The organism is Mesorhizobium sp. B2-4-17 (genome assembly GCF_006441275.1).
In the GTDB taxonomy this organism is placed as follows: Bacteria; Pseudomonadota; Alphaproteobacteria; order Rhizobiales; family Rhizobiaceae; genus Mesorhizobium.
The window spans coordinates 113,113-209,382 of the sequence record NZ_VFUX01000004.1 but is presented as its reverse complement, the minus strand read 5'-3'; the positions used below and the strand labels follow the sequence as shown (position 1 = coordinate 209,382).

Genomic DNA, 96,270 nt, shown 5'->3' with positions numbered 1-96,270 from the left:
TCTGCAAAATCTGGAAAAAAGAGCCCGAACGGTTCAGACTCGACCCGGTCCATCAAATGCCGGGACTAAACACCTAGGATCCATGCCGGGACATCAACTGGAGAATGTCACGGTCCAAGCTGCTGGCGCACGCTGACCGGCCATCCCAACCGACTCAGCCTATTTTCATCCATTTCGCCAGCCGGTGCGCCGCTTCCTCGACCTGGTCGAGGCGGCGGTGGAAGCATAGGCGCAGGAACGCTTCCCCGCCGGGACCGAAAGCCGTGCCAGGCGCCAGGCCGACATTGGCCTTGTCGACGATTTCGAAAGCCGCACTGCGCGAATCCGTGATGCCGTCGACCGTGAAGAACAGGTAGAAAGCGCCTTGCGGCACGGTAAACCGGGCTCGGCCGGTAACGCCGAGGATGCCGCAGACCAGATCGCGCGCCTTCCTCGCCCGCTCGACCTGTTCGGCAACGAAATCATCGCCCTCGTCGAGCGCGGCGATCGCGCCGCGCTGCATGAACTGGGCAACGCCCGAGTTCGAATACTGGATCAGGTTCTCGAACACTTGCTGCAGGCTCGGATGCGTCTTGATCCAGCCGACGCGCCAGCCGGTCATCGCCCAATTCTTGGAGAAGGAATTGACGAACAGGATGCGGTCCTCCGCCGTCGCGATGTCGAGGAAGGACGGCGCGCGGCCGCGGCCGTAGTGGAACAGTGAATAGATCTCGTCGGCGATGATCCACACGTTCTTCGCACGGGCAAGATCGAGGATCGCCCGCAAGGTCTCGCGATCGGCGGTCCAGCCGGTCGGGTTCGACGGCGTGTTGATGAAAAGCGCCTTGGTGCGCGGCGTGATCGCCGCCGCCACCTTCTCGACGTCGCAGGACCAGCCATTGCCGGAATGATCGAGTGTCACCGGCACCGGCACAGCGCCCGATATCGCCGCCGCGGCGTCGAAATTCGGCCAGGCCGGCGACAGATAGATCACCTCGTCGCCGGCGCCGGCGAGTGCCGCGAGCGCCAGCTGGATGGCATGCATGCCGGAGCCGGTGACGATGAATTGCTCCTCGGGGAACGTCTTGGCGAAATGCCTGGCGTAGTAGCGGGCAAGCGCTTGCCTGAGATCGGGAATGCCCCTTTGCCAGGTGTAGAATGTCTCGCCGCCGGCCAGTGCCTTCGACGCGGCATCGGTGATGAAGGCCGGCGTTGCCAGGTCGCCCTCACCGGCCCAAAGCGGAATCAGGCCGTCGCGCAGCCGGCCGTAGTTGACGACGGCGACAATGCCGCTTTCCGGCGCCGCACGGGCTTCGGCGCGCAAGGTCTCGACCAGGCTCATAACAGGTCCGCTCTCTCTCCGGGTTTGCCGCTCTTTACCAGATGCGAAAACAGAAAACCCCGGCCGCGAGCGACCGGGGTTTTGGTCCAGAACGAACTGACCCGTTTATCGCCTTGCGAGCAGGTCTCGGATTTCGATCAGAAGCTGCACATCGGCGGGTGGAGGCGCTGCCGCGGGCGCGGGCTTCTCGGCCTCAAGCCGCCTGCGCAGATTGTTCACCGCCTTGACCATCAGGAAGATGATGAAGGCGAGGATGATGAAGTTCAGCACCACCGTAATGAAGCTGCCATACGCAAAAACGGCGCCCTGCTTTTTGGCGTCCGCCAGTGAGGTGGCGTTGACGGCCGAGGAAAGCCCGATGAAATAGTTGTTGAAGTCCAGTCCGCCGAAAATCGCTCCGACGATCGGCATGATGATGTCGTTGACGAGAGAATCGACGATCTTGCCAAAGGCCGCGCCGATGATGACGCCGACGGCCAAGTCCATCACGTTACCCTTGGAGATGAATTCCTGGAATTCTTTCAGCATGCGACCCTCCTTGTCATGACCGGCCGCGCTGCCGCCTCACCAATGTCCTTCGGCCCCGGCCCGAGCTCACAATAACAAAAACCCCCGGTTGCAAAACCGGAAAAAGGGTGAAAGCACCGCTTTGTTTTTACCCAACGTCGTCAGACACCGATGCGCCGAAAGCCGCGATGGACTCGGCTTCCAAGCTGTGGTTGCGTGCAGGAGGGCCGGGCGTCAAACCGGCCAGGGAGGAATTGCGAGCCGTGCAGGGCTTGTTCATCGTCATCATCGCGATTGCCTATGTGACGCTGCTGTTTGCCATCGCCAGCCTGGGCGACCGACGCTCGGCCATCTCCGGGCCGGGGCGGGCGCGGCCTTTCATCTACGCGCTCAGCCTCGCCATCTACTGCACATCCTGGACCTTCTTCGGCTCGGTCGGCCTCTCCTCCGAGCGCGGCCTCGAATTCCTCGGCATCTATACGGGGCCGGTGCTGGTGTTCGTGTTCGGCTTCCCGTTGCTCAACCGCATCGTGCGCCTGGCCAAAACCGAGAAGATCACCTCGATCGCCGACTTCCTCGGCGCGCGCTACGGCAAGAGTTTTGCCGTTGCTGCGATCGCCACGCTGATCGCCACCATAGGCGCGGTGCCGTACATCGCCCTGCAGCTGAAGGCGATCTCCGGCACGGTCAGCCTGATGGTCGAGCACTATACGGGCTCGCCGCCCTCCTTCGATCCGTTCGTCAGCGACATCTCGCTGGTCGTCGCCATGCTCCTGGCGCTGTTTGCGGTGCTGTTCGGCACCCGCCATGCCGACGCCACGGAACACCAGGACGGGCTGGTGCTGGCGGTGGCGGTCGAAACCGTGGTCAAGCTCGCCGCCTTCCTGGCGATCGGCCTCATGGTCACCTTCCTGATCTTCGGCGGCCCGGGCGACATGTTCGCAAAGCTCGCTGAGAACGCACATGTCCGCCAGGCCATGGGCTACAACACCTCGCTCGCCACCTGGCTGGTGCTGACGGGGCTGAGCGGCTTCGCCATCATTCTCTTGCCACGGCAGTTCTACGTCACCATTGTCGAGAACCGCGGTGAGGCCGAATTGCGCACCGCGACCTGGGTGTTTCCGCTCTACCTCGTGGCGATCAACCTGTTCGTGCTGCCGATCGCCTTCGCCGGCCTGTCGCTGGTCGGCACCGGCACCAGCAGCGATCTCTACGTGCTGTCGCTGCCCCTGTTCATGGGCCATGACGTACTCGCCATGGCGGCCTTTATCGGCGGGCTGTCGGCGGCAACCGCCATGGTGATCGTCGAAAGCGTGGCGCTGTCGATCATGATCTCCAACGACCTCGTCATTCCCCTGTTCGTGCGCCGCCTGCTCAAGAGCTCGACCTCGGAGAACGAAGACTGGTCGACGCTGATCCTCAACGTGCGGCGCGGGGCGATCTTCATCCTCCTGTTCATCGCCTTCCTCTACTACCGCGAGAGCACCAACAGCGCGCGCCTGTCGTCGATCGGCCTGATGTCGTTCGCGGCCATCGCGCAATTCGCGCCGGCGTTGATCGGCGGTCTGATCTGGCGCGGCGCCAATGGCCGGGGCGCGGCGCTCGGCATGGTCGCCGGCATCCTCGTCTGGGGTTATACGCTGCTTTTGCCTTCGTTCGCCGCGCCCGATGCCGACATTATCATGCATGGGTTGTTCGGCTTCGATGCGCTGCGGCCACAGGCCCTGTTCGGCACCATCGCTGAGCCGCTGAACCATGGAGTCTTGTGGAGCCTGTCGATCAACGCGCTGTTCTTCGTGCTCGGCTCGCTGTCACGGGCGTCGGTGCCGCTGGAGCGCATCCAGGCCTCCATCTTCGTGCCGAGGGATGCCGGCCCGATGCCCAGCCTGCGCCGCTTCCGCACCGCCATAACCGTCAACGACCTCAAGGACACGATCGCGCGCTATCTCGGCGTCGAGCGCACCGAGCGCTCCTTCCAGTCGTTCGAGAAGAACACCGGCACCTCGCTGCACGGCAAGGAGCAAGCGAGCATGGACGTCATCCGCTTTTCGGAGCAGCTTTTGGCCAGTGCCGTCGGCTCCTCCTCGGCGCGGCTGATCCTGTCGCTGCTCTTCCGCCGCCACGATCGCGAATCCCGCGATGCCTTCCGCCTGCTCGACGACGCGACCGAAGCGCTGCAGCACAACCGCGACCTGTTGCAGATCGCGCTCGACCAGATGGAACAAGGCATCACCGTCTTCGACCGGGATTTCCGGCTCATCTGCTGGAATCGCCAGTACCGGGCGCTGTTCGACCTGCCCGACGAGATGGGGCAGGTCGGCGTCTCGCTCGACCAGATCCTGCGCCATTTGGCCGAGCGCGGCGATATTCCCGCCGACCAGCGTGTGACGATGCTCAACCGGCTGACCAGTTTCGTCAGCCCCTGGCAGATGGAGCTGAAGACCAGCGGCCGCATCTTGGAACTGCGGTCCAACCCGATGCCGGATGGCGGCATCGTCGCCACCTATGCCGACATTTCCGGACGCGTCGAGCAAGACCTGGCGCTGAAGCGCGCCAATGAATCGCTGGAACAGCGGGTGAAGACCCGCACCATCGAACTGACCCGCGTCAACGAGGAACTGGCGCAGGCGCAGATGCTGGCCGAGGAGGCCAATCTCGGCAAGACGCGCTTCCTCGCCGCCGCCGGTCACGACATTCTGCAGCCGCTGAACGCCGCCCGGCTCTATTGTTCATCGCTGATCGAGAAGGCCGGCAAGGGGCCGGCCGGCAAGGCTGCGGTCAACATCGAATCCTCGCTGGAATCGGTCGAGACCATCTTGGGCGCGGTGCTCGACATCTCGCGTCTCGATGCCGGCGCGATGAAGCCTGATGACACTGCCTTCAGCCTCGACGGATTGCTGCGCCAGATCGGCAATGATTTTCGGCCAATGGCGGCCGAGAAAAAGCTCGGGCTGACGATCATGCCGTCGTCTCTGACGGTGATGACCGATCGCAACCTGTTGCGCCGCCTGATCCAGAATCTCGTCTCCAATGCGATAAAGTACACGCGCCACGGCCGCATCCTGGTCGGCGTGCGGCGGCGCGGCGAACTGGCCGAGATCCAGGTGATCGACACCGGCATCGGCATCGCCGGCGACAAGCTGAACACTGTCTTCCATGAGTTCACGCGGTTGGACGAAGGGGCGCGCGAAGCCGAAGGCCTTGGCCTCGGCCTCTCCATTGTCGACCGCATCGCCCGGGTGCTCAGGCTCGAAATCCGCATTTTCTCCAACCCGGGCAAAGGCACGCGTTTTTCCGTCATCCTGCCGGTGGCGGCTTTGGCGGCGCCCAGGCGGGAGACCGAGAAAGTACCAGCGCGCACGGCGTCCTCGCTTGCCGGGCTCGCAGTGCTTTGCATCGACAACGACGCGCGTATCCTCGACGGCATGCGGTTGCTGCTCGAAGGCTGGGGGTGCAGCGTCGATACCGCCTCCGGGTCTGGGGATCTCCTGCGGCTTGGCGCGCGCAGGCCCGACATCGTGCTTGCCGACTATCATCTGGACGGTGCGACCGGGCTCGACGCGATCAGGACCCTGCGCGCGGCTTACGGCCAGGATCTGGCGTGCGTGCTGGTCACCGCCGACCGTTCCAACGAGGTGCGCGCCGCGGCAAGCGAGCTCGACGTGCCGGTGATCAACAAGCCGCTGAAGCCGGCGGTGCTGCGCTCGATGATGGCCAGGGTCAGGCCGCTGGCACCGGCTGCCGAATAAGGCATCATCGCGTCTCTTGATGCGACGACAAGAGCGGATCAGCCGCTCGTCTGCAGCGGGTCGCTGCCGATCTTGGACAGGAGGATCACCGCTTGGGTGCGGCTGTCGACACCGAGCTTCTGCAGGATGGCCGAGACATGCGCCTTGATGGTGGCCTCGGAGACGCCGAGTTCGTAGGCGATCTGCTTGTTGAGCAGGCCTTCCGCGAGCATCCCAAGCACGCGTGTCTGCTGCGGCGTCAGCGCCTGCAGCCGCTTGATCAGGTCCGATATTTCGGGATCGCGCTCGACGCCGAGATCGACGCCAACCGGCGCGGCGATGTCGCCGGCAAGCACCGTCTGCACAGCGCCGCGGATCTCCTCCATGCTGGCCGACTTCGAGATGAAACCGGACGCGCCAAGATCGAGCGCGCGCCTGATGGTCGCCGGATCGTCATGCGCCGACACCACCACCAACGGTACCCCTGGATGCACGCCGCGCAGCGAAATCAGGCCGGAGAGGCCGCTGGCGCCGGGCATCGAAAGGTCGAGCAGCACCAGATCGACATCTTCATTGGCCACGACCAGCGCCTTGGCGCTTTCGAAATCGCCAGCCTCGTGGATGGCGGCGACATTGCCGATGCCGGCAAGCGCCTCGCGCAGCGCACCGCGAAACAGCGGGTGATCGTCGGCGATGACGAACGTGTAGCCTGACGGCAAATATTCCTCCCCGAATCCCATTGATCATTTCAAGGCTTTTCGGGATCAGTCGGACGATTATGAGGGGCCGCGCGCCGTTTTCAAGCGGCAAAACCAGCGCGCCGCACTTTCTCTTGCCTTTGGCGCTCAGGTCTTCTGCGAGTTGGGCTGGACGCCGTCTCCGCTGTCCTTGTCCATATCCTTGACGATCCCCATGAAGCCCTTCAGGAAGCGCTCCATATAGCTCATCGTCTTGTTGAAATCTTCCTCGCTCGGCAATTTCGATTCGAGACGGGCGGAGAGCGAATTCTCCAGCTTGGTGACGCGCTCGTCCATTGCCTTCATCGATGTTTTCAGGCGGTCGACCTCGTCTTGGAAAGCGGCGCGTTCATCGGCCGCCATCTTGCAGACCAGCTGGTCGGAGCGCTCCTCGCAGAGCGACATCGCACCGGTCTGCGTATCCATGCGGACATAGCCGTTGTCAGACTTCTCCAGCCGGTAGCGGTCGGTTTCTTCCGAATAAGCTGAGGCCGCGACCAGTGAAGCGAGCGCGGCGGGGATCAAGATGTGCTGCAGACGCATGTTGTCCTCCATGGCCAAAGCCTGAAATATCGCATGTTTGCGCCGGAAATGGGGAAGACCCCTTGGCGTGGCCTTCCCCGCATGACTGGTTCGGACTATAGCGCAACCATGTCACAGATTATCTACAAGATAACTCCGGAAGCGCCCTGGCGCGAGGCCGAAGCCAATGGCCGCTTCACCGGAGCGCCGATCGACATCGCGGACGGCTTCATCCACTTTTCGACGGCAGCGCAAGCCAGGGAAACGGTGGCCAAGCATTTCTCGGGCCAGACCGACCTTCTGCTGGTCGCCATCGACGGCTCCAGCCTGGGCGACGCGCTGAAATACGAGGTGTCGCGCGGCGGCGCCCTGTTTCCGCATCTCTATGGCGTGCTGGAGCTGAGCGCCGTGCTTTGGGTCAAGCCGCTGCCGCTTGGTGCCGACGGCACCCACCAGTTCCCGGTGCTGGAGGGGCAATGAGCGTGCTCGACCGGCTTGGCCAGAAGCTGCTGTTCACATTCGATCCGGAAACCGCGCATGGCTTGTCGATCGCGGCGCTGCGCTGCGGCCTGCCGGTCGCCGGGCGGCCTGCGCGCGACGAGCGGCTGACGGTCAGGCTTTGCGGCCTCGATTTCCCGAACCCGCTCGGTATGGCCGCCGGCTACGACAAGAACGCCGAGGTGCCCGACGCGCTGCTTGGGCTCGGCTTCGGCTTCGCCGAGGTCGGCACGGTCACGCCTTTGCCGCAGGCCGGCAACCCGAAGCCGCGCATCTTCCGGCTGACGGCGGATGAAGCCGTGATCAATCGGCTGGGCTTCAACAATGAAGGCCATGCGGCGGCCGAGAAGCGCCTTGCCGCGCGCAAGGGGCGCCCTGGCATCGTCGGCGTCAACATCGGCGCCAACAAGGACAATAGCGACCGTATCGGCGACTATGAGCGCGGCGTTTCCCGCTTCGCTGCCTATGCCAGCTATCTCACGGTCAACATCTCGTCGCCGAACACGCCGGGCCTGCGCAACATGCAGGCGCGCGAGCAACTGGGCGAGTTGCTGTCCCGGGTCATGGCCGCGCGTGCCGCGGCATCCGCGCAGCCACCCGTTTTCCTGAAAATCGCGCCGGATCTGATCGAGGCCGAACTGGAGGATATCGCCGCCGAAGTCGCCGGGAATCGGGTCGACGGCGTCATCGTCTCCAACACCACCATTTCGCGGCCACCCCTGCGCAGCGGCGACACTGCACGCGAGACCGGTGGGCTTTCGGGCAGGCCATTGTTCGATCGATCGACCATCGCGCTGGCAAAAATGCGCAAATTGCTCGGGCCGGACATGGCCATTATCGGCGTTGGCGGCATCGATTCCGCCGATACGGCACTGGAAAAAATCCGCGCAGGGGCCGATCTCGTCCAGCTCTACACCGGCATGATCTATGCCGGACCGGCGCTGCCGGGCCGGATCGTCGCCGGGATGGCGCGATTTGCCGAGACCGAGCGGCTGAAGTCCATTCGCGACTTGCGCGACAGCCATCTCGATCAATGGGCATCGAAGCCGCTCAGCTGAAGGCCGTCCGCACCCGTAGCCGCAGAATTGTCAGCAGGCTGAAGCCGCGCGCCAGCAGAAACACGTGCAATGCCGCCCAAAGGCCGTGATTGCCGAAGGCAGGCCCCAGCGTGAGCAGCGCGACGGCAAAAACGAGGAACGACAGCAGCATCATATTGCGCATGTCGCGTGACCAGGTCGCGCCGATGAAAACGCCGTCCATCTGGAACGCCAGCACACCGCTCAGAGCGGTGAACGCCGCCCAAGGCAGATAGATGTCGGCCACGGCGCGGACCTCCTGCGACGTCGTGACGATGGCGACCAGCTTGGTGCCGGCCAGGAGCAGCACCAGCGTCGCGGCACCGGCCAACCCAAGGCCCCAGAGCAAGGTCAGCCGCACCGCCTGCCGGAAGGGCCGTTCGGCACGCGCGCCGACGGCTCGGCCGGCGAGCTGTTCGGCGGCGGTGGCGAAGCCGTCGAGGAAATAGCCGGCGACGAGGAAGAAATTCATCAGGACCGCATTGGCGGCGAGCGTCACCGTGCCGAACTGCGCGCCCTGGCGGGTGAACAGCGCAAAAGCCGCAAGCAGAGAGAAGGAGCGGATCATGATGTCGCGGTTGAGCGACAGCATGCGCAGGAAGGCGGCCATGTCGAGCAGCCGATGGCGTGGCAGGGGCGGCGTCGCGCGGAAGCGTCTGACAACGATGGCAAGACCCAGCAGCACGGCCAGGAATTCGCCGGTGACGGTCGCCCAGGCGACACCGGCGACGCCCCAGCCAAGCTCCAGGCCGAGCAGGAAGCAGAGTATGATGTTGATGCCGTTCAGCACCAGTTGCAGCACCAGCCCCAGCCCGCCCTCGCCGCGCCCCAGGACATAGCCGAGGATGGCGTAGTTGATCAGCGAGAAGGGAGCGGCGAGGAGCCTGATCCTGATGTAGATGCCCATCGCCTCGCTGACGCGCGGCCCGGCATCCATGAACCGCTGACCGCCGACGGCGAGCACTGGCGAAAGTGCCGCCAGCACGATACCGGCGACGACCGCGATGAGAACGGCGCGCCAGAACACCGCCTGCTCCTCGAGCGCATCGCCACGCCCGAATGCCTGGGCGACGAGGCCGGTGGTGCCCGAGCGCAGGAAGTTGAAGGAGGTGAAGACGACGTCGAAGACCAGCGCGCCCGCCGCAAGGCCGCCGAGCAAGGCGGCGTCGCCGAACTGGCCGACCACGGCCGTGTCGACCAGGCCGAGCATTGGCGTCGTCAGGTAGGCAAGCGTCATCGGCACCGCGATGGCGAGCACGGAACGGTTGGTGACGACAAAATATCTGGCGTCGGCCGAGGTTGCACCCTTGTCCAAGGGATCACTGCCTTGCTGATTGCTGCTTGATCGGAGAGCCGATGTGCCCCATTTTCCGGCCACCGCGCAATCATTCTTCACGCGACGGCCAACCGAAATCCCGCTCTGGCGCGAAGCCGCCGGTTCCCGTTCATGCCCCTGCAGATCGTCCACCACCCCGACTATGACGCCGGCTTTGCCGTCAATCATCGCTTTCCGATGAGCAAGTACCCCTTGCTGATGGAGGCCTTGCGGACCCGCGGCCTGGTCGGACCCAATGCGCTCAACACTGCGGAACCCGCGCCAGCGTCATGGCTGAAGCTTGCTCACGCGACGGATTATGTCGACCAGGTCATCACCTGCTCTGTCCCGGAGAAGATCGAGCGCGAGATCGGCTTTCCGGTCGGCCCGCGCGTTTCGCTGCGCGCACAGCTTGCCACGGGCGGCACAGCACTTGCGGCGCGGCTTGCCTTGCGCCACGGCATTGCCTGCAACACCGCCGGCGGCAGCCATCACGCACGGCGCGCGCAGGGCGCCGGCTTCTGCACCTTCAACGACGTCGCGGTCGCTTCGCTGATGCTGCTCGCAGAGGGTGCGGCACACAACATATTGGTCGTCGATCTCGACGTGCATCAAGGCGACGGCACGGCGGATATTCTGAGCGACGAGCCGCGCGTGTTCACCTTTTCCATGCATGGTGAGCGCAACTACCCCGCGCGCAAGATCGCTTCCGACCTCGACATCGCACTGCCCGACGGCACGGGCGATGCCGCCTATCTTGAAAGGCTGGCCACGATCCTGCCGGAGCTGTCGGCCAGAGCGCACTGGGACATCGTTTTCTACAACGCCGGCGTCGACGTCCATGCCGAGGACCGGCTTGGCCGGCTGGCACTTTCCAATGACGGACTTCGCGCCCGCGACGAGACCGTCATCAGTCATTTCCGCGCGCGCCGCATTCCGGTCTGCGGGGTGATCGGTGGCGGCTATTCCACGGATGTGCCGGCACTTGCCGCCCGCCACGCCCTCCTGTTCGAGGTCGCGTCGGGCTACGCCTGATCAGGAAAGCTATTTCCGGTAGTTGGCGATCCTGAGCAGGACGAAGGCCGGCACGACGATCGCGGCGCCGAGCATGATGTAGCCAAGGAAACGGTCCATGGCGTGGAAACCCAGATTCCACAGATCGATGAAGAACTTCTGGATGCCATAGAAGACATCCATCGGCGACCAGCCGAAGGCATTCATGACCAGTCCGACGAGAAACGACACCACCAGCAGCTTCAGGATCACCCTGAGCGGCGAGTCGCCGAGAATGCGTGTCAGTGCCGACAAGGCCGTCTCCCGATTGAGATGCCCGGACTCACGGGCACGGCCCAGAGATACGTGCTTGGCGGCCATCCATCAAGCTAGAGCGGTCCGTACGCGGGAAACGTGCCGCGGGAAGCCGTCACCGCTCGAGCATCCGAGCGGCGAACGAGCCGGAACGGTGCGGCCCTTCATCCGGATGATCGAGACTCAGGATTCAGAGGCTCCGCATTTCTTAAACATAGGTAAACAAGATTATTTTAATTTATTGAAAATAAAGCGCAAAATCATCATTTTCGAATGTCGCGCAATGTGCGTGCAATTTTCACCTGCGAGATATCAGGCGTCTTTCAGGTGATGGACCGCGCGGCGCCCTGCCCCCCTACAACAGCCGGCGAAAGCCGGTCCCCAGAACCGCACGACCATCCCTGAAAGACACCAATCGGAGCATGGCCGCCCAACGGGCAGGCTCCCGGGAATTAACCTGCGTATCGATTTGTCGGATGCGCGTCTGTGTTGGAGTAATGCAGTGTCCTCTCGATCAAAGATCGTCCTGACGGCGGGAACCCTCGCCTTGTGCCTTCTCGGACCGGCGATAGCCGCCGACCTCTCGCCTACCTACAACGATCCCCCCGCCTTCCAGTGGAGCGGCGCCTATGTCGGTGTCCATGGCGGTACGGCGTTCACCAAGATGCCCAATCCGTTCGCCGACCGAAACGGCTTCAGCGGCGGCGTTCAGGCCGGCTACAACCAGCAGATGGGCCCCGCCGTTCTCGGCGCCGAGATCGAAGGCTCTTATCTCGGCGGTGCCGAACACAACGTCCAGGGCGGCAAGATCAAGGAGAAATGGCGTGGTGCGGCCAAGGCCAAGGCCGGCCTGAGCTTCGACCAGACGCTGCTGTTCGGAACCGGAGGCGTTGCGCTGACCAAATTCGACAAGGCTGACAATCTGAGCAGCAGCGACGGATGGAAGGTCGGCTATCTCGTCGGCGCCGGTATCGAGCAGGGCTTCGCCGGCGGCCTGTCGGCCAAGGTCGAGTACGACTATGTCCGCACTCCCGGCGTCGAGACGACATCGGCCCTTGGTGCGGCCAAGACCACGATCGGCAGTCATGAGTTGAAGGCCGGCATCAATTATCGGTTCTAGGAGGGTGCACATCGGATCGCGCGAAGCCCGCCGGGCGTCGCGCGATCGCGTGTTTCGATATGCGCCCGAGCCTTTGGACGACGGCTTTTCCGCAATAGACCCCGATCCGGCACTTCGCTGCAATGTCGATGTAATCTTCGCGATCTAGGTCCCGCGCGTGAAATTCACGATGGGAATCTGTTATGTCCATGCATGGAGCCGGCTACTTCCTACGAGCCCTGAAGATAGTGTCCATCGCAATCGCGCTCGCGGGCTGCGCCTCCGACATCATGAAGAACTATGTCGGGCAACCGGTCGAATCGGTCATTCTGGACTATGGTCCGCCAATAGCGGTCGTCGACCTCGGCCAGGGCGAGCGCGCCTATCAATGGCGCAAGGTGTCGACGAACGCGGTTTCCGGGACATCGAGCGGCGAGGTTCGCCACACAAAACACGGAACCGTCTATGAAGAGACCGAAACGCCCGGCTATATCGAGCGCCAGGAATGCTTCTACACATTCTACGCACGCGCTTCGGGCGGCCGCTGGTTCGTCACCAATTTCCGCCAGCCAAAGCTGGAATGCGAATGAATTGCCGCGGCGGATCCCGACCGGCCGTGGGTGAAGGAGAATACGTATGCGCGTCCTGCTGATCGAGGACGAACCGGAAATGGCCTCCGTGCTGAAGACCGCTCTCGAGCGTCTGGATATCATCGTCGACCATGCCGCGACATTGGCCGACGGCGAGGCGGTGGCTCGTCTTGGCTATCACGATGCGGTGGTGCTGGACCGCCGGCTGCCGGATGGCGACGGTCTCGGCCTGATCCCGCGTCTGCGTGCCTTGCACCTGGACGTGCCGGTGATCGCGCTGACGGCGATGAGCGGGCTGGACGACCGCGTCGCCGGGCTCGATGCCGGTGCCGACGATTACATGGTCAAGCCCTTCGCCACGGTGGAACTCGTTGCGCGGCTCCATGCGCTGCACCGGCGCTCGTTCACTTCGCGCGCCAACCAGACGATGGTCGGCCGCCTCATCTATGATTTCCGCCATCGCGAGGCGCTGGTCGAGGATCAGGCCCTGGATCTGCCGCGGCGCGAAAGGCTGGTGCTTGAAACCCTCATTCGCCGGCCGGGCCGAACCATCATGCGCGGCGCGCTCGAAGAGGCCGTCTACGCCCTGGACGACGAGATCGGCTCCAATGCGCTGGACGCGCATATTTCCCAGCTGCGCCGCAAGCTCGACGATGTCGCCGCCGGCATCGAGATCCGGGCGATCCGCAATCTCGGCTATCTCTTGCGGGCGGCCTCGTGAAGAAGGCGCGCGCGCGTTCGCTGCAATGGATCCTGGTCCGCCGGCTGATCCTGCTGCAGGCAGCGACGCTGCTTATCTTCATCGTGCTTTGCGCGGCAGCACTGTGGATCGCCAATCCGCGCCTGCTGATCGACAACGAGGCTGCCGTCGCGGCCGTCAAGGATGCCGTCGACCGGGACAAGAACGGTAGGCTGATCGTGCGTGAAACGGAAGAACTCACAGCGTTTCGCGAGAGTTTTCCAAATGTCTGGTACATCGTTCGCGGCGGCAGCGGCGAAAGCGTCCGCTCCGGCACCATACCGGACGTCTACACCCAGAACTTGGGCGATCTGCTTGGCGAGGCCGACCACGCCACGATCGGATTCTCCGACAAGGACATGCAGCCGGAAGCCTATTTGGAGAACGCTTCGACCAAGGCCGGCACGGTGCAGATCGTCGCCGCGACGCAGTCGTCGCGCCAGCAGACAGACGGCCTCGAAATCAACATCTCGGCCACCGTCGAAGTCGCGCGCAATCCGGATGGCAGCAGGAATTGGGAGCGCGCCCTGCCGGCGCTCGCGGTCGTCATCGCAATCCTGCTGTTGCCCGTCATCCTCGTCATGGGCGCGACGACACTGGTGACGACGCCGACCGTCGTGCGCCGCTCCTTTGCCGGCCTTGTCGACACCGTGCGCCAGGCCGCGCGCATCGATATCGGCACCCGGGCCATGCAACTTCCGGTCAAGCAGGTGCCGCAGGAGATCGCGCCGCTGGTGAACGCCTTCAACGAGGCTTTGGCCCGGCTCGCGCAGGGCTATGACCGGCACAACCGTTTCCTGACCGACGCCGCGCACGAATTGCGCACGCCGATCGCCATCCTGCGCACACGCGCCGAATTGCTGAAGCAGGAACCACAAAGCGTGCGCCTGCTGCATGACATCGAGCGCTTGTCGCACCTTGCTCAGCAACTGCTCGATCATCAATCGCTGGACCGCCCGTCCGACCAGCGCCAGATCGTCGATCTCGACGATCTCGTCAGCCGGGTCGCCGCCGATTTCGCCCCGCTCGCCATCGAGGCCGGCTATGACCTCGCCTTCGAGCCGTCGCCGAACAAGGCGCACGTCGAGGTCAACGTGCTGCAGATCGAGCGGGCGCTCGCCAACCTGGTGCGCAACGCCATCGAGCATGGCGGCGGCCGAGGCACGATCACGATAGCCATCGACGGGACCGGAGGCATCGAAGTGCGCGACGAGGGCCCGGGCATTCCCGACGAAGAACGCGAGAATGTCTTCGAGCCTTTTTATCGCTTGCAGCCGCAGTCGCGTGGGGCGGGGCTGGGACTGAACCTCGCCCGGCAGATCGCGCTGCTGCATGATGGAACGATCCGGATCCTGACGGGCTCATGGCGCGGCGCCCGCATCCGCATGGAGTTACCCGTCCGTTCGTAATGGCAGCCACGGACGGCGCAAGACGCGCAGTGTCGGTGGCCCATGTCGGGCTTATCTGTTTTCTAACCAATTGCCGTTATTGCCATTGCCATAGCGGGAGCCAGGCTTTGGTGGGAACGGGAAAAATCGGCGCGCGCCGCCCAGTCATGCTGTCGGTCGTCGTGCCATGTTACAACGAGCGCGACGGCGTGGCCGAGCTTCACCGGCGCGTCAGCGCCGTGTGTCTTGAGCATAGCCCTTCCTACGAGATCGTCCTTGTCATCGACGGGGCGACCGACGGCACCCGCGAGGCCATTTTCGAACTGGCCGAAAAGGACGACCATGTGGTTGCCATCGACCTGGCCCGCAACTACGGCCACCAGATCGCGCTCAGCGCGGGGCTTGAGTTCTGCCGCGGCCAGCGCATCCTCATTCTCGACGCCGACCTCCAGGATCCGCCTGAACTGCTCGGCGCGATGATGGCGAAGATGGATGAAGGCTTCGACGTCGTCTACGGCCAAAGGGTGAAGCGCGACGGCGAAAGCTGGTTCAAACTGGCTTCCGCCTCCATGTTCTATCGCCTGCTTGGTCGGATGGTCGATGTCGACATCGCACCGGACTCCGGCGACTTCCGGCTGATGAGCCGGCGTGCGCTCGACCATCTGAACGCGATGCCCGAACGTTACAGGTTCATTCGCGGCATGGTGAGTTGGATCGGGCTGAGGCAGGTCGCCTTCCCCTACGAACGGCACCGGCGCTTTGCCGGCACCACCCACTATCCGCTCAAGAAGATGGTTCTTCTGGCGGTCGACGCGATGACCAGCTTTTCGATCCTGCCTTTGCGGTTTGCCTCGCTGCTGGGGATGATGTTCGGCCTGCTCGGCCTCGTCGTGCTTGGCTATACGCTGCTGGAATGGTCCGTCGGCAATGTGCTGCCCGGCTGGACGAGCCTTGCCGCGATCATGCTGATCCTGGGCAGCGTCCAGCTCCTGGTGCTCGGCATCTTCGGCGAGTATCTCGGCCGCATGTACATGGAGACGAAGCGGCGGCCGCTCTACTTCGTCAACGAAATCGTTTCGCGCGACCAGCCGGCCAAGAACAGCGAACTGCCCGTCCACCGCCTGCAGGAGATGGCGAAACGAGCCGCGCGTGGCTGAGGCGAAGGTTCACCGGATGCAACGGGAACGTCATGGGCAGGATGCGGTCGGCTCTTCCGTCTGATCTCTCGCGGATGCTGCGCTTCGGCGCCGTCGGGCTTCTCAACACCGCGCTTGGATATACGCTCATCCTGACCGCGTTGGCGCTGGGGCTCGGCGACATCGTCTCCAATGCCACAGGCTATGCCGCGGGCCTCACCCTTGGCTTCTTCCTCAACCGTCGATGGACGTTCGGACGTGCCGGCGGTTTTCGCTCCGGCGCGGTCGTTCGGTACGCGATCACCTTCATTGTCGCCTATGGCGCCAATCTGGGAATCGTGATCGCCGCCATGTCCGCCGGTTTCATCGAAAACCCGTTCGTCCATCTGGCTGGCAACTGCCTCTACTCGGTCATCTGCTATCTCGGCTCGGCCCGTTTCGTCTTCGTCGCCGATGACCGGGACGCCCTGGCCGGAACGAATGCGACATGGACCGGAACCGCGACATGAACCGGGCCGCCACAATCATCACGGCCACTCCGTCGCTCGGGGACGAGCAACGCATCAGGCTGGTATTCTGTCTTCTCTGCGCCTGTGTCGTGGCCTATGTGCTGGCGGACTTTGCCGGCGCGATCCTGCAGGATCCAGATAATTGGTGGCACGTGAAGGTCGGCCTGGACTTCCTGGCGAGCCTGACGTTTCCGGCCGTCGACCCCTATTCCTATACTTTTGCAGGCCAGCCCTGGATCGCCAAGGAATGGCTGGGGCAGGTTCTTCTGGCCCTTGCCTACAGCGCGGGCGGTTGGAACGGCGTCGTCGCACTGATCATCGCCACGGTCGGCCTGACTGTCTTCCTGATGGGATGGTTCCTCAGCGCATGGCTGAAGCCGATACTGGCGGTAGCGCTGGCCTTCGTCGCGGCCTTCCTGATCGCCCCGATCTACACGGCACGCCCACACGTCTTCACCTTGCCGATCATCGTCGTCTGGGCGGCAATGCTGTTTCGTGCCGCGCAGGAAGAGCGAGCCCCGCCCCTGTGGTTGCTCGTGCTTGTCGTGTTGTGGGCTAACCTGCATGCCACGTTCACCCTGAGCTTCGTCATCGCCGCCTTTGCCGGGCTCGATCTCCTGGCACGCTCGGGCCTGTCGAAACCCGCCCTGCTGGCGAAATGGGCGGCTTTCGGCCTGCTCTGCCCGTTGGTCAGCCTGATGCATCCCTATGGCGTGAAGGCCATCCTGGCCACACTCACCGTGGCCTATGGCAACGAGGCGGTACCACTCATCCTGGAATGGCGGCCGTTCAACGCCCAAGAACAGCTCTTCCAGGAAGCGGTAATGCTGTTGGCGTTTTTCGGACTTCTGGTATCGAGGTTCCGGATCGGCTGGGCCAGGGCGCTGTTCATTATCTTCACCCTGCACGTCTATCTCGCCCATCTGCGATTTGTATATTTGCCCTTCCTGTTAATTCCGTTGGTAATCTCGGCCGAGATCGCACGGCAATATCCTGCGCTCTCGGCCACCACATGGCTGACGGAAAAGCGTGATGGGCTGGAGAAGATCTTCGCCGGCCGGTTCTATGCAATCTGCGGCGCGATGGCTGTCCTGGCGGTCGGCATCGTCTCGGTTCTCGGCAGCACATACCAGGTCGCGCCAAGCCCGACGACAGCGGCGAACGGCGCCCTCGCATTCGCCAGGGATCACCGCCTGTCCGGCAATGTACTGAATTCCTACAATTTCGGCGGCACGCTGATCTTCCACGGCATCAAGACCTACATTGACGGCAGGACGGACCAGCTGTTCCTCAACGGGTTCACGAAAACCGACGAGGCGACGGGGCACAGCGACGGAAAACCCCTGCTCGAGACCCAGCTGAAGAAATACGCCATCGGCTGGGCGCTCCTCACAGCCGACGACACCCGCATCCCCTTCTTCGCGGAGTTGGGCTGGAAGCGCGCCTATGCGGACGACTATGCCGTGATCTACCTGCCTCCCGGCGCCTGATTTTACCGCGCCCGCGCGAACCTGTCGGGCGCGACGCTCGCCATTTCGAAATACCGGCCAAGCTTTGCCGCCAGCAACAAGGTCGCGAAGATAAAATAGGAATCGCAGGCCAGCGCCGACGAAACATGGGAGCATGCGTTTTGACGGCAGCTTTGCGATTGCCCGAAGGCCGAACCTCATGGTAACGAGGGCACGCGCGGGTATGATGTAATGGTAGCTTGTCAGCTTCCCAAGCTGAACGCGCGGGTTCGATTCCCGCTACCCGCTCCACCTTGCGCACAAAGATTTGAGCCTCTTGTCTGTCCGTGATCGAGGTGGCGGTTTTACAGGTAGTTTTACAGCCTATGTTCTCGATCTGGCCTCATTGAGCCTGCGGATCTTCTCCTTGAGCGCAGCGCCATGGCCAATGTAGCGACGAATGATCCGCTCAACGGTGTTCTCCTCCCATGCCATGATCTCGGCGATCTCGCGCGCGGTGAGACCGGCAAGGTAGAACTTTGTTGCGGCAGTGCCGCGCAAATCGTGGAAGTGCAGATTGCCGCCTTTCGGCCAAGCCTCCTCCTTGGCCCTGTCGAACGCGGTGGTGAGACTGCCCGGCGCCCAAGGCTCTTTCTTGCTGTGCGTCAGGATGACGGGAGTGCGCTTCGGTATGCGCGCGAGCACGTCACGGAATGCCTGGTAAAGCGGGATGATCGCCTCGCGGCGGCGGCCGCTCTTGCCGGCGGGGAATCACAATCGCATCCTCGCCGATGTGGGACCAGGACAGGCGCAGGAGATCCCCAGCGCGCAGGCCGGTATGGGCAGCCAGGTCGACGGCGTGCGCAATCTCGACCGAGCAGGTCTTCTTCAGATGCGCAATGTCGCCATCCGTCCAGATGATCTCGGAGCGATCATTGTCCGAATGGTTGTAAATCTGCTTGATCCCCTCGCATGGGTTGGAAGCGATCTTACCCAGCGGATCGACAGCGTAGGAGAGCAAGCGGGACAATACCTGCATGCCATAGTCCGCCGTCCGCGGCTTCTCGGCATATTTGGCTCGCCATTGCCGAATGATCGGCCTGATCCTCTCAGGCCGATCGAACTGCGCGATCCGCAACTCGCCGAAATGGTCGGCGATGCGGTCTAGCCAGGGTCCGTGATTTGTATGAGCATTTTGCGAGGATCCATGAGGACGACGATCCGCAGTTTGCGGGGCGCCTCCTCGAGTCCGCCTCCCACTGGCCTCATATCGATGATCGCCCTCATATGCCGTTCGAACGTGATGGGAGCGGCAATATCCTCCCTGAATTCGATGACTGGGACGAACTGACCGACGAGGAAAAGCTCGTTCGCGGCAATAGGCTTGCCGCCATTGCGATCCTGGATCGATTGAGGTTCGATCTTGAAACGATGGACGACAAGTCGGCCGATGCTGACCGCATCAGTCGATCCGTCGCCTGCTTGCAGACCTGGCATTGGGATAACGTGCTCCGGGAAGCCCGCCTCAAAGCGGCTTCCTGCTCAAGGCATCAGATCCTTCACGGCACCGTGAACCTGCTCACACGCTCGGCCAAACCGGCGCCGGCGGCCGGATCGTCGCGGAGCCCAACTAGGGTCGGCAGGCTTGCACTATCGCCAATGCCGTTGCGCGCGTTGAAGCTTCGACGCACTTTAGCCGTACTGTCGTCTTCTTCGGGCCGCAAGCGGAACGGCAGCTTCTAGTGTGCGAAGAGCGATAGTGGACCTCAGTCCTTGGGAGCGACCGTCATATCGCGAGCCGCAAGGACGTTTGGACCGAGTTAGTCCACGAAGCTAGCCTGGTTTGTAAATTCGCTCAGCTTCTGGATCATTCACGGAATAGCCTACCTCCCCCAGCTCAGCCCAAGCCTGGTCCGGCACCTTCGCGGTCGCCCAGTCGATGGTCTGAGCGACTCTTTCGGGCTTGGAAACACCTACAACGGTCGAGGTTATCCTCGGGTCATTCAGCGAGAACTGAATTGCCACCGCTCCGGGAGCCACGGCATGCTTTTTGCATACAGCCTCGACCTGACGCACAGGCGTCAGTCTAATTTCGTCAATCTCTTGATATGTAATCCGAGAAACAGCGGAACTTCCCTTTGCCAAAACGCCACCGGCATAAGGAGCCGCATTGAGCACAGCTACTCCTCTTTCGCTGGCAAGGTCAAAGAGGTCACTTGCCGACCTGTTCAAAAGCGTGAAGCGATTATGATTCAGCAGGACATCGAACGGCCAGTCTCTGACCATCGGCAGCATGATATCGAGACGGCCCATTGCCAGCCCGACGGCGGTCGCCAGACCTTCCTCCTTCATTCGAATCAATTCATCGAGCGCCCCGCCTGGCCTCGTGATCTCGTCGAGATCGGCGGAATGCTCAGGGTCGTGAAGGTGCAGTATGTGAACGCGATCGAGACCGAGCGCCAGAAGACTCTCCTCAAGCGACTGTCTGGCGCGACCGGCGTCGAAGCGGCCCGTACCCATGTCCCGGTCTAATTTCGTCGAAAGCACAAATCCCGGAGGTAGGCCTCCGCGCTCTCTGATGACCGATCCAATCCGTTCCTCGCTGCGGCCAAAACCGTAGTTGCGGGACGTGTCCATGAAGTTGACCGGGCCGTCGAAAATCGCTCGGATGGTCGCAAGTGCGGTGGCTTCGTCGACGTTGTAGCCATAAGTGTCCGGCATCCCGCCGAGGGGAGCTGTTCCGAAACAGATCTCCGTAACTTCCAATCCGGTCTGTCCGATTGGATGCCGTTTCATCGCCACCTCCACCCAGGGCTGGCAAAAAGAGCGAACTACGCGGCCCATCAGCGAGCCCGGAATTGACGCCGGCAGAGCCAAGTCAGCCGGAATACTACCTCAGGTTCGAGTCCGCACACCGCTTGAGCGTCGGCTGGCAATCGTCGTCAGCACCGCGGCCACTATGATGACGGCGCCGGTCGATGCTTGCACGTAAAAGGACGGAACCTGCGCCAACGTCAGCAAGTTGTTGATGACGCCGATCAACAGCACACCGCTAATAACTCCGACGATTGTCCCTCGACCGCCGCCAAGGCTTACGCCACCGATTACCGCAGCCGCGAAAGCGGAGAAAATTATCCCCTGCCCTTGGGTTGTCACCGCGGAATCGAGGCGCCCGGTCATCAGAACGCCGGCCAGGCCCGCCAAGAGAGCCGCAAAGACAAACGCCGACCAAATGACCCCGTCCACGTTGATGCCAGCTGCTCTCGCGGCGTCTTCATTGCCGCCGATCGCATATAAGGCACGGCCATAGCGGTGGTAGTGGAAGACAAGGCCGACCATAACCGCGACAACAATGAACATAACCACCGACACAGGAACACCGAACCAGCTCTCGGAACCGAGATAGGTCAGCGCCTTGCCGGGAGAGTAGATCGAACGCCCGTTGGAAACGATCAGCACTCCGCCCCGAAGCAGCACAAGCAGCCCGAGCGTCGAAATGAACGGGTTGAGACCGACCCTGACGACCATGAAACCGTTGAAAAAGCCAATTAGCCCCGCAGTGCCCAGCGCAATGAATAGGCCAGCCCAGCTCGGCAGCTCTAATCCAAGCCCGCCGGCCGCCACAGGCACCAAGGTGACGGCTGCCAACATCGGAGCGAAACCGACAATTCCCTCGAGCGAGAGATCCAGTCGCCCTATCAGAACGACGAAAGTCAGTCCGATCGTCGTCAAACCCAGAACGCTTACCTGGTCGAGGATATTTAGCAGATTGGCCGCCGTGGCGAACCGCGGAGCAATGATGGCGCCAACGATCACCAGTATGAGAAGGACCGGGTACATCGTAAATCCGCCGGCCACGAAAGCGCTTCCGAAAGAAGATAGTCGTGACGGCCCGGAATTTTCCTTCTGTGGCGATGATTTGCTCACGATATCGGTGCTCATACGACACCCTCCATCCGCAGGATTAGATCTTTGACTGTGTATCCACCCACCAGTTCATCGACGACGTGCCCCTCGAACACGATCACGACCCGGTTGGCCAGTTGATCAATTTCGTCTTCCTCGTCCGAGACAACCACCACCCCCAGCCCCTTGCCGGCAAGATCCCGCAACAGCGAGTAGAGCTGTTCCTTGGCGCCCACATCGACACCGCGGGTTGGGCTAAGGGCGACGATGACCTCGGGAGCTCGGCAAAGCGCGCGCGCGAAAACGACCTTCTGCTGATTGCCACCGCTGAGCTGGCTCACCGCTTGCTCCAGAGACGAAGCTATTACGTTCGTCTGTTGGGCAAGGTGCCCGACATGCCTGGCTTCCTTGCCTTTGTTGATAAAACCCAGTTTGCCGGACAGGACGTCAAGGCCGCCGATCGCTACATTCTCACGCACACCCAGGATGCCGACATAGCCGCTGGCATGCCTGTCGGTGGGAACCAGGCCGATGGTAGGCAGCTTTCCACGCGGGCTGATCACCTCACCTTTTTCAGGCCTTTGCTGGCCAGCAAGGACCATTGCGAGGGCTTCCTTCCCGCCACCCACCGGGCCTGCCAAGGCCACGATCTCGCCCGCCCTTATCTCAAAGTCGATATCCTTTTCCGAAAAGCTGTCGAGCCGAATTCCCTTGGCCTGAAGCAGAACAGGGGCTTCATCCGTCACGAAGTCCTGTCGCGTGCTTCGAACCGTCTTTTCGCCCATCATAAGGTCGGCGATGGTTTCCACGTCGAGACGCTCCACGGGCTCGCGTTCCTTTACGACCTTCCCGTCCCTCAAGATCGTCACTGTATCGGCAATCTCGAAAACCTCATCCAGGTGGTGCGAGATATAGACGAACGAGACCCCCTTGGCTTTGAGCGCCCTCACATGCTCGAACAGAATGCGTTTTTCCGCATTGCTCAGCGCCGCGGTTGGCTCGTCCAGGATCATGACGGGCACGCCCCGGCTAAGAGCCTTCATGATCTCGAGCAGCTGTCTCGTCCCGGCGCCCAGCTCCCCTGCAAGCGAGCGGGGTTGGATGTCCATATTCCATTCGCTCAGCAGGTCCGTCGCGCGCTCCAACATCAGCTTGTGGCTCACCACGCCGAAGCCTCTGCGCACGAGAGGATTCTCGACAAAAAGGTTCTCCGCCACAGTGAGCAGGTTGAACAGCTGAGGCGTTTGTTGAACGTGGGCGATCAACTTGCGAATGCTAGGCGCATAGTGTTGGCCGACCGCTTCTACCTCGACCCCTCCAATTCTGATCGATCCAGTATCGGCCGAAACGTATCCGCTCAAGGTGGAAACGAGCGTGCTCTTTCCCGCGCCATTGCGGCCCAACAGGGCGTGAACCTCACCGGGCATGACGGTGAAATTCACGCCGCGAAGAGCCCGGGTCGAGCCAAAGGTCTTGGCGATGTCACGCATCTCGACGATGGGTCGCGCCTTGTCCATGATCTTCGGCTCCACGGCTTGGTTCCTCCTGAACTTATTTGCCGACCTTGTTGGCCCACAGATCAGGGGAGTCCACATTGTCGGTTGTCACCAGCGTCGCTTTGAGCTGGTACTGCGGTCCGACGGGAGTATCGATAACCTGGCCGTCGTCACGCGGTCCGATCTCGATCTTGCCACCCTTGGAGACGAGTTCGATCAGGTCGGCCGTCTTGCTCGCATAGGCGCTCAGGGGCTGCGACACCGTCGCGTCGAGGGCCTTGCCGCGGATCAGCTGCAGTCCTTGAGGCGTTCCATCGATTGCGATGCGGATCACCGAGTTCGGGTCCCCCACCGGAGCGCCCTTGCCGGCGTTGGTGAGCTGGGCGTTCACGGCCGATGCCATGAGTTCGGATGCCATGAAGATACCGCTCAATGAAGGATTCTGGGTGAGGACGTTCTGCGCAGCGTCGGCCGCCATGTCGGCAGTCCATTCGGTCGGGCGCTGTATCAGATTCACCTTGGGCGCGAGCTCGTGCAACGTTTTGGAAAAACCGTCGGAGCGATCGCGGCCGTTGGGGGTGGTCAGGGCGCCCTGCAGCTCGAGCACGATGCAGCTGTTGTCGGTCCAGCACGGCTTTGCCTGCAGGCGCTTGACCATTTCCTTGGCGCCTTGAACACCTGCGTCGACATTGTCCGCGCGCACCGTCGCCGTCACTTTGCCGCCCGCGGGAGCATCATCGATCGAGAAGACGAGGACGTTGGCGTCGTTCGCCTTTTTGACCGCCGGAACGATTCCCGCGGCGTCAATGGGCGCGAAGACCAGGACATTTGCGCCGTTGGCAATCATGTTCTGGAGCGCATCGACTTCGGCGGCGATATCGCCATTCGGATCAGGAGCACCGACCAGGGTGAAACCCTTTGCATCGAAGGCCTTCTTTGAGAGATCCAGCATCAGGGTCTGGAAATCATCCTTGAGAAACTTCGGGGTGAAACCGATCCTCACGTCCGCGGCTTTGTATTCGGCAAGCGCGGTTCCGGCGGTTATTGCAAGGAACAGCGCGCCGAAAGCAACCGTGCTGGCGGCTCTGCGGCGAGAAATGGGGAGAGTTGGAAATTTCATTGAATCCTCCTTTTGTTGCGCGGTCCGACCGCCCGTTGAGCCGGGCTTGACGCCGCTTGGGCCTTCTGTGCTCACCACAGAAAGGTTCGACCTTGCGATGAGACATCGTTCGCGATGTCGTCACCCGCAAATGCAATTGCAGTGCTTGCCTGGCCGCATTAAAAGAGCCCTGCGGAGAAGTCGGCAGTGAGGGCACGCTTTCGCGGTTCTCCTTCGATCGTGATCGCAAGGAAGGCACAGCCAAGATGCCCGGCGCCATTGCGGGACCGGTCTCGGTCATGTCCCGACACAGCGATCCGTGCGAGCCCAGACTTCACCAAACGCCACTCCTCCCACTGCGCGGATCTTTCTTCCTCCTGCGGATCCGCCGCCGAATGCTTTATGCAGCCACCTCGGAGACACGCACCAAGCGTGCCTCTTTCATGGATTTGTAAGCCGCTTCCGCCAGGATGAGCGCACGGCGCCCATCTTCGAAACTCGCCAGCGGAACGGCGCCTTTCTCCACACAGTCCACGAACCCATCGATCTCCGCCATGAAGGCTTCCTGGTAGCGCTCGAGAAAGAAGAACTGATACGGCTGGCTCGCCTCGGCGGCCGTGCTTGTAAAGCGGCGCAATTCGTGAGGTTTGCGGTTGTCGGAAAGAAGCATGCCCGCGCTCCCGATGAGCTCAACGCGCTGATCGTAGCCGTAGACCGCCGTGCGCGAGTTGTTGATGTGGCATTGCTTGCCCGACGCGGTCCTCAGGATGAACATTGCACTGTCGACTTCATCGAGTTCCCTTCCAAGTGCCGGATCGATGAGTGCATTGGCTAGCGCGAAGACCTCGGTCGGCTCTTCGCCGAGCATGAAGCGAGCCAAATCGAAGTCGTGGATCGTCATGTCCCGGAACAGTCCGCCCGCCGCCTCCAGATAGGCTCGCGGCGGCAGCGCCGGATCGCGTGACGTGATAATGACCTGGTGCAATTCGCCTATATCGCCAGCCAGCATCGCCGTTCGCGCTGCGCTATGCCCGGGATCATAACGACGGTTGAAGCCGAGCTGGATCGGGATTTTGGTATCGCCGATGTTGGCGGCGCAAGCCTCGACGCGGGCCAGGCTAAGGTCGATCGGCTTCTCGCACAGAACCGCTTTACCCGCAGCGACGGCCATTTCTATGTAGTCGGCGTGGGTGGGAGTTGCCGTGGCGATCAGAACGGCGTCCACCGTGTCGGACGCGAAAATCTCCTCTGCGCTGGCCGCGGCCTTAACGCCCTGAGCCGCCGCGACCTTTTCGGCCGCCTCTGAATTGACATCAAATACCGCCGCCAACTTGGATCGCGGATGCCGCGCGACATTGGCAGCATGCATCTGACCAATCCGGCCACAGCCGAGCACGGCGATACGCAACATCAATTTCCTCCCCTGCGGCCTGTCATGCAAGCCGGGCACTATTCTTTGCGTGCATTGTGCAAAGCATCTTGCATTTTTGCATGCGTGTCAATACAAATTCCGCATTGATTTCTTCTGCAAATTTCATTGCAGACCTGAGGAGCATTGAAAAATGAACAGAGTCGATAGGAAATTCGCGGTGATCACCGGCGGGACACAGGGATTGGGTGCTGCGATCGCCATGCATTTCGCAGACGCGGGCGCCGCCGGAATTATCACCTGCGGGCGCAACGCCGACAAGGGCGGCGCCGTCGCCGAGGCGATTGAGGCTAAGACAGGCTGCGTCGTTCGCTTCGTCCAAGCCGATCTGGCGAGCGTAGCCGATTGTAGGACGGTGATTGAGGCCGCGGATACGGCCTTTGGGCGCGTCGATGTTCTAGTGAATGCCGCCGGTCTCACAGACCGAGGCGACATCCTCAATACGAGCGAAGAGCTGTTCGACCGGATGTTTGCGATCAATACGCGCGCTCCCTTCTTTTTGATGCAGGAAGCAATTCGCCGGATGGTTCGAGACAACGTCGAAGGGGCGATCGTGAACATTGGCTCGACCTCGGCGCTTGCCGGGCAACCGTTCATCGCGTCCTACTGCGCTTCCAAGGGGGCTCTTGCCACGCTTACCCGCAACACCGCGTTTGCAACGATGCGGAACAAGATCCGCGTCAATCAGCTGAACATCGGCTGGATGGCTTCCGACGGCGAGGACCGCATCCAGCGCGAGTATCACGGCGCGGACGCAAACTGGCTCGAAAAGGCTGCGGCCGAACAACCTTTCGAGCGCCTGCTGGCTCCCACGGAAGTGGCCAAGGCCGTCACATTTTTGGCTTCGGAGGATGCCGGGATGATGACGGGCTCTGTAATCAATTTCGACCAGTCAGTCTGGGGCGCCTACCCCTTCGCCCCTCCGACCCCGGTCTCGAAGCTGGCGATCTAGAGGGACTGACGGGCGACTGAAGCGCGGAACCATTTCAGTCGCCAATGATCCTGCCTCACCGCAGAATGCTTCAGGCAATCAGAAGATAGCGCAATTGAAGCGAGTGAATACCTGACTTTGTGTTATGCGATTGACGGGTTGAACCCCCTGCCGCGCCATCCTTATGCACTCTACCGACAGCGCTATTTCGCGATCGAAGTCATGACCGATCGTCACGTCCATGATGCCCCGCTCGAGCAAGGACCGCGAGTTCGCGTTCAACTCATGGCCGATAAACACGATCGAATGACTAAGACCTTCAGCTTCAAGCGCGCGCCCAACTCCCAGGTTGGCGCCCGAAACATTGTAGATAGCCGCCGGCGGGCCGTTCTTTGCTATGTATCGCCGGACAGCCTCATAGATGACCTCAATGCTCTCGTTGGAACTTACCCTTTCATCGATGGCCAAGGATGAGAATTCTGTTCGCAGGACGTGTCTGAACCCCTGCTCGCGGTCTTGCTGGCAGCGAAATGGCACGCTGCAAACAAATAGGACTTTGCCGGTTGTCCCGCGCGGAAGCATTCGCCCACAAAGCCAGGCTGCCGTAGCCCCCGAGACATATTGGTCCGAACCGACGTAAGCTGCCCTTCCCGACAAGGGAAGATCGGTGGTCAGGCAGATCACCGGGAGGCCCCGTCCCGTGGCTGCCCTCACTGCGTCGTTGACTGCCGGATGCTCTCTGGCGACCAGGATAATGCCATCGGACTTTTCGGCCGCGCTCCTAATCCGGCCCGCGAAGTCCTCAGGTTCGACAGCGTATGAGACATGGGACTCTGTTTCAATTTCGACCGACGGGTTTTGCGCGCTGAAGTTCTTCGCGGCGGCTTCCGCGGCCTCGTTGAACGATCGCCCGGAATCGGCGAGAAGATAAAGACGCAGCGGCTTCGAAATCTCGGGCAACGAAATCCCGCCAACGCCTGAGTGCCTGGCGTCGACCATCGACTTGGACAAATGTTGTTGTAGAATCGATTGGAATTCCCGGTAGCCGGAAAATCCCAAAGCCTGGACGAATCGCACAACACTGGATGCGTTCACGCCGCAGCGGGTCGCGACCTCGGAACTTGATAGAAGGGCAGTCTCTCCAAGGTTCGCGATGAAAAAATTTGCAACGCGCCGTCCGCCCTTGCCCATATTGTCCTGAGCCGAATTCAAAGTAGTCATCAGCTCGCTGGCAGAGTGAGGCTTTGATCGCGAAAACTGCATGGTCGATCCTTTTCGATGACGACCATACTGGAACTTTGCGATTACGCAATATTCCTTGCACAATCGCACGGACTCGTCGATTGTGACCTAGTGGCTATTGCTCGATGAGGTACTGGCAGGTCAAGCGGCCATCGCGCAGGCACTGCTCCGATGCCGCCCTGGTCGGTAGCCTCGGAAGGCAGCAAGCGCGCTGCCATTTAGCAACACGTTCGCTCCCCTTCTGGATATCGCGTTATTCCGACCTTGAACCACCGGCCTCCAAATTGAGGAAATCGAAGCTCTGCTTCAGGCGCCGAGCAATGGCGGGATCGTCGTGAACGCATGGGTCGAAGGGCTCCATCGATACCACGCCGTCATAGCCGTGATCTCGGAGGTCCCGGATCTGTGCGCGGTTGCGCGCCCTGTCGCCGGCAAACACGAAACCACGATCCGGCTCGCGCAGGTCGCAACGGTCCTTGGTCCCGGGCGCGATACCCGAAACATGAACCAAGCCAATGCGGTCATAGTGAATGACCGTGTCCGCCGCGCGCCAGAACTGGAATGTGTCGTGCAGGATGGCAAAGTTTTGCCAACCGTTCACGTCCTCGATTGCATCGACGGCCGCAGTTTGGCTATGAAGAGTGCTGGTCGGCATGCCGAGCGGCTCCACCAGCCCAACGACGTCATGGTCGGAAAGTATGGGGGCCAGGGATTTCAGGCCGCGCCTCAGATTGAGCGCCGCCTCCGCTTCGCTCCAGCCATGGCCTTCCAAAAAGAGTGGGCACAACACCAGGAACGGCGCGCCCAACTCAGCCGTGCTAGTGATCAACTTCTCGGCATGGCTCAAGTCAACAAGCGCATTGAAATCCTCTAGACAATTGACGGAGGCAATCGCCAAACCGCTCTGCTGCACCAAATCCCTGACCTCGCTAAGAGGGCGGTCATCGGCGATCTCGAGCCCTGGCAGATCGTTGCGAAGTTCAACGGCTTCCGCTCCGACCTCGACCGCCAGATCGAGGAACTCAGAGAGTGGTCTATGCGGCAGACACATCCGGTTGAGCCCAAAACGGATCGCGCTTTGCATGTCGATCACTCGTCGTGTTGAAGCTTGATCCATGCGCCGCCGGCCTCATAGCTGTCCGCGCAGCCGTCTATGAAGCGCATACCGGCCAATCCCTCTGCCGCTCCAGCAAGCCGCACGCCTGCAGGGGCCTGACGTCTTGCGCGACGCGCCGCGATCACGAGAGCCGCTTCAGCGTAGAGATTGGCCCAGGCGTCGGTCAGCGCCTCGCCATGGTCTCGGGGCAGATGAACAAGCCGCTCGGCTTCGCCAAGGACGCCATTGCCGACGCCGCGAACGAAGGTCTGCTCCTGCTGCTCCAAAGGCGTAAACTTCAGGTATTCGGGCCGCTCCTGATCCCATTCCACAGCTCCCCCGCTGCCCCAGACGCGAATGCGCAGGCCGCAATATTGCCCAGGCGTAGCGTTGGATAGGTGCATCAACCCCGGGGCGCTGTTGGACAGTCGCAGGTTGATGTGTGCCGTGTCGGGTTGTGGTTTCCTGCCACCACAAATGAACATGTCAGCCCTCACGTCGGAAACATCCAGGCCGGTCATCGTCTTGAGCAGGTGATAGGCATGCGTTCCGATATCGCCAACAATCGAGGACCGCCCGACCTTCGACGGATCCTGACGCCACACAGCCGTATCGACTGGCTGGGCCGCGCAATTCCATTCCTGCAGATATTCGAGGTGGACTTGATTGATGGTCCCCAGAAGACCACTGTCGACAATCGCGCGCGCCTGTCGAACCATGGCGTGGTGCGCGTAGGGATAGGTCATCGTGAGCGACACCCCTGTCTGGCGCTGAAGCGCAACAAGCATCTTGGCATCGGCCATCGTTGTCGTCATCGGCTTGTCGAGAATGACGTCGATTCCCGCCTTGAGGAAACACGCGGCGATCTCGGCGTGGTTCCAGTTTGGCGTGCAGATCGCAACCGCCTCGATGCCGTCGGCGCGCGCGGCTTCTACTTGCGCCATTTGGCGAAAGTCGGAATAGGAGCGTTGCGGTGGGATCATCCAGTCGCGGGCGGAAGCCACAGCGTTGTCGGGTCGCGAAGACAAGGCGCCGGCGACGACATCCCAGTGGTTTGACAAACGCGCTCCGGCGAAATGCCAATCTCCTACAAGGCCACCCCGACCGCCTCCCACAAAGCCAAGGCGCTGACGCCGCGCAAGCGGCGGGGTTCGCAGACAACTTTTGTCGGTGAAGCTCATGCTAGTCCCTTCGCTCTGCTGGCGAGATCGAGACGCGGTACCCAAGCTGCGAGTGAAATGTTTGCGCTGTCAGATCGTACCGCCGAGTGAGGCTTCGAGCGCCGCCAGCTCCCCGCCGCCAGCCATCATCTCCTGGAGTTCCTCCGCACGGACCTTTCCGCGCTCGGCCGTTCCCAAGGTCTGTCCTCTATTCAAAACGGTAAACCTGTCACCCACGGCCAAGGCATGGCGAACGTTGTGTGTAATGAAGACAACACCGATGCCGTGCTTGCGCACCCGATCGACGGTGGAAAGCACGTTGGCCGTCTGCCGGACGCCAAGAGCCGATGTCGGCTCGTCCAGAATAAGGATCTTGGCTCCGAAATAGACGGCACGCGCGATTGCCACAGTCTGACGCTCGCCGCCCGACAACGTGCCGACCGCCTGATCCGGACCGCGTAGGTTGATGCCCATCTTACGCATCTCCTGCAGGGTGACCGTATTTGCCTTTTCGAAATCCATATTGCGAAATGGCCATATGCCTCGTTGAGGTTCGCGGCCCATCCAGAAATTGCGGGTGACGCTCATCAACGGGATCATCGCCAAGTCTTGGTAGACGGTTGCGATGCCAGCGCCCATCGCATCACGGGGCGTGGCAAAACCGACCATCTGCCCGGCGACGCGAATTTCACCCCCGCTTGGTTTGAACACGCCCGACATGATCTTGATGAAAGTCGATTTTCCGGCGCCGTTGTCGCCGAGAAGGCAATGGCATTCGCCTGGCCTGACGTCGAAGGAAACGCCGTTCAGCGCGATGACGGAACCGAAGTGCTTCTTAATGTCGATCATCTCGACGATAGGGGCGGTCATTATCGCTCTCCTGTAATCGCACGACGGATGTAGGTGTTCATGATCACGGCCACGAGCAGTATGCCGCCCAGGAACACGCGGAAGAGAGAACTCTCGGCATTGGCGAAGAACAGCCCCTGCTGAACCACGCCAAAGATGATCGCGCCCAGAGCAGCGCCGATGATCGAGCCATACCCACCGGTTAGCAATGCACCTCCGATAACGACGCAGATGATCGCCTCGAATTCCTTCAAGAGGCCGCGGTCGGCTGAGGCGGAGTTGAATTCAAGCACCTGCGACGTGGCAAAAAGGCACGCGCAGAAAGCGGAGAAGACGAACATCAGCAGCTTAACGCGATTGGCTGGCACGCCCATGTTGCGTGCCGCCTGCTGGTCGCCGCCCGCGGCGAAAACCCAATTGCCAAAACGCGTTCGCGTCAACAACCATTGCGCAAAGATAACCAATGCGATCGCCCAAATGATTAACATAGGTATTCCATCGACAACGGGCTGGCCCGCCCTGTTGCCGGCCGTGAAGGTTCTCAGCCAGCCCACATGGCCGAGCCAGACGAAAAAACCCGAGAGGATCTTTCCGCTGAAAAGGGGGGCGAGCCAATCGTTCTGCGTGTAGGGCTCAAGCCCCGCTATAGTTGTTTTGCGCGTGTAAAAAACGGTAGTGGCGATCGTCATTCCGCGCAGGATGTAGAGAAAAGCCAGCGTGACAATGAAGGAGGGCAACCCAGTCCTGATGACCAGCAAGCCATTCACCGCGCCGAGCGCCATCGACAACGCGAAGGTTATCAGAATGGCAGCCCAGCAGGGTACGCCGCCGACCGTCATCAGCAGCGCCAGTATCATTCCGGAGAAGCCGATCATCGAGCCGACGGAAAGATCGAATTCGCCTGCGATCATGAGCATGCAGGCGCCAACGGCAATGATCATGAACTGCGCCGAAACGATCGACCAGTTCAAGATACCCTCCGGCGCGAACATGCCGCTGCCGCCCGCAATGACGAGAAAGAAACCGAGGACAAGGATTGTCCCCACCATCGCTCCAAGTTCAGGCCGGATGAGAGCCTGACGAAGTGGCGACACATTCTTGATTCGTTCGTCGGTCATGTCTGCCTTCCCATTTGATGATCCAAGGAGAGCGAGGGCGCTCACACGCCCTCGCTGACCGTGCTCAGCGATATTCGCCGGCGAGTTTCTCGACCTTCTCCACATTGTCCTTGGTCACGAAGGACGGTCCCGACTTCACCGAGTTGGCAGGCGAGATGCCGTATCGGATGAAGTTCGTCAGGACGAAGACGGGAACGGCTCCTTGGAGGTAAGGCTGCTGGTCGATGGCGTAGTTGATGGTGCCGTCTTTGATGCCGGCAGTGATTTCGGGCGACAGGTCGAATGTACCGAAGTTGATCTTGCCGGCGATGCCCATCTCCTTCACCGCCTCGACCGTGGGAGCCGCCGAGTTGGGACCCAAGGTGATAATTGCGCCGGTGTCCGCGTGCTTGGTCAGGTATGCCATTACCTTGCCCTTCACCTCGCCGGGATCAATGCCCGAGTCTATCATCTGATCACCCAGCGCGACGCCCATGCCATCGGCAAACCCTTGGCAGCGCTCGACTGAAGATGGGTTCTGGATATAGTGGTTGACGCAAAGGAATGTCTTGGCGCCGGTTGCCTTCGCACGCTCGCCGGCGGCATGCCCGGCATCGTATTCCGCCTGCCCCACATGCATCAGAGCGCCGAGTTCCTTTGACTGCTCGGGCGTACCGGAGTTCGCGGTGACAACTGGGATGCCGGCCGAGATCGCCGCCTCAAGCGGCGCCTTGAGCGTCTGGTAGTCGGCCAACGCAACGATCATGCCGTCGACATGCGCGGCGGTCGCCTGCTGGATGAGGCGAACCATATCCGCAAGGTCACCCGTCGGAGGGTTCTGGTACGTGGTCTGCACCCCCATTTCGTCGCCGGTCTCCTTCAGCGCATTCTTGATCACATTCCACCAGGTGTCGCTGTCGGGCGCGAAGCTGATGAAGACGATTTTCTCGCCTTTCGCATAGGCCATTGAGATCGCCGACGTGGCGATCATCGCGCCAAGCATGATTGATTTCAGGATCTTCTTCACTTTGCTATCCTCCCTTAGGGGCGCTTCCAGTTTGCAACCGCCGGAAGCAGGCGCGGTATGCCGGTCAGGCGCGGCGTCTTTGCGCTTGTTGGTCAGCCGCAGCTTCAAAACGCGGGTAGTCCCATCCCTCGGCGATGGTCCGTGCGAGCAGCGCCTTCTGGCTTTCGGGCGCCAGGCCGCCGACCGGGGGAGTGGCGTCGAGATTGGTGGGAAAAGGGTAGGCATCCGCGGTTGCCGCGATAACCCCCGCCCTTTCCTGCGCCGAGAGACTGCCAAGATATGGGAAAATAGCCTTCACCATCGCTAGGCGGTCGATGTTCTCCATATGCTTGGCGAACGCCGAGGCAACCTGCAGCAGGTTCACCATTCGAACGAAATCGGTCGTTTTGTTCTCGCCCGCGGCGTGGAACAGCGCCGGGCTGAAGAAGATCGCATCGCCCTTGGCCATCGGGAGCTGGACGCAGTTCGCTTCGAAATAGTCGCGGAATTCTGGAAGCTGTGCAGCGACATAGCCCTGAGGATACTTTTGCGAGTGGGGAAGCAGCTTTGTGGTGCCGCTCGCAGCAGGCATGTCGACATGAGCTACCCCGCCTTGGAGGATCAGCGTTGGTCCCATGAGGTGAACGTGCGGCGGGTAAAGTGCCATCTGGTCAGGCGTCATAAAGCCCAGATGATAGTCACGGTGCGGGGCCTGCGCCTTGCCACCCGGACGCACCTGATTAACCTGCGTTGCCAGCTGGTAATCCGGACCCAGCCAGGCACGACAGGCCAGATCGACAATTGGGTTGCCCATGTATCGCACGTAGACTTCAGGAGCGCGCAGGCACAGCTTTTGCAGGCTGTTCCAGATGCGGTCGTTGGCCCCGGCCTTCGCGAAGTGGTCGCCGCCCGAGATACCGGCAGCTCGTTCATCCGCGATAATCTCCCGAAAGATCTCGGTCGCCGCATCGACGGCGGAAAGGTCCCTGAACGCACTGCGGACGACGAAAACACCAGGCCCCTTTCCAATTACATCGGCCCATTCCCGCTTGATGCCCTCGTCCACCTCGCGGCCGTCGTAGATCGGGATGTTGGATGTGATTTCGGCCGCTCGAGGATAGTCGGCTGTGGCCACCTCTACCTGGGATCGAAAGTCATCCAGCTGTATCGCGCCAAGGAATTCATCGGATCCATTCATCACAAACATCCCTAATCACTCCTGTTGTGGACCCCTGTGACGTCCAACTGCGCAACCGACAGGCACACAGGCGCCTAGTAGTCGGGGGCGAAGACCTTTTCGCGCTCTCGATGGCGCGAACGTTTTTCTGCGGTGAGCCGCAGCCCAGACCTCGCGTGACCCCGCATCACCCGATCGGCCAGTTCGCCTGTACTCGTCAGCCGATCTCTTTGACCGCAACGACCCGGTGTTCGGTCACGGATTTTACCGCGGCCTCGGCCAGGACGAGCGCGAGCCTCCCATCCTCGAACCCGACCTCGACAGGCTTTTTGGCCTCGATGGAATTTACAAAGGCGCTGATCTCGACATTGAACGCTTCGGAATAGCGCTCGATGAAGAAATTCAGCAGCGGCGCGGAGACGTTCGTCGCGTCGCGGACATGCTTGGTGACATGGTTGTTGCGACGATTTTCCGAAATTAGCATGCCCTTGTTGCCAAGTAGTTCGACCCGCTGGTCGTATCCGTAGGCTGCCTGTCGCGAGTTCGTGATTATTGCCTGCTTGCCTGAAGCAGTGGATAGGACAGCCGCGATGGTGTCGTAGTCGTTGCAGCGTTCCATCAGCGGAGGGTCCACCAGTCGCGATCCACTGGCCGAGACCGCAACCACCTCCTCGCCCAGGAGGTAGCGGGCGAGGTCGAAGTCGTGGATGGTCATGTCGCGGAAGATGCCGCCGGAGACTTCGATGTAAGCGGAAGATGCCATGCCGGGGTCGCGCGAGGTGATGATCACCTGGTGCAGGTCGCCGATCTCGCCAGCCAGCATCGCCTCGCGCGCGGCCCGGTGACCGGGGTCGAAGCGACGCACGAAGCCCAGCATGATCGGCACATCGCTAGCGCCAATGCGGCGCTTGCAGAGTTCGACCCGCTTCAAATCCAGATCTATCGGCTTTTCGCAGAGGATTGGCTTTCCGGCCCTGACCGCGGCTTCGATCAGATCTGAGTGGGTGCTGGTAGAAGTAGCGATCAGCACGGCATCGACGTCGTCCGCTGCAAACACGGCGTCGGAAGACTGAAATACCGGCACGCCGTACCTGGCGCCGCAGGCGGAGGCCGCGTCTAGGTTCACATCGTAGACGCCGGCCAGTCTTGCTCCTGAATGCGCCGCAACGTTTGCGGCATGCATCACTCCAATTCGGCCACAGCCGAGCACAGCGATTCGTTGCAACAATTCCTCCCAGAAATCGATCGCAACAAATTTCGTTGCAAAAGCCTGCAATGTTTGTTGCGCTCCAGCCAAATTGTCAATAGGAATTGTCGTTGCCAACAGGAGAAAGCGCCGGAGGGAGAATTGGCGACGTACGGGGGCAAGACCCGTTCACCTGCTGATACGATGCTCAAGGCCCTGTGCGATTGCAGGGGAGCAGCACGTATATGATGCGCCATGATAGTCCAGAATGGACAGCCGGCCTCTCGCTCATTTCGGCAAACACTGAATGCTCGTCCAACGTGCTCGGGAGTTGTAGATGAAAGCAAGGCTCGGAATCGCGCCCATCGCCTGGTGGAACGACGATCTGGAAGAATTATCCGACGATGTCAGTCTCGATGAATGCCTGAGGCAAGCGTCTGTGGCAGGCTTCACTGGCATGGAGACCGGCAGACGGTTCCCGCTCGACCCCGCTGAGCTCGGTCCGATCCTGGATAAGTTTGGCATCTCGATATGCGGGGGCTGGTTTTCCGGGGCACTTCTCGACGGCGATATTGAGCGCGAGAAAGACCGGATCGCGCCGCAGATGGAGCTGTTCAAGGTTATGAACGCTCCTTGCATCGTCTATGGCGAGGTGGCGCGCTCTATCCAGGGCGACCGCGCCAAACCGTTGGCAACCAAGCCAAAGCTGAGCGAGGAGGACATTCGGACATACGGCGCGAAAATGACCGACTTTGCCGAATGGTGCGCCGAACAAGGAATGCCTATCGCCTACCACCACCACATGGCCGCCGCGATCGAGACCGAGGCGGAAGTCGATCTCCTGATGAAGCACTCAGGCGAGGCCCTGCCGCTGTTGTTTGACGCTGGGCACATGGCTTTCGCCGGTGGCGACGTCTTGGGCGTCATCGACAGGCACAGCGCGCGCATCTCCCATGTACACACCAAGGATGTCAGGTTCGACGTGATTAAGGCGATTGATCGCGACAGGGAAAGCTTCCTCGACGCCGTCGTCAAAGGCGCCTTCACGGTGCCTGGCGACGGCGACCTCGACTTCGGGGCGATCGTTAAGCGCTTGGCGCGATATGGCTATGAAGGATGGTTCGTGGTCGAAGCCGAGCAGGATCCAAAGGTTTCTCCCCCAATAGCGATGGCGATCAAGGGACATGCTGAACTGATGAGGGTCATGGCCGCCGCCGGATATGAGGTCGTGCAATGAACCGTGTGGATGGAAGGTCTGCGTCGTAGCCGGAGCACTCTCCGGCCTGGGAGCCGCGGGGTCGCTCTCCGCCTGCCCGAAGCGGGTGCATACGGCCTCGCCAGCCTCCGAATACGTGCACGGCGCGAGTTTTGCCGGTCGATGGCGGCTGGCTAGCGCGTCAGCCTGCAATAGTGCCGAGGCGGTCGTCCAAACGCGGCTTATAGCGCGCCGTTACCTTGGGCGAACCCAAGAGTTTAGTTGCTCGCTAAAGCATGCCTCCCGAAAGTGTGCAGCGGTTTCGGGAGGCATGCTTTAAATCAAAGACCTGAAGCAGGTTGCGTGAATCCTCTTTCACGCGACATGTTTTAGGGTGGAGACCCAGCGAGTCTCAACCGCCGACGTGTGAACGGCCTCAACGAGTTCCTGAACGCGCTGCCCGGACTTGAAGCCGAACGGCTCGGAGCGCTGGCCCGCGATGGCCTCAAGAAACAGCGCTATCTCGATCGCCTTGAGATCGTTGAAGCCAAGTTGATGGCCTGGGGCGACGCAGAACAGTCCGTAGGGCGGATGATCAGGCCCTGCTTCAATCCGACGGAAACCACGGACACGGCCGGCATCCGCCGCGACGTAGAAATGAAGCTCGTTGAAGCGCTCTTGGCTGAACGTCAACGCGCCCTTGGAACCGTAGATCTCGAAGTCATGCTGCATCTTGCGGCCGGTCGCCACCCAACTCGCCTCGATGCTGCCCGTGGCGCCGTTGGCGAAGCGCAAGAATGCGCGGCCGATGTCGTCGACCTCGACGGCGGTACGGCCGCCCTTGGCGTCCGGGCGACTGTTGATGACGGTGACCTCGTCGCCAAGAACGCGTTCGATAGGGCCGATCAGGAACTCGGCGGTCGCCAAGGCATGACTGCCGAGATCGGCCAGCGCACCGCCACCTACCGGGTCGAGGCGGAAGGTGAAGGGACCGTCCGCGTCGCCCATGTAGTCTTCGGCGTGAATCCCGCGATAGCTACGGATTTCGCCAAGCTCGCCGGATGCGATGAGTTCACGGGCCAGCGCCATCATCGGATTGCATAGATAGTTGAACCCGACCTGTGTGCTTACGCCGGCAGACACGGCAGCGTTTGCCATCTCGGCGGCCTCTGCTGCGCGCGGTGCAAGCGGCTTCTCGCAATAGACATGCTTGCCGGCGGCGATCGCGGCCAGCGCCATCTCGTGGTGGAACGCGTTTGGCGCGGTGATGTCGACAAGATCGATATCCGGATCACCGACAAGTCGGCGCCAATCGCCGGTAGCGTTCTTGAAGCCGAGCGCACGCGCAGCTGCGCAGGCAAGTTCTTCGGTGCGGTCCGCGACGGTATGAAGCTCGAGCTCGAAGGGCAGATCGAAAACACGTTCCGCCGCGGCGAACCCGAACGAATGGGTCTTGCCCATGAAGCCGGTCCCGATCAGCCCGACCCGCAGCTTGGGTTTCTCATTTCCCATTGATTTCTGATCCATTGACGACGAGCGTAGGGTCGATCTTGCCTTCGAAGAAATCGAGGACGTTCCTGACCGAGGACACCGCCATGCGTTCCCCGCATTCGGCGGTGAGACCGGCGATGTGCGGCGTCAGGATCACCTGATTCATAGCCAGCAGCGGATTATCCGGGTCAGGGGGCTCGTGGTCGAAGACATCTAGTCCCGCGGCTGCCACCGCGCCACCGCGCAGCGCCTCGATCAGGGCGGACTCGTCGACCACGCCGCCGCGTGCGGTGTTGATCAGTATGACGCCGCGTTTCATGAGCCCGAATTCACGAGCGCCGATCAGCGGCCTCTCACCCTTGGGCGCGTGCACGGAAATCGCGTCGGCACGACCGACCGCCGCGTCGAGGTCGCCGGCCGACCTTACCTGGCCATCCGGCCAGCCAACCTTTTCAAGAAACGGATCGTAGGCTTCGACCTCCATGGAAAAGCCAGCGGCCATACGGGCCAGATGCCGGCCAATCCGGCCGTAACCCATGATGAGCAGCCGCTTGCCCGCTAGTTCCGACGCCTCGAGCTTGTTGCGCCAGTTCCAGCCTTTTTCGCGAACGGCCCGATCGGCGCGCAGCGTGCGCTTGGCGGCTGCCAGCAGCAGCATGATGGCGTGCTCGGCCACGGAGACGGAATTGACATCGCCGACGACGGCCAGCGCGATACCACGCTTGTTGAGCGCCGGCAGGTCGACCGAGTCGTAGCCGACCCCATGCCGCGAGACGATGCGGAGGTTGCGTGCATTGTCGATAGTCGGAGCCGACAGCGGCTGGGTGCGAATGACCAGCCCATCGGCCTTGCCGATCAGCGAGGCATAGCTTGGTTCGGAAACCTCCTCGACATAGTCGTAAGTTACACCCGGAGCCCGATCGAGCAGGGCGACGCCGCTAGGATGCAGTTTGCCTGCGACAAGCACGTGCGGCATCAGTAGCCTCCCCTGGCGTCGGCACTCTTGGCGGGCGCTGCTGCCGTTAGCGCTCGGAACCGCCTCACGGCGGCGTCGGCTGCGCCGGCGAGCAGGCGCACGTCGTTGGAGACGGTGGTCATGTCGAAGCCCCACCCCACGGCGCGGCCGGCATATTCCGGAGTGCCGCAATGCAGCGCGGCGCGAATGCCATGATTGCGGCATGCCCGCACAATCGTTTGCAACGCCTCGATCATTTCCGGCTCTTCGCGGTCGAAGGCGGGAGGCAGGCGACCGCCGTGCAGGCTGAAGGTCAGGTCGGCCGGCCCGACATAGATGCCGTCGAGCCCTGGCGTGGCCGCGATCGCATCGAGATTAGCCATCGCGTCGGCGGTCTCGACCATCGCGAAGGCGAGGATTTCGCCATTGGCTTCCGCCGCATAGTTGGCGCCGACCGCGAAATTGGCGCGGGTTGGCCCGAAGGAGCGCTGACCCACCGGCGGATAGCGCACACAGGAGACAAATCGTGCGGCTTCCTCCGCGGTGTTGATCATCGGGCAGATGATCCCGTAGGCGCCGGCGTCCAGTGCCTTCATGATGATGCCCGGCTCGAGCCAGGGGACACGCACCAGCGGGGTGACGCCCGAGGCGCGCATGGCCTGCAGCATGGACAGCATGGCGTTGTAGTCGAGCGCGCCGTGCTGCAGGTCGATGCCGATGCTGTCATAGCCCTGCGCGGCCATGATCTCGGCGGTGAACGAATTGCCTATCGAGAGCCAGCCATTGATGGTCGGACGGCCATCGGCCCAGAGCTTCCTGAGGATGTTGGGGATCATGGCGGCAGCCCTAGAACACGACTTGGGCAAGCTTGGTGTCGAGGTAGTCCCTGATCGACTCGATACCCCCTTCCCTGCCCATGCCCGAAAAATTGGTGCCGCCGAAGGGCGCCTCCGAGGCTGCAAGAGCGAAGCTGTTGACGCCGACCATTCCAGCCTTCAGTTCGGCAACCGCCCGGCGTGCACGCTTCGGGCTTTGTGTGAACGCGTAGGCCGAAAGCCCCATGTCGGAGGTGTTGGCGCGTTGCAGCGCCTCGTCGTCGCTGGAGAACGAGCTGATCGCCGCCACCGGCCCAAAATTCTCCTCGGCGAAGACCGCCATGTCGTCGCTGACATTGGTCAGCACCGTGGGCTCGAAGAAATGCCCGGCATTGAAGGCCGCCGCACGGCGGCCGCCGGCGGCGACCGTGGCACCTTGCCGTTCGGCCTCCGCGACCACGGCCTCGATGTCTGAGAGCCGCTTGCGGTTGATCAGCGGCCCCATCTGCACCGAGGGGTCGAGACCATCGCCAAGCTTTAGCGACTTCGCCCGGGAGACGAAGCCCTCGACGAATTTGTCATGCAGGCTTTCATGGATGAAGAAGCGGTCGGGCGTAACGCAGACCTGGCCGGCGTTGGCATATTTGGTCGGCACCGCCACACCGAGCGCGGTCTCGATATCGGCATCATCGAAGACGATCAGCGGCGCGTTGCCGCCCAGTTCCATCGAGACCTTTTTGACCGTATCGGCGGCATCGCGGATCATCTGCTGACCGACCCGCGTTGAGCCGGTCAGGGACACTTTCCGGACTACTTTCGACGCCATGATCGGCGTGTAGGTGGCTTCCGTGGGGCCGACCAGCAGGCTGACCGCGCCCGCAGGCAACAGGCCCGCTCGCATGCAGTCAATCATGACCATGGCCGTGCCCGGGGTCTGGCTCGAGGGGCGCACCACGATCGAACAGCCGGCGGCCAGCGCTGGCGCGACCTTGCGGGCCACCAGTGCTGCGGGGAAATTCCAGGCCGTGAAGGCCGCGGCGACGCCGACAGGCTCATGCAGGACCTCGAAACGCCCGCCCGGGACACGGCTCTCGATGACACGTCCGTAGATGCGACGCGCCTCCTCGGCATGCCAGCGGAATTGATCGACCGCGAGAGCCCATTCCCGCTCCGACTGCGCCAGCGGCTTGCCGGTCTCGCTGGAGATCATCCGTGCCCCTTCGTCCTTGCGGCGCAGCATTTCGTCGGCTATCCGATGCAGGGCGTCGGCCCGCTCGAAGGCGGACTTGGCTCTCCAGGAACGAAATCCGCGATCAGCGCTCTCAAGCGCGGCGCGCGTGTCCTCCCCACTCGCGTTCGGTACCTCGCCAAGCGCCCGTTCGGTGACCGGACTGAGGACCGGCGTGAAGCCTCCCCCGCCCGTTGAGTGCCAGGCTCCGTCGATGAAAAGTCCGTAGTCGCTATACATCTGAGCACCCCGAATGCAGCACGAGACACGCCACGCGGCAGCGCAACGGTCACAAGATTCCGGCATGGTGGGATGAGCGTTCCGCTCCCTGCGGAGCAACCTCCGGCTGCGCTGATCCTCGGCATGGCCGATGGATCGCGAGCCCTGCGCAGGCTGGCGCAATCCTCCCTAAAACCGTATTGCAACAATCATTGCAACATCTATTGGTTTGTCAATAGACATTTCATGGTAGATCGCAACCAGTCGATTTTCGCTTCAATACGGAGCAGCACAAGGCTGCGCCGCTCCTCCCCCCTTCATCGCCACCCTCGGCATGATGCTCACCGCCCGCGGCACAGAAGAGCTATTGCCCTGTGACTGTCGGGATCCGCGGGTCAACGCCATTGTTCTGCAAGCGCGCTGCCAGCGCTACTGTTAGCGCCTGCGCAAGACACATCGGGGCCGCAAGCGATCTTGAGAACGTGTATTCGTGCTCGGGCACCGCAAAAAGCACGCGTGCGCTCTTGGTCAGCGGCGACAAGGTGCTGTCCGAAATCGCCACGATGGGGACGCCCCTGCTGGCAACCTCTTCCACGACATTCACGACCTCGTTTGCATAGAACCGGAACGATACCGCGAAAAGCACATCCTGTGGGCGGATCACGCGAGCCATATGCGTGGCGAGCCCGCCGCCAGGGTCCAGCAACGTGCATCGCTTGCCCAGCATCGTCAGTATGTAACGCAGGAGTTCGACCACTGGCGCCGAGCGCAATTGCCCGATCAGATAGATGACGTCGGCCTTCTCGAGCAGGTTGACGGCTTCGGCCAAGTCTGCCGGCGGGATAGCTGTGAGCATCTCCTGCAGCGAGGCGATATCACGAACGACCAGATCGTGCATCAGGCCGAACTCGCTGCGGTCGGTTCGCGCCCCCAGTTCCGTCTCCAGCGCCTTGACGCGCGCTTCAAAGCCAGGCGCCGCGGTGGACAATCGCTTCTGGAAAAGGGTCTGAAGATCCTTGAACCCCTCATAGCCTAGTGCCTGGGCAAAGCGCACGAAGCTCGATGCGTGAACACCGCTGCTTTCCCCGATCGCGTTCACGGATCGCACCGCAACATCATTTGGGTTCTGCGTGAGATATACGGCTATCTTCTGGTATGACTTGCTCATCTGCTCATACCGATCGTGGATCACGCGGATGAGTTCCTCGTAGTCCTTTGGGGCTTTCACTTTCTCATCCACGGCCAACATCCTTGCAATTTTTGTTGCATGATGGCTTCTTTGCACTTGGTTTACCAGCGGAGAATTCCGGCTCGAAAACCGGTGATCCGGATTTGTCGTTGCATTCTTCTGCAATGCCACTTGCAAAAAAGTCAGTTCCGCAATAGGAATTGAATTCATCATTCGGCATGATGTTGCCGCGATGCCCGGAGGAATCAAATGTCAGTGGTCCGTCTGACCATGGCGCAAGCCCTGGTCCGCTATCTTTGCAATCAGTTCACGATCGTCGACGGAGAGCGGGTACCGCTTTTTCCGGGCGTCTTCGCCATCTTCGGGCACGGCAATGTGACCTGCCTGTCGGAAGCGCTGGAAGCGGTCCAGGATAGGTTGCCAACGTGGCGCGGGCAAAACGAGCAGTCGATGGCACTCGCGGCAATCGGTTTCGCCAAAGCCAAGCGCCGCCGCCAGATTATGGTGGCCGCAACCTCGATCGGCCCCGGCGCCCTCAACATGGTCACCGCCGCCGGGGTGGCCCACTCGAACCGTCTGCCGGTGCTGCTGCTCTCCGGCGATACTTTCATCAATCGACGCCCCGACCCGGTCATGCAGCAGGTCGAGCACTTCGGCAATCCGACCATCAACGTCAATGACGCCTTCAAGCCGGTAACCCGTTATTGGGACCGCATCGTTCATCCCGAAGGCATAATCTCCTCCCTCCCCCAGGCAGTCGCCACCATGCTCGATCCGGCTGATTGCGGCCCGGCATTCATCGCACTGCCGCAGGATGTCCAGGAGATGGCTTGGGACTACCCAGAGGAATTCTTCGCCGAGACGGTGCACGCGATCCCGCGGCCACGGCCTGATGCCGACCGGCTTGCAGAAGCGGTGAAACTGCTGAAGGCTGCCAAGCGCCCGCTTATCATTTCTGGTGGCGGCACACGCTACTCAGGCGCCGAGCAGGTGCTGGCCGACCTTGCCCTCATCCACGGCATTCCGTTGTGTGAGACGATCGCCGGCAAAAGCACGGTCAGCCACAATCATCCGGCCTATGTCGGCCCGATCGGCATCGTTGGCTCGACTTCGGCCAACGCGCTTGCCGCGTCAGCGGATGTGATCGTTGCCGTCGGCACGCGCTTGATGGATTTCACCACCGGCTCCTGGAGCGCTTTCGCGCAGGACGCCAAGTTCATTTCCATCAACGCGGCCCGTTGGGACGCGACCAAGCATCGAGCTCTGGCGGTGGTGGGCGACGCCCTGGCCTCGCTCAACGAGATGGGAGCGGCGCTGGAGGAGTGGCAGGCGCCAAAGGAATGGACCGAGAAGGGCCGTGTCGAGTTCGCCAAGTGGAACAAAGCGCTGGATGGGTACCAGCAGCCGACCAATCAGCCCGTTCCCACCTACGCCCAAGTCATCGGCATCGTGAATGCGCGCGCAGGCGAGCGTGACCTGGTCATCACGGCTGCGGGCGGACTGCCGGGTGAGGTCATGAAGAACTGGCGCGTCAAGGCTCCCAATACGTTCGACTGCGAATTCGGCTTCTCATGCATGGGCTACGAGATTGCCGCCGGCTGGGGTGCCGCCATGGCCGACCCGACGAGAACGCCGATCGTGATGATCGGCGATGGCACCTACATGATGATGAACTCGGACATTTATTCCACGGTCCTGTCGGGCCATAAGATGGTGGTGATCGTCTGCGATAACGGCGGCTACGCCGTCATCAATCGTCTCCAGAATGCCAAGGGCGCTGCCTCCTTCAACAACCTGATCAAGGATTGCCGCGTGAAGGAGCCGTTCAGCGTCGATTTTGTGAAGCACGCCGAATCGATGGGCGCGCTCACTCGGCGCGTCGACAGTCTGGCGGACCTCGCGCAAGCCGTCGATTGGGCCCTCGGAACGGACCGGACAACGGTCATCACGCTGGTGTCCGATGGTTTCACCTGGACGCCTGGTGATGCCTGGTGGGATGTGGGTGTGCCCGAGGTTAGCGCCAGGCCGCAGGTGCAGGAAGCGCATATGGAACAGGCTCAAGCTCGCAGGAAGCAGCGCGTAGGCGTCTGACTTCATCACAATCCGAAGGTCAAATCTCATGACGGCGTTTGTCGAGTTGCGCGACGTCGCGAAGACGTATGGGCTGAATCCTGTTCTCGAGGATCTCACCTTGTCGGTCGATCGTGGGGAAATTCTTGCCCTCGTGGGCGAGAATGGCGCCGGGAAATCTACCTTGATGCGCATCGTTGGCGGCTATGTGCCGCCAACGGCCGGCACGGCCTTGATCTGCGGACGTCCCCTCCCTGCGACCGTTCAAAGTGCCGAGGATGCTGGGATCGTCCTTATCCACCAAGAGTTCTGCCTCGCGCCGGACCTGACCGTCGGCGAGAATATTTTCATCGGCCGCGAACCTCGTCGCCACCTTCTCGTCGACTATCCGAAAATACACAGAGATTCCCGCCTGCTTCTGGACGCATTGGGCTCGTCAGCCGATCCCCGCGCCAAGCTTTCCGGCCTGCCCAACACCGAATGGCAGATGGTGGAAGTGGCAAAGGCATTCGCGAGGAACCCGAAACTTCTGCTCATGGATGAACCGACCGCCGTGCTGGGCGCTCGCGAAGTGGAAGCCCTATTCCGGCGGATGCGGCAATTCGTGTCGGACGGAGGTTCCATCATCTTCACTTCTCATCGTCTCGACGAGGTGAAGGCGATCGCCTCCAGAGTGGCTGTTCTTCGGGACGGGCGCATCCGGCATGTTGGACCGGCGTCGGAACTGACGGAAGACGAGATGGCGGCGCTGATGGTCGGCCGCGAACTCAGCCAACTCTATCCAGTAAAGAGTGCAATGCCCGCGGGCGACGTCGTGCTCAGCGTCGACGATCTGCAAAGCCCGCCTCATGTCAGTGGAATCAGCTTCCGACTGCGCCGCGGCGAGATCCTTGGAATTGCCGGACTGGTCGGTTCCGGCCGGACCGAAGCATTTGAAGCGCTCGCCGGCCTGAGACCCGCGCAATGCCGGAACTTCGCTTTTGCCAAAGCCGCAAACGGACACCTGCCCAAGGCGCGCGAGGCATGGGCCGCCGGCTTGGCCTACCTGACCGAGGATCGCAAGGGTAAAGGGCTTCTCCTGGATGCCGGCCTCGATGAGAACGTTTCCCTTACCGTCGGTGCGCTAAGAGGTCGGGCCTGGATCAACAGAGCGGAAGAACGCGGACGGCTGGACCAGGCTGTTCGCGAGTTCGACATACGAAGGGGCGCCCCCAACGCAATCGCGCGCTCGCTCAGCGGCGGCAACCAGCAGAAGGTCCTGATCGCCAAGACCCTAGCGAGCCGCCCGGATGTGGTCATCTTCGACGAACCGACCCGCGGCGTCGACATAGGCTCCAAGCAGCAGATCTACCGGGTCATCGCCGGGCTTGCCGCGCAAGGCGCCGCTTGCGTGGTGATCTCTTCCGAGATGCAGGAAGTCATCGGTCTGGCGCATCGCGTGCTGGTGATGCGCAAAGGCAGCGTCGCCGGCGAATTGACCGGCAACGACATCAACGAGGGCACCATCGTTCGCCTCGCTATGGGTCTGACCAAGGAGGCCGCATAAAATGAACACCGCCGCCAACCCCGCCGATGCCATGCCACACCGTTCGTGGTTTGGCGCCACCAAGCGACTTAGCGCGTTGGGACCTATCATGGCCCTGCTGGCGCTGATCTTCATCGGCAGCATGCTGAGCGACAGTTTCCTGTCTGCTGGCAACCTATCCAATCTGCTGACCCGCTCGGCAATCGTCGGCATCATCGCCATTGGCGCCACCTACGTTATCACCGCTGGTGGCCTCGACCTTTCCGTCGGATCAATGTCGGCGCTGATCGCTGGCCTAGTCATCATGGGCATGAACGCTGCAGGCTCGTCGCTCGGGGACAGTTGGCTGGCCGTGCTGATCGGCATAGTCCTGGCATTGGCGCTGGGCGTGGTCGCGGGCTCGCTTAACGGCGTCCTCGTTGTCAAGGGCGGCATCGACGCCTTCATCGTCACCTTGGGCACGATGGGCATTTTCCGCTCCGTCATCACCTGGCTTTCGGACGGTGGTTCGATCTCGCTTTCAAGCAGCCTCAAGGGGATCGCGCGACCACTCTACTATGGCTCAGTCGCCGGCGTAAGCTATCCGTTGATCGCGATGATCGTTCTAGCGATAGGGGCGGAATTGGTCCTGCGCCGCGCCCGGCTTGGCCGCCACATCACCGCCATCGGGTCAAATCCGGAAGTAGCCAGATATTCGGCCATCCGCGTCCACCGCGTGCGGATCCTGACTTACGTGTTCCAAGGGGTCTGCGTTGCCCTGGCCACGATGATCTATGTTCCGCGGCTCGGCGCCGCGACGCCATCAACCGGTCTCCTGTGGGAGCTTGAAGCTATCGCCGCCGTGATCATCGGCGGGACCGCGCTCAAAGGCGGCTTCGGCCGCATTTGGGGGTCGATCGTGGGGGTCCTTATTCTCGGCCTGATCGACAACATCCTAAACCTCACGGCGCTCGCCAGCCCATATCTCAACGGCGCGTTCCAGGGGGTCATCATCATCATCGCCGTTTATCTGCAGAAGGGTCGCCGAGAGGTCTGACCCGCTATCCTAGAGAGGAGCACACCGTGGAGAAGAGAACTTTCCTAAAGGGCGGAGCGATCGCGCTCGCGCTCGGCGCCGTAGGCATGCCGAAAACATCCTTGGCAGCGGGCGGTAAGACGATCGGCATTTCCATTCCGGCGGCAACCCATGGCTGGACCGGCGGTCTCAACTTCCAGACCAAGCGTACCGTCGAACAGATGAAAAAGGCCTTCCCTGACATCGAGTTCGTGGTCGCTGCCGCCAACGACGCTTCCAAGCAGGTCAACGACGTCGAGGATCTCGTCGCGCGAGGCATCGACGCGCTGGTGATCCTGCCGTTTGAATCCGAGCCCCTGACCGAACCGGTGAAGCAGGCCAAGGCCAAAGGCGTGTTCATAACGACCGTCGATCGCGGCTTGTCGGAGGAAGGCATCGAGGACCTCTATGTCGGCGGCAACAACCCGCAATACGGCGTGATCGCGGGGCATTACTTCAAGAAGAAGTTTCCCGATGGTGCCAAGATCGTCGTCATGAGGGGCATTCCAACCACGATCGACAATGTCCGCATCGATGCCTTCAAAAAGGAGTTGGGGGGCTCGAAGGTCCAGATTCTCGACATGCAGTTCGCCAACTGGAATCCGGACAAGGGTTTCGAGGTGATGCAGGACTTCCTGCAGAAATATGACGCCATCGACGGCGTGTGGGCGGGCGACGACGATGCCGCGCTCGGCGCCATGGAGGCAATCAAGCAGGCCAATAGGCCGAAACAGATCGTAGTTTTGGGCGGTTCCGGCATGAACAAAGTTGTCAAGATGGTCAAGGACGGCGGCGGCGCCGTCGACGCCGACATTTTCTATCCGCCAACCCTGATCATCCCGGCGATCGAGCTTACTACCATGCGCACCGCGACGCAGGCGCCGATTCGGGGGCGCTACATCCTGGACAGCCCCTTGATCACCAAGGACAACGCGGAAGAATTCTATTTTCCCGATTCGCCGTACTGAAGGATCGTAGGTCAGACCTTCAGACATTCAGGTGCTGGCGCGGCAGTAGCGGCGCCAGTTTTACACAGTGTCGCGAGGCAGCCCGTCGCATAATGACTTCTAGAGCGTCGGGCCGACAATGCATTGCGGGCGGTGACGTCTGCCTTTAGGCAATCACAACAGTCCAGACGTCCGGTATGCTGAGCAATGCGGCCATCACGATTATGTGCTGTTGCCAACCGCACTGAGCGACGAACCCCGCCCACGTGATGGGACCGACATGACATTGGTCAAGTCAGGCTTGGCCAATTCTCATCTGCTTCTTGAGAAGGAACCGGGCGAGGTTGTTGATATTTCGCGGCGCCACCCTTTTGGGGAGATGTGCCAGCAGGCCCTGGGATTTGACGTCGTTTTGAAATCGCTCTGCCCAGTCCTCGGTGTGATTGTCCCGTTGCAGCCGCAAATTCGTCTTGAACTCGCGGTTCGGCATTTCAATCGACAATTGCCGGGCCACCGATGCCACGTAAGGGCGGGGGTCGTCCAATAGGTCTTCGTAAAAGAAATGATCGTAGGGCAGGTCCGCCATGCGCAGGTAGGCTTCCCAGAAGGCATAGCTCTGTTCGATCAGGAAATAGGCCTGGCAGATACCGGCGAAGTCATATTGCGGAACCAAATCCGCGCCGTCCGTGCTTCTCCAACGGCCTGATGCCTTCGCCCGACAGTAGGAAATCGCTTGGCGAAGGCGGTCCCGCCGCTCCAGCAGGACCAAACCCATGGCATGGCGTCGGAGGCATTCCGCAAGGAAGTCGGCTCCATATTTCGCCTGCGACCAGTGAAGGTGCCGGGGAAACAGCTTTACGGCGAACCTGCCATTTGCCGTCCCGCCGCGATCGATCACCGCGGACATGAGTTCGTCGAAGGATTTCGGCTTGCATCCCAGATTGGCCGTATCAAGCCATTCTGCCGACTTACCGAACAATCCCGTGCTGTTTGCCAGGCTGCCAAGCCATTCGGAGCCGCTACGGGCCTCCGTCAGTATCGCCACGCCTTTCATGCGTGCTGATTGCCCGCTGCCTGCAAACGCATGATCCTCATTGCGGAATATGGTTCTTCCTGATCGCCCCTCGGCATGCTTACAACTCCACCTAAACAGCGCTGCAACGGCCAGACGCTGATATCGTTCCGTCGATTCTACCTTAGGCTAAGCTAAAATAAGTGCGAAATCCGCCACGTTGAGGCGATCGACGCCACGCTGCACAAGATCTGTTGTGAAGAGACCGGCCAGCAACGTGGCCGGTCCTTTGGGTCAGGCAGAAGCCGGTTACAGCCAGACCCTGGCCCATACGCGCTCGCGCCAGCAGCGCACGTGGCGCCGGCCGTGACGCCAGGTCCGGCGGCAAACCCTGCGCCAGACACGGCGGCGCCCATGGCGGCGGCGCCAGCGGCGATCATGACGCCATTCGCCGTAGCGATGCCAGCGACGATGCGAGACCTGCTCCAATCCGGCCTCGTCATCCCCTTCGGAGACAGCCGGATCCGGCTTGTCCAACACATCGAGAATTCCGTTGCCCTGCGGGATACCGGCAACCGCGCGGCCGGGTCCGGCCACACTCGCAAAGGCCACCACCCCCGCGGCGCCAAGCATTCCGGTAAGAAACAACCGACGTTCCATCGAACCCTCCTCCAAGTTGATCATCGGCATCTCATTCCCTCGCCGAAATGGGCTTCAGCGGGCATGCCGATCGTGCCTGAACGCGCGGTCGCGATTGTTGTTCCCTCACCCCACTTCGCGCAGGATGAAATCGTGCAGCATCTTGGCGGCCGGCGACAACACCCGATTCTTGACCGTGATCAGGCTGTAAGGCCTGACCTCGATGTCGAATTCGGTCTGTACGACGTCGATGGCACCGGCCAGCCCGTCGGGATTCTGGATGAATTTCGCCACCTGGACCGAAACCGGTGCGATGGCGTCGGATTGGGCGACCATGACCAGCGTCAAGAGCAGCGAACTGGTATTGAGGATCCTGTCCGGCAGCGCGATGTTGCGGTTCAGGAAATTGCTCTCCATCGCCTGGCGCAAGGGCGAGCCGCCCGATTGGAAGACCCAGTCATAGGCGGCGGTATCTTCCAGCCGCACCACGCTGCCCCGGATGAGAGGGTGCCCGCGGCGCACGATCAGGCAAGCTTTCTCGACGCCGATGACACGGGATTCGAACAGTCTCGGGTTAAGGTCGTCAGGAATGCGCGCGATGATGAAATCATGGCGCGTGGCAATCAGCTCGCGCGCCAGCACATTGGAGGTTTCCACCTGCATGGTGATCTCGATGCGTGGATAGATGCGGCGGATTTCGCGGATCGCCGGGACCGCGAGTTCAATCGCCGGCGCGGTCACGGCACCCAGGAACACCGAACCGCCCTTGCCCGCCTTGAGCTCGGCGATCTCGCGATCGACTTCGCGCATCTCCAGCAGGATCGAACGCGCACGCCTTGCCAGCGCCTTGCCGTAGGGCGTCAGCGTGATTCCGCGCGGCAGCCTTTCGCACAGCTTGACCTCCAGCACCGCCTCCATCTCGGCGATCATGCGCGAAGCCGCCGGCTGGGAAATGTTCATCACCTGCGCGGCGGCACTCACCCGGCCATGATCGTCGAGTGCGACGATCATGCGCATGTGACGCAGGCTGAGCCCACTGCGCAGCAAGGTTTCGCCATCGCCCGGCTTTTCACTGTGACCATTTGAAACCGCAGCCGGATTTCGCAGCGCCGCCATGCTTCCCCACTTTCTCTCCTGGCGGCCGGCATTCGTGCCGACCTGCCGTGTTCCAATAATTCATACCAACCACGATATAGCAAACATCAAAGATCGCATTTGACAGTTATGGCAAAAGGGTCGCAACGTCAGTGCGTTCCGAAATGCGACGATCGGCGACGATGGAAATCGCATCGATTGAAATCAGCGTCTCGGGACCATGGGAGGATACCGGAGATCGATATGACGGCAGCAGTGCCTTGGCGCTTCTGCACGATTGCGCGGCCCGCGACCCCCGGGGTGCCGCGTCCATCAACCAGGGAGAGTTAAGTGAAAATCATCAAGACGTTAGTCGCCGCCTTGGCGGTCAGCATCGCCGCCATGTCGGCCACCGCCTACGCAGCCGACAAGGGCCTCGTGGGCGTGCTGATGCCCACCAAGACCTCGCAGCGCTGGATCAATGACGGCGACGCCGTCAAGTCCCAACTCGAGGCCCTGGGCTATACGGTCGACCTGCAATACGCGCAGGACGATATCCCCAACCAGCTCAGCCAGCTTGAAAACGAGATCACCAAGGGTCCGAAGGCGCTGATCATCGCCTCGATCGACGGTACGACCATGTCGGCCGCGCTGCAGAAGGCCAATGACGCAGGCGTCGTCGTCGTCGCTTATGACCGCCTTATCAAGAAGACGGCCAATGTCGATTATTACACCACCTTCGACAATTTCGGCGTCGGCGTCATCCAGGCCAATTCGCTGGTCAAGGGCCTCAAGGAGCGTTTCCCGAACACCAAGCCCTGGAATGTCGAGCTGTTCGGCGGCTCGCCCGACGACAACAACGCCTTCTTCTTCTACAATGGCGCGATGTCCGTCCTTCAGCCGATGATCGACGACGGCTCGATCAAGATCAAGTCCGGCCAGATGGGCATGGACAAGGTCGGCACGCTGCGCTGGCTGGCCGCGACCGCACAGGCCCGCATGGACAATCTGCTCTCGGCCAATTACTCCAGCGGCGCCCGCGTCGATGGCGTTCTGTCGCCCTATGACGGCCTGTCGCGCGGCATCATCGCCTCGCTGCGCGCTGTCGGTTACGGCACAGCCGACCAGCCGTGGCCGGTGGTGACCGGCCAGGATGCCGAAACCGCTTCGGTGAAGGCAATCATCGCCGGCGAACAGTATTCGACCGTGTTCAAGGATACGCGCGACCTCGCCAAGGCGACCGTCGAACTGGTCGACAAGGTGCTGTCGGGCGGCAAGCCGGACGGTCTCGATACCAAGACCTACAACAACGACGTCAAGGTCGTGCCCTCGATCCTCTTGACGCCGCATGAAGTCGACAAGTCGAACTACCAGAAGCTGGTCGTCGACTCCGGCTACATCAAAGCCGAAGACCTGAAGTAATTCCGGTCGCAAAGCGAGGGGTCCTGCGCAACGCAGGGCCCCTTTTCGTTCACCAGCGACCCCGGTATTGTTGCGGATCTCGCAGGAGAATTATTGCCCATGGCCTCGACGATTTTGGAGATGCAGGACATCACGAAGACGTTTCCCGGCGTGAAGGCGCTGTCGAACGTCAACCTGCGTGTCGAGGAAGGCGAGATCCACGCCGTGGTCGGCGAGAATGGCGCCGGCAAGTCGACGCTGATGAAAGTCCTGTCGGGCGTCTACCCCTCAGGCAGCTATGATGGCAAGATCATCTTTCGCGGCGAGGAGTGCCATTTCAAGGGCATTCACGACAGCGAGCACAAGGGTATCGTCATCATCCACCAGGAACTTGCGCTGGTGCCGATGCTGTCGATCACCGAGAACATATTTCTTGGTAATGAACATGCCAGGCGCGGGATCATCGACTGGGATGCCAACGAGGCGCGCACGACCGGGTTGCTGAAGAAGGTCGGCCTCAAGGAAGATCCCAATACGCTGATCACCAATATCGGCGTCGGCAAGCAGCAACTGGTCGAGATCGCCAAAGCGCTGAGCAAGGACGTGAAGCTCTTGATCCTCGACGAGCCGACGGCGAGCCTGTCGGAAAAGGACAGCCAGGCCCTGCTCGACCTGCTGCTCGAATTCAAGCGGCAAGGCATGACCTCGATCCTGATTTCGCACAAGCTCAACGAGGTGAACCGTGTCGCCGACAAGGTGACCATCATCCGCGACGGGCGCACCATCGAGACGCTTGCCAGGAAGGACATTTCGGAAGACCGCATCATTACTTCGATGGTGGGTCGCTCGCTCGACGACCGCTATCCGCCGCGCGACCCCAGGATCGGCGATGTCGTGCTGCAGATCCGCGACTGGTCGGTCTATCACCCGATCCATGCCGACCGCCAGGTGATCAAAGGCATCGATCTCGATGTGCGCAAAGGCGAAGTGGTGGGCATTGCCGGGCTGATGGGCGCCGGACGCACCGAATTCGCCATGAGCCTGTTCGGCCGTTCCTATGGCCGCCGCATCACCGGCGAGGTGCTGCTCAACGGCAAGCCTGTCGATCTTTCCTCGGTCAGCAAAGCGGTGAAGCAAGGCATCGCCTACGTCACCGAGGACCGCAAGACCTACGGGCTGAACCTGATCGACCATATCAAGCACAACATCACGCTCGCCAATCTTGGCGGCGTGTCGCGCCACGGCGTGATCGACGACCTGCGCGAGCTCGACGTCGCCAATGACTATCGCAAGAAGACCAATATCCGCGCGTCGAGCGTCTACCAGATGACCGGCAACCTTTCGGGCGGCAACCAGCAGAAGGTGGTGCTGTCGAAATGGCTGTTCGCCAACCCGGAAGTGCTGATCCTCGATGAGCCGACGCGCGGCATCGATGTCGGCGCCAAATACGAAATCTACACCATCATCGCGCGCCTGGCCGCCGAAGGTAAGGCGATCATCGTCATCTCGTCGGAAATGCCCGAACTGCTCGGCATCACCGACCGAATCTATGTGATGAACGAAGGGCGCATCGTCGGTGAAATGGCGGCGAGCGACGCCAGCCAGGAAAAGATCATGCGCGCCATCGTTCGGGGAGAAGGAAAAGCATCATGAGCACAGAGAGCGCTCCCGTACCGCAATCCGCCACTGCCGATGGCGGGACGGATACGCCACGCTTCGCGGTCTCGGCACTGGTCACCAATCTGCGCGACTACGGATTGGTGCTGGCGCTGATAGCTATCATGGTGTTCTTCCAGTTCACCACGTCGGGCACATTGTTCAAGCCGCTGAATCTCAGCAACCTCGTGCAGCAGAATTCCTTCATCATTGTGATGGCGCTCGGCATGCTGCTGGTCATCGTTTCCGGCTACATCGACCTCAGCGTCGGTTCGGTCGCCGGCTTCATCGGTGCGCTCGCGGCCAACATGATGGTGACGTGGAACCTGGGCCCGCTCAGCAATCCGCTGGTCGTGTCGATCGTCTGCCTGATTATCGGCGGTGCCATCGGCGCGGCACAGGGCTATTGGATCGCCTACCATCGAATACCGAGCTTCATCGTCACGCTGGCCGGCATGCTGATCTTCCGCGGCATGTGCCAGGCGCTGCTCGGCGGTGGCTCCTCGGTCGGCCCGCTGCCGGATGGCTTCAACAAGCTGAGTTCCGGCTTCATTCCCGACCTGATCGGTCCGCTGACGCTGATTGCACCAACCGTGAACGCGGCGGGCAAGACCATCGTCGGCAGCGGCCTGACGCTGCATATGACGACGATGGTGATCGGGGTCATCGGCGTGGCGGCTTATATTTTCTTTGGCCTCAAGGCACGACGCACGCGTGAGCGGCACGGCTATCAGGCCGAACCGTTCTCGCTCTTCACCGTCAAGACGCTGGTAATCAGTGCGCTTGTCCTGTTTCTCGTCTATCAGTTCGCCACCTACAAGGGCTTTCCGGTCGTGCTGACGGTCATGGCGGCGCTGATCGCGCTGTTCGTCTTCGTCACCAAGCGCATGACGATCGGCCGCCGCATCTACGCGATGGGCGGCAATCCCAAGGCCGCACTCCTGTCGGGCATCAACACCGAGCGGCTGACCCTCTACGTGTTCATCAACATGGGCGTGCTGTCGGCGCTTGGCGGTCTGATCATCGCGGCGCGCCTTGGACAGGCGGTGCCGGCGGCGGGCCTCGGCAGCGAACTCGACGTCATCGCCGCCGTGTTCATCGGCGGCGCTTCGGCGATGGGCGGCGTCGGTCAGGTCATCGGTTCGGTGGTCGGCGGCTTCATCATGGGCGTGATGAACAACGGCATGTCGATCATGGGTGTGAATGTCGACTGGCAGCAGGTCGTCAAGGGCCTGGTGCTGCTCGGTGCCGTGGTGTTCGACGTCTACAACAAGAACAAGGGCTGAGGGCACCAGGAAGGCATACGGGTCACACCGCGGCGCTGCCGGCAACCGACTGGCACGAAGAAGTTCCCTCAAGGGACAGGCCCGCGAGCGCAATCCGAACGGAGAATTTCACCCGTGGCATGGACAACGTTCCAGCCGCGCTTGGGAAGGTTTGCCCAGCTGGGAGCCATGCCAAGGCACATGAGAGAGGACTGATCATGCTGATCTCGCAAATTCTCGACGACGCCGAGACCATCCGTGTCGTTGCCCGCAGCGGCGGCAAGACCCGGATCATCAACGGCGCCCGCAGCGTCTATTCGCTGGCGATGGAGGCTGCCCGCACCGGCATCGGCCTCGCCACCCTGATCGAGCGCAAGGGGCTCGGCGAGACGGTCGATCTCGACGCCGCCTACAAGAAGGGGCGGCTGTTGTCGCCGATCAATCACCCCGATCCGGCGCACCTGCATCTGACCGGCACCGGCTTGACGCATCTCGGTTCGGCGGCGACGCGCGATTCCATGCACAGGAAGCTCAGCACCGACGGCGAGGAACAGCTCACCGATTCCATGAAGATGTTCCGCATGGGCCTGGAAGGCGGCAAACCGGCGAAGGGCCAGGTCGGCGTGCAGCCGGAATGGTTCTACAAGGGCAACGGCACGATGGCGGTGGCGCCGGGTGCCGCGCTCCTGTCACCGGCGTTCGCCAGGGACGCCGGCGAAGAACCCGAGATCGCCGGCATCTATGTCATCGGCGACGACGGCGCGCCGTTCCGCGTCGGCTTCACGCTGTCGAACGAGTTTTCCGACCATGTGACCGAGCGCGTGAACTATCTCTTCCTAGCCCATTCCAAGCTGCGCAACGCCTCGTTCGGGCCGGAGATCCTGATCGGCGAGCTGCCTTCCGACATCCGCGGCACATCGCGCATCGTGCGCGACGGCAAGACGCTGTGGGAAAAGCCGTTCCTGTCGGGCGAAGCCAACATGTCGCACACCATCGCCAATCTCGAACACCATCATTTCAAATATTCGGCGTTCCGCCAGCCGGGCGATGTGCATGTGCATATGTTCGGCACGGCGACATTGTCCTTCGCCGATGGCATCAGGACCGAGGCCGGCGACGTGTTCGAGATCGAGGCCGGGGATTTCGGACTGCCGCTGCGCAATCCGCTGGAGATCGAGCAGCCGGTGAGTGTGGTCGTGAAGGCGCTTTGAGATAGCTGAGAAAAAATGCGCGTGACACGGCGTGGCAATCTGTTGGCGGGCGTGGCTCTGTTCCTCGCCTGCTCTTCCGTTGCCACTTACAGCGCTGGTCAATGCAGCGCACAATCCTACCGCGAAGCTCGCTCAGCAATGACGAACCGGCTTCTGGCGACGGGTTACTCGAAGACACAAACCAGCTTTCTGATGCGCAACGCGGATCGCATGACCTCCGCGCTTCGCGCTGACAAGCTGAATGACAATGCCGGGCCCTGCGGTATCGACTCCGCCAGAGCCCATGTCCTCGGATGCCTCGACAAGCAGTTGTTCCCTCTGGATTCAGGGGCGAGCTCTCCGCTCGATGAGGAGAAGCAGACCGAGGGATTTTGGGGTCGAAAGCGCTTGTCCGTACGCGAACTGCTGTTTATCGGCCACTTTCATTCCTGTCTTGGCGCCGCGACGGAGTATTTGTTTCGCAGCTGACGGGATTGGGGTCGATCCCTACTGAATCTCGCCTGGATCAGCGCGCGGCGCGGAAATGCTTTGAGAGCTTGAGGCCCTGCGCCTGGTAGTTGGAGCCGAGATCGGTGCCGTAGAGCGCCTGCGGCCGCTTCAGCATGTGCTCGTAGACCAGCCGGCCGACGATCTGGCCGTGGTCGAGGATGAACGGCACTTCGTGGCTGCGCACTTCGAGCACCGCCCGGCTGCCGGTGCCGCCGGCCGCCGAATGGCCGAAACCCGGATCGAAGAAGCCGGCATAGTGGACGCGGAACTCGCCGACCAGCGGGTCGAACGGCGTCATCTCGGCGGCGTAGAGCGGCGGCACATGTACCGCTTCCTGGCTGACGAGGATGTAGAACTCATCGGGATCGAGCACCAGTTCGCCGGCGCCGCTCTTGTGGATCGGCTCCCAGAAATCGAGGACATCCTGCGCCGCGCGCTTGTCGACATCGACGAGACCGGTGTGATGCTTGCCGCGATAGCCGATCAACCCGTCACTGTCGCCATTGAGGTCGATCGACAGCGCGATGCCCCCGCCCGAAATGTTCGGCGGTTCGGTGGCGACCAGCATCTCGGCGCGGTGCAATTCATGCAGTTCGGCTTCCGAGAGCAGCGCATTGCCCGTTCGGAAACGGATCTGCGACAGGCGCGAGCCGGTGCGCACGACGATCGGGAAGGTGCGCGGGCTGACTTCCAGATAGAGCGGACCGGTATAGCCGGCGGCGATCTTGTCGAACTCATGCCCCCGGTCGGTCATGACACGGGTGAAGATGTCCAGCCGCCCGGTCGAACTTTTCGGATTGGCCGATGCAGAAATGTCGGCTGGCAATGCCAGGCTTTCGAGCAGCGGCACGATGTAGACGCAGCCGGTTTCCAGCACCGCGCCCTCGGTCAGGTTGATCTCGTGAAGCTGCAGCCGATCGAGCTTTTCCGAAACCTTGTGGCTTGGACCGGGCAGAAAGGAAGCCCGCACCCGCCATGCCTTGTCGCCGAGCCTGAGATCAAGGCTCGCCGGCTGGATCTGGTCGACATCGAGCGCGCGTGGCGACTTCAGCGCGCCGGACTGGAACAGCGCCGAAATGTCCTGATCGGGAAGAATGCCTGTCTGCCGCAAAGTCTTGCTCCGCTCGAAGGCCGGGCGAGGTCTGGTACAACCCTCTTAATGAAGCCGGCAATTGACGCAAGCGTGGCGCGGGTCTAAAGGGTCGTTATCCCGTGGTGATTTGGCCGGTCGGCTTGCAGCCACGTTAAACAAGTCGCTAAAGGACCGTCGGGCCGCAAGGCCGTATGGACCGGTTGCGACTTTCGCGGCCGGTTTTTTTGTGTCTGGAACAAAAGCAATGAGCACCAAGAAGCGCAACTGGAAGCCTCAGACAGCCCTCGTGCATGGCGGGACCCTGCGTTCCGGCTTCGGCGAGACCTCCGAGGCGATATACCTGACCCAGGGCTATGTCTATGAGACGGCGCAGGCCGCCGAAGCCCGTTTCAAGGGCGAGGAACCGGGCTTCATCTATTCGCGCTACGCCAATCCGACCGTCGATATGTTCGAGAAGCGCATGTGTGCGCTGGAAGGTGCGGAGGATGCCCGCGCCACGGCATCCGGCATGGCTGCGGTAACGGCGGCGCTTCTGTGCAGCGTCAAGGCCGGTGACCACATCGTGGCGGCGCGCGCGCTGTTCGGGTCCTGCCGCTGGGTGGTCGAGACGCTGGCGCCGCGCTACGGCATCGAGGCGACGCTGGTCGACGGCACCGACATCGCCAACTGGGAAAAGGCGGTGAGGCCGAACACCAAGCTGTTCTTCCTGGAAAGCCCGACCAACCCGACGCTGGAAGTGGTCGACATCACGGCAGTCGCCGCACTTGCCAATTCGATCGGCGCACGGCTTGTCGTCGACAATGTCTTCGCCACGCCTTTGCAGCAGAAGCCGCTGCAGCTCGGCGCCCACATCGTCGTTTATTCGGCGACCAAGCACATCGACGGCCAGGGCCGCTGTCTGGGCGGCGTGATCCTGTCGGACAAGGAGTGGATCGACAAGAACCTGCACGACTATTTCCGCCATACCGGCCCCAGCCTGTCGCCCTTCAATGCCTGGACGCTGCTGAAGGGCCTGGAGACGCTGCCGCTGCGCGTGCGCCAACAGACGGAAAGCGCCGGCAAGATCGCCGACTTCCTCGCCGAGCAGCCGCAGATCGCCCGCGTGATCTATCCCGGCCGCGCCGACCATCCGCAGGCGGATATCGTCAAGAAGCAGATGTCGGGCGGCTCGACGCTGATCTGCCTCGACGTCAAGGGCGGCAAGCAGGCGGCTTTCGCCTTGCAGAACGCGCTCGACATCGTGCTGATCTCGAACAATCTCGGCGATGCCAAGAGCCTGATCACGCATCCGGCGACGACCACCCACAAGAACCTGACGGACGAGGCCCGCGCCGAACTCGGCATCGGGCCAGGTACGCTCAGGCTGTCGGTCGGCCTTGAGGATACCGACGACCTTCTGGAAGACATCGCGCAGGCGTTGCAGACGGCCAAGTAAGGCCTGCCTACGCGGCTTCAGGCGCTCGACGGCGTCTCCTCCAGTTCGGTCGCCTTGGTGCCGATGGTCATCGCATTGCCGCGCCAGTCGACGGCGCCGCCGAGCCAGCCACGTGCCCACATCGCCGGCAGGATGAGGTCGCGCACCATGATCGCCGCGACGATGCGCGATGACAGGTACCAGCCCTTGGACCAGGCCAGGGCACATTCCGGAAGGTAGAAGGCCGCCAAAACGGCGATGGCCGTGAGCGGCAGGCTGAAGCCGGCGCTTGCCGCCGCGGCCAGCGCAAGCAGCAGCGGCACCACGGCACCAGTCAGGATTTCAGGCGCGAAGAACAGCGGGAAGGTGACGCGGCGCAGGCGAGCCCAGCGGGCCTGGCGCGACCAGATCTCGCCAAGCGTGCGCCGGCCGAGCGGCTGCTCGAAAGGCGCGGCAACGAGATTGACGCGCAGGCCAAGCCCGTTCACCAGCTTGGTCGCGGCGGCGTCCTCGGCGATCTCGGCGGCCAGCGCGCGAATGCCGCCATTGGCATCCAGCATGGGCTTGTTCCACAGCATGCTCTTGCCCTGGGCAAAGCCTAGCCCAAGCGCCTCGCCGGCATATTGCCAGCGCGCCTGCAGCGTGTTGAGAAAGGCGCATTCGACCTCAGCCCAGAAGCCATCGGGCCGCGAACCGATCGGCGTCGAGCAGACAAGGCCGGTATCCGGCCGCCATGCCGCCATCAAATGCTGAATGTAGTCCCTCGGCATCAGCACGTTGGAATCGGCAAGAATGACCCAGTTGTGGCGCGCCGCTTCCCAGCCCTTGACACAATTGTTGAGCTTGGGATTGGCGCTGATACGGTCATCGCCGATCAACAGGCGGGCTGGCACTTTGGGAAAGCGCCCCATGGTGGCACGGATCAGCGTGACCACCGGATCGTCCGCATGGGCGACGCAGAAGATCAGTTCATAGCGCGGCCAGTCAAGCGAGAAGGCGCGCTCCAGTGTCTCGTGCGTGAACGGCTCGACGCCACGCGATGGTACGACAATCGACACCGGCAGCGATTTGCCGGCTGGCGGTGCGATCGTAGTGCGCCGTTTCAGCTGTGAGGTGGCAAGCGCAATGCTGGCGGCGTTTGAAAGGATGAGTGCGGTCGAGAGCGAGGCGGCTATGAGAGTGAGTTCCATCGAGATCTGGTCACTCCAGAAAAGACGGCGCGCGTGACGGCCGTTTCAACAGGTCGGCAGAGCGCCGAGTCGCCCACACCACCATTGTCATGTGTCACTTAAATGACATTCTTTGCCGCCACCTGCCTTTCAGGGTCACGCGCGACAAGACGCGCACGTTGACCTGCTCGCTGGGAGCGCCGAAAGGTACCGGATTGTTTTGGAGCCGCTCATGTACCGCGCCGTCACGCGCAACATTGAAGTGCAGGTCAGGCCGTTCTATCTCGAGGATCGTTCGGACCCTTCGGAGAACCGCTACGTCTGGGGCTATCAGATAACGATCGACAACCAGTCGGACGAGTTCGTGCAGCTTCTGTCGCGCTATTGGCACATCACCGACGGAGCGGGCCGGGTCGAGGAGGTGCGCGGGCCGGGCGTTGTCGGGGACCAGCCCGAACTCAACCCCGGCGACAGCTATCAATACACGTCCGGCTGCCCGCTCTCGACGCCGTCAGGGATCATGGTCGGGCACTACACGATGCGCAACAAACGCGGCGAGACGTTCGACATCGCCATCCCCGCCTTCTCGCTCGACCTGCCGGGGACAAAGCGGACCGTGAATTAGACCTCGGCGATTGGCGAGGTCCGCTGCGATGGCGTCACTATTCGGGGAGAAATGCCCATCAGGGCAACGAGGGCGGCAGCTCGTGGGAACATACAAGCGCTGGGTGGATCCGCGCGATCACTGCCGAAGGTTGCGCTGCCCCTCATCCGCCTGCCGGCACCTTCTCCCCGTGAAAGGGGAGAAGACCGGTATTTCACTTCGCCGCCGCGAATTCCGCCGGGTCGAAGTCATATTGCTTCGAGCAGAATTCGCAGGCGACATGGATGCCGCCGTCCTCGGTGCTGTCCCTGATCTCCTGCGCGGAGAAGCCTTCGAGGATGCCGCGGATCTTGTCCCTGGAGCATGAGCACTGGTCGGCGACGGGGACGCCGCCGAAGACGCGCACGCCGTGCTCGTGGAACAGCCTGTAAAGCAGCCGCTCGGCGCCGATCGTGGGATCGATCAGTTCCGTCGGTTCGATGGTGCCGAGCAGCGCCAGCAATTCCTGCCAGGAATTGTCCGTGGGATCATGGATCTCCTCGCGCGGATCGCCATCGCCGCCATGCAGGTCCGGGACGCGCATGCGCTCGGACGCCTGCGGCAGGAACTGCGCCAGGATGCCGCCGGCACGCCACTGCTCGCGCGCGCCGCCGACGCCGGGCGTCAGCAGCTTGGCCACGGAGAGTCTGATGTCGGTCGGAATCTGTTCCGACTGACGGAAATAGGTGCGTGCCGCGTCTTCCAGTGTTTCGCCGTCGAGCTGGACGATGCCCTGATAGCGTTGCGTATGGGCGCCCTGGTCGATGGTCAGCGCCAGCACACCGCTGCCAAGCAGCGTCTGCTGGGACGTCTCGCCGGCCGCGACCAGTGCCTCGAGCCGATCCGCATCGAAGCGCGCGTAGGCGCGCAGCGCCGAGGGCGTGGAAAAATCCGCCACCAGCATGTCGACCGGCCCGTCGGTGCGGGTCTGCAGGATGAACTTGCCCTCGAATTTGAGCGAGGTGCCGAGCAGCACCGTGAGCACACAGGCTTCCGCAAGCAGGCGGGCAACCGGCTCGGGATAGTCATGGCGGCCGAGGATGGCGTCGAGCATCGGCCCGAGTTGCACGGTGCGGCCGCGTACGTCGAGCGGACCGACCTCGAAAGGCACGACATGGTCGTCGCCAGCGTAGCCGAACTCGCCGAGTTTGGGGTGATGTTCAGTCACTTGATGGGTTTCCAACATGACAAAGCTCCAGGGCGCGGCCATGCGGCCCCGGTGGGCACATGCGTCCAAACGCGCTTGATTTGCGTGATGCGGCGCAGATAGGGATCGCGCCTCCGCGGATCAAGCGCCCAGACCAGCGCCATGACACTTCAAACGTCCAGACACTTCGAGCACCAAGACACTTCAAGCACCAAGACACCAGGCGAGCACGGCCTTCTGGGCATGGAGTCGGTTCTCGGCCTCGTCGAAGACCACCGAATGCGGCCCGTCCATGACCTCGTCGGTCACCTCCTCGCCGCGATGCGCCGGCAGGCAATGCATGAACAGGGCGTCCGGCTTTGCCTTGGCCATCAGCGCCGCATTGACCTGATAGGGCAGGAAGACGTTGTGGCCGCGTGCACGATGCTCCTGGCCCATCGACACCCAGCTGTCGGTGACCACACAATCCGCCTGGTCGACGGCTTCTTCGGCCGAGCGGGCGAAGCTGATCCTGCCGCCATTGGCCTTTGACCAGTCGACATATCTTTCGAACGGATCGCTGCCCTCGGGCACTGCGACATTCAGGTTGAAGCGGAAACGCGCCGACGCTTCGAGCAGCGAATGCAGCACATTGTTGCCGTCGCCGGTCCAGGCGATGGTCTTGCCGGCAACCGGACCGCGATGCTCCTCGAAGGTCATGATATCGGCCATCAGCTGGCAAGGATGGGTGTCGTCGGTCAGGCCGTTGATCACCGGAACAGTGGCATTCTCGGTCAACTCCAGCAGCCGCTCATGCGAGGTGGTGCGGATCATGATGGCATCCACATAGCGCGACAGCACCTTGGCGGTGTCGGCGATGGTCTCGGAACGGCCGAGCTGCATCTCGGTGCCGGTCAGCATGATCGTCTCGCCGCCAAGCTGGCGCATGCCGACATCGAAGGAGACGCGCGTGCGCGTCGACGGCTTGTCGAAGATCATGGCCAGCACCTTGCCTTCGAGCGGCTTCGACCGATCGCCCGCCTTGAGGCGCGCCTTGCGCGCCACCGCGTCCGTCAGCATGAAGCGCAGGTCGCCTTCGGAAACGGCGGAAAGGTCGGTGAAGTGGCGCACTGACATCAGCAATGGTTCCGGGATTACTTCGCGGCGGCCACGGCAATGGCATCCGCCAGGCCTTTGGCACCAGCGCGGATGCGGTTGAGCGCGTCGTGGATCTCGGCGTCTGTGACGGTAAGCGGCGGCAGCAGGCGGATGACGTTGTCGCCGGCCGGAACCGCCAGCAAATGCTGGTCGCGCAGCGCCATGTTGACCTTGGTGTTGGGCATGGCGCATTTGAGGCCGAGCATCAGGCCGGTGCCTCTAATGCCTTCGATGACTTCGGGAAACTCGTCGGCGACCGCGGCAAGTCCCTGCTTCATCAGCAGCGCCTTGCGCTGGACGTCCTCGAGGAAGCCGTCTTCCAGCACGACGTCGAGCACGGCGTTGCCGACCGCCATGGCCAGCGGGTTGCCACCGAAGGTCGTGCCGTGCACGCCAGCGGTCATGCCGACAACCGCCTCGTCGGTGGCAAGGCAGGCACCCATCGGGAAGCCGCCGCCAATGCCCTTGGCGATCGCCATGATGTCGGGGGTGACGCCTGACCATTCATGCGCGAACAGTTTGCCGGTGCGGCCAATGCCGCACTGAACCTCATCATAGATCAACAGCAGCCCGTGCTGGTCGCAAAGCTGACGCAGCCGCTTCAGCGATTGCACCGGCACCGGACGGATGCCGCCCTCGCCCTGCACCGGCTCGATCAGGATCGCGGCGGTCTCAGGCGTAATCGCCTTTTCGGCGGCATCGATGTCGTCGAAGCCGACTTGGTCGAAGCCTTCGACCTTGGGTCCGAACCCTTCGAGATATTTGTATTGGCCGCCTGCCGCGATGGTCGCCAGCGTGCGGCCATGGAAGGCGCCTTCGAAGGTGATGATGCGGAAGCGCTCGGGATGGCCCTTGACGAAGTGGTAGCGCCGCGCCGTCTTGATGGCGCATTCCAATGCCTCGGCGCCGGAGTTGGTGAAGAACACCTTGTCGGCGAAAGTGGCGTCAACCAGGCGTTCGCCGAGCCGGCTCTGTTCCGGTATCTCGTAGAGATTGGAGACGTGCCAGAGTTTTGCCGCCTGCTCGGTGAGGGCGGCGACCAGATGCGGGTGGCCGTGGCCCAGCGAATTGACCGCGATGCCGCCGGCGAAATCGAGATATCGCTCGCCCTTGTCCGTAACCAACCAGGTGCCTTCCCCGTGGTCGAAAGCCAGGGGTGCGCGAGCAAAGGTCTCGAAAAGCGCCGAACCGCTCATTATATGCGTCTCCGGTACCGGAAAATCAAAAAAGCCGCCAAAGCGGCGGCCTTTGCGGCTTATCGGGTTTTTCGGCCATGAAGTCAACGAAAACGTCGCGTAGTGGCACGCGGCAAGCCCCCTGACGAGATGCCGGCTCATAAGCGACCGGCAAGTTGGGGAAAACCGAAAAAACCGATTCGTGTTGCACTTGGGACTCTTGTCACCGAGTCAGCGCATAAGGTAATTGTAGTCGAGAAATAACTAGATTTCGTGCGGCGGACCTAATCACCAGATATATGTGGTGTCTGTCCCAGCAGTGGTGCTGGGTCGGGAATGGATTCTGATTGCCGCACGCTTAGCAGGAGCGCGGTCTCATGAACTGGACTGACGAGCGGGTCGAACTTCTCAGAAAATTGTGGTCGGAGGGTCTGAGCGCAAGCCAGATTGCTGCGCAGCTTGGAGGGGTCAGCCGCAATGCGGTCATCGGCAAGGTGCATCGGCTGAAGCTGTCGGGCCGCGGCCGCGCAACGGCGACGCCGGCACGCCAGAAGAAGGCGACGCAAGGCTCGACCATCCAGAAATCAGTGGCGCGCGCCGCGACCGCGGCTCGCCATGTCACGACATCGATCGGCGCGACTGCCCTTCAGACGCAATTCGACGCCGAACCGGTGGCGCGGCACTATATCCGCCCGGTCGAGAATGTCGTGATACCGATCTCACGGCATCTGCAACTCGTCGAGCTGACCGAGCGCACCTGCAAATGGCCGAATGGCGATCCGCTCTCGGAGGATTTCAACTTCTGCGGCAACGAGGCCGCCGAAACCGGTCCCTACTGCAAATACCACGCCCGCGTTGCGTTCCAGCCGGCGGCGGAGCGGCGGCGCAGTCGGTAAATTAGGGGAATAGGGCAGTAAGGCAGTAGGGCAATATGTTTTTGAACTGCGCTCGTGAGGCTTTGTCTTAGCCTACTGCCCTACTGCCCTACTGCCCTACTGCCCTACTGCCCTACTGCCCTACTGCCCTACTGCCCTACTGCCCTACTGTCACAGCCATCCATTCTTGCGAAACCGCCAGTAGAGAACCGCGCAGATCAGCGCGATGACGGTGAGCACGATGGGATAGCCATATTCCATCTTCAGTTCCGGCATGTCGGTGAAGTTCATACCGTAGATGCCGGCGAATGCGGTCGGCACGGCCAGGATGGCCGCCCATGAGGCGAGTTTCTTGGAGATCGCCGTTTCCTGGCTCTGACCCACCAGAAGACTGGCCTCGAAGGCGAACGCCAACACCTCGCGCAAACTGTCGATCTTTTCCTGGACGGTGCGGATGTGGTCGGTCACGTCGCGGAACAGCGGGTGCATGGCGGAATGGATCTGCGGCAGATCGGAGCTGGTCAGCCGACGGCAGACCTCGACCAGCGGCAGCGCGGCATTGCGCAGGCGCAGGAGATCGCGGCGCAGCATGTAGAGCCGTTCGATGTCAGGGCCTGTCATCGGCTTCAAAAGGACCTTGTCCTCGATCGCCTCGACCTCGTCCTCGATCTGCTCGAGTACGGGCATGTAATTGTCGACGATGAAATCGAGTATGGCGTAGAGGACGAAATCCTCACCCTTGGCAAGCGAGTGCGGGCAGCTTTCCCAATGCTGACGCACGGCGGCATAGGACGTCGACGGGCCATGCCTGACGCTGACAATGTAGCCTGAGCCGACAAAGAGATGCGTTTCGCCGAAGGTAACCCGTCCGTCGATCAACTGCGCCGTGCGGGCGACGATGAACAGCGCGTCGCCATATTGCTCAAGCTTCGGCCGCTGGTGTGGATGCTCGGCATCTTCGATCGCCAGCTCATGCAGATGGAATTGCGCCTTGACGCGCAGCAGGAGGTCGCGATCGGGTTCGAGCAGCCCGATCCAGACGACGTGTCCGGATTTCCTGGCCCATTCGCCAGCTTCCTCGATCGGGATGTCCGCGATACGGCGCCCAGCGGTATAGACACTGCAGGCGATGATGCCCGACGTCGGCGGCGCGGGCTTGAACGCCCGGACATATTCCATCACAGCCTCCCGAAAGCGTTGCCTCCATTGGGAACCAACAGGCTTACCTCGGGATAGTTTAGCGCAATATGATCAAGCGTTCGAGAGGAAGAGCGGTCACTTCACCGGCTGCGTTGCGGAAAGGCTGATCTTGTCCGTCTTGTCGCCCTTGGGCCGTTCGGCCGGCATCTGATCGCCGGTCACGATGTAGTAGATGGTCTCGGCGATGTTGGTGGCGTGGTCGCCAATGCGCTCGATGTTCTTGGCGCAGAACAGGAGATGCGTGCAGGGCGTGATGTTGCGCGGATCTTCCATCATGTAGGTGAGCAATTCACGAAACAGCGACGTGTACATGGCGTCGATCTGGTCGTCACGGTCGCGCACGAAGCCGATCTTGTCGACCGAGCGCGAGGCATAGACGTCGAGAACTTCCTTGAGCTGGGTCAGCGCCAGGTTGGCCAGGGCCTCCAGGCCACGGAACAGGCTGTTCGGCTGGCGGCCATCGGTGACGGCAACGACCCGCTTGGCGACGTTCTTGCCGAGGTCGCCGACCCGCTCGAGATCGGCGGAAATGCGGATGGCGCCGACGATCTCGCGCAGGTCCGTCGCCATAGGCTGGCGCTTGGCGATGATGACGATCGCCTTGTCGTCGATCTCGCGTTGCCCTTCGTCCAATACAACGTCGTCGCGGATCACCTTCTGGGCCAATCCCGGATCGGCATTGACCAGAGCGGCGACCGCCTGCTCGACCATGCGCTCGGCATGGCCGCCCATCGCCGCGATACGCTTCGACAGATATTTCAGCTCCTCGTCATAGGCGCTCATTATGTGCACGGACTGCATGGACGAAATGCCTTCCCACGGGTGTCTTGATTTTGAGTCGTTTCCTCGAATCCCCGCTGATACGCTAACGGGATGACAGAAAAAAGAAATGCTCTTGTGGAAAACTAGGGCGATTTAGGCCGTCGGCAAATGGACCGAGAAAGCAGCGCCTTTGCCGACTTCGGACTTGATCGTCAGCCTGGCGTTATGACGCGTCAGGATGTGCTTGACGATGGACAGGCCGAGGCCCGTGCCTTTCTGGGTCCGGCTCGTCTCGACATCGATGCGATAGAAACGCTCGGTGATGCGCGGAATGTGCTCCTCGGGAATGCCGGGGCCAAAATCCCTGATGGTCACGTCGATGCCGGGCTCGGCACCGTCATCGCCGTGCGCGATCGACACCACCACGCGGCCGCCCGACTGGCCATATTTACAGGCGTTTTCCAGAAGGTTTTCAAAGACCTGGAACAACTCGTCGCGATCACCCGGCACATTGAGCGGGCCCGCGGCGAAATCACGCTCGATGGCGACGCTGGTTTCCCCGGCAAGCGGACCAAGCGAATCGATGACGCTGTCGACGGTCTGGCGCAGGTCGACTTCGGTCCCCGGCTTCAGATAGGGCTTCATCTCCAGCCGCGACAGCGACAGAAGGTCGTCGATCAGGCGCGCCATGCGCCCGGTCTGGTTCTGCATGATCTGCAGGAATTGCTCGCGCGCCGCCGAATCGTTGCGGGCGGGTCCGCGCAGCGTTTCGATGAAGCCGGCGATCGAGGCGAGCGGGGTGCGCAATTCGTGGCTGGCATTGGCGATGAAGTCGGCGCGCATGCGATCGATGCGTCGCGCCTCGCTCTGATCCTTGAACACCAGCACATAGAGGTCGGTGCCATGCCCGACCGAGGACGCGCTGACCCGGTAAGCCCGCTCGACCGGCAGCTTCTCGGTATAGTCGACGACATCCGAGGCGATCGTGCCCGACAGCACGCTATCGAGCAGGGCCTGCATTTCCGGCGCCCGGAATTTCAGCGGCAGCGACAGGCCCGGCGCGATGCCGCCAAACGCGGCAAAGGCAGCGGCATTGGCGTGGACGATGGTGGCGGCACGGTCGAAGATGATCAGCGGGTCGGCGACGGCCGCCGCCAGATATTCGCCTGACAGGCGCTGCAGGCCGATCGCCTCGATTGCAGCGGCATTGTCGTCGGACTGGCGCATGCCTGCGGCCGGCAGGATCGCGGCCGCGAGCAACAGCAGCAGCGCCGGCACCAGCACGTAGGCGGAAAGACCGGCGAAGGCAAAGGCGATCAGAACCGCGACGACACCGGCCGCAAACAGCCAGCGGCCGTTCCACAGCCGGATCGCCATGGTTCGCATCACACCTTTCTGCTCCGCGTCCAGCTCAGTCATTCGCTCGCACGCCTGCGCCCCATGCCTTCCCACCGGGCGGTGGCGGAAACTTCCGCCGGACCGCTCCCGCGCATGATCCCGAAAATCGGGAATCGATTTTCGGAGAGGATCATGTGCAAAATCAAAAGTGCTACAGCGTTTTTTTGCGCGTCCAAACGGGATGCACGGCGCTGTGGTGGCTCCCAATAGCATGAGTCCGGATGGTTAAAAGGGTTCGTCTCGATGAAAAAAGCCAAGGAAGATTCCGCCGCGCCGACTTCAGGTCCGCTGAAAATCAGGATCGGGGGCGAGGAGCGGGAGTTCGATATCGAGAATCCCGAGCTTCCGGACTGGGTTGAGGACAACAAGCTGACCGCGGGCGGCTATCCCTACGACAAGAAGATGAAAAGCGAGGAGTACGATCAGACGCTTGAGAACTTGCAGATCGAACTGGTCAAGGCGCAGGCATGGCTGCAGGCGACCGGCAAGCGGGTGATGGCGCTGTTCGAGGGCCGTGACGCTGCCGGCAAGGGCGGCACGATCTTCGTGGTGCGCCAGTATCTCAACCCGCGCACGGCGCGCAATGTGGCGCTGACCAAGCCAACCCCGACCGAGCTGGGGCAATGGTACTACCAGCGTTATGTCGGCCACTTCCCGACATCGGGCGAATTCGTCACCTTCGACCGTTCCTGGTACAACCGCGCCGGCGTCGAGCCGGTTATGGGTTTCTGCACGCCCGAACAGCACGAGAAGTTTCTCGACGAGACACCGCATTTCGAACGGATGATCGTCAATGACGACATCCACTTCCTCAAATTCTGGCTGAATATCGGCCAGGAAACGCAGCTCGAGCGTTTTCACGACCGCCGCTATAGTCCGTTGAAGAACTGGAAGTTCTCGCCGATCGACATTGCCGGCATCACCAAATGGGACGACTACACCAAGGCGCGCGACACCATGTTCGAGCGTACCCACAAGGAATTCGCGCCATGGATCATCGTGCGCGCCAACGACAAGCGCCGCGCGCGGCTGGCGGTAATGCGGCGCATCCTTCTGTCGCTGCCCTATGAAGGGCGTGATCTCGATGTCGTTGGCAAGGAAGACAAGAAGATCATCGGTGAAGGATCGTCATTCCTTGGAAAGCAGGACTGACGCTTTCGCGCCGCGCGGATATTTGTCTGCGCGGCGCAATTTCCTGGCGCGATCGCTCAAGCCGCGAGCCGGGCAATGCGCTGCAGGCGCCGCAGCGTGGCGTCATCCTGCAGCGCCTGCTGGAACAGCGATATCTCCTGGTCGATGCGATCGCACAGCGCGTTGGTGTTGCCCTTGAGTAGGCCGCGCGTCTGCAGCAGGGCGGCAACCGGCTTCTTGGCGAGTTGCCTTGCCCGACCAAGCGCCGCCTCCTCCACGCTGTCAGGCACGATCTCGGCGACGAGACCAAGCGCCCTGGCGTCGTCGGCATGAAGCGTGTCGCCGAGGCAGAAGAAGCGGAAGGCGCCGGCATAGCCGAGCTTCTGTGGCGCCAGGATGCTGGTCGCCGCGTCCGGCACAAGGCCGAAATCGACGAACGGCACGCGGAACGTGCTTTGGCCCGAGGCGATCACCATGTCGCAATGGAACAGGATGGTGCAGCCGACGCCGACGGCATCGCCATCGACGCAGGCCAGGATGGGCTTGGGAAACGTCGCCAGCGTGCGGAACATGTCGGTGACGGCGGCGATCAGCTGCTGATGCTTGGTAGCATCGAGAAATTCGGAAAAGTCGCCGCCGAGACAGAAGCAGCCTGCGAGGCCTCGCAGCACGACGACACGCACCTCGTCATTGTCGACGGCTTCGTGGAACGTCCTGGCAAGGCTTTCATAGGCCCTTCTGTCGAGCACGGGCCGGCCGTCATTCGACGACACGGTGACGATCAGCGTGTGGTTGCGCAGTTCAGGTTGCGGGTGCAGGTCCATGGCCGTTTCCGATCTCATGACGCCCTCCTTTGCCCGAACATGTCAGGATATCCCCTGGCAAGAACCGGGGCATGGTGGTTGCGGCGCGAGCGCACCACATTCAGCGTGTGCTCATTGAAGGTGAGCAGCGTCGCCACGACCTGCTGATTGCCATAGGTGCGCTGATAGCCCAGCGGCGTCGCCAGGAAATGCAGTTGCAACGCGCGCAGGACCCACATCGGCTCGAACTCGATGATCACCTTGTCAATGCCGCGCTTCAGCCCCCATTCGACGAATCCGGCTATCAATTCGGTGCCGACGGTCGATACGCCGCGACGGCCATCGCGGAATCCGGGAGCCACCGCATAACGGGTCAACTCCCAGATGTTGGGACCCGATGGCGGCGTTCCTTCGGAAAGATCTGTTAGAACCGAGGTCAGCAGATGCGCCCGCGTGGTCGGCAACATCCGCTGATAGCCCGCGACTTCGTTGCCTCTGATGACGATCTGATGCACTGCCTCGTCATGATCGAATTGGTCGACCTCAAATCCGTCCGGGCGCCGCAGGTCCTCCCATCCCATCTCCTCGACAAAGATCTTGTAGCGCAGGCGATGGACGGCCTCCCAAAGGTCAGGACGTTCCATCAATTCGTGGGTTGTAAGACAAAAAAGCATCTGCCGTCTCCTGTGTTCAGAAGGATGATACGGCCGTGCTTCAAAGAGAAAATTGCGTGATCACGTAGGCGGAAGTTCGATCACGTAGGCGGGAAGTTCTAGGTCGGCACGGCCGATCTAGCTAATGTAGCCGCGTCTTATCGCTTCGGCGACAGCTTGAACTCTATTGACGGCACCGAGTTTGCTTTTGGCGTTAAGAAGATGTTTCTCCGAGGTGTGTTCGGAGATGCCGAGGATTTGCGAAATCTCCCACTCGGACTTGCCGACGGCGGCCCATTGCAGGCATTCGCGCTCGCGCGGTGTCAATTCGATATGGTCGATGGTCTTGCCGGCCATGGTGTGGAGTTGCATGGCGCGGCCAACGGCATAGGTCGAGACCAGCGACACCAGGCCGAACTGTGCCGCCGACAGTTCCACGGCCTCGCCGCCCAGCGATACCATGACGATCTGGCCATCAAGCGTAATCAGCGGGAAGGCCAGCCCATCGCGCAGCTTGAAAGCTCCGGCATCGCCCATCACTTCGCCGCTGCTCTTGTCGATGCGGATGTCCTGGGCCGCTTCCCGCCACTGGAACGGCGCCTGCAACTGCTTCATGTGGCTGACCACGGGATCGTGATCGACATAGTTGCGCGCGACGTAGCGCTCCAGCCATTCGACGGGCCAGTCGCAAAGCAGCACATGCTGCTTTTGCTGGCCTGTCGGCGTGCCCGGCTGCGGAACTGTGCCAGCCATCAGCGCTGTCAGGCCGTAGTCCGAGGTTATTCCCAAAAGCTTTTCGCAGACCGCAGCCGCCGTTCCGGCGTGCTGCAGCTGGTCTATGTATTCCAGCGTACGATCGAACTGACCCATCGCAACATCAACCCCATGTTGCCTTATGCATTGATGTCGATAGTCCGTGCCTTATCCACACTTTGCCACCGACCACGGATTGCAACGCGCTCCTTTACGGTTGTGGTTCTCGACTCCGGTCCCCCACCAGGGCAGCCACCGCTGTTTGCAAACGCTTCAAATCATATCCCGAAATCGGCGCGTTGAAATCAAAAACCATTGTGCCTGCATGATTTTCGTACCAGAACCGGCGCGAGAAGAGTGCGGCGGAGTTTTATCGTGGAGTTCCAATGGAGGTTCCCGGTCCTGGCTTCGATGCTGATCGCAGCGTTGCCGTTGGGCGTCGGGAGTATCGGCGCGCGCGCCGCGGAACCGCAGGTGCCGGTGTTGTGGGACGCCAAGGAACGTTTGCCCAAGCCTGACCTTTCGTCGCTGCCACGGCTGCGGTTCCTGACGACCACGGATTTTCCACCCTTCAATTTCCTCGACGGCGCGGGAAAACTGTCCGGGTTCCACATTGATCTGGCCCGGGCCATCTGCGCGGAACTTGACATCGTCGACAAATGCCAGATCCAGGCATTGCCCTGGGGCGAGCTCGAAGGGGCGCTCGAGAAAGGCGAAGGCGAAGCGATCATAGCCGGCATTGCCGCAACACCGGAATCGCGATCCAAATACGCCTTCTCGCGATCCTATCTGCAGTTTCCGGCACGCTTCATCACGCCGAAGACCAAGGCGCTCTCGGAACCGGTCTTCGCCAAGCTGCGCAGCAAACGCGTCGGCGTGCTCGCAGGCTCGGCGCATGAACGGATGCTGCGCGACTATTTCGATACCGTTCAGATCGTTCCGTTCGACAAGCCCGAAGAGCTCTACAACGATCTCAAGGCGGGCAAGATCGACGCCGCCTTCGGCGACGGCATGCGCTTCGCCTTCTGGCTGGGCGGTTCGGACGCAGCCGGTTGCTGCCGCTTTGCCGGCGGCCCCTATCTGGCTCCCGAATATCTGGGCACGGGGATGTCCATCGCCACCCGGGTGGACAATCCGGCGCTGGCGGCAGCGCTCGATTACGCGCTGCAGGAGATTTCGATGAAAGGCACCTTCGCCGAATTCTACCTGCGCTATTTCCCGGTCAGCTTTTTCTGATCCGGTCCCGGTCAGCTTCTTCTGATCCGTGATGCTTGCCGTCAGGTGAGCGTTCGCAGCCTTGCCTTGGCTGCCCGGGCGATTGCCGCGACGGTCAGCGTATCGAGATCGAGCTCACGGCGGATCAGCTGCAGCACCCGCACCTCTTCCAGGCGCATTTCGAGATCGACGGCGGCGACTTCGAAAGCAGCCGCGTAAGCCGTGTCGCGAAGGCGCTCCGGCAGGGCCTCGGCAATTTGGGCCAGCACGCCCTCCAGGCCATCCTTTTCATGCAACAATTTCTGACAAGCCTGGGCAACGGAAACCAGCCGGTCCTGCTGGAAATCCTGGAACACCGGCCATGAGCGGACGACATCGCCGATCCTGGCAAGTTCGACGTCGGTCATGTCGCGATCCGAGGCCGAAGTGATGACCATCAGGTAGATCAGGGCCTCATGCGGGGTCGGCGATGGCATTCTTTGCTCCTTGAACGGGCTCCGAAGGTAGGAACGGAGGCCAAAGGCCGCAAGGAAAAAGCGCCGCAATCGTTGACGCTCCGGCCACGCGCGCCTAGAGACCGATTTGAAAACCCCTTGCTCCGGCCCGTCTTCTTCGAATTTGCTGGGCCGGCAATAACTGGAAAACAGGACCATGGCGGGATCAAACATCATCGATCTCAATCCCGAACTGCTGGCGGCCGCCGGTGAGAGCAAGGCGTGGCCGTTCGAGGAAGCCAAAAAGATCATCGAGCGCTATAAAGGCGCCGACTTTCCCGAAACGATCCTGTTCGAGACCGGCTATGGCCCGTCCGGCCTGCCGCATATCGGCACGTTCGGCGAAGTGGCGCGCACCTCGATGGTGCGCCATGCCTTCCGCGTCCTGACGCAGGACAAGGTCGCCACCAAGCTGCTCTGCTTTTCCGACGACATGGACGGCATGCGCAAGATACCCGACAACGTGCCGGATCGCGCAGCGCTGGAGCCGTACCTGCACAAGCCGCTGTCTTCGGTGCCCAATCCGTTCGGCGGCGACTATGCGAGCTTCGCCGACCACAACAACGTGATGCTGTGCCGCTTCCTGGACACGTTCGGCTTCGACTATGAATTCGCCAGCGCGACCCAATACTACAAGGCCGGCCGCTTCGACGCGATGCTGCTGCGCGCCGCCGAACGCTATGACCAGATCATGGCGGTGATGCTGCCGACGCTCGGGCCGGAGCGGCAGGCGACCTATAGCCCGTTCCTGCCGATTTCACCGAAGAGCGGCCGCGTGTTGTACGTGCCCATGAAGCACGTCGACGCCAAGGCCGGCACCATCACCTTCGACGACGAAGGCACCGAAACCACGCTGCCGGTCACCGGCGGCAGGGTGAAGCTGCAGTGGAAGCCGGATTTCGGCATGCGCTGGGCAGCGCTCGGCGTCGATTTCGAGATGTTCGGCAAGGACCACCAGACCAATGCCGTGGTCTATGACCGCATCTGCAACATACTGGGCGGACGGGCGCCGGAGCATTTCGTCTATGAATTGTTCCTGGACGAGAACGGCCAGAAGATATCGAAGTCCAAGGGCAACGGCCTGACCATCGACGAATGGCTGACCTATGCGCCGACCGAGAGCCTTGGGCTCTACATGTACCAGCGGCCGCGGCAGGCGAAGAAGCTCTATTTCGACGTCATTCCGAGGGCGGTGGACGAATATTACACCTTCCTGGCCGCCTATCGGCGGCAGGACTGGAAGGAGCGGCTGGGCAATCCGGTCTGGCACATGCATGACGGCAACCCGCCTGCCATCGACATGCCGGTGCCGTTCTCGCTGCTGCTCAACCTGGTCAGCGCCTCCAACGCCCAGAACAAGAGCGTGCTGTGGGGTTTCATCTCGCGCCACGTGCCGGGCGTGACGCCGGCGACCCACCCCGAACTCGACAGGCTGACGGGTTATGCGATCCGCTACTTCGACGATTTCGTGAAGCCGACGAAGACTTTTCGCGCCGCCGACGATGTCGAGCGCGAGGCGCTGGAGGCCCTGGAAGCGGCACTTGGCGCGCTGCCGGCGGACGCCAGCGGCGAAGCGATCCAGAACGCCTCGCTCAACGTGGCGCGCAAGATCGAACGCTATCAGGATCACTCCAAGCAGAGCCCGGAAGGCGGCCCCGGCGTTTCGGGTGCCTTCTTCCAGATGATCTACCAGATACTCATCGGCCAGGAACGCGGTCCGCGCTTCGGGTCGTTCGCCGCGCTCTACGGCGTCGCCGAAACCCGCGCGCTCATTCAGAAGGCGTTGGCTGGCCAGCTGGTTTGAGGGCGCCACCGTCCTCTTCGAGGATCGAGCCCGGCGCCTGAGGCGCCGGGGCCGACGCGGCGGGCTCCGCCGGCATGCCGGCAAGGTTCGGCGCCGATCCGAAGATACCCTTCTTCCTGCTGCGCGCCTTTTCGCCGGCATCGACATAGGGCCCGCCTTTTGTGGCGCGCGCCCAGCCGTTTTCGACCAGCCATTGACCGACATCCTGCTTGCCGATCCGGCATTCCGCCGCGACCCGGTCGCGTCCGCCTTCAGGCGGCACCATGCAAACCACAGCGCGGCCGCGCAGGAAGGCGCGGAACGCCGTGCGGGCACGGATGCCGCACGGCCAGGATTTGCCGTCGCTGGTGCAGGTCTCGTCCTGCCGGACCACATCGATACCGGAAACCGCGACCGAATAGCCTTTCACCTCGATCAGCCCGGCAGCCGGCGCCACCGGCTGGAACAGCTTCGTGCCGTTCCAGTCGTCAGGCATCTTCGGCTTGGGCGGCATGGCGAGCGCCAGCTTGCTCAAGGGCTGGCGCGGCTCGACCCGCTCAAGCTCTCCGGTCGGCAGTTCCGGCGGCGCGACAATTTCGGGGTCGATCGCCCGCGAATGCACCGCCGGCTTTGGCGGCTGGGCGGCAGGTATGGCGGAGGTGGCCGGTTCTTCAGGTACCGTCCTGGCGTCATCTTGTGCGACCGTATCGGTACCAGGATCGATCTGATCCACTGTGACCGCGCTTTCGCCGCCTTTCAGCCTATGGCCGCCGGCAACGACCAACGCCGCCATCACCGGGACCATCAAGACCGCCAAGACAAGATGGGGGAGCCGCACCGGCCTGACCTACTGGCTTGCCCAGACAATCCGCGCCACCCATTCGACATCGCGCATGGGAATGTCGCGGTCCGGGTGATCGGGATTGAGGGAGACCAATGAAATCGACTTGACGGTCTGGCGTTCGAGCACCTTGGCCATCACCTCCCCGGCCGTGGTCTTGACGACGACGCGATCGCCCTTGCGGGTGGCCGCGCCTGGCTCGACGATGAGGACGTCGCCATTGCGGTAGAGCGGCAGCATGGAATCGCCCTGCACCTGCAGCGCGTAGGAGCTTTCGGTCGATTGCGCCGGCAGTTCGATCAGATCCCAGCCCTGCCCCGCTGGAAAGCCGGCATCGTCGAAGAAGCCGCCGGCGCCGGCCTGGGCGAAACCAAGCAACGGCACGGAGCGCCTGCGCGTGGGCGCGGCACCGATGCGGCCTTCGATCAGTCCGGTGAATTCGTCGAGCGAAGCACCCGTCGCCTCGATGATCTTGGCGAGCGACTCGGTCGAAGGCCAACGCGGCCGGCCGTCGGAGGACAGACGTTTCGACTTGTTGAAGGCGGTCGAATCGAGCCCGGCGCGCCTTGCCAGGCCCGAGGCCGAAAGCGAATAGCGCTCGGCAAGAGCATCGATGGCGGCCCAGACGCGGTCGTGCGAGAGCATGTCGTGCTCTCCTTCGAGACAGGAAAAAATGCCTTTTCCTTCTAGTCCGCGAACGCCGGTTTGTCCACCGATGGCGCAGGCGCGCCGCACCTTGCCGCCGGCCGCGGAAATTGGCTTGCGGCGATCAATTGGCCGCCGTGGCGAGGCCGCGCAGAGATGCGATATCATGAAAATCCGTTCCGCCTGCGTCGGCGGTCGCGGAACCGCGGCGCGACCGAGCGCCGCGATGTCGGTCGACAGGCAGCGAAAGGCCAGCCGGCTTTCACCGCCTACCACATAGGGACCACGGCTGCGTGCCATGGCCAGCATGCGCGCCATACGCGCCCAGACATACGTCTCCCGCGTCAGGCGGCTTGCTTGACGTCGCCCTTGGCGTAGGGATCGAAGCGTTCGTAGAAGGTCTCGCCCTTCTCGGCCATGTCGATGAGCAGCTTGGGCGCCTTGAACTCGGCGCCGTACTTCTTCTGCAGACCCTTGGCGATCTTGACGAAACGCTTGGCGCCGATGCCGTCAATGTAGGACAGCGCGCCGCCGGTGTAGGGCGCGAAGCCGAAGGCCAGGATCGACCCGACATCGGCCTCGCGCGGATCGGTGACGATGCCCTCTTCCATCACACGTGCCGCCTCCAGCGCAATGGTGACGAGCAGGCGCTGCTGCAACTCCTCATAATCGACCTTCCCGGGCGCAAGCTGCGGATAGAGGTCCTTGAGGCCGGGCCAGAGCTTCTTCTTGGCGGGCTTGGCGGGATAGTCGTAAAAGCCCTTGCCGTTCTTGCGGCCGAAGCGGCCGTGGTCGTCGACCATGATGTTGATCAGCGCCATCTGCCTGGGGTCGACGGCAGCCTTGTCGCCAAGGTCCTTGATGGTCTGCTTCATGATCTTCTGGGCAAGGTCGATCGCCGTCTCGTCGGTCAGCGCCAGCGGCCCCACCGGCATGCCGGCGGCCTTCGCCGCATTCTCGATCATCGGCGCGGGCACGCCATCGATCAGCATTTTGTAGGCTTCCGACATGTAGCGCAACACGCAGCGGTTGACGTAGAAGCCGCGCGTGTCGTTGACGACGATCGGCGTCTTCTTGATGGCGCGGACGAAATCGATCGCGGTGGCCAGCGCCTTGTCGCCGGTCTTCTTGCCCAGGATGATCTCGACCAGCATCATCTTGTCGACCGGCGAGAAGAAATGGATGCCGACAAAATTCTTCGGCCGTGCGGAGTTCTTAGCCAGCGCGGTGATCGGGATGGTGGACGTGTTGGAGGCGAAGATCGCCGACGATTTCAGCACCGCTTCCGCCTGTTCCGTGGCGCTCTTCTTGACGGCCGAATCCTCGAACACCGCCTCGACCACCAGGTCGCAGCCGGCGAGGTCGGCATAGTCTGCGGTCGGCGTGATCAGCGACAAAAGCTTGTCCTTCTCTTCCGGCTTGGCGCGCCCCTTCTTCACCTGATCCGAAACCAGACTGTCGGAATGCGCCTTGCCCTTCTCAGCCGACTCCATGTCACGGTCGAGCAGCACCACAGAGATGCCAGCCCTGGCGGTGACATAGGCGATGCCAGCGCCCATGAAGCCGGCACCGAGGATGCCGATCTTCTTGAACTTGGTTTCCGGCACGCCGGCCGGGCGGCGCGCGCCCTTGTTCAGTTCCTGCAGAGAGACAAACAGCGAGCGGATCATCGCCGCCGCTTCCTTGGTCTGCATGATTTCGGTGAAATAGCGCTGCTCGATGCGCAAGGCCGTATCGAACGGCACCAGCAAGCCTTCGTAGACGCATTTCAGGATCGCGGCGGCGGCCGGATAATTGCCATAGGTCTCGCGGCGCAGGATGGCGATGGCCGGCGGCCACAGATTGAAGCCGGCGGGCGAATAGATCTGGCCACCGGGCAGCTTGAAGCCCTTCTCGTCCCACGGCGCGACGGGCTTCAGGCCGTTCCTGATCATCGCCTTGGCGGTCTCGACCAGCTTGGCCGGTTCGGCGATCTCATGGATCAGGCCCATCGACTTCGCCTTCTGCGGCGACAAGTTCTGGCCGGAGGTCAGCATCTGCAATGCCTGCTGCTGATCGGTCAGCCGCGGCACGCGCTGGGTGCCGCCGGCGCCGGGGAAGATGCCGATCTTCACTTCGGGGAGCGCCATCCTCACCTTGTCGGAGTCGGCGGCGACGCGGCCATGGCAAGCGAGCGAAAGCTCGAAAGCGCCGCCCATGCAGGTGCCGTTGATTGCCGAAACCCAGGGCTTGCCGGAGGTCTCCAGCTTGCGGAACAGGCCGGTCATATAGCCTGCGTTCTCGAACAGCGCCTTGGTGGCCTTTTCGACATCCTTGCCCTTTTCGGCGGCGAAGGTCGTCAGCATCTTCTGCAGCATGGTGATATCGGCGCCGCCGGAGAAGGTGTCCTTGCCGGAGGTGATCACCGCGCCCTTGATGGCGGCATCGCCCGCCACCTTGTCGACGATGGCGTTCAACTCGCGCATGACCTCTTCGGTGAAGACGTTCATCGAGCGATCCGGCATGTTCCAGGTGACCAGCGCAATGCCGTCGGCGTCAATGTCGAGGGTGAAATTGGTGTAGCTCATTGTTCTCTCCCCGTCAGACGCGTTCGATGATCGTTGCGGTGCCCATGCCGGCACCGATGCACAGCGTCACCAGCGCGGTGTTGAGATCACGGCGCTCGAGTTCGTCCAGCACCGTGCCGAAGATCATGGCGCCAGTAGCGCCGAGCGGATGGCCCATGGCGATGGCGCCGCCATTGACGTTGATCTTGTCGTGATCGATGTCGAAGGCCTGCATGTATCGCAGCACCACCGAGGCGAAGGCTTCGTTGAGCTCGAACAGGTCGATGTCCGACAGCTTCATCTTGGCACGCTTCAAAAGCTTCTCGGTGACATCGACCGGACCGGTCAGCATCAGCACCGGCTCGGAGCCGATATTGGCGAAGGTGCGGATGCGGGCGCGCGGCTTGAGGCCCATCGCCTTGCCGGCCTTCTTGGAGCCGAGCAGCACGGCCGCTGCGCCATCGACGATGCCGGACGAATTGCCGGCATGGTGGACATGGTTGACCTCTTCCACTTCCGGATGCTTCTGCACGGCGACCGCATCGAAGCCGCCCATTTCGCCAGGCATGACGAAGGACGGGTTGAGCGAGGCCAGCGACTGCATGTCGGTCGAAGGCCGCATGTGCTCGTCATGGTCGAGGATGGTCAGGCCGTTCTGATCCTTGATCGGGATGACCGAGTTCTTGAAGCGTCCGTCCGCCCAGGATTTGGCGGCGCGCTTCTGGCTTTCGACGGCATAGGCATCGACGTCGTCCCTGCTGAAACCGTATTTGGTGGCGATCAGGTCGGCCGAGATGCCTTGCGGCACGAACCAGCCGGGCAGGCCGACCGAAGGGTCCATGAACCAGGCGCCGCCGGAGGCGCCCATGCCGACGCGCGACATCGATTCGACGCCGCCGGCAATGACGATCTCGTCGGCGCCCTGCGCGATCTTGGCGGCGCCGAAATTGATGGCATCGAGACCCGAGGCGCAAAAGCGCGAGATCTGCATGCCGGGCGCCTTGGTGTCGTAGCCGGCCTCGAAGGCGGCGGCGCGCGGAATGACCGACCCTGCTTCGCCGACCGGATCGACGCAGCCGAAGATGATGTCGTCGACTGTGCCGGTGTCCAGCCCATTGCGGTCGCGTAGCGCTTCCAGCGTCTTGGCGGCAAGCCGCACCGCGGGCACCTCATGCAGCGATCCGTCCTTCTTGCCCTTGCCGCGCGGCGTGCGCACGGCGTCATAGACATAAGCGTCACTCATTTTTGTTGCTCCTTGGGTTTATCGAACGGCTTTGGACTGATGCATGTCGATCTCCCAAAACCGGGACCACTTTTGGGCGACATGCATTAGAGCGAGCGTCCGATCAGCAATTTCATGATCTCGTTGGTGCCGCCGTAGATGCGCTGGACGCGAGCGTCGCGGAACATGCGGGCGATCGGGTATTCATTCATGTAGCCATAGCCACCGTGCAATTGAAGGCATTCGTCGACGACTTTTCCCTGCAGGTCGCTGAGCCAGTACTTGGCCATCGAGGCCGTCACCGGATCCAGCCCGCCATTGATGTGGCGGGCGACGCAATCATTGTAGAAGATACGGCCGATCGTGGCCTCGGTCTTCAGCTCGGCCAACTTGAACTGGGTGTTCTGGAAGTCGATGATCGCCTTGCCGAAAGCCTTGCGCTCCTTGACGTAGTCGATGGTCAGCGCCAGCGCCCGCTCGATCATGGCAATCGCCCCGGTGCCGATCTGCAACCGCTCCTGCGGCAATTGCTGCATCAGCTGAACGAAGCCCTGCCCTTCCTCATGGCCGAGCAGATTTGAGGTCGGCACGCGCACGTCGTTGAAGAACAGCTCCGACGTGTCGTTGGCCTTGAGCCCGATCTTGTCGAGGTTGCGGCCACGCTGAAAGCCTTCGACCTCGTCGGTCTCGACGACGATCAGCGAGGTGCCCTTGGCGCCCTTTTCCGGATCGGTCTTGGTGACGACGATGATGAAATTGGCCAGTTGCCCGTTGGTGATGAAGGTCTTGGAGCCGTTGATCCGGTACTGGTTGCCGTCCTTCTCGGCCCACGTCTTGACGCCCTGAAGGTCGGAGCCGGCGCCGGGCTCGGTCATGGCGATGGCGCCGATCAGCTCGCCGGTCGCCAGCTTCGGCAGCCATTTCTTCTTCTGCTCTTCCGAGCCGTAGTGAAGGATGTAGGGGGCGACGATCGAATTGTGCAGGCCGATGCCGAAACCGTCGACGCCGACATGGCCGATCGCCTCGATGATGGCGCTCTCATGCGCGAAGGTGCCGCCGGAACCGCCATATTCCTCCGGCATCGAGGCGCAGAGCAGGCCGGCCGCACCGGCCTTCAGCCAGCTCTCGCGGTCGACCATTTCGTTCTTCTCGAACTCGTCGTAACGCGGCGCGATCTCCTCCGCCATGAATCGGGACGCCATGTCGTAGAGCATGCCGACCTCGTCCGCCGCCCAGGCGGGCTTGGGGAGGTTCAGGATTTCCGCAGGGTTGGTCATACGATGATAGTCCTCTCAAGGCACATCAGCGGAATTGAGGTCGGCGCGCGGCACGGGCGACCCTCCCGACCCTTCGGGCCACCCTCCCCTCAAGGGCAGGGGGACGCCGAGCATTTCTAGAACGCTTCCGCCGGCAGCGCCATCAGCGTGTCCGCACCACTCGAAATACGGGCGAGGTGCGCCGACGTTTCGGGCATGATCCGCTCCATGAAGAAATGCGCCGTCACGACCTTGTTGTCGTAGAAGGCCCCCGTATCTTCATGCAAATATTGGGATCCGTTGGCGCCTGTCTTGCCCTGCGCTGCCTTGGCCATCTGCGCCCACATGTAACCCAGCGCCACAAGGCCGAAGAGATGCATGTAGTCGGTCGAGGCGGCGCCGGCGTTGTCGGGCTTGGCCATGCCATTCTGCAGCAGCCATATGGTCGCCGCCTGCAGATCGTTGAGGCCCTTCTTCAACGCCTTGGTGAACGGCGCCATCCTTTCGTCGGCACGGTTTTCCTCGCAGAATTCGCCGACCTCCTTGAAGAAAGCCTGCACCGCGCGGCCGCCATTCAGGCCGAGCTTGCGGCCGACGAGGTCAAGCGCCTGGATGCCGTTGGCGCCTTCATAGATCATGGCGATACGGGCATCGCGCACGAACTGGCTCATGCCGTGCTCTTCGATATAGCCATGGCCGCCGAACACCTGCTGCGCCATGACAGCATGGTCGAAGCCCTTGTCGGTGAGCACGCCCTTGACCACCGGAGTCAGCAGGCCGGTGTAGTCGTCAGCCGCCTGACGGTCCTTGTCGTCGCCGGAGCGATGCGCGATGTCGGACTTGATCGCCGTCCACAGCGCCAGCGCGCGGCCGGCCTCGTTGAACGCCTTCATAGTCATCAGGCTGCGGCGGATATCGGGGTGAACGATGATCGGGTCAGCCTTCTTGTCCGGAGCCTTCGGCCCCGACAGCGAACGGCCCTGCAATCGGTCCTTGGCATAGGAAACGGCATTCTGGTAGGCAACCTCGGAGATCGACAGCCCCTGCAGGGCGACACCGAGCCGTGCCTCGTTCATCATGGTGAACATGGCCTTCAGGCCGCCATTCACCTCGCCGAGCAGTGTGCCCTCAGCCTCGTCATAATTCATGACGCAGGTCGAATTGCCGTGGATGCCCATCTTCTTCTCGATCGAGCCGCAGGAGAGCGTGTTCCGTTCGCCCGGATTGCCCGATGCGTCGAGCTTGAGCTTCGGCACGATGAACAGCGAAATGCCCTTGACGCCTTCCGGCGCGCCCTCGATGCGGGCCAGCACCAGATGGACGATGTTGTCCGACATGTCGTGCTCGCCGGCCGAGATGAAGATCTTCTGACCAGAGATCTTGTAGGTGCCGTCGCCGTTCGGCGCGGCCCTGGTGCGCAGCAAACCAAGATCGGTGCCGCAATGCGGCTCGGTCAGGTTCATGGTTCCGGTCCACGCGCCCTCGACCAGCTTCGGCAACCACTTGGCCTTCTGCTCGTCAGTGCCATGGGTGATGATGGCGGCGATCGCGCCCTGCGTCAGTCCCGGATACATCATCAGCGCCATGTTGGCCGACACCATGTATTCGGAGACCGCCTGGTGCACCACGTAGGGTAGCCCCTGGCCGCCAAACTCGGCCGGTGCCGCGAGCCCCATCCAGCCGCCTTCGCGATACTGGTCGAACGCTTCCTTGAAGCCCTTGGGCGTCGTCACCGAGCCGTCGTCGTGACGAACGCAGCCTTCCATGTCGCCGATACGGTTGAGCGGGTGCATGACGTTCTCGGCGAGCTTGGCCCCCTCGGCGAGGATCGCCTCCAGAACATCGGGCGTGGCATCGGAAAATCCGGGAAGGTTCGAATAACGCTGATAGCCCAGCACTTCGTTGAGTACGAACAGCGTATCCTGGACCGGAGCCCTGTATGTCGGCATGCTTTTTCTCCACCCTGCGGACCTGGTCCGGAAGCCCCGAAGTCATGTCAGGGCAGCATACGGACCCGTGTTGGAGCCGGGGATAGCAAAAATTGACGTTTGCGTAAACGTCAATTCTTCGCTGTGACAAGATTTCCGCACTCTGCGAAGCAATGAGCCTGGCGGGACGGGTATGATGCCGGCCAGCGGCCAACATCTCGGGAGGTCAGGGCGCGGTCTAAGAAAAACAAAAAAGCCGCGCGGCACGGCCACGCGGCTTTGATCGTCGGGATCGACTAATCGGAAGCGGACGGAAAGCCGCTTCACACCGTGTCGGAAATTGCTTAGCTGGCGACGCTCGCCTGCGGCGTGGCCCGTTCGGCCAGCATCTGGCGCACCGCCGTCATCGAGCCGCTCAGTTCGTTGATGGCGTCGTCAATCAGCGCCCGCTGCTTCTGCAGGCGGGCAAGTTGCTTCTCCGACTTGTCCAGCGCCAGACGCAACTGCTTGGTGTTGGAACCGGTCGGATCGTAGAGGTCCATCATCTGCTTGACGTCGCGCAGCGAGAACCCGACCTTGCGGCCGAGCAGGATCAGCTTCAGCCGGGCCTTGTCGCGGCGCGTGTAGAGGCGGGTCGAACCGTCACGCTGCGGGTTGAGCAGGCCTTTGTCTTCGTAGAAGCGCAGCGTGCGCAGCGTCACACCGTATTTCTTGGCCATTTCGCCGATGCGGGCGAGATCCTCGCCGGCTTCGACAGGTATATTGTTGGTATTGGCCGCGGTCTCGCCGGCCGAGATAAGCTTCATGGTCACTGGCTTCCCCGTTGGTGGCGTCGCGGTCCCGGACCATGCGTCGCCGGACTGGAAGCGGGGGCCTGCTTCCAGTCGTGGTTTCGACAAAACAAAATCGCAAACAGCACGCCTGAAGGCGCCCTTTACGTTTACGTTAATTCTATACCGATAGCCGCCTTATGACGCAAGGGCGTTCTGTGATCGGTGCTTTATGCCGCACTGCGGGCAGCGATAGCCAATTTCCTTCCAACTTCTTAAGCTTGGTTAACGCGTTGTTTACCACGTTGGGCGAAATGTGCGCGTGTCGGCTACGCGTGTTTATCCTGTATCGAATTTCTCACGGTTTTTCGGAGCGCGGGTGAAACCCCGGGAAGCTAGTCTTCCGCCGTGGCATGGAAGCGCGGTCGCCTTCGTTCCGGCAGGGACTTGGAGAGCTGGTCGCAAGCCGGCCAATCTGAAAGACGGACGCACCGATGAACAGCAAGCGGTCCTACCTCGATACACTCAACGCCGGCAGGCAGCGCAGGCCACAGACCACGCTCGAGCAACTGAACCGCTCGCTGGAGACACTGGAACAGCGACTGGGGCAGACGCGCGAGGAGGTGACGGCGCGTCCCGCTTCCCGCCAATACGGCGCCGACCCGCGCTATCCCGCGACCGAGCCACGCTATCCCGCCGCCGACCCCCATTATCCAGCCGCCCAGCCAACCGGCCAGCAGCGCTGGTACGAGGATCCGCAGCCGGCGCCGCGGCCGCAGAACCCGGCGCCCGCCCCTGCCCCAGACCAGAACTACCAGGCCATCGCCCGCGACATCGACCGCGTGCGCGGGCAGGAAGACAGCATCGCCATGGTCGGCAAGATCGCCGGCGAACTGCGCGGCATGCGCGAGGAGCTGCGCCACCAGATGACGGCAGGGCTGCAGCGCGAATTCGATGCGCTGCGCAAGGATATCGACCGTGCCTTCCAGTCGAACTCCAGGCCCGGCGCATCGGGCAAGGGCAGCGCCGAACTCGGCATCGAATTCGAACGGCTTTCCGGCGCCATCAAGTCGCTGTCGGAAAAGAGCGACGACAGAAGCGTCAACCTGCTGCGGCTGGAGCTCGAGCAGGTCAAGACCGCGCTCGAGACATTGGCGCGCGAGGAGAGCGTGCAGAAGGTCGACCGCCGCTGGGACGATTTCGACCGCCGCTGGACGGCTTTCGAAGACCGAGTCGATGCCGACCAGCGCAAACGCTCCGACGATCCCGCCCTTGCGGGCCTGACCGACCGGCTGGAGCAGATCAGTGATGCCGTCAACAATTTGCCGGAATCGCTGTCGCTACGCTCGCTGGAGGAAAAGGTCCACACACTTGCCAGCGCCGTCGATCATTTCGCCAGCCAGCAGGACAATCGCAGCGGCGACACGCTTGCCATGATCGACGAGCGGCTGGACGAAATTTCCCGTGCCATCGTCGCTTCGACCGTCGCGCCGGTCGATCATGAAGCTTTCGAGCGCATCGAGAAGCGGATCGACTCGCTCGCCCGGCAGATCGAGGAAGTAGCACAGGACCATCCCGGCAACGCGGTCATGGATCGCCTGAGCACGCTGTCCAACCGGGTCGACGAACTGGCCGGTCGTGCCAACCTGCCCGAACAGGCGATGGAACGGCTGGCCAAACAGATCACGCTCATCGCCGACAAGATCGACCAGGCGCCGGCCATGCCCGACGCCGACTATATCTTCCATGGGCTGGAGCAACGCTTCGACGTGCTGTCCGGCATGATGGAACGCCGCCAGGGTGACGCCATCGAGCAGGGCAACATGCTGTTTCGCGATCTCGAGCGCCGGCTGGACGAAGTTGCCGATCGGCTCGACCAGCGCATGATGCCGCAGGTCGACAGCGCCGGCATCATGGAAGCCATCGACGCCCGCTTCACCGCGCTCGCCCAGCGCATGGAAACGCGCGTTCCCGATCCTGCCGGCGAAGCGGCGATTCGTGGACTGGAAAGCCGGCTCGAGGACATTTCAAGCCGGCTGGACGCATCCGCGGCCCAAGTGGCCGGCATCGATCCGGCGCTGATCCGCAGTCTGGAGGCGCAGGTTGCCGGCCTGTCGGCTCACCTGTCCAAGCCCAGCACGCCTCTGCCAGAATTCGAAGACATCAGCCCGCGCCTCGACGAAATCGAGAAGGCGCTGGCGGGAACCCGCGATTCCATTCTCGGCGCGGCACGCGAAGCAGCCGAGAATGCGGTGCGGTCGCTGGCCGGTTCGAACGCCAACACGACGGCCGTTTCAGGCCTCGCCCAGGACCTGAAGACGCTGGAAACGCTGACGCGGCGTTCCGACGAGCGCAATTCGCGGACATTCGAGGCCATCCACGATACGCTGCTGAAGATCGTCGACAGGCTGGGTTCGCTGGAAACCAGCGAACCGTCCGAAGCGGTAAGCGAGCTCCTGGATGCCGCGCCGGTGGATACGAGCGGCTGGCGAGGCACACGGCGGCCCAAGATGGCCGTGAACGCGCCGTCGATGAACATGGACGAACCGCTGCCGCTGAGCGGTGACTTGGCCGATCTCGACGCGCGTGGCGCGGCCATATCGCGCGGTGAACCTGCTTTGCCCGGCGAGCCGGTGGTGCATGCAGACACGCGCCTGCCACGCGGGCCGGGCGCCCGCACGCCGGCGGAGGCCGCCGCCGCCGCCGCCATGGCCGCACTCGGTTCCGACACCATCGCTGAGAAGGATCAGCCGGCTGGCCGCAAATCGTTGTTCGGCGGGCTTGCACGCGCCTTCAAGAGCAAGAAGGCGGCGGATGTTCCGCCACTGGCCGGCTCGGCGCCGAGCGCCGAGATCCCGAGTGTCGATCTCGACGAACCGCTCGACCCGAAAATGGCTAACCGCCCGCTGGAACCCGGCTCCGGCGCACCCGACCTCAATGCCATCATGAAGCGTGTGCGCGACGAGCGGGCGCAACCGGCAAAGCCCAGTGAAAGCGATGCCGCGAAATCGGATTTCATCGCGGCCGCCCGGCGCGCCGCCCAGGCCGCCGCAGCCGAGGCGGACGCCTTGAAGCGCCAGTCGACCATGAAAGGGCCGGTGAAGGCACTGAGAATCGGCGACCTGCTCAAGGCGCGGCGCAAGCCGATCCTGATGGCTGCGGCAGCGATCATGCTGGCGCTTGCCGGCCTGCAGCTCGGCAAGGCGTTTCTCTCGGATCCCGCCCAGGTGGCAAGCAACGACGCGACCCCGATCATCACCGCGCAACCGGTGCAGACGGCATCCGTCGACACGGCGAGCCAGCCGAAGACTCAGCCGGCGGCAACGGACAGCGCGCCTGCCCGCCCCATCAGGCAGGCCGAACCCTCCGTTCCGGCAAGCAAGGATGACATGATCGCGCAGACCGCGCTCGCCATGCCGTCGGACACGGACGCGATGGCGAATACGGCGCCGGCGGCGGAACCGACTGCGGCATCCGCGGCCTCGACCACGTCTTCCGGCCCGAGCGCCACCGTCTCCGAGGCGATGGCTTCGGCCGCTCCGGCGCCAACCGCGCCCGCCATGCCAATGGCGACCACCGACAGCACCGTCAAGGACGGCACCGGAGGCGTTGCGCCGGCGGCGGCCATAGCTAGGTACGACATTCCGGCCGATGCCGGCCCCGCCGCGCTGCGCGATGCCGCCGCTGGCGGCGACGCCAAGGCGCTGTTCGAGATCGGCTCGCGCTACGCGGAGTCGCGCGGCGTCAAGGAAGACATGGCGGCGGCCGCCAAATGGTATGAGAAGTCGGCTGAACTGGGCTTCGCGCCGGCCGAATACCGCATCGGCAATTTCTACGAGAAGGGCATCGGCGTCACGCGCGACATCAAGAAGTCGAAGACCTGGTACCAGCTCGCCGCCGAGCAGGGCAACGCCAGCGCCATGCACAATCTGGCCGTGCTGTTCGCCATGGCGGCGGATGGGGTGACCGACAATGAATCGGCTGCGCACTGGTTCCAGGAGGCCGCCGACCTCGGTGTCAAGGACAGCCAGTTCAATCTCGGCATCCTCGCCGCCAAGGGCGTCGGCATGAAGCAGAACCTCGAGGAATCCTACAAATGGTTCGCCCTTGTCGCCAAGACCGGCGACAAGGACGCTGCCGCCAAACGCGACGAGATAGCCAATGCGCTGCGGCCCGAACAGCTGGAGCGCGCCCGTGCCGCGACCGAATTGTGGAAGGCCAAGCCGCTCAACGCGGCGGCCAATTCGGCCGACATTCCCGAATCCTGGCAGGAGGGCACGCCGCAGACGACCGCCGGCATCGACATGAAAAAGGCGGTCAAGAACATCCAGCTGATCCTCAACAAGAACGGCTACGATGCCGGCGGCGCCGATGGCGTCATGGGCGACAAGACCAAGACCGCTATCATCGCTTTCCAGACCGATAACAAGTTGCCGGCGACCGGCGCCGTCGATGAAAAACTGGTCAGGGCGCTGCTGGCGCGCAAATAACGGAAGAAGCGTCGTTTCCGCGATGCCCCCGCCACACATTTGCCTGTTAACTGATTGAGATATTTTTTGTTTCGGCGCGGTGGCGGGGTTTGACCCCACCGCCGTTTCGGCGCAAGAAAAAATTGGCTTTTCGGTGCGAGACTGCCGCAACGGCTGTATTCGCCGACAGGCAAACTGATCGAGACTGACGGGTGGGCATCTATCTCCCGATTGCGGAAATTTCCGTCAACGTCTTCGTGCTGCTGGCCATGGGCGCCGCGGTGGGCTTCCTGTCGGGCATGTTCGGCGTCGGCGGCGGCTTTCTCATCACACCGCTGCTGATCTTCTACAACATTCCCCCGGCGATCGCGGTCGCCACCGGCGCCAACCAGGTCATCGCCTCATCCTTCTCCGGCGCGCTGTCGCACATGAAGCGGGGGACGCTCGACTTCAAGCTTGGCGGCGTGCTGCTGGCCGGCGGCATCGTCGGCTCCACCGGCGGCATCTTTGTCTTCGGTTTGCTGCGCCGGCTGGGTCAGCTCGACCTGTTCATCTCGCTGCTCTACGTCGTGCTACTCGGCACCGTCGGCGGGCTGATGCTGGTCGAAAGCGTCAATGCCCTGCGCGCCACGCGCAGCGGCGCGGCACCGGTGCTGAAGAAATCCGGCCAGCACAACTGGATCCACCGCCTGCCGCTGAAGATGCGCTTCAGGGCGTCGAAACTGTTCGTCAGCGTCATCCCGGTGCTTGGCCTCGGTGCCGCCATCGGCTTCCTGTCGTCGATCATGGGCGTCGGCGGTGGCTTCATCATGGTGCCGGCGCTGATCTATCTGCTCAAAGTGCCGACCAATGTCGTTATCGGCACTTCGCTGTTCCAGATCATCTTCACCTCCGCCTACACGACGCTGGTTCACGCCACCACCAACCAGACCGTCGATGTGATGCTGGCCTTCCTGCTGATGGCCGGGGGCGTGGCCGGCGCGCAATATGGCGCCAAGGCCGGCCAGCGGCTGCGCGGCGAGCAATTGAGGGCGCTGCTGGCGCTGCTGGTGCTGGCCGTGGCGATCCGGCTTGCCATCGATCTGTTCGTCACGCCGCCCAATCTCTATTCGCTGTCCGGCGCGGGTCTCAACTGATGAGGGGGGTGGGGACGCTCGCAACCGCCATCTTCCTGTCCTTGCTTGCGCCAACCACGCCGGCGAGGGCACAGACGCCGCCGATAGAAAGCATCCAGATCGGTCTTTCCACGGACAATGTCTCCATCACCGCCGGTTTTTCCGGCGCCGACCTGACCATCTTCGGTTCGCTGGAAAACCCCGATCCGCTGGTGGCGCGCCAGGGTCGCTACGATGTCATCGTCGTGCTTGAAGGGCCACCCAAGCCGGTGGTGGTACGCCGCAAGGACCGGGTGCTCGGCGTCTGGATCAATCTGGAATCCGAGACCTTCGAGAACGTGCCGGTCTCCTATTCGGTGGCGACGACACGACCCCTGCAGGACATCACCGAACCGAACAGCTACAGGCAGCTGTCGCTCGGCGCCTCCAATCTCTACATGCAGCCTGTGGACGCCGGCGACAGCCCGGCCACGATCGAGGAATTCACCGCGGCCTTGCGCGAGCGCAAATCGGCGACCGGCCTCTACAGCGAGAACGTCGGGGGCGTTCAGTTCCTGTCGCAGAACCTGTTCCGCGCCACTGTCCGGCTGGCGCCGAACGTTCCGGTCGGCACCCACAAGGCGCGCGCCTTTCTGTTCAAGAGCGGCCTGTTCATCAAGGAAAGCTCGGCACAGCTCGAAATCCGCAAGTCCGGCTTCGAACAGTCGATCTTTCGCGTCGCCCATGACTATTCCTTCCTCTATGGCGTGTTCGCGATATCGCTGGCCATGGTGACGGGCTGGCTCGGAAGACTGGTCTTCCGCAAGGACTGAGACGTCCAAAAGGGGTTTCCCTTTCCCGCGTCATGCTATAGACCGCACCTCCCCGCCCGAAGGGCAAGCACGCACAATTCAATCCGGCAGAGTGGTTCGGTCGTCCGAAACCGCAGCGCACGCTTCTCCCGCGAGCGCCGATCCGCTGCCTGCCGCCAATGACAGGAGGCTGCTTTGCGACCAGCATTCGCCGGTATCGACTTCGGCACTTCGAACTCCACCGTTGGCGTGGTCCGCAACGGGCAACCTCGCCTCGTCACGCTTGAAGACGGCCAGGTCACCTTGCCGAGCGCCGTGTTCTTCAACTTCGAGGACGGCCGGATCGGCTTTGGCCGGCAGGCCATTGCCAATTACACGGACAGCGTCGAAGGCCGGCTGATGCGCTCGCTGAAGAGTGTGCTCGGCAGTTCGCTCGCGCACGAAAAGACTCGCATCAAGGCGCGCTCGATCGGCTTCATGGAGATCGTCGGCCTGTTCATCGGTCATCTCAGGAAAAGGCTGGAGGAAGACGCCGGCGGTGCGGTCGAGAGTGTGGTGCTCGGCCGGCCGGTACAATTCGTCGATGACGATGCCAAGGCCGATGCGAAGGCGCAGAGCGAGCTCGAAGCTGCTGCCCACGCGCAAGGCTTCACGAATATCGCTTTCCAGTTCGAGCCGATCGCCGCGGCGCTCGACTACGAACAGAAGGTGACGCGTGAGGAACTGGCGCTGATCATCGACATGGGCGGCGGTACGTCGGACTTTTCGATCGTCCGCGTCTCGCCGGAGCGTGCCCGATCTTCGGACCGCAAGGAGGATATCCTTGCCAGCCGTGGCGTCCATATCGGTGGTACGGATTTCGATCGGCTGCTCAGCATCGCTCATGTGATGCCGAGGCTCGGCTATTTGACCCCGACCAAGGACAGCAAGCGCAATCTGCCGGCAAGCTATTTCATCGATCTCGCCACATGGCAGCGCATCAACCTGGTTTATACCGCCAAGGCGATGACGCATCTGCGCCAGATCCGCTACGAGGCCGAACGCGCCGATCTGGTCGACCGCTACATCCACATCGTCGAGCATCGCTATGGGCACGCGCTGGCGGCATTGGTCGAGAAGGCCAAGATAGAGCTGACCGACAGGTCGTCGGCGGAAGTCGCCGTGACGCTGCCGGGCGCCGCGTTCGCCGCCGAGATCACGCGCGAGGGGCTGAACGCCACGATCGCCAGGGAGATCGAGCGGATCACCGACACGGTCGGCCAGGCCATTCGCGACGCGCAGGTCAAGCCGGCGGATATCACCGCGGTGTTCCTCACCGGCGGATCGACCGCGATCCCGCTCGCAAGACGGGAAATCCTATCGCTGGTGCCGCAGGCTTCCGTCATCGATGGCGACATGTTCGGCTCGGTCGGCCTTGGCCTGGCGCTCGACGCCCAGCGGAAGTTCGGCTGAACCGTCTTTTGTTTCAGGGCAATTCCGGACGGAAACCGCCACGCACTTTTCCTGGAATTGCTCTAAGCCGGGCCACTTCCCGCGGTTCCGGCGCCGAGATGCGCCTTGAGCGCCATCTGGGCCAGGCTTGCCTGGCGATCGCGATGGCTGATCATGGCGAAGTCGCGCTTCGGCAATTCGATCGGCACGGCTCTCAGACTGCCTTCGGCGACGGCGCGTCCGACGACGAGTTCCGAGATGATGGTGGCGCCAGCGCCCGCCTCGACCGCCTGGCGAACCGCCTCGTTGCTGGGCAGCACCAAGAATACCTGCAGGTCGGCGAGCGAAATCCCGTCACGGCGCGCCAGATCCTCCAGCACTTCGCGCGTGCCCGAACCGCCTTCGCGGATGATCCAGCGCAAGCCCCTGATATCGGGTTGTCCCGGCGCGGTTTCGGATATCTCGGGATGGGAGTTGGCCACCACCAGCATCAACCGATCGGTATCGACCTTGGCGCGGCGCAATATGTCGGACTCGGTGCGCCCCTCGACCAGGCCGAGATCGGCGGCTCCATCGAGCACGCTGGCCTCGACCTGCCTTGTGTTGCCGATGCTGACGCTCAGCCTCACCGCGGGGTAGGCCTCGTGGAAGGACGCCAGCCGGCGCGGCAGCCAATAGCTGGCGATGGTCAGGCTGGCCGCGATCGAGAGACTGCCGGCGACCGTCTGCGAGACATGTTCCAGCACGTTGCGGGCGGCGGCGGCCCGCTCCAGCACGGCCTTGGCCTCGGGCAGGAATCGGTGGCCGGTCTGGGCAAGCTCGATGTTGCGGCCAACGCGGTTGAACAGGTGGACGCCGTGCTGCTCCTCAAGCGCGCGGATGGCGGCCGATGCGGCCGACTGTGAGATGCCCAGAAGCTCCGCCGCCTTGGTCATGTGGCCGCGCTCGGCGACAGCAACGAAAATGCGCAACTGATCCAGGGTCATGGACGCATTAAGAACCAATATCGATCGAATTTACAAGAACAACTGATTAGACGGATCGATAGCCTTATTCTACTTTTTGATCTGAAATTAGAAAAAATTGGCCATCGAATAGCTGCTGATAAAATGATCGGGCGATTCAGATCCCTGCTTGCCCATTGGGCCCGTGGCATCCGGCGGCGGCTGGCTGGTGATACCTATCACCCGGAACAGCATTACATGCGCGGTCCCGGGCCGAAGACGCGGGCCAAGTCCGAGAACCGTGCGGATACGGCCGGACCATGATGCACGGACCGCCGCGCGGCGCGAATTCCGCACCATCGCAACTGCCGCTTGCCGACACGCGAGCACCCGATGAGGGCGACGGCGTCGACACCTCGCCAAGCGTTTCCGACCGCATCGCCAAGACGACCTGTTACATGTGCGCCTGCCGCTGCGGCATCGACGTGCACGTCAAGGATGGCAAGGTCCGCTACATCAACGGCAACAAGGACCATCCGGTCAATCGCGGCGTGATCTGCGGCAAGGGCAGTTCCGGCATCATGCAGCACTACAGCCCGGCCCGGCTGAAGAAGCCGCTGCTCCGGAGCGGGCCACGGGGCTCGGGCGAGTTCCGGGAGATCGAGTGGGAAGAGGCCTTCTCGATCGCGACGGAGCGGCTCTCGGCCATTCGCCGGACCGACCCGAAAAAGCTTGCCTTCTTCACCGGGCGCGACCAGTCGCAATCCTTGACCGGCTGGTGGGCGAGCCAGTTCGGCACGCCGAATTTCGCCGCCCATGGCGGTTTCTGTTCGGTCAACATGGCGGCTGGTGGCCTCTACTCGATCGGCGGCTCGTTCTGGGAGTTCGGCGAGCCCGACTGGGACAACACCAAATACTTCATGCTGTTCGGCGTCGCCGAGGACCATGATTCCAACCCGATCAAGATCGGCCTCGGCAAGCTCAAGGCGCGCGGCGCCAAGGTTGTGTCGATCAACCCATGCCGGACCGGCTACAATGCCGTTGCCGACGACTGGATCGGCATCCGGCCCGGCACCGACGGCCTGTTCGTCTTCGCGCTGATCCATGAACTCATGAAAGCCGGGCGCGTCGACCTCGACTATCTCCTACGCTACACCAATGCGCATATGCTGGTCATCCAGGAGACTGATGCCGCCGATGGCGGACTGTTCTTGCGCGACGCCGACGGCAATCCGCTGGCCTGGGACAGGGTGGCGAAAACCTCCGTCAAGGCAATCAACCCGGAGGCGAAGCCGGCGCTGACCGGCAGCTTCGAAGTCGACGGCCGCCGCTGCGTGCCGGTGTTCCAGTTGATCGCCGACCGCTACCTCGATGAGAGCTATGCGCCGGATGCGGTCGCGGAGCGTTGCGGCATTCCCGCCGATACGATCCGCCGGACCGCCGCCGAACTTGCCCATGTCGCCTTCGAGCAGACGATCGAGCTGCCGGTGTCCTGGACCGATTGGGCCGGGCGCCGGCACCAGACGATCAAGGGGCGGCCCGTTTCCATGCATGCCATGCGCGGCATCTCAGCTCATACGAACGGCTTTCACACCTGCCGCGCCATCCACCTGCTGCAGGTGCTGCTCGGCACCGTGGATGTGCCGGGTGGATTTCGCTTCAAGCCGCCCTACCCCAAATCGGCGCCGCCGGGCCCGAAGCCCGCCGGCAAGACCGTCAAGCCGATGACGCCGCTCGACGGCATGCCGCTCGGTTTCGTCTGCGGGCCCGATGATCTGCTGGTCGACGAAGCGGGTACGCCGCTTCGCATCGACAAGGCCTATTCCTGGGACGCGCCGCTGGCCGCGCACGGCCTGATGCACACCGTCATCCGCAATGCGTGGGCCGGCGATCCCTACCCGATCGACACGCTGATGATGTACATGTCGAACATGGCCTGGAATTCCTCGATGAACACCATCGAGACGATTCGCATGCTGACCGACCAGGATGGAGCCGGCAACTACAAGATCCCGTTCATCATCTATTCCGACGCCTATTATTCCGAAACCGTGCCGTTCGCCGACCTCGTGCTGCCCGACACCACCTATCTCGAGCGCCACGACTGCATCAGCCTGCTCGACCGGCCGATCAGCCATGCCGACGGACCGGGCGACGCCATCCGCCATCCCGTTGTCGAGCCGGACCGGGACGTCAGGCCGTTCCAGTCGGTGCTGATCGAGCTCGGCGCGCGGCTGGCCCTGCCGGGTTTCGTCAATGACGACGGATCGGCCAAGTATGCGGACTATGCCGACTACATCATCAACCACGAGCGCACGCCGGGTATCGGCCCGCTGGCCGGCTGGCGCGGCAAGGATGGAACCTCGATCGGCAATGGCGAGCCCAATCCGAGCCAATTGCAGCGCTACATCGACAATGGCGGCTTCTGGCATCACGA

The 96,270-nt window shown here is 62.3% G+C and carries 82 protein-coding genes, 1 tRNA gene, 2 pseudogenes and 1 riboswitch (1 of these 86 only partly in view); of the genes and pseudogenes, 36 read left to right on the top strand and 49 right to left on the bottom strand.

Annotated elements, in window-relative coordinates; genetic code table 11:
• Window positions 1-154 precede the first annotated feature (154 nt).
• Both FJ548_RS05570 and mscL read right to left on the bottom strand, forming a co-directional pair.
• Window positions 155-1,321, bottom strand: a complete 1,167-nt coding sequence (locus tag FJ548_RS05570; protein ID WP_140777227.1) for a pyridoxal phosphate-dependent aminotransferase — start codon at window positions 1,319-1,321, stop codon at window positions 155-157.
• Between the two features lie 105 nt (window positions 1,322-1,426).
• Window positions 1,427-1,849 (bottom strand): large conductance mechanosensitive channel protein MscL, encoded by a 423-nt coding sequence (gene mscL / locus FJ548_RS05565; protein ID WP_140613288.1) that lies wholly within the window; start codon window positions 1,847-1,849, stop codon window positions 1,427-1,429.
• Between the two features lie 242 nt (window positions 1,850-2,091).
• On the opposite strand from mscL, the gene FJ548_RS05560 reads away from it, so the two are divergent.
• Window positions 2,092-5,577, top strand: a complete 3,486-nt coding sequence (locus tag FJ548_RS05560) for a PAS domain-containing hybrid sensor histidine kinase/response regulator (protein WP_181168719.1) — start codon at window positions 2,092-2,094, stop codon at window positions 5,575-5,577.
• A gap of 38 nt (window positions 5,578-5,615) precedes the next feature.
• Here FJ548_RS05560 and FJ548_RS05555 read toward each other — a convergent pair whose 3' ends face one another.
• Together FJ548_RS05555 and FJ548_RS05550 are read right to left on the bottom strand one after the other, a co-directional pair.
• Window positions 5,616-6,275 carry a response regulator transcription factor gene (locus FJ548_RS05555; protein ID WP_140691609.1) on the bottom strand — a complete coding sequence of 220 codons (660 nt, stop codon included), beginning with the start codon at window positions 6,273-6,275 and terminating at the stop codon, window positions 5,616-5,618.
• A 126-nt stretch (window positions 6,276-6,401) separates the two neighbouring features.
• Window positions 6,402-6,836, bottom strand: coding sequence for a hypothetical protein (locus FJ548_RS05550; RefSeq protein WP_140777223.1), 435 nt, complete (start codon window positions 6,834-6,836; stop codon window positions 6,402-6,404).
• A gap of 108 nt (window positions 6,837-6,944) precedes the next feature.
• Here FJ548_RS05550 and FJ548_RS05545 point away from each other — a divergent pair, with 108 nt between their 5' ends.
• On the top strand, window positions 6,945-7,295 hold the full coding sequence (locus FJ548_RS05545; RefSeq protein ID WP_140777221.1) for a DUF952 domain-containing protein: 351 nt from the start codon (window positions 6,945-6,947) through the stop codon (window positions 7,293-7,295).
• Window positions 7,292-8,371, top strand: a complete 1,080-nt coding sequence (locus FJ548_RS05540) for a quinone-dependent dihydroorotate dehydrogenase (RefSeq protein WP_140777219.1) — start codon at window positions 7,292-7,294, stop codon at window positions 8,369-8,371. The genes FJ548_RS05545 and FJ548_RS05540 overlap by 4 nt, the downstream gene beginning before the upstream one ends.
• Here the strand turns inward: FJ548_RS05540 and FJ548_RS05535 are convergent.
• Window positions 8,364-9,704, bottom strand: coding sequence for an MATE family efflux transporter (locus tag FJ548_RS05535; protein ID WP_140777217.1), 1,341 nt, complete (start codon window positions 9,702-9,704; stop codon window positions 8,364-8,366). The two genes, FJ548_RS05540 and FJ548_RS05535, sit on opposite strands and share 8 nt — an antisense overlap.
• A gap of 132 nt (window positions 9,705-9,836) precedes the next feature.
• On the opposite strand from FJ548_RS05535, the gene FJ548_RS05530 reads away from it, so the two are divergent.
• Complete coding sequence (locus FJ548_RS05530) at window positions 9,837-10,739, top strand: histone deacetylase (RefSeq protein ID WP_140691541.1); 903 nt, start codon at window positions 9,837-9,839, stop codon at window positions 10,737-10,739.
• A 9-nt stretch (window positions 10,740-10,748) separates the two neighbouring features.
• Here FJ548_RS05530 and FJ548_RS05525 read toward each other — a convergent pair whose 3' ends face one another.
• A complete protein-coding gene (locus tag FJ548_RS05525) occupies window positions 10,749-11,012 on the bottom strand; it encodes a DUF6460 domain-containing protein (RefSeq protein ID WP_140765412.1) in 264 nt (87 codons plus the stop codon).
• A 502-nt stretch (window positions 11,013-11,514) separates the two neighbouring features.
• On the opposite strand from FJ548_RS05525, the gene FJ548_RS05520 reads away from it, so the two are divergent.
• From FJ548_RS05520 to FJ548_RS05485, 8 genes are all read left to right on the top strand, one after another.
• Window positions 11,515-12,132, top strand: coding sequence for an outer membrane protein (locus FJ548_RS05520; RefSeq protein WP_140777215.1), 618 nt, complete (start codon window positions 11,515-11,517; stop codon window positions 12,130-12,132).
• Window positions 12,133-12,320: 188 nt separating this feature from the next.
• The gene (locus FJ548_RS05515) at window positions 12,321-12,701 is read left to right on the top strand and encodes a hypothetical protein (RefSeq protein WP_246678565.1); all 381 of its coding nucleotides are present in this window, start codon (window positions 12,321-12,323) and stop codon (window positions 12,699-12,701) included.
• Window positions 12,702-12,747: 46 nt separating this feature from the next.
• On the top strand, window positions 12,748-13,422 hold the full coding sequence (locus FJ548_RS05510; RefSeq protein WP_140691530.1) for a response regulator transcription factor: 675 nt from the start codon (window positions 12,748-12,750) through the stop codon (window positions 13,420-13,422).
• On the top strand, window positions 13,419-14,849 hold the full coding sequence (locus FJ548_RS05505) for a HAMP domain-containing sensor histidine kinase (RefSeq protein ID WP_140613299.1): 1,431 nt from the start codon (window positions 13,419-13,421) through the stop codon (window positions 14,847-14,849). Before FJ548_RS05510 ends, FJ548_RS05505 begins: the two co-directional genes overlap by 4 nt.
• 110 nt (window positions 14,850-14,959) lie before the next feature.
• Entirely contained in the window at window positions 14,960-15,985 is a 1,026-nt protein-coding gene (locus FJ548_RS05500) for a glycosyltransferase family 2 protein (protein ID WP_210241978.1), read from the top strand.
• Between the two features lie 32 nt (window positions 15,986-16,017).
• Window positions 16,018-16,473 carry a GtrA family protein gene (locus FJ548_RS05495; RefSeq protein ID WP_140691527.1) on the top strand — a complete coding sequence of 152 codons (456 nt, stop codon included), beginning with the start codon at window positions 16,018-16,020 and terminating at the stop codon, window positions 16,471-16,473.
• Window positions 16,470-17,963 carry a hypothetical protein gene (locus FJ548_RS05490; RefSeq protein WP_140691524.1) on the top strand — a complete coding sequence of 498 codons (1,494 nt, stop codon included), beginning with the start codon at window positions 16,470-16,472 and terminating at the stop codon, window positions 17,961-17,963. The genes FJ548_RS05495 and FJ548_RS05490 overlap by 4 nt, the downstream gene beginning before the upstream one ends.
• Window positions 17,964-18,159: 196 nt before the next feature.
• A tRNA-Gly gene (locus FJ548_RS05485) sits at window positions 18,160-18,233 on the top strand.
• Between the two features lie 72 nt (window positions 18,234-18,305).
• Here FJ548_RS05485 and FJ548_RS30805 read toward each other — a convergent pair.
• A pseudogene (locus tag FJ548_RS30805) lies at window positions 18,306-19,092 on the bottom strand (tyrosine-type recombinase/integrase); the annotation flags it as partial.
• A gap of 116 nt (window positions 19,093-19,208) precedes the next feature.
• On the opposite strand from FJ548_RS30805, the gene FJ548_RS30295 reads away from it, so the two are divergent.
• Window positions 19,209-19,664, top strand: a complete 456-nt coding sequence (locus FJ548_RS30295) for a hypothetical protein (protein ID WP_140777213.1) — start codon at window positions 19,209-19,211, stop codon at window positions 19,662-19,664.
• Window positions 19,665-19,754: 90 nt separating this feature from the next.
• On the opposite strand, the gene FJ548_RS05470 is transcribed toward FJ548_RS30295, so the two are convergent.
• The 5 genes from FJ548_RS05470 to iolG (FJ548_RS05450) form a co-directional block, all read right to left on the bottom strand.
• Complete coding sequence (locus FJ548_RS05470) at window positions 19,755-20,717, bottom strand: aldo/keto reductase (RefSeq protein WP_140691518.1); 963 nt, start codon at window positions 20,715-20,717, stop codon at window positions 19,755-19,757.
• Window positions 20,718-20,816: 99 nt separating this feature from the next.
• Entirely contained in the window at window positions 20,817-21,863 is a 1,047-nt protein-coding gene (locus FJ548_RS05465; RefSeq protein WP_140691515.1) for an ABC transporter permease, read from the bottom strand.
• Window positions 21,860-23,359 carry a sugar ABC transporter ATP-binding protein gene (locus tag FJ548_RS05460; RefSeq protein ID WP_181168717.1) on the bottom strand — a complete coding sequence of 500 codons (1,500 nt, stop codon included), beginning with the start codon at window positions 23,357-23,359 and terminating at the stop codon, window positions 21,860-21,862. The genes FJ548_RS05465 and FJ548_RS05460 overlap by 4 nt, the downstream gene beginning before the upstream one ends.
• Before the next feature lie 19 nt (window positions 23,360-23,378).
• On the bottom strand, window positions 23,379-24,443 hold the full coding sequence (locus tag FJ548_RS05455) for a sugar ABC transporter substrate-binding protein (RefSeq protein WP_140607643.1): 1,065 nt from the start codon (window positions 24,441-24,443) through the stop codon (window positions 23,379-23,381).
• 379 nt (window positions 24,444-24,822) lie between these two features.
• Window positions 24,823-25,836, bottom strand: coding sequence for an inositol 2-dehydrogenase (gene iolG / locus FJ548_RS05450; RefSeq protein WP_210242641.1), 1,014 nt, complete (start codon window positions 25,834-25,836; stop codon window positions 24,823-24,825).
• 148 nt (window positions 25,837-25,984) lie between these two features.
• Between iolG (FJ548_RS05450) and FJ548_RS05445 the strand changes: the two genes are divergently transcribed.
• A complete protein-coding gene (locus FJ548_RS05445) occupies window positions 25,985-26,803 on the top strand; it encodes an SDR family oxidoreductase (protein WP_140777209.1) in 819 nt (272 codons plus the stop codon).
• Between the two features lie 78 nt (window positions 26,804-26,881).
• Here the strand turns inward: FJ548_RS05445 and FJ548_RS05440 are convergent, their stop codons facing one another.
• From FJ548_RS05440 to iolG (FJ548_RS05405), 8 genes are all read right to left on the bottom strand, one after another.
• Window positions 26,882-28,045: a substrate-binding domain-containing protein gene (locus FJ548_RS05440; RefSeq protein ID WP_140777207.1), complete on the bottom strand. Its 1,164-nt coding sequence runs from the start codon at window positions 28,043-28,045 to the stop codon at window positions 26,882-26,884.
• Between the two features lie 232 nt (window positions 28,046-28,277).
• On the bottom strand, window positions 28,278-29,108 hold the full coding sequence (locus FJ548_RS05435) for a TIM barrel protein (RefSeq protein WP_181168716.1): 831 nt from the start codon (window positions 29,106-29,108) through the stop codon (window positions 28,278-28,280).
• Between the two features lie 5 nt (window positions 29,109-29,113).
• Window positions 29,114-30,301 carry a Gfo/Idh/MocA family oxidoreductase gene (locus FJ548_RS05430; protein ID WP_140777203.1) on the bottom strand — a complete coding sequence of 396 codons (1,188 nt, stop codon included), beginning with the start codon at window positions 30,299-30,301 and terminating at the stop codon, window positions 29,114-29,116.
• Window positions 30,302-30,370: 69 nt separating this feature from the next.
• Window positions 30,371-31,150, bottom strand: a complete 780-nt coding sequence (locus tag FJ548_RS05425) for an ATP-binding cassette domain-containing protein (RefSeq protein WP_140607649.1) — start codon at window positions 31,148-31,150, stop codon at window positions 30,371-30,373.
• Window positions 31,150-32,247, bottom strand: a complete 1,098-nt coding sequence (locus tag FJ548_RS05420; RefSeq protein ID WP_140691494.1) for an ABC transporter permease — start codon at window positions 32,245-32,247, stop codon at window positions 31,150-31,152. Before FJ548_RS05420 ends, FJ548_RS05425 begins: the two co-directional genes overlap by 1 nt.
• Before the next feature lie 64 nt (window positions 32,248-32,311).
• Entirely contained in the window at window positions 32,312-33,253 is a 942-nt protein-coding gene (locus tag FJ548_RS05415; protein WP_140691491.1) for a sugar ABC transporter substrate-binding protein, read from the bottom strand.
• Between the two features lie 64 nt (window positions 33,254-33,317).
• On the bottom strand, window positions 33,318-34,439 hold the full coding sequence (locus FJ548_RS05410; protein WP_140777201.1) for a phytanoyl-CoA dioxygenase family protein: 1,122 nt from the start codon (window positions 34,437-34,439) through the stop codon (window positions 33,318-33,320).
• A 187-nt stretch (window positions 34,440-34,626) separates the two neighbouring features.
• Window positions 34,627-35,637: an inositol 2-dehydrogenase gene (gene iolG / locus FJ548_RS05405; RefSeq protein ID WP_210242643.1), complete on the bottom strand. Its 1,011-nt coding sequence runs from the start codon at window positions 35,635-35,637 to the stop codon at window positions 34,627-34,629.
• A gap of 295 nt (window positions 35,638-35,932) precedes the next feature.
• On the opposite strand from iolG (FJ548_RS05405), the gene iolE reads away from it, so the two are divergent.
• Complete coding sequence (gene iolE / locus FJ548_RS05400; RefSeq protein ID WP_140777199.1) at window positions 35,933-36,832, top strand: myo-inosose-2 dehydratase; 900 nt, start codon at window positions 35,933-35,935, stop codon at window positions 36,830-36,832.
• A gap of 333 nt (window positions 36,833-37,165) precedes the next feature.
• Here iolE and FJ548_RS05395 read toward each other — a convergent pair whose 3' ends face one another.
• From FJ548_RS05395 to FJ548_RS05375, 5 genes are all read right to left on the bottom strand, one after another.
• A complete protein-coding gene (locus FJ548_RS05395; RefSeq protein WP_140777197.1) occupies window positions 37,166-38,302 on the bottom strand; it encodes a Gfo/Idh/MocA family oxidoreductase in 1,137 nt (378 codons plus the stop codon).
• Window positions 38,292-39,257: a hydroxyacid dehydrogenase gene (locus FJ548_RS05390; protein ID WP_140777195.1), complete on the bottom strand. Its 966-nt coding sequence runs from the start codon at window positions 39,255-39,257 to the stop codon at window positions 38,292-38,294. The genes FJ548_RS05395 and FJ548_RS05390 overlap by 11 nt, the downstream gene beginning before the upstream one ends.
• Window positions 39,257-40,072 (bottom strand): aldolase/citrate lyase family protein, encoded by an 816-nt coding sequence (locus tag FJ548_RS05385; RefSeq protein ID WP_140777194.1) that lies wholly within the window; start codon window positions 40,070-40,072, stop codon window positions 39,257-39,259. Before FJ548_RS05385 ends, FJ548_RS05390 begins: the two co-directional genes overlap by 1 nt.
• 10 nt (window positions 40,073-40,082) lie before the next feature.
• Complete coding sequence (locus tag FJ548_RS05380; protein WP_140607656.1) at window positions 40,083-41,519, bottom strand: NAD-dependent succinate-semialdehyde dehydrogenase; 1,437 nt, start codon at window positions 41,517-41,519, stop codon at window positions 40,083-40,085.
• A gap of 343 nt (window positions 41,520-41,862) precedes the next feature.
• On the bottom strand, window positions 41,863-42,900 hold the full coding sequence (locus FJ548_RS05375; protein WP_246678561.1) for a MurR/RpiR family transcriptional regulator: 1,038 nt from the start codon (window positions 42,898-42,900) through the stop codon (window positions 41,863-41,865).
• Between the two features lie 36 nt (window positions 42,901-42,936).
• Here FJ548_RS05375 and iolD point away from each other — a divergent pair, with 36 nt between their 5' ends.
• The 5 genes and pseudogenes from iolD to FJ548_RS05355 all read left to right on the top strand — a co-directional run bounded on the left by iolD (window position 42,937) and on the right by FJ548_RS05355 (window position 48,304).
• Window positions 42,937-44,778, top strand: coding sequence for a 3D-(3,5/4)-trihydroxycyclohexane-1,2-dione acylhydrolase (decyclizing) (gene iolD / locus FJ548_RS05370; protein ID WP_140777192.1), 1,842 nt, complete (start codon window positions 42,937-42,939; stop codon window positions 44,776-44,778).
• 28 nt (window positions 44,779-44,806) lie between these two features.
• Window positions 44,807-45,250 (top strand): annotated as a pseudogene (locus FJ548_RS30290) (ATP-binding cassette domain-containing protein); the annotation flags it as partial.
• A gap of 246 nt (window positions 45,251-45,496) precedes the next feature.
• Window positions 45,497-46,303 carry an ATP-binding cassette domain-containing protein gene (locus tag FJ548_RS30285; RefSeq protein WP_246678564.1) on the top strand — a complete coding sequence of 269 codons (807 nt, stop codon included), beginning with the start codon at window positions 45,497-45,499 and terminating at the stop codon, window positions 46,301-46,303.
• 1 nt (window position 46,304) lies between these two features.
• Window positions 46,305-47,318, top strand: coding sequence for an ABC transporter permease (locus FJ548_RS05360; protein ID WP_246678560.1), 1,014 nt, complete (start codon window positions 46,305-46,307; stop codon window positions 47,316-47,318).
• Window positions 47,319-47,344: 26 nt separating this feature from the next.
• A complete protein-coding gene (locus FJ548_RS05355) occupies window positions 47,345-48,304 on the top strand; it encodes a substrate-binding domain-containing protein (RefSeq protein ID WP_210240604.1) in 960 nt (319 codons plus the stop codon).
• Window positions 48,305-48,578: 274 nt separating this feature from the next.
• Here the strand turns inward: FJ548_RS05355 and FJ548_RS05350 are convergent, their stop codons facing one another.
• The 3 genes from FJ548_RS05350 to FJ548_RS05340 all read right to left on the bottom strand — a co-directional run bounded on the left by FJ548_RS05350 (window position 48,579) and on the right by FJ548_RS05340 (window position 51,050).
• Window positions 48,579-49,337: a Stf0 family sulfotransferase gene (locus tag FJ548_RS05350; RefSeq protein WP_140607659.1), complete on the bottom strand. Its 759-nt coding sequence runs from the start codon at window positions 49,335-49,337 to the stop codon at window positions 48,579-48,581.
• 267 nt (window positions 49,338-49,604) lie between these two features.
• On the bottom strand, window positions 49,605-49,985 hold the full coding sequence (locus FJ548_RS05345) for a protamine-2 (modular protein) (RefSeq protein ID WP_246678557.1): 381 nt from the start codon (window positions 49,983-49,985) through the stop codon (window positions 49,605-49,607).
• Window positions 49,986-50,060: 75 nt separating this feature from the next.
• Window positions 50,061-51,050, bottom strand: a complete 990-nt coding sequence (locus FJ548_RS05340) for a LysR family transcriptional regulator (RefSeq protein ID WP_140607660.1) — start codon at window positions 51,048-51,050, stop codon at window positions 50,061-50,063.
• A 309-nt stretch (window positions 51,051-51,359) separates the two neighbouring features.
• Here FJ548_RS05340 and chvE point away from each other — a divergent pair, with 309 nt between their 5' ends.
• The 5 genes from chvE to FJ548_RS05315 all read left to right on the top strand — a co-directional run bounded on the left by chvE (window position 51,360) and on the right by FJ548_RS05315 (window position 57,009).
• Window positions 51,360-52,430, top strand: a complete 1,071-nt coding sequence (chvE, locus tag FJ548_RS05335) for a multiple monosaccharide ABC transporter substrate-binding protein (RefSeq protein ID WP_140607661.1) — start codon at window positions 51,360-51,362, stop codon at window positions 52,428-52,430.
• A gap of 99 nt (window positions 52,431-52,529) precedes the next feature.
• Window positions 52,530-54,062, top strand: coding sequence for a multiple monosaccharide ABC transporter ATP-binding protein (gene mmsA, locus FJ548_RS05330; protein ID WP_140607662.1), 1,533 nt, complete (start codon window positions 52,530-52,532; stop codon window positions 54,060-54,062).
• Window positions 54,059-55,351, top strand: coding sequence for a multiple monosaccharide ABC transporter permease (gene mmsB / locus FJ548_RS05325; RefSeq protein WP_140607663.1), 1,293 nt, complete (start codon window positions 54,059-54,061; stop codon window positions 55,349-55,351). The genes mmsA and mmsB overlap by 4 nt, the downstream gene beginning before the upstream one ends.
• Before the next feature lie 197 nt (window positions 55,352-55,548).
• Window positions 55,549-56,541: an AraD1 family protein gene (gene araD1 / locus FJ548_RS05320; protein WP_140607664.1), complete on the top strand. Its 993-nt coding sequence runs from the start codon at window positions 55,549-55,551 to the stop codon at window positions 56,539-56,541.
• 15 nt (window positions 56,542-56,556) lie between these two features.
• Window positions 56,557-57,009 (top strand): hypothetical protein, encoded by a 453-nt coding sequence (locus FJ548_RS05315; protein WP_140607665.1) that lies wholly within the window; start codon window positions 56,557-56,559, stop codon window positions 57,007-57,009.
• Between the two features lie 37 nt (window positions 57,010-57,046).
• Here the strand turns inward: FJ548_RS05315 and FJ548_RS05310 are convergent, their stop codons facing one another.
• On the bottom strand, window positions 57,047-58,141 hold the full coding sequence (locus FJ548_RS05310; RefSeq protein WP_140607666.1) for a 2'-deoxycytidine 5'-triphosphate deaminase: 1,095 nt from the start codon (window positions 58,139-58,141) through the stop codon (window positions 57,047-57,049).
• Between the two features lie 91 nt (window positions 58,142-58,232).
• Window positions 58,233-58,310, top strand: a riboswitch (SAM riboswitch).
• Window positions 58,311-58,367: 57 nt separating this feature from the next.
• Here FJ548_RS05310 and FJ548_RS05305 point away from each other — a divergent pair.
• The gene (locus FJ548_RS05305; protein WP_140607667.1) at window positions 58,368-59,558 is read left to right on the top strand and encodes an O-succinylhomoserine sulfhydrylase; all 1,191 of its coding nucleotides are present in this window, start codon (window positions 58,368-58,370) and stop codon (window positions 59,556-59,558) included.
• Between the two features lie 17 nt (window positions 59,559-59,575).
• Here FJ548_RS05305 and FJ548_RS05300 read toward each other — a convergent pair whose 3' ends face one another.
• Complete coding sequence (locus tag FJ548_RS05300; protein ID WP_140777188.1) at window positions 59,576-60,727, bottom strand: ceramide glucosyltransferase; 1,152 nt, start codon at window positions 60,725-60,727, stop codon at window positions 59,576-59,578.
• A 211-nt stretch (window positions 60,728-60,938) separates the two neighbouring features.
• Between FJ548_RS05300 and apaG the strand changes: the two genes are divergently transcribed.
• A complete protein-coding gene (gene apaG, locus FJ548_RS05295) occupies window positions 60,939-61,331 on the top strand; it encodes a Co2+/Mg2+ efflux protein ApaG (protein WP_140607669.1) in 393 nt (130 codons plus the stop codon).
• Window positions 61,332-61,524: 193 nt separating this feature from the next.
• Here the strand turns inward: apaG and FJ548_RS05290 are convergent, their stop codons facing one another.
• From FJ548_RS05290 to FJ548_RS05280, 3 genes are all read right to left on the bottom strand, one after another.
• Window positions 61,525-62,559 carry an Hsp33 family molecular chaperone gene (locus FJ548_RS05290; RefSeq protein WP_140691453.1) on the bottom strand — a complete coding sequence of 345 codons (1,035 nt, stop codon included), beginning with the start codon at window positions 62,557-62,559 and terminating at the stop codon, window positions 61,525-61,527.
• 141 nt (window positions 62,560-62,700) lie between these two features.
• Window positions 62,701-63,612, bottom strand: coding sequence for an ornithine carbamoyltransferase (argF, locus tag FJ548_RS05285; protein WP_140777186.1), 912 nt, complete (start codon window positions 63,610-63,612; stop codon window positions 62,701-62,703).
• Between the two features lie 17 nt (window positions 63,613-63,629).
• Window positions 63,630-64,829, bottom strand: coding sequence for an aspartate aminotransferase family protein (locus tag FJ548_RS05280; protein WP_140777184.1), 1,200 nt, complete (start codon window positions 64,827-64,829; stop codon window positions 63,630-63,632).
• Between the two features lie 356 nt (window positions 64,830-65,185).
• Between FJ548_RS05280 and FJ548_RS05275 the strand changes: the two genes are divergently transcribed.
• Window positions 65,186-65,704 carry a GcrA family cell cycle regulator gene (locus tag FJ548_RS05275; RefSeq protein ID WP_140607673.1) on the top strand — a complete coding sequence of 173 codons (519 nt, stop codon included), beginning with the start codon at window positions 65,186-65,188 and terminating at the stop codon, window positions 65,702-65,704.
• A 150-nt stretch (window positions 65,705-65,854) separates the two neighbouring features.
• On the opposite strand, the gene FJ548_RS05270 is transcribed toward FJ548_RS05275, so the two are convergent.
• From FJ548_RS05270 to FJ548_RS05255, 4 genes are all read right to left on the bottom strand, one after another.
• Window positions 65,855-66,862, bottom strand: coding sequence for a magnesium and cobalt transport protein CorA (locus FJ548_RS05270; RefSeq protein WP_140765470.1), 1,008 nt, complete (start codon window positions 66,860-66,862; stop codon window positions 65,855-65,857).
• 96 nt (window positions 66,863-66,958) lie between these two features.
• Complete coding sequence (gene phoU / locus FJ548_RS05265) at window positions 66,959-67,684, bottom strand: phosphate signaling complex protein PhoU (protein ID WP_140691441.1); 726 nt, start codon at window positions 67,682-67,684, stop codon at window positions 66,959-66,961.
• 114 nt (window positions 67,685-67,798) lie between these two features.
• A complete protein-coding gene (locus FJ548_RS05260) occupies window positions 67,799-69,064 on the bottom strand; it encodes an ATP-binding protein (protein ID WP_140777182.1) in 1,266 nt (421 codons plus the stop codon).
• Window positions 69,061-69,300, bottom strand: coding sequence for a hypothetical protein (locus tag FJ548_RS05255; protein WP_140607677.1), 240 nt, complete (start codon window positions 69,298-69,300; stop codon window positions 69,061-69,063). Before FJ548_RS05255 ends, FJ548_RS05260 begins: the two co-directional genes overlap by 4 nt.
• Between FJ548_RS05255 and ppk2 the strand changes: the two genes are divergently transcribed.
• Window positions 69,287-70,195: a polyphosphate kinase 2 gene (gene ppk2 / locus FJ548_RS05250; RefSeq protein WP_140777180.1), complete on the top strand. Its 909-nt coding sequence runs from the start codon at window positions 69,287-69,289 to the stop codon at window positions 70,193-70,195. The two genes, FJ548_RS05255 and ppk2, sit on opposite strands and share 14 nt — an antisense overlap.
• Window positions 70,196-70,251: 56 nt before the next feature.
• Here ppk2 and FJ548_RS05245 read toward each other — a convergent pair whose 3' ends face one another.
• From FJ548_RS05245 to FJ548_RS05235, 3 genes are all read right to left on the bottom strand, one after another.
• Complete coding sequence (locus FJ548_RS05245) at window positions 70,252-71,016, bottom strand: enoyl-CoA hydratase-related protein (protein WP_246678556.1); 765 nt, start codon at window positions 71,014-71,016, stop codon at window positions 70,252-70,254.
• Entirely contained in the window at window positions 71,013-71,651 is a 639-nt protein-coding gene (locus FJ548_RS05240) for an acyl-homoserine-lactone synthase (RefSeq protein WP_140691435.1), read from the bottom strand. The genes FJ548_RS05245 and FJ548_RS05240 overlap by 4 nt, the downstream gene beginning before the upstream one ends.
• Window positions 71,652-71,768: 117 nt before the next feature.
• Window positions 71,769-72,500 carry a LuxR family transcriptional regulator gene (locus FJ548_RS05235; protein ID WP_140607680.1) on the bottom strand — a complete coding sequence of 244 codons (732 nt, stop codon included), beginning with the start codon at window positions 72,498-72,500 and terminating at the stop codon, window positions 71,769-71,771.
• Window positions 72,501-72,794: 294 nt separating this feature from the next.
• Between FJ548_RS05235 and FJ548_RS05230 the strand changes: the two genes are divergently transcribed.
• Window positions 72,795-73,619: a transporter substrate-binding domain-containing protein gene (locus FJ548_RS05230; protein WP_140765511.1), complete on the top strand. Its 825-nt coding sequence runs from the start codon at window positions 72,795-72,797 to the stop codon at window positions 73,617-73,619.
• Between the two features lie 41 nt (window positions 73,620-73,660).
• Here the strand turns inward: FJ548_RS05230 and FJ548_RS05225 are convergent, their stop codons facing one another.
• Window positions 73,661-74,074, bottom strand: a complete 414-nt coding sequence (locus tag FJ548_RS05225; protein WP_140607682.1) for a tellurite resistance TerB family protein — start codon at window positions 74,072-74,074, stop codon at window positions 73,661-73,663.
• 175 nt (window positions 74,075-74,249) lie between these two features.
• Between FJ548_RS05225 and FJ548_RS05220 the strand changes: the two genes are divergently transcribed.
• Window positions 74,250-75,896 carry a lysine--tRNA ligase gene (locus tag FJ548_RS05220; RefSeq protein ID WP_140777178.1) on the top strand — a complete coding sequence of 549 codons (1,647 nt, stop codon included), beginning with the start codon at window positions 74,250-74,252 and terminating at the stop codon, window positions 75,894-75,896.
• Here the strand turns inward: FJ548_RS05220 and FJ548_RS05215 are convergent.
• The 7 genes from FJ548_RS05215 to FJ548_RS05185 all read right to left on the bottom strand — a co-directional run bounded on the left by FJ548_RS05215 (window position 75,862) and on the right by FJ548_RS05185 (window position 85,119).
• A complete protein-coding gene (locus FJ548_RS05215) occupies window positions 75,862-76,713 on the bottom strand; it encodes a thermonuclease family protein (RefSeq protein ID WP_348640878.1) in 852 nt (283 codons plus the stop codon). The two genes, FJ548_RS05220 and FJ548_RS05215, sit on opposite strands and share 35 nt — an antisense overlap.
• Window positions 76,714-76,722: 9 nt before the next feature.
• Window positions 76,723-77,361: a helix-turn-helix transcriptional regulator gene (locus FJ548_RS05210; RefSeq protein ID WP_140777235.1), complete on the bottom strand. Its 639-nt coding sequence runs from the start codon at window positions 77,359-77,361 to the stop codon at window positions 76,723-76,725.
• Window positions 77,362-77,705: 344 nt separating this feature from the next.
• Window positions 77,706-79,928: a 3-hydroxyacyl-CoA dehydrogenase NAD-binding domain-containing protein gene (locus tag FJ548_RS05205; protein ID WP_140777174.1), complete on the bottom strand. Its 2,223-nt coding sequence runs from the start codon at window positions 79,926-79,928 to the stop codon at window positions 77,706-77,708.
• Window positions 79,929-79,941: 13 nt separating this feature from the next.
• Window positions 79,942-81,150, bottom strand: coding sequence for an acetyl-CoA C-acetyltransferase (locus tag FJ548_RS05200; protein ID WP_140607685.1), 1,209 nt, complete (start codon window positions 81,148-81,150; stop codon window positions 79,942-79,944).
• A gap of 86 nt (window positions 81,151-81,236) precedes the next feature.
• Window positions 81,237-82,406: an acyl-CoA dehydrogenase family protein gene (locus FJ548_RS05195; RefSeq protein WP_140777172.1), complete on the bottom strand. Its 1,170-nt coding sequence runs from the start codon at window positions 82,404-82,406 to the stop codon at window positions 81,237-81,239.
• A 116-nt stretch (window positions 82,407-82,522) separates the two neighbouring features.
• On the bottom strand, window positions 82,523-84,334 hold the full coding sequence (locus FJ548_RS05190) for an acyl-CoA dehydrogenase (RefSeq protein WP_140777170.1): 1,812 nt from the start codon (window positions 84,332-84,334) through the stop codon (window positions 82,523-82,525).
• 323 nt (window positions 84,335-84,657) lie between these two features.
• The gene (locus FJ548_RS05185) at window positions 84,658-85,119 is read right to left on the bottom strand and encodes a MerR family DNA-binding transcriptional regulator (protein ID WP_140777233.1); all 462 of its coding nucleotides are present in this window, start codon (window positions 85,117-85,119) and stop codon (window positions 84,658-84,660) included.
• A gap of 458 nt (window positions 85,120-85,577) precedes the next feature.
• Here FJ548_RS05185 and FJ548_RS05180 point away from each other — a divergent pair, with 458 nt between their 5' ends.
• The 4 genes from FJ548_RS05180 to FJ548_RS05165 all read left to right on the top strand — a co-directional run bounded on the left by FJ548_RS05180 (window position 85,578) and on the right by FJ548_RS05165 (window position 92,910).
• Entirely contained in the window at window positions 85,578-89,573 is a 3,996-nt protein-coding gene (locus FJ548_RS05180; protein WP_140777168.1) for a peptidoglycan-binding protein, read from the top strand.
• A gap of 191 nt (window positions 89,574-89,764) precedes the next feature.
• Complete coding sequence (locus FJ548_RS05175; RefSeq protein ID WP_140691415.1) at window positions 89,765-90,688, top strand: sulfite exporter TauE/SafE family protein; 924 nt, start codon at window positions 89,765-89,767, stop codon at window positions 90,686-90,688.
• A complete protein-coding gene (locus FJ548_RS05170; protein WP_140777166.1) occupies window positions 90,688-91,479 on the top strand; it encodes a TIGR02186 family protein in 792 nt (263 codons plus the stop codon). The genes FJ548_RS05175 and FJ548_RS05170 overlap by 1 nt, the downstream gene beginning before the upstream one ends.
• Window positions 91,480-91,653: 174 nt before the next feature.
• Entirely contained in the window at window positions 91,654-92,910 is a 1,257-nt protein-coding gene (locus FJ548_RS05165; protein ID WP_140777164.1) for an Hsp70 family protein, read from the top strand.
• 62 nt (window positions 92,911-92,972) lie between these two features.
• Here the strand turns inward: FJ548_RS05165 and FJ548_RS05160 are convergent, their stop codons facing one another.
• Complete coding sequence (locus FJ548_RS05160) at window positions 92,973-93,875, bottom strand: LysR family transcriptional regulator (RefSeq protein WP_140777162.1); 903 nt, start codon at window positions 93,873-93,875, stop codon at window positions 92,973-92,975.
• A gap of 278 nt (window positions 93,876-94,153) precedes the next feature.
• Here FJ548_RS05160 and FJ548_RS05155 point away from each other — a divergent pair, with 278 nt between their 5' ends.
• Window positions 94,154-96,270, top strand: partial view of a molybdopterin oxidoreductase family protein gene (locus FJ548_RS05155; RefSeq protein WP_181168715.1) — the 5' portion only. 817 nt of this gene lie beyond the right edge of the window; the window shows 2,117 of its 2,934 coding nt (coding positions 1-2,117); it begins with the start codon at window positions 94,154-94,156; the stop codon falls past the right edge of the window.

Bases quoted from the DNA above. Each gene is read 5' to 3' on its own strand.
- FJ548_RS05570 (WP_140777227.1), bottom strand. From the start codon at position 1,321: ATGAGCCTGGTCGAGACCTTGCGCGCCGAAGCCCGTGCGGCGCCGGAA.
- mscL (WP_140613288.1), bottom strand. From the start codon at position 1,849: ATGCTGAAAGAATTCCAGGAATTCATCTCCAAGGGTAACGTGATGGAC.
- FJ548_RS05550 (WP_140777223.1), bottom strand. From the start codon at position 6,836: ATGCGTCTGCAGCACATCTTGATCCCCGCCGCGCTCGCTTCACTGGTC.
- FJ548_RS05545 (WP_140777221.1), top strand. From the start codon at position 6,945: ATGTCACAGATTATCTACAAGATAACTCCGGAAGCGCCCTGGCGCGAG.
- FJ548_RS05540 (WP_140777219.1), top strand. From the start codon at position 7,292: ATGAGCGTGCTCGACCGGCTTGGCCAGAAGCTGCTGTTCACATTCGAT.
- FJ548_RS05530 (WP_140691541.1), top strand. From the start codon at position 9,837: ATGCCCCTGCAGATCGTCCACCACCCCGACTATGACGCCGGCTTTGCC.
- FJ548_RS05515 (WP_246678565.1), top strand. From the start codon at position 12,321: ATGCATGGAGCCGGCTACTTCCTACGAGCCCTGAAGATAGTGTCCATC.
- FJ548_RS05510 (WP_140691530.1), top strand. From the start codon at position 12,748: ATGCGCGTCCTGCTGATCGAGGACGAACCGGAAATGGCCTCCGTGCTG.
- FJ548_RS05495 (WP_140691527.1), top strand. From the start codon at position 16,018: ATGGGCAGGATGCGGTCGGCTCTTCCGTCTGATCTCTCGCGGATGCTG.
- FJ548_RS05490 (WP_140691524.1), top strand. From the start codon at position 16,470: ATGAACCGGGCCGCCACAATCATCACGGCCACTCCGTCGCTCGGGGAC.
- FJ548_RS30295 (WP_140777213.1), top strand. From the start codon at position 19,209: ATGCCGTTCGAACGTGATGGGAGCGGCAATATCCTCCCTGAATTCGAT.
- FJ548_RS05470 (WP_140691518.1), bottom strand. From the start codon at position 20,717: ATGAAACGGCATCCAATCGGACAGACCGGATTGGAAGTTACGGAGATC.
- FJ548_RS05465 (WP_140691515.1), bottom strand. From the start codon at position 21,863: ATGAGCACCGATATCGTGAGCAAATCATCGCCACAGAAGGAAAATTCC.
- FJ548_RS05455 (WP_140607643.1), bottom strand. From the start codon at position 24,443: ATGAAATTTCCAACTCTCCCCATTTCTCGCCGCAGAGCCGCCAGCACG.
- FJ548_RS05445 (WP_140777209.1), top strand. From the start codon at position 25,985: ATGAACAGAGTCGATAGGAAATTCGCGGTGATCACCGGCGGGACACAG.
- FJ548_RS05440 (WP_140777207.1), bottom strand. From the start codon at position 28,045: ATGCAGTTTTCGCGATCAAAGCCTCACTCTGCCAGCGAGCTGATGACT.
- FJ548_RS05435 (WP_181168716.1), bottom strand. From the start codon at position 29,108: ATGCAAAGCGCGATCCGTTTTGGGCTCAACCGGATGTGTCTGCCGCAT.
- FJ548_RS05430 (WP_140777203.1), bottom strand. From the start codon at position 30,301: ATGAGCTTCACCGACAAAAGTTGTCTGCGAACCCCGCCGCTTGCGCGG.
- FJ548_RS05425 (WP_140607649.1), bottom strand. From the start codon at position 31,150: ATGACCGCCCCTATCGTCGAGATGATCGACATTAAGAAGCACTTCGGT.
- FJ548_RS05420 (WP_140691494.1), bottom strand. From the start codon at position 32,247: ATGACCGACGAACGAATCAAGAATGTGTCGCCACTTCGTCAGGCTCTC.
- FJ548_RS05410 (WP_140777201.1), bottom strand. From the start codon at position 34,439: ATGTTTGTGATGAATGGATCCGATGAATTCCTTGGCGCGATACAGCTG.
- iolE (WP_140777199.1), top strand. From the start codon at position 35,933: ATGAAAGCAAGGCTCGGAATCGCGCCCATCGCCTGGTGGAACGACGAT.
- FJ548_RS05395 (WP_140777197.1), bottom strand. From the start codon at position 38,302: ATGGGAAATGAGAAACCCAAGCTGCGGGTCGGGCTGATCGGGACCGGC.
- FJ548_RS05390 (WP_140777195.1), bottom strand. From the start codon at position 39,257: ATGCCGCACGTGCTTGTCGCAGGCAAACTGCATCCTAGCGGCGTCGCC.
- FJ548_RS05385 (WP_140777194.1), bottom strand. From the start codon at position 40,072: ATGATCCCCAACATCCTCAGGAAGCTCTGGGCCGATGGCCGTCCGACC.
- FJ548_RS05380 (WP_140607656.1), bottom strand. From the start codon at position 41,519: ATGTATAGCGACTACGGACTTTTCATCGACGGAGCCTGGCACTCAACG.
- FJ548_RS05375 (WP_246678561.1), bottom strand. From the start codon at position 42,900: ATGATGAATTCAATTCCTATTGCGGAACTGACTTTTTTGCAAGTGGCA.
- iolD (WP_140777192.1), top strand. From the start codon at position 42,937: ATGTCAGTGGTCCGTCTGACCATGGCGCAAGCCCTGGTCCGCTATCTT.
- FJ548_RS30285 (WP_246678564.1), top strand. From the start codon at position 45,497: ATGGCGGCGCTGATGGTCGGCCGCGAACTCAGCCAACTCTATCCAGTA.
- FJ548_RS05360 (WP_246678560.1), top strand. From the start codon at position 46,305: ATGAACACCGCCGCCAACCCCGCCGATGCCATGCCACACCGTTCGTGG.
- FJ548_RS05350 (WP_140607659.1), bottom strand. From the start codon at position 49,337: ATGAAAGGCGTGGCGATACTGACGGAGGCCCGTAGCGGCTCCGAATGG.
- FJ548_RS05345 (WP_246678557.1), bottom strand. From the start codon at position 49,985: ATGCCGATGATCAACTTGGAGGAGGGTTCGATGGAACGTCGGTTGTTT.
- FJ548_RS05340 (WP_140607660.1), bottom strand. From the start codon at position 51,050: ATGGCGGCGCTGCGAAATCCGGCTGCGGTTTCAAATGGTCACAGTGAA.
- mmsA (WP_140607662.1), top strand. From the start codon at position 52,530: ATGGCCTCGACGATTTTGGAGATGCAGGACATCACGAAGACGTTTCCC.
- mmsB (WP_140607663.1), top strand. From the start codon at position 54,059: ATGAGCACAGAGAGCGCTCCCGTACCGCAATCCGCCACTGCCGATGGC.
- araD1 (WP_140607664.1), top strand. From the start codon at position 55,549: ATGCTGATCTCGCAAATTCTCGACGACGCCGAGACCATCCGTGTCGTT.
- FJ548_RS05315 (WP_140607665.1), top strand. From the start codon at position 56,557: ATGCGCGTGACACGGCGTGGCAATCTGTTGGCGGGCGTGGCTCTGTTC.
- FJ548_RS05305 (WP_140607667.1), top strand. From the start codon at position 58,368: ATGAGCACCAAGAAGCGCAACTGGAAGCCTCAGACAGCCCTCGTGCAT.
- FJ548_RS05300 (WP_140777188.1), bottom strand. From the start codon at position 60,727: ATGGAACTCACTCTCATAGCCGCCTCGCTCTCGACCGCACTCATCCTT.
- apaG (WP_140607669.1), top strand. From the start codon at position 60,939: ATGTACCGCGCCGTCACGCGCAACATTGAAGTGCAGGTCAGGCCGTTC.
- FJ548_RS05290 (WP_140691453.1), bottom strand. From the start codon at position 62,559: ATGGCCGCGCCCTGGAGCTTTGTCATGTTGGAAACCCATCAAGTGACT.
- argF (WP_140777186.1), bottom strand. From the start codon at position 63,612: ATGTCAGTGCGCCACTTCACCGACCTTTCCGCCGTTTCCGAAGGCGAC.
- FJ548_RS05280 (WP_140777184.1), bottom strand. From the start codon at position 64,829: ATGAGCGGTTCGGCGCTTTTCGAGACCTTTGCTCGCGCACCCCTGGCT.
- FJ548_RS05275 (WP_140607673.1), top strand. From the start codon at position 65,186: ATGAACTGGACTGACGAGCGGGTCGAACTTCTCAGAAAATTGTGGTCG.
- FJ548_RS05270 (WP_140765470.1), bottom strand. From the start codon at position 66,862: ATGGAATATGTCCGGGCGTTCAAGCCCGCGCCGCCGACGTCGGGCATC.
- phoU (WP_140691441.1), bottom strand. From the start codon at position 67,684: ATGCAGTCCGTGCACATAATGAGCGCCTATGACGAGGAGCTGAAATAT.
- FJ548_RS05260 (WP_140777182.1), bottom strand. From the start codon at position 69,064: ATGACTGAGCTGGACGCGGAGCAGAAAGGTGTGATGCGAACCATGGCG.
- ppk2 (WP_140777180.1), top strand. From the start codon at position 69,287: ATGAAAAAAGCCAAGGAAGATTCCGCCGCGCCGACTTCAGGTCCGCTG.
- FJ548_RS05245 (WP_246678556.1), bottom strand. From the start codon at position 71,016: ATGAGATCGGAAACGGCCATGGACCTGCACCCGCAACCTGAACTGCGC.
- FJ548_RS05240 (WP_140691435.1), bottom strand. From the start codon at position 71,651: ATGCTTTTTTGTCTTACAACCCACGAATTGATGGAACGTCCTGACCTT.
- FJ548_RS05235 (WP_140607680.1), bottom strand. From the start codon at position 72,500: ATGGGTCAGTTCGATCGTACGCTGGAATACATAGACCAGCTGCAGCAC.
- FJ548_RS05230 (WP_140765511.1), top strand. From the start codon at position 72,795: ATGCTGATCGCAGCGTTGCCGTTGGGCGTCGGGAGTATCGGCGCGCGC.
- FJ548_RS05225 (WP_140607682.1), bottom strand. From the start codon at position 74,074: ATGCCATCGCCGACCCCGCATGAGGCCCTGATCTACCTGATGGTCATC.
- FJ548_RS05220 (WP_140777178.1), top strand. From the start codon at position 74,250: ATGGCGGGATCAAACATCATCGATCTCAATCCCGAACTGCTGGCGGCC.
- FJ548_RS05210 (WP_140777235.1), bottom strand. From the start codon at position 77,361: ATGCTCTCGCACGACCGCGTCTGGGCCGCCATCGATGCTCTTGCCGAG.
- FJ548_RS05205 (WP_140777174.1), bottom strand. From the start codon at position 79,928: ATGAGCTACACCAATTTCACCCTCGACATTGACGCCGACGGCATTGCG.
- FJ548_RS05200 (WP_140607685.1), bottom strand. From the start codon at position 81,150: ATGAGTGACGCTTATGTCTATGACGCCGTGCGCACGCCGCGCGGCAAG.
- FJ548_RS05195 (WP_140777172.1), bottom strand. From the start codon at position 82,406: ATGACCAACCCTGCGGAAATCCTGAACCTCCCCAAGCCCGCCTGGGCG.
- FJ548_RS05190 (WP_140777170.1), bottom strand. From the start codon at position 84,334: ATGCCGACATACAGGGCTCCGGTCCAGGATACGCTGTTCGTACTCAAC.
- FJ548_RS05185 (WP_140777233.1), bottom strand. From the start codon at position 85,119: ATGAAGCTTATCTCGGCCGGCGAGACCGCGGCCAATACCAACAATATA.
- FJ548_RS05180 (WP_140777168.1), top strand. From the start codon at position 85,578: ATGAACAGCAAGCGGTCCTACCTCGATACACTCAACGCCGGCAGGCAG.
- FJ548_RS05170 (WP_140777166.1), top strand. From the start codon at position 90,688: ATGAGGGGGGTGGGGACGCTCGCAACCGCCATCTTCCTGTCCTTGCTT.
- FJ548_RS05160 (WP_140777162.1), bottom strand. From the start codon at position 93,875: ATGACCCTGGATCAGTTGCGCATTTTCGTTGCTGTCGCCGAGCGCGGC.